Below are 104,092 nucleotides of genomic sequence, written 5' to 3' on the forward strand. Positions count from 1 at the left end.
TTGATTATGAAAGCTTTACTTCCTGTTGCCCTTATTTCAACACTTTGCTCTTCTGTGGTTTTGGCTCATGACGCCGGCGATCTATTCGTCCGAGCGGGTTTTGCAACGGTTATGCCAAATGAAAGCAGTGATAACGTATTGAACACCGGTGAATTGGAATTGGATAATGACACTCAGGTTGGTGTAACACTCACGTATATGCTAACAGAGCAGTTTGGTGTGGAGTTGCTAGCCGCGACACCTTTTACTCATAAAGTCTCTACTAAAGGGCTTGGCGAAGTAGCCGAAGTCTCGCATCTGCCACCTTCCGTGATGGCGCAATATTATTTCGGTCAAGCCAACAGTGACATTCGACCTTATGTAGGTGCAGGTTTGAACTACACGGTTTTCTTTGATGAAAAAGGCAAAGGCACATTGGCGGGAACCGATGTGAGTTTAGATGATTCATTTGGATTGGCCGCGCAATTGGGTGTGGATGTGAACTTCGCAGAAAACTGGTTTGCCAATGCCTCTATTTGGTACATGGATATTAATACCGACGTTCACACGACAGTCGGAACGATTGACGCCGATATTGATCCAATCACCTTTATGGCCAGTGTGGGTTATACCTTTTAGTTCGTACACATAAAGAAAGTGCTTAAAAAGGCTTTGATGATCAAATCAAAGCCTTTTTTTTGTTTTTTTACACACATTTTATAAATGTCACCATAGTGTTTTCATCATGGCATTTGATATAGGCTTGTCTGAATTGTTCAATATGAATTGGAAACATGATGTTGTCAGCGTTAGAAAGCGAATTTGAAAACCATTGTCGAGCGTTTTTAGAAGCACAAGGCGCGGCGGATGTAGCGCACGATGTGAGCCATATCTATAGAGTGGTAAGGGTGGCGAAAAAATTGTCGCTGGATGAAGGTGCGAATATGGCCGTGGTAATACCTGCGGCATGGTTGCACGATTGTGTTTCGTTACCAAAAAATCATCCGGACCGGCATCTTGCTTCGACGTTGGCCGCTGATAAAGCCATTGTTTTTTTACACTCTATTAAATACCCGGCCGATTATTTTCCCGCTATTCATCACGCTATTCGAGCTCACAGTTTTAGTGCTAATGTGCCACTTGAAAGCTTGGAGGCTGAAATTGTACAAGACGCCGATCGTTTGGATGCACTGGGGGCGATCGGCATTGCGCGTTGTATGCAAGTCAGTGGTACGTTAAATAGGACGCTTTATTCACTTGATGATCCATTTTGTGAGGGTCGTGAGCCGGAGGATGCACAGTATTCTATCGACCATTTTTATAATAAGTTATTCCGTATAGCCGATAGCTTAAATACAGTATCTGCTCAAGCCGAAGGCAAGCGCCGCGAATCGGTTATGCGTGATTTTTTGGCGCAATTGGCACTGGAAATCTAATGATTATCCGCGTTCTTTTTTGTGGTTGATGGCGTTTAGTTTTGTTAGCATTTTTGCGCCTACGGACAAAAATTGCTGTAATTCTTCATCGCTCACTTCTGATCTCATTTCTTTTAATACCGCCTTGTCGGCATTTTCAAGCGTCATATAACAGGTCAGTCCGCTGTCTGTTAATTGCAAAAACTGGCTGCGTTTATCATTTGGATTGGGACGTTTTATGACCAACCCTTCGGCAATCACTTCTTTGACCAATCTTGTAATTTGCCCTTTGTCCTTTTCTGTCACATCCGCAAGAAAGTTTGCCGTGCAATTTTCGGTGTCGTGAATGCGTTTCAGAATCATAAAGTACAAAGGCGATAAGGGAATGCCTTGTTCCTTCATGATGCTTTTCATGGATATTTTTAGCCCATTGATTGTGCTGATTAAGAGCGTTTGTAACTCAGATTCATGGTTCTTCATTATTTTTTTATCCAATGTAATTGACAATGTCAACATTATTTAATATAGTTGATTTTGTCAATTTGTTTTGAGTGTTTTATCCAAACTATTCCTAGAGGGAAGACGTATGTCATTAAAAGTTCAGAAAATATCTATTGTTGCCAGTTTAGTGATTGCTATGGGGGGAACCTTAACCTTTTTAATGACGTGGCGAAATATTGGTTTTGCCGATCATTTTATGGGGGCGTGGTTATCTTCTTTTGCTTTATGTGTACTTTGTATTGCGCCGATTGGTGGCATTCTTTCGTATTTGGTTCATCACCTTGTTAATGCTATTTTGCCTAGATTATCTTCCATGCAGCGCAATATTGTTTTTGGTTTGATTATGGCCATTATAATGGAATCTGTTATGGCGGTGGTTACGACGATAAACTTGCATGGTTTTTTAGAGCGAGGCGCTTTCCTGAATTCATGGACGGCTACGCTGATGTCGGCTTTGCCTGCTGGAATTGTGTTTTCAATATTGATGTCGATAGTCATAAAACCAAAATTGGCCGCTTTTTGGGCCAAAACCGCTTAGTTTGATGTGGTAGGTGGACTTTAGGATAATACGGCAACCGATTTTATTTGAGCAATGACAGTTTGCCCTTTTTGTAGAGACAATTTATGCGCTGACAAGGTGGTGATTCTCGCTAATATTGGCGTACTGCCTGCGAGTAATCGGACCATTATCATGCTTGGGTCTTTTGGGTCGGAGATCATGTCATCAATGGTCACAGTTAAGCGATTCAATATACTTGAATCGCTATGTTCACTGAGTGACAAGCTAACGTCTTTGGATTGAATTCTCAGCCGTAGAGTGCTTCCTAATTGCTCTTTTCCTTTTTTAAATGCAATGGTTTGATCGCTAAAGCAAAGCCATGAAAGCCCCCATTTTTCTTCTTGTTGTGACACGGTGCCTGTAATCACCACGCTTGCGTCTTGGTATTTTGAAAACGTGGTCCCCAGTTTGCCCAACAAAGTCTGTATTTCACCCTCTTCAATGACGTTGCCTTTTTCCAAAACGATCATGTAATCAGCCAAACGAATGACTTCGTCTAATGAATGGCTGACATAGATAATAGGGATATTTGCGCGGTGACAAAGTTGTTCTAAATAGGGAAGAATATCCTGCTTTAATGCATCGTCCAATGCAGACAGTGGTTCGTCCATCAGCAGTAACTTAGGCTGAATAAGCAGCGCTCTGGCAATGGCAACGCGCTGTCGTTCCCCTCCAGAAAGTTGAGCTGGATATTGAGATAACACAGACTCAATCCCCATGAGTTGAATGACGTCTGCATAGGAAATGACGGATTGATGTTTGTCGGCGCGCTTGATGGAAAACTGCAGATTTTCTTGTGCGGTTAAATGCGGAAATAAATTGGCATCTTGGAACACGTAACCAATCGGACGCAAGTGCGGTGCAAGGAACGTTTGGTGATTTTGCCACGTGTCATCGTTTAAACGGACAAGTCCTTTTGTTTTTTTCTCCAGCCCTGCGATACAACGTAACAGGGTGGTTTTCCCTGATCCAGATGGGCCAAATAAAGCCGTTACACCGGTGTTTGGAATCTGTAGATCAACGTCGAGCAAAAAATCTGATGTACCTTTTCGCTGTTGTTCAATACGAACATGTAACGCTTTTGATATTGAGTGAGTCGTCATAGTAAACCACCCGACATGGCGCTGTTTTTCTGGCGTCTTTGGACGCTGTATAAAAAGGCAAGCACAAGAAAAGCAAAGGAAATCATCAGCAAGGAAAGGCTGTGTGCTTGATCGTATTCTAAGGCTTCTACATGGTCGTATATTTGTACGGAAATAACCCTCGTTTCGTCGGGAATATTCCCACCAATCATTAGCACCACGCCAAATTCACCCACGGTATGCGCGAAGCCTAAAACCGCTGCACTAATATAGCCGGGCTTTGCTAATGGAATGACCACATGAATAAACCTGTCCCACGGTGAGGCGCGAAGTGTGGCGGCGGCTTCAAGTGGACCTTCGCCAATGGCAGAAAATGCATTTTGAATAGGTTGAACGACGAAAGGCAACGAATACACCATGGAAGCAACCACCAAGCCAGCAAAACTAAAAGGCAGTGGAGAGAACCCGAGTTGATTCAGAAATTGTCCTAATGCGCCTTGTGGCCCTAAAAAAAGTAACAAATAAAACCCCAACACTGTTGGAGGTAAGACAAGCGGCATGGCAACAATGGCGTTGATCGGCCCTTTTAGCCAAGACTGAGTTCGAGCTAGCCACCATGCGATAGGCGTACTTATTAGGATGAGTAATAGTGTGACAAGGCTAGCCAGTTTTAAGGTTAGCCATATTGCTCCGATGTCTTCTGGGCTGAATAACATTCGATGTGCCTAGTGTGGCTCTGCGGCGTAACCAAACTGAACTATTTTGGCTTGAATATCTGGACGCATTAAAAATGCCATGAAGGTTTGTGCCAATTCTATGTTTTGAGACTGAGATAATATCACGGCCGCTTGATTGATTTGCTGATAGGCGTCGCTCGGAATGTCTATCACATGACCTTTTGTTTTGCCTGCAAGGACTTGAGATAAGGCAACAAAGCCCGCATCGGCATTTTGTGAATACACGAATTGATAGGTTTGGCCTATATTTTCACCTTGTACCATTTTTTTCTTGGCGTCATTCCACACAGAAAGAGACGTGAGACTTTCTTCTGCGGCTTTGCCGTATGGCGCAAGTTTGGGGTTTGCAATGGCAATACGTTTCGCGTTGAGAACGGCATCTTTAAGTGATGTAGATGAGATGGGGTTGACGGACCAAAAAACCAAATGCCCTTTTGCATAAATGACGAGACTATTAGGCAGTGCGTTATTGGATTGAACAAGCGCTTGCGGTTTGGCGACATCTGCAGAAAGAAAAATATCGTAAGGGGCGCTGTTTTGAATTTGAGCAAACAACTTTCCTGAGGAGCCAAACGATAAGGTTAACGATTGACCGGTTTCTTGTTCGAAATCTTGTGCGAGTTGTTTAATCGGCGATATGAAGTTCGATGCGACGGCGAGATGGAGGGACGCCGCAAATGATCGAGAAGGTAAAAAAAGTAAGCTGAATGTGATGAGTAGCAAGGCGACGAATGTTGCTTGAGGTGTACGGTTATTCACGGCTGATGTGGGCATGTTTTCAAGTTAATCCGAGTTTGAGTGGTGATTTACGCCCACAGTAAATAACAATTGCCTTGCTCTATTCCTATGGTCGCTTTTTTAAGGTGACTTCCCTGACAAGGGCCAGTAATGCATGAACCATCTTGAGGTGAAAAAAGAGCACCATGGTGATGGCATTTCAAATAATCTCCTTCGGGATCGAGAGCCGGTTCAGAAGCATCATCCAACGGTTTCTTTTGATGTGGGCAGAGGTTTTCATAAGCGATGATTTTACCTTGCTGCTTTGTGACTAAGAAACTGTACTCTTCAATGGTGATGTTGAGTGCTTTGCCTTCAGGGATATTTTGCGTATTAGGTATAAGATGTTTATTAAACACGTGAGTACCGCACTTTTTATTATAATGATTGTTGTTTATCTCAATAGTATTGATCTTGGTCATCATGTGGACGCTAAGGTAAATGTCACATAAAACGGATGACGTATTGTTCAATTCTATCGCTGACGTAGTGAAGAAAATTCAGGAAAATGCCAGTTATATAAACTTTCCGTGAGCAAAGACTCTAAAGCGCGAGGGGGAATGAGTCAATAAGTAAGAATTGAGTTAGTTTGTTTTTGCTCGTTGCCTGCTTACAGCAAGCTCCTTATACTAACCCGCTATGGCTAAAAAAACTCCGGTAAAACCTTCACGTAAGTCCCCGACTAAAACGAAAAAAACACCAAAACCTTCCTTTTTGAAGAGGCTTCTTCGTGCCTTTTTTAAATGGGGGCTGATTGTCGCTTTGGTGACGAGTGTTCCTTTTTCTGCTTGGGTTTGGTGGCTAAATGGACAAGTCGTCAGTCGTTTTGAAGGGCAGAAGTGGCAAGTTCCGTCAGAAGTCTACAGTGCGCCTATCATTTTGATAAACGGAGCACCTTGGAAAAAGCAAGACCTCGAAAACCTTCTGGAAGAAACGGGTTATCGATTTGGTCGTAACAGCCAAAAAGTCGGGTGGGCGGCGCGCAGTCGAACGAAAGTCAGTGCGCATTTACGATCCTATGTAGATCATCTTGGCTTTCATGAAAGTGAAAGGCGAATTTTTTCTTTTCAAAATGGTCGGTTGATCATCCAAGCGTTGAATGGCGACGAAATCGGTGAAGCGAGAATTGAGCCTCAGCGCATAGGTTTCTTATACGGCGGTAACACGGAAAGTCGTCAAATCTTAACGTACAATGAAATTCCCGCGCCATTAATTGATATTTTAGTCGCAGTAGAAGATCAGGACTTCTATCACCATTGGGGGATTTCTTTGTCAGGTATTGCTCGTGCAATAGTAGTTAACTTTACTCACGGTGCACGTCGCCAGGGTGGTTCCACACTGACGCAGCAACTTGTTAAAAACATGTATTTGAGCTCAGAACGAACTTATACAAGAAAACTTACTGAAGTCGTAATGAGCCTATTGCTTGAATATCACTATTCAAAAGAGGCGATTATTACCGCCTATATGAATGAAGTGTATTTGGCTCAGCTCGGCAGCAGCGCATTGCATGGCTTTGCCGCCGCCAGTCAGCATTTTTTTGGTCGACCCGTGAACGAGCTTAATATTGATGAATTTGCGCTTTTAGTTGGTATGGTAAAAGGCCCTTCTTTGTATAACCCTGAGCGTTCTCCAAATCGAGCCAAAGCCAGACGTAATACTGTCTTGGCGGTATTAAAAGACCAAGGACGTCTGTCGGTGTCTGATTATAATCGTTTAATCAAGCAGCCTATCCGTTTGGCGAGTAAGAAAAAAGAACGTTCTGTTTACGGCGATTATTTGGACTTGGTGGCGATGCAATTATCGCGTGATTTTGATGAAACAACCTTGGCAACGAAAAACTTACGAATTTATACCGGCGTGGATATACGCGCGCAACGGGCGGCCAGTATGGCAATGCGTCGTCAGGTCGCGGCATTAGAAAAACGCGATTCTAAACTGAAAGGCTTGCAAGGTGCCATGGTGGTTACTGATCGGCTATCAGGGCAAGTGCGTGCCGTGGTTGGTTCTAGCGGTCAGCACTATACCGGATTCAACCGAGCGCTCGGAGCCGTCAGGCCGATTGGTTCTTTGGTTAAACCCCCTTTGTATTTGTCGGCGTTGGCAACAGGGCGCTACACTTGGTGGTCTAATATTGAAGATAAGCGTTTGCGTTTCAAGGTGGGCAGTCAAATTTGGGAGCCTGAGAATTACGATAGAAAAACGCATGGTGTGGTACATCTCTATGAAGCCATGGCTAAGTCTTACAATTTAGCGACGGTGTCTTTGGCACACCAAATTGGCTTTGAACGCGTAGGGGACACCTTACGCCAATTGGGCGTGAAACGTCCTTTTACAATGCGCCCTGCGATGGCTTTAGGCGCCTTAGAATTGTCACCGTTTGAAGTATCACGCTTATATCAACCAATTGCTTCACAAGGTCAAAGCAGTGAATTGGGTGTGGTGCTTGCCGTGATGGACCAAAATGATCAGATGATGAAGCGTTTTGATCATCAAAATGATGTGCCTTTTACGGATGCCTTGCTCGCCGTGACCTTAGACGGTATGACCAAAACGCCACAAATAGGAACGGCAAGGGCCGCTCAAGCCGCGTTTCCTAATTTGAAGTTTGCCGCAAAAACCGGTACCACCAATCAACAAAAAGACAGTTGGTATGTCGGCATCACAGGCGATTACTCTTCGGTTGTTTGGCTGGGGGATGACGATAACGTGCCGTTAAGCATCACTGGCAGCAGTGGTGCGCAAAAAGTTTGGATTGATTTCACTCGTAATGTAAACCCTCGATCATTGCCCGATGGCTTGCCGAATGGTGCTGCGAGGTTCAATGTATTAAACAGTGAGTTTGAAATAGCAGCAGATCGTTGCGATGATAAGGTGTCGTTGGCCTTTATTTTAGGAACGGAACCAAAAAAGAGTACGTCTTGCTTATGGCCTTTCTAGCGTCGGTTGCATGAAAATACAAAAAGTTGATTGATAATTGTTTTGTTCTTATATAGCCTTTTAGATTGTTGAAAATCAATGAGTTAGTCATCTTTCCTTTCTCTTGCTTGTCTTAAGCTACGAGCGGCAAGGTGATTTTATGGTAAATGTTAGCAACAGAATTGCTTGATCACTCTTGGGAAATAACATCGTTTATTTATTTGCAGAATAAAAAAGTGTCCTTTGTCATTTTAATTTTACTTGTAAGGAAGTAGTGCTATATGCGACTGCATACGTACATGATTAGCTGTTTTATGACAGTGACTTTTTTTTATACGGGGATGGCTTCTGGGCAAGAACCCTCAACCCAAGCCGTATCGTGTGACGTCCTTACTGCTTCTGGAAATTCAGAATACCCTCCTTTTTTGTGGCGCGAAGACGCAAGCTCAATCGCTTTGCACGGCGTGAATCGTCTTATCATTGACGAACTTAGTAAACGCATTAATGTCCCGATTGAACTGATCCATGTGGGCCCTTGGTCTAGAGCGCAAACCGAAGTAAAGAATGGTCGCGTTGATTTAATGGCGGGTGCGTTTTATACCAATGAGCGTGCCGATTATATGGATTACTTTACGCCTGTAATGCTGCATACAACGAGCGTCGTTTGGCAGCGAAAAGATAAGACGTTTGCCTTTAATCGAAAAGAAGATCTAGAAGGGAAATGGGGCGTCACGGTGATAAACAACAGTTTCGGTCAAGAATTTGACCAATACGCCCAGCGTAACTTGAATATATTGGCCGTAGCGAGCTTGTCTCAAGCGCTGAAAATGTTGGCCGCCGATCGTGTGGATTATGTTCTGTATGAAAAAAATCCAGCGTATGCCTATGCCACAATTCTGGACTTATCGGACGCGATTGTTCCAGTGTTGCCAGCGATTAGCAGTGAAGGCTTGTATTTGACCATGTCTAAAAAATCATCGTGCAATAACACAGACATTAAGCGACGCATTGCGATTGCTTTGCAGGAAATGAAACAAGATGGTTTTACTGAAAAAGCACTGATCGATGGTGTGCAGGAATGGGGCGCTCACAGTCGCGAAGACACCACTCTAAAATAGGCAATAAGAGCGCACGATAAGGCTATCGTCCGCTCTTATAGAAGGCGTTTTATTTATTCAGTAAAGATTGATACAGATTAATCCATTGGTCGGTTACGGCTTCCCAGCTGTGATCGTATTGCATCGCATTCATTTGCCTTTCTTGCCATCTCGTACCGTCATAAAAGTCGTCCATACAGCGTTCCATTGCGGCACTTAAGTCCGCGGTGTCGGCTTCTTTAAAAACATAGCCATTGGGCTTTTTACCCTCTTCAAATACCGTATCTGCGAGACCGCCCGTTTGTCTGACGACGGGTAAGGTTCCATATTTTAGGGCATAAAGCTGAGTGAGTCCGCAGGGTTCAAAGCGCGATGGAATGAGCAGCGCATCGATACCAGCTTGGAGGCGATGGGAATAATCTTCAAAATACCCGATGCGAACGGACACTTGATCCGGATAGCTTTTTTGCAAGGTTAAATAGCCTGACTCAAGGTCTTTATCCCCAGAACCAAGAACCACAAGTCGAGCGCCTTTTTCCAATAGAGCGGGCATTACGTTTAGAACAAGATCCAACCCTTTTTGTTCGGTTAACCGGCTGACAACCCCAAATACTGGCTTGCTTAAATCTTCTGATAATCCATTCTCTTGTAGCAGTGCCAGTTTGTTTTCGCATTTTTGGCTCAGTGTTTCTAGGTTGTACTTGTGAGGGATAAGTGAGTCTATTTCGGGTGACCATTGTTCGTAATCAACGCCGTTTAAAATACCACTGAGTTTTTCTGTCATTGCTCTAAGGGTGCCGTCCAAACCGTCGCCATATTCCGGCGTTAAGATTTCTTGTGCATAGGTTGGGCTGACCGTCGTGATGGCATCGGCGTAAACCAATCCTGCTTTTAATCCGGAAAAACGGCCGTAAAATTCCATGCCATGCATGCTGAGCAGTTCTGGTGAGAGTAATGTATCGGCAAATTGATCCATGTCAAAACTACCGTTGTAACGTAAATTATGTACGGTCGTGACAATCGGGATGTGTGCAGTTTTCCAACTTTCCAAGTACGCGGCCGCAAAGCCCGTTTGCCAGTCATTCAAATGAAGTACATCCGCCTGCCAATCCATCAGTTCGCCATGCAAAGCTAATGTTGCTGTAGCCCATGATAGGGCGGCAAAGCGTAAGTGGTTATCGGGAAAATCTATGCCGTTCTTATCGACATAAGGGCCGTCCTCACGTTCGTAGAGTGCTTGGCATTGTAGTAGCCAAATAGGCGTGTCATTCTCAGGAATATGCGTCTCAAGAAGGAGAAGGTCGCCCACGCCAAAAGGATTACCTAGGTTGATACTCTTTTGAATAGGCGCTACCTTTTCAAGTATGCCTTGATAAGCTGGCATGATGAGTTTGACGTCATGACCTTTTTTTCTCAAAGCAACAGGGAGTGCGCCAGCAACATCGGCCAGTCCACCAGTTTTTATTAGTGGGTAAATTTCGGAGGCTGCAAACAGTATTTTCATTCTTAGGCATCTTATTGATTTGGAATAATGATCAGAGTATACCTAAATGAAACTTCGAATTAGAGTGTGTTGATAATAATTTTAAGGGCATCACATGGATTTAAATACAGCGCGTATGAATACACTGTCTATTATTTTAGCGGGCGGACGTGGATCAAGGCTAAAGCAGTTGACGGATAATCGTTCCAAACCCGCCGTGCCAATCGCGGGGAAATATAAGATTATTGATTTTCCTCTCTCTAACTGCATCAACTCAGGCATGCGCCGCATTGCCGTTCTCACTCAGTATCGATCTCATACCTTGAATCAACATGTACAACGAGGGTGGAATTTTCTGCGTTCCGACTTCAACGAATTTATTGAGTTGTGGCCCGCTCAGCAGCAAACAGGCAGCGATTGGTATCGCGGCACGGCGGATGCGGTTTTTCAAAACTTAAGCATGATTGATGGCTTAGACAGTGAATACATATTGATCCTTGCGGGCGATCATGTGTACAAACAAGACTATAGCCTGATGCTTAAAGACCATATCGAAAGTGGTGCAGATGTTACCGTGGCTTGTATTGAAGTGCCGCTAAAAGAAGCGGATCAGTTTGGCATTATGCACGTTGATGAAAACGATAATATTATCGCGTTTGAAGAAAAACCTTCGAACCCTCCGACGATGCCGGGCAATCCAGATGTGTCGCTTGCGAGCATGGGAATATATATATTCAATACCAAGTTTTTATCTGAAAACTTACGTTCTGACGCCAGTGATGATGCCTCTAGCCATGATTTTGGTAAAGACTTGATTCCTTTTTTTGTTGGGCGCAGCAAAATTAAAGCCCACCACTTTTCACAAAGTGTGATCGCTAATACAAGTTATCCCGACACGCCGTATTGGCGTGATGTTGGTACATTGACTGCGTATTGGGAAGCGAATATGGATTTGACTCGTTTGACGCCAGAATTGGATTTATACGACGAAGACTGGCCAATTCGCACGACTCAATATCAACGCCCGGCGGCGAAGTTTAATTACAATTACGAAGAGCGTATTGGAACGGCGCTGAACTCTGTTGTATCGGCAGGCTGTATTGTTTCTGGTTCCACTGTTGAGCAATCCATTCTATTCAATAATGTTAGAGTGAACTCTTATTCCCACGTTAATAAATCGGTTGTGTTGCCTCGCTGTGACATTGGGCGGCATTGTCGATTAACAAAAGTGGTGATCGATTCGGACTGCCACATTCCAGAAGGGACCGTGATTGGTGAAGATGCCGTTGCTGATGCTGCGCGTTTCTACCGGAATTCCGATGGCATTACGTTGGTAACACAAGAGATGATAGAAGCCTTGTCTAAATAAGGGGAGATTGATTTTTGTGTCATATAAACCGCTCAATTGAGCGGTTTTTTGTTTCTAATTAGAGAGGAAGTGCGTGATTGATGAATGAAGTGAGATGGTTTTTATTGGGCAATTGACTTGGTACGGCTTGAAAAAATACAAATTGATCGCATTAGTAGGGTTTGGAATTTTGAATTTATCATAGCGACTGGTTATCCCCGTAACCTGTGGATAACCCTATTAGTGAATCTATGATAACTCACGCTAAGCCAGTCAAACAGCTGCTTTGCTCATGGGTGTTCATTTCTTCTGCAGTCGTTGGTTTGGCGTACTTTATTTAGTAAGTGTGGTTCATTTTTTGACCCACCTAAGAGGCAATATTATGTTTACAGGCATTGTTCAAGGCATCGCGACGGTTCAGAGTACGAATCAAATTGGGCACAATAAGCGTTTGGAAGTGATTTTTCCTGCAGGTGTGATGTTGGGTCAGCAACTTGGCGCCAGTGTTGCTATTAATGGCGTTTGTTTGACGGTGGCTGAAATAGGTCATGATGTACTGACGTTTGATGTGATTGATACCACTTTAGCATTGACCAATATTGGTGTGCTGCAAGCAGGCGACAGGGTTAACTTTGAACGCGCTGCGAAAATGGGTGATGAGGTTGGTGGTCACATCATGTCAGGTCATATCATGACGTCTGTGGCGGTTTCTCGAGTCGAAAAAAATGGAGAAAGTGTCCATATCCGTTTTACAACAGACCGCCAAAATGAAGTCGATGCTCGACGTTACTTGTTTAACAAAGGCTATGTTGGATTAAATGGTTCGAGTTTGACGATCAGCGACATTGGCAATGATTGGTTAGAGGTTTCTTTGATTCCAGAAACGCTTCGATTAACCACGTTTGGCGCCATTTCTGTAGGAGACAGAGTAAATCTTGAAATCGACTCTCATACTCAGGCTACTGTAGATACAGTCGAACGTATTCTTAAAGAGAAAGGCATCGTCTTACCTTAGCGATCATTGCGGCTTGTTTTTAAAATAGTCCGTTCGTGGTTTATGGGCTCTCACATTGTTGATCTTTGAAATAAATGGAGTCCTTGCTCGATTTTCGGTAGAATGCTCGCCAATTTCTATCCTGAAAACTTGTCGATAACTCTTTTCATTAAGTCAGCATCATGGTGCGACCTAATTTATGTAACATTTGCAGTGAAAAATGTGCATATCTGACCGATTTATCAACAGGTAATCATCCAAGTATCGCTTTTAAAGTGTGAGTAAATAGTGTCCTCTAATAATCTTAAGCACATACGAAATTTCAGTATTATCGCGCACATAGACCACGGTAAATCCACTCTAGCTGACCGTTTCATTCAAACCTGTGAAGGCTTGAGTGAACGGGAAATGTCCGCTCAAGTTCTCGATTCAATGGATATCGAACGTGAACGAGGCATTACGATTAAAGCCCAGAGTGTGACCTTAGACTATCATGCGAAAGACGGGCAAACCTATCAGTTGAATTTCATCGATACGCCTGGGCACGTGGATTTTTCCTACGAAGTCTCTCGATCACTCGCCGCTTGTGAAGGTGCGTTGCTGGTCGTTGATGCGGCGCAAGGCGTAGAGGCTCAATCGGTTGCTAACTGCTACACCGCGATCGAGCAAGGCCTAGAAGTCATGCCAGTACTGAATAAAATCGATTTGCCACAGGCCGAGCCAGAACGTGTGTGTGCTGAAATTGAAGAAATTATTGGTATCGATGCCATGGATGCGGTGACGTGTTCTGCAAAAACGGGCATGGGTGTTGACGATGTTCTTGAACGTTTAGTCGCGACGATTCCCCCACCAGAAGGCGATGTTGATGCGCCACTGCAAGCCCTAATTATCGACTCTTGGTTTGATAACTACTTAGGCGTTGTTTCTCTTGTTCGTATCAAGCAAGGCACATTGCGCAAGAAAGACAAAATTTACATCAAGTCGACCAAACAGACTCACCCTGTCGACATGGCGGGTATCTTTACACCAAAACGCAAAGAAACGGGCGTCTTGAAAGCAGGTGAAGTGGGTTTCGTTGTCGCGGGTATTAAAGATATTCATGGTGCGCCAGTGGGTGACACCATTACTCATGCTTCGACTCCAGATGTTGCACAGCTAGCGGGTTTCCAAAAAGTTAAACCACAAGTTTATGCAGGCTTGTTCCCTGTTAGTTCTGATGACTATGAAGACTTTCGTGTTGCTTTGAATAAGCTGACATTGAATGATGCGTCATTGTTTTTTGAACCAGAAAGCTCAGACGCTTTGGGTTTTGGTTTCCGTTGTGGCTTCTTGGGCATGTTGCACATGGAGATCATTCAAGAGCGCTTAGAACGTGAATATAACCTTGATTTGATCTCTACAGCGCCAACCGTAGTGTATGAAATTGAACTGAATAACGGTGATGTGATCAATGTCGACAGTCCATCAAAAATGCCCGATCCAGGTACCATTAAGGAAATGCGTGAACCTATCGTGGAAGCCAATATATTGGTGCCACAGGAATATTTAGGCAACGTAATTACCTTGTGTATTGAAAAGCGTGGTGTTCAAAAGGACATGTTATACGTTGGTCGACAAGTACAATTACGTTACGAGTTACCAATGAACGAAGTGGTAATGGATTTCTTTGATAAATTGAAGTCTTGTAGCCGTGGTTTTGCGTCTTTGGATTACAGTTTTTCTCACTTTAATGCTGCTCCTCTTTGCCGTTTGGATATTTTGATCAACGGTGAGCGCGTAGACGCATTGGCGCTTATTATGCACAAAGACAATGTGCAGTATAAAGGCCGTGCTCTGTGTGAAAAAATGAAAGACTTAATTCCACGTCAAATGTTTGATGTGGCAATTCAAGGCGCAGTGGGTGCCAAAGTTATTTCTCGAACGACCGTTAAAGCATTGCGTAAAAACGTGATCGCTAAGTGTTACGGCGGTGATGTAAGCCGTAAGAAGAAACTCTTGCAGAAGCAGAAAGACGGTAAAAAACGCATGAAGCAAGTGGGTAATGTGGAAGTACCACAATCCGCCTTCCTTGCTGTTTTGCAATTGGACAGCTAGCCAGATAATCAACCGGTGCCGATGTGCACCTTGATGGAGAAATGAAGTATGGGTTTTGATTTCGAATTGATACTGGCCATTGCGTTTTTAGTGACGGGTATCTTCTGGGTTTACGACCGTATTGTGTATTTGCCAAAGCGAAAAGTGGTGTTGGCAAACATGGCGCCGGAAACTCGTAGTGCGGTAAACAAAGAGGCACAACAACGTTTAGCCGACACACCGAGACTGGTTGTGGAAGTGAAATCGTACTTTATTATCATTGCGGTTATCTTTGGTCTTCGCTCGTTTGTCGTTGAACCTTTTCAGATTCCATCAGGTTCCATGTTGCCGACGCTAAAAATTGGCGATTTTATTCTGGTTAATAAGTTTGACTACGGTCTTCGTTTACCGGTTTTAAACACCACTATTATTCCAACCACGGAGCCAAAACGCGGCGATGTGGTTGTTTTCAAATATCCTCTGGATCCTAGTCTAAACTACATTAAGCGTTTGGTTGGTCTTCCTGGCGATAAGGTGAGTTATCACAATAAAGAGTTAACGGTAAATGGCGAGCAAGTCAGCAAAGAGTTTTTGGCAAAACTGCCTATATCTTTGAATCCTAATCAGGAGCCGGTGGAACTTTTTAATGAAAATTTAAATGGTGTTCAGCACGACATCTATAACAGTTTCCGTTTCACGCCACATGAAGGGGATTGGGTCGTGCCAAAAGGGCATTATTTTGTGATGGGCGATAATCGCGACAACAGCGCTGATAGTCGTTTCTGGGGATTTGTACCAGATGAAAATATGAAAGGTCGCGCTTTTTATGTGTGGCTGCATTGGGATGAGTTTTTCAGTATCCCAAGTTTTAAAAATAACGGTTTGATTGAATAAGTATTTTTTGGAGAAATTTTGAGTTCATCGTATCAGAAGCTGAGTCGGCGAATAGGTTACTTTTTTGCTGACCTTGGACTGCTTGAACTGGCGCTAACGCACCGTAGTTTTGGTGGGAAAAACAATGAGCGCCTTGAGTTTTTGGGTGACTCTATCCTTAACTATGTGATTGCGGAAGACCTTTTTCATCGTTTTCCGAAAGCCAAAGAAGGCGAGTTAAGTCGTCTTCGTGCGTCGTTAGTAAAAGGCGACACGCTGGCGGAACTGGCAAGGGAATTCCAATTAGGGGACTACCTTAAGTTGGGTGCTGGAGAGTTAAAAAGTGGTGGTTTTAGACGCGATTCTATTTTAGCCGATACCGTAGAAGGTATTATCGGTGCTATGTATTTAGACGCGGGCATGGATGTGTGTCGTCAGCATATTTTAGAATGGTATAAGTCTCGTTTGGATGCGACTTCGTTAAAGGTTGTTACGAAAGATTCAAAAACATTGTTGCAAGAATACCTTCAAGCTCGCAAGCATGCGCTGCCTCAATACGATGTGGTGAATATTGTGGGTGAGCCTCACGATCAAACCTTCTTTGTTCATTGCTTTATTGAGCTGAGTGAAGACGCCATTGAAGGTAAAGGCAATAGCCGCCGAATCGCAGAGCAAAATGCTGCTGCGAAAGCATTGAAAAAACTGGAAAAGAAAAATGTCTGACGTTGAAGTTGAAATCACGCACTGTGGCTATATTGCCATTGTTGGTCGTCCAAACGTGGGCAAATCGACGCTGCTTAATCACATCTTGGGGCAAAAGCTATCCATTACTTCACGTAAGCCTCAGACCACGCGCGACCAGATTCTTGGTGTGAAAACCGAAGGACATGTTCAGGCAATTTATGTTGATACTCCTGGTTTGCATTTGGGAGAGACGAAAGCCATTAACCGTATTATGAACAAAACGGCAGCGGCGGCATTAAAAGACGTTGATGTGGTGTTGTTTGTGATTGATGCAGACCGTTGGACGGAAGAAGACGAATCGGTTCTTCAAAAAGTGAAGCACGCACGCTGCCCAGTGATTTTGGTCGTGAACAAAGTCGACCAGCTAGATCAAAAAGAAGACCTATTGCCCCGTCTTGCTAATTTATCTGATCGTATGAACTTCGCTCAGATTGTGCCGATTTCTGCATTACGTAATAACAATTTGGACAGACTTGAGCGTTTGGTTGAAAGCTATATTCCGGAAGGAACACAGTTTTACCCAGAAGACCAAATTACCAATCGCAGCTCTCGTTTTCTAGCGGCTGAAATTGTGCGTGAAAAAATCACTCGTCAGCTTGGTCAAGAAGTGCCTTATGAAGTGGCGGTGCAGATCGAAGAGTTTGTCTATGACGAGTCTGCTATTCATATTAGTGCGCTCATCTTAGTCGAACGTAATGGTCAAAAACGCATTATTATCGGTGAACGTGGCGATAAAATTAAACTTATCGGCAAAGAAGCGCGTATTGATATGGAGAACCTATTTCAACATAAAGTGATGTTGAACCTCTGGATCAAGGTGCGCTCAGGTTGGTCCGATGATGAGCGTGCGCTGGCCAGTTTAGGCTATCAGGAAGAATAATTTCGATGCGCGTCTCGGCGTATGTTATTCATACTCGCCCTTTTCAGGACGGTAAAATCTTGCTCGATTTGCTAACACTCGAGCATGGTTTGATACGGGGAGTATGGCGATTGCCAAAAAAAGAGGCTCGGGTGATACCTGGGCCTTTTTTGTGTTACGAAATAGAGTTTGTTGGGCGCAGTGATTTAAAAACAGTGAAAAGCCTGGAATCGGTGAAGTCCGCCGATTCATTAGAAGGCTTGCCTTTGTATGCGGCTTTCTATGCTCATGAGCTGCTTGAAAAATTGTTACCCACCAATCTACCCTTACCTGATGTTTTTACCTTATATAAGTGGCTCATTGAGAGTTTGTACTCTGGGGCGCCGATTGCTCCTTTATTAAGACGTTTTGAGGTGGGTTTATTTTCGGAACTCGGTGTGGGAATCAATATGGTCTCCACTGGGCGAGGAGAATCGGTTGAACCTCGTCAGCTTTATCAGTTTCATTATAAGTTTGGTTTACGGCCTTATTACGGTGAAACACCGAAACAAATGCCGATGTTGTTTGTCGAGGGTGGAGTCGCTCTGGATTACCATGCGGGCAAATGGATGGATAAGCAGGTGTTGAGCTTAGCGAAAGAATTGCATCGTAACTGGTTAGACAGTCTGTTAAATGGCAAGCCAGTGGTGTCTCGACGGTTATTACCAAAACAGCCTTTTCAAGGTGAACGACATTTAGGTGTGCCCATTTTTCGGGCTTTGTGATGATTAGGTTATGTTAAGGAGTGATTTTTGATTATTGGTGTTGGTACAGATTTGGTTGATATCGCTCGTATAGCACAGTCAATTGAACGTTTAGGTGAACGCTTTATTGATCGAATTTTAACGGCAGACGAAAAGCAACGCTGGTCTGAAATTAGTAACCTTGAAAAGGCGAATGCTTTTGTTGCTAAGCGTTTTGCGGCCAAAGAAGCTGCTGTAAAAGCGTTGGGAACAGGCATCGGCTCGGGCGTTAGTTTTCAGCACTTTAGTGTGAGTAATTTATCAACGGGCCAGCCTGTGTTGACAGTCGACGCTATTATAACGGCGCGTTACGACTTTCCTATTTCATGGCATTTAAGTTTGACGGATGAAAAAGCCTACGCTCAGGCTTTTGTGGTGCTTGAATCTAAAGGTTGAGTCCAAGGAATAAGTTGTCGGTGACTGAGCAGTTCTTCTATTGCGTCAATAAAATCTTCTGCTACACCATCGGCGTCTTCTAAACCTAATTCTTTTAGGTGTGTTTCTAAAAATCCCGCGTGACGCGCGATGTTGATTGTCCCTGTGTATTTAGAGGCGCCGTGTATTCTGTGCACGACCTCGATCAGTTTTTCAGTGTCTTGGTTTTCTAAGTGATGCTGAACCAATTTTTTCTCTGCATCCAGCGTGTCAGCTAGCATATCAAACATTTCTTTTGCGATGTCTTCTTTGCCGTCGACGATTGCTAAGGCTTTTTCTAAGTCGAAAATACCGACTAATTTGGCGTCTACTTGATCCTGAAAGGATTCCGTATTTGAGCACCAAGTTTCAATGGTGCTAATGAGAAGTTCTTCATCGATGGGTTTGGTTAAGTAAGCATTCATGCCGCTGGCGAGTATTTGTTGTTGCTCTGAGCCTAGCGCGTGGGCTGTTAATGCGATAATGGGTGTGTTTACGTAATCTTCCATTTTTCGCAGCGCTTGGGTTGTTTCCATGCCATCCATTTCAGGCATTTGAATGTCCATAAAGATCATATCAAACGTCTCACGAGCCGCCATGTTGATCGCTTGCTGTCCGCTGTAAGCCAAGGAAACGTCTAAGCCGATCGGTGTTAACCAATGACTCAAAAGCTGCAAGTTTATTGGTGAGTCATCTACGGCTAATATTTTAAGACCTTTTATTTTTTCATTTGGCATGTCCGCTTTTAATGGATGGTCTGCAAGCGGAAGCGCGGTGTTGTTGAGGTTTTGTAAGGCGCTGTACAAGCGGTCGTGGCTGATTGGCTTGAGAAGAATGTCGCTGCACAGTTTTTTAAGATCCGGGTAGTGGGTTATTTGACCTGGAGGTTGAATCATAAGTATGCAAGGAATCGTAAATTGCTGAGCTGAATAACTGACCAGTTCTCTTGCCTCTGCAACGCTCTGATTATCAGGCATTACGCTGAACAAGATAGCGTCAATATTGTCATGCTGCTTGTTTAGAATGGCGACCATCTGCTCTAAATCCGAGCACGCGATACAGCTGACCCCAATGCTCTTTAAGTAGCTATTTAGGTAGCTTTTATACGTTGCACTTGGCTCTAACAATAGAATATGGCGATTAAGGCTGGCTTTCGTGCTGTTCGTTTTCTGTGATGCTTTTAGGTTGATGGTAAAACGGAAGGTAGAGCCAATACTTGGGTCGCTGCTGACTTCAATTTTTCCATGCATTTGTTCAACCAGCTTTTTGGTAATGACTAGGCCGAGTCCTGTGCCGCCAAACTGTCTGGTGGTGCTGGTGTCTACTTGCGAAAAAGGCTTAAACAATCGATGGATTTTGTGTTCCGCAATGCCGATTCCCGTATCGATAATTTGGAACGACAATGTAATGTCTTGGGCGTTTTGAGCGGTAAGTGAGACTTTGGTGCGAACGGAGCCTTGGTGTGTGAATTTAATCGCGTTCCCAATCAGATTGGTTAAAATTTGGCGGACTCGAGTGCTGTCACCAATGAACCATTCAGGCACGTCTTGGCTAAACTCAGGCACCAAGTCGATTTGCTTCTCTTTGGTTAATAAATTGATGCTTAGCGTTTGATACACATCATCAATCAGTGCTTTGAGGTTGAAGTGGTTGCTTTCGAGGCTTAGTTTTCCAGCTTCGATTTTTGAAAAATCTAAGATATCGCCAATAATAGCGAGCAAGCTATTGGTGGATTGTTCGATGGTGTCCACATAAAAGCGCTGCTGCGTGTCTGTGATGTCTTTTTGTAAGGTTTTTGTGTAACCCAGAATGGCGTTCAGCGGCGTGCGAACCTCGTGGCTGATATTGGCGAGGAATTGCGACTTTAATCGGTTAGATTCCATCGCTTCGCGATTGGCAATGTGCAGCTGGGCGCTTTTTTCTTCCATACTGTCCATACTGCGCCGAATGTCTTCTGTTGATTGTTCGATGCCTGCGACCAACTCGTCATTGTGATGCTCTAATCTTTCGGTTAAGTCGAGTAGGTCTTTTTGAAGTGCCGAATACTCAGGGGGGAGTTTCATCAACTTTGCAGTAGAAAACTGACCTTTCACCAACTTACTTAACGATCCTGCTAATCGATTGATGGGTTGTGTTAAGGTCTGAGAAATATGGAATGCGCCTAAAATGGTCAGGACGTTAAAAAGGAGTAAGATGAAAATCACGAGTCCTGCGTACTGATATTTTTCGATCGTAATCACTGATTTATTGGCTTCGATTTTGACCCAGCCAATAAGATTTCGCTGTTCAAGTGGGATAAATAAATTGGTTTGACCATTAAACACACCATCGAGCGAGTTGCTTGAATAGTGAATAGCGCTGATCGATTCCAAGTAATCGGCGTGCTCTTTTATAAAGTTGTTCTCGGGAAAAGGTGTATTCACAGAGATAGGCGCTTTGCCTAATTCAGCAATGATTTTTTGTTCGCTGTTGAACAGCTGAACACTGCTTATGTCGCCGTTGTTTAGTGCATTTTGCAGTATCCGATACATCATGTTTTGATCGGAGAACACAATGGCATACTCGCTGGTAGTGGCAACTTGTTCGGTGATGTAGGACGTGCGTTCGTACAAGTTTTGGTTTAAATCCGTAAAGCGGGTAGAAATTAGAAACGTGGCCGCGAGTATCGAAACGGCAAGAACTGGGGCGAATAATGCCCAGAAGAGCTTGTTGCTTAGGCTAAATGTAGGAAAGTTTTGAAAAAAATGTTTTATCATACTAAGGCTTGGGCTCGCGAGTTAATAGCAGGCTAGATTGCCTTCGTCTTTGCGCAGTGTGCATTCTCTTTCATAGTGGCTGCATGCCTTTTGTTCACTGTTTGATGGCGCTTGAATATAGGCGCATTCACGCCACTTTTTTCTGAGTTCAACGTTCTCTAGTTTAGAGAGATTTTCAGTGGCGTTTTCGCAACCAGTAATCGTCAGTAATAAAAAAAACAGAGCGAAAATGCGTGTTACCAGCATAGCTTTTACCTAGAATGCGAATGTGAAACTAAGTTTATAACGCTTTCTTATTGTACTGTTTAGCGTAAGTGTTTTTAAATAGACGTAGCGCGTTAAGTTTCATTCCCTATGTCATCAATGTCAATGAAGTTTTTATATGATCCAGTACCCTAGCATTGAGTCCTTAATTGGACAAACTCCTTTGGTTCGCTTACAGCGTATCAATCCAAATCCAAGTAATACAATTTTGTTAAAACTTGAAGGACAAAATCCAGCGGGTTCCGTAAAAGACCGTCCTGCTTTGAATATGATTCTTCAAGCTGAGCGTCGTGGCGCTATAACGCCGGGCGACAGCTTGATAGAGGCAACCAGTGGAAACACTGGCATCGCTTTGGCCATGGTGGCGGCGATCAAAGGCTACAAGATGCACTTAATTATGCCTGATAACATGAGCCAAGAACGTAAGTCGGCGATGACGGCGTATGGCGCGATTCTGCATCTGGTAACACAAGCCGAAGGTGGTATGGAGCGAGCGAGAGACCTTGCTCAAGAAATGCAAGATCAAGGCATGGGCGTTGTTTTGAATCAATTCGCGAATCAAGACAACCCGAATGCGCATTACCTAACGACAGGCCCAGAGATATGGCAGCAAACGCAAGGTAGCGTGACGCACTTTGTGAGCTCAATGGGGACAACAGGCACCATTATGGGCGTGTCACATTATCTAAAAGAGCAAAATAAAGACATTCAGATTATTGGGCTACAGCCACAAGATGGTTCCAATATTCCCGGTATTCGTCGTTGGAATAAGGAATATTTGCCTTCTATTTTTGATGAAACTCGAGTGGACAGGGTTATGGATGTCTCACAAGACGCGGCGGAAATCACGATGCGCCGATTGGCAAAAGAAGAAGGGATTTTTTGTGGCGTGTCTTCCGGTGGTTCTGTGGCGATGGCTTTAGAACTGTCTACACAGCTAAATAATGCCGTTATCGTTGCGGTGGTGTGCGATCGAGGAGACCGTTACTTATCGACCGGTGTGTTTGATGGATAAGTGATCAATAAGGTATCGGTAAGGCTCTCTTTAAGCGTGTAGATCTGTAGGTAGATGCGATAGAATGCGATGCGTTTAATCTAAATTTAGTAAAAGAGAGTCACCTTTGAGAAGAAGAACACCGTCACGTCGCCCAGTGAAAGCACAGCCTATCGGCCCCGTGCAGACCTTTAATGTGGACGGCTTGACCCACGAAGCCAAAGGCGTTGCCCGTTTGCAAGGAAAGGTCGTTTTTATCGATGGCGCTTTACCTGGTGAAACCGTCTCTGCACAAATCACCAAAACAGGTCGTCGTTTCGATGAGGCTGTTTTGTCCGCAATCATGGAACCAAGCCCTTTTCGCGTTGACCCTTCTTGCCAGCACTTCACCGTCTGCGGTGGTTGTAGCTTCCAGCATTTGAATGATGAGCAGCAACTTTCTTCAAAAACCGATTGGCTGAAAGGACAATTGCGTAACCTTATTTCAAACCAAGAACTTGAAGTCTTGTCTGATCGTTCCACACAATATCGTCGTCGAGCACGTATTGCCGTTGACAGTAAAAATGGAACGTTGTCGCTCGGTTTTCGTGGTAAGGCATCTAAAGACATTGTGTCGATAGAAAATTGCGCGGTTCTGACAAGCGCATTACAAACCATATTTTCTTCCTTAAAAGTCGCGTTGTTAGGCAATGATTTGGTTAAAATGTTAGGCCATATAGAGTTATTGGAAGACACAAAAGGGGTCTCGGTATTGTTTCGGTTAACGGCCTCTCTTCCTGATGGGCTGAAGCAAAGCTGGGAAAACTGGGCGGAAAAAGAACAGGCCGCTCTGTATTGGCAAGCACCAAAAGCGAGCAAGGCTGAAGTGTCGCTGGAGAAAATGCGACATTATGATCTGGGGGATATGAGATTGACGTATCACCCTCAGGACTTTATTCAGGTCAATGCGGCCATGAATCAAAAAATGGTCTCGCAGGCTATGGACTGGTTAAGTCCGAACAAGCAAGATGTGGTCTTGGATTTGTTCTGTGGCGTCGGAAATTTTTCGTTGCCACTCGCACAGCTTGCGAACTCTGTTATTGGTGTAGAGGTTCAGGAAAGCATGGTTGAAGCCGCGCGAGAAAATGCGCGATCTAACGGCTTTGATAATCTTACCTTTGTCGCTGCTGATTTGACTCAGCCGGTTGCGGATGCGTTTATAAAGCAAAAAATTAGCAAAATATTACTGGATCCTCCTCGTGCTGGCGCATTTGAATTTTTGGATACCGTAATTAAAATTGGACCGACGCAAATATTGTATGTTTCTTGCAATGCTTCTACGTTAGCAAGGGATGCTGAATATTTGACCGCAAAAGGATATCGTGTTTTACGTGTGGGTTTGATGGATATGTTCCCTCAAACGTCGCATGTTGAAACCATGATGCTGTTGCAAAAAAAGAAGTAAATTGAAGGACGGATAGATGGTAACGGTAAGAAAAGATCATCCTGTATTAGAAGATGGCAGTGTCGATATTGATGGTTGGATGGGGCATTTTTCCCATTTGATTGATGACAGTGCGCGTGTTCCTTTGCGTATGGCCTGTGAACTGGCTCGTCAAGCCGAATTGCAATGTGCGCGGCCGTCTTATTGGGGGGCACAAGCGAGCACTTTTCGTGCGGGTCTTGAGATGGTTGAAATCTTATCTGGCTTTCGAGCTGACCAAGACTCATTGGTTGCGGCGGCTTTGTACCGTGTTGTTCGAGAAGATCAATTACCGATTTCTCGTGTGGTCGATATGTTTGGTCGCAAAGTTGCCTCTCTTATTGAGGGGGTTATCAGGATGGGGGAGGTGTCCAAGAATCTGACGGCGGATACCGCAGCAGAAGTGCTTGGTAGCAACGAAAACCAACTTGAGTCGTTGCGCAAGATGCTGGTGTCCATCATTGATGATGTGCGCGTGGTACTGATAAAGCTTGCTGAGCGCGCGTGTGCGATAAAAGAAGCCAAACATCAAGATGAAGATCGCCGCGTTGCTGTGGCGCTGGAAGTTCAGAGTGTCTATGCGCCATTGGCCCATCGTCTAGGCATTGGTCATATCAAATGGGAGCTTGAAGACCTTTCTTTTCGTTACCTTTACCCTTCTGATTATAAACGCATTGCGACTTTACTAGATGAAAAGCGCCTTGATCGTCAACAGTACATAGACGATGTTATCACTCTATTAGATGAACGCTTAAAAGGCATTAACATCCATGCCGATTTAATGGGAAGAGCAAAACACATCTACAGTATTTGGCGCAAAATGAAGCGCAAGAACATTAGTTTTGATGAAGTATATGATGTACGAGCAGTGCGCATATTGGTCAATGAACCAATGGAGTGTTATGGCGTTCTCGGTATCGTGCACAACCTATGGCGACCTATTCCTCAAGAGTTTGATGATTACATTAGTAATCCTAAGTCAAATGGTTATCAGTCTTTACATACCGCGGTTATTGGCCCTCAAGGTCGTGCATTAGAGATCCAGATCCGAACTCATAAAATGCATGAAGATGCAGAACTGGGCGTTTGTGCGCATTGGAAATACAAAGGAACGGATTTAAGTTCAAACAGCACCAGTTACGAAGAAAAACTTCAGTGGCTAAGAACTATTTTAGACTTCCATGAAGTGCAAGGGGATTTAGAGTCCTTATCCGAACAAGTGCGTAGTGATATTGAGCAAGATCGTATTTACGTTTTTACACCAGAAGGGCATGTGGTCGATTTACCGGTCAATGCAACGCCGGTAGATTTTGCTTATCGAGTGCATACCGAAATTGGACATCGTTGCCGTGGCGCGAAAGTAAACGGCAAGATTATTTCTCTTGTTACGCACTTAAAAACGGGTGACAAAGTTGAAATCCTAACCACAAAAGAGGGTGGGCCAAGCCGCGATTGGCTACATCCAACGTTGGGCTATGTTCAAACCAGTCGCGCTCGCGCCAATATACAAAACTGGTTTAGAAAAGAAGATCGTGAGAAAAATCTCGATGCCGGTAAAGTTCTATTAGATAAACAATTAAAACGCCTAGGCATTGAAGACAGCCGAATCGATTTCCAAAAAATTGCCTCTCGTTTCAGCTACTCAAGTGCCAGTGATGTATTTGTCTCGCTTGGTGCAGGTGATATTCAGTTGTCTCGAGTGCTTCGCGTTATCGATGATTTGTATAGCATTGATGGTGACATTGCGCCGACTCGCCCGATTCGATTGAAGAAGAGTCGTCATAAATCGTCTGATAATGACATTCATATTCTTGGTGTAGGTAAGTTACTGACGCAAATGGCGAAGTGTTGTACTCCCATTCCTGGTGACGATATCGTTGGTTTTATTACTCAGGGGCGTGGCGTCTCTGTGCACCGCCAAGACTGTATTAATATAGTGCAGTTGGCGCTGGATGAGCCAGAACGAATTGTCGATGTAAATTGGGGAGAGCAGCTTGATAATCAATACCCTGTAAATATTCAGGTTGAAGCATACGATCGAACGGGGTTGCTCAATGATATCACCGGATTGCTCGCAAACGAGAAAGTAAATTTGTTATCGATGAACACCTTATCAGCCAAAGAAAACCACATGGCGACGATACGTTTTACGATAGAAGTCGGCGAGTTGGGGGTATTAAGTAAGTTATTACATCGTATTAATCAGCTGCCTAATGTATCGAATGTATTTAGAGAGAAAGATTTTTGAGTAATCCCATGGAAACGCTGCAATACCTAATGGAATGCCTGCGCCACGAGGCATTTGGTTGTGCGTGGGATAAAAAGCAAACCTACAAAAGCATCGCACCATACACACTTGAAGAAACCTATGAGGTGTTGGATGCGATTGAGCGCGACGACGTTGAACATTTAAAAGAAGAACTAGGGGATTTACTTTTTCAGGTGGTTTTCTACGCACAAATAGCCAAGGAAGAGCAACACTTTCATTTTGACGACGTTGTATCTGGTATTGTTGAAAAAATGCTTCGTCGTCATCCTCATGTGTTTCCTGAAGGGGATATTACCCGTTTTGGCGAACCTACATCGCTAACGGATCAGGAAATAGCAGAGCAATGGCAGACGATTAAAGCACAAGAAAAAGGGCCATCAGACGATGGTCTTTTATCGAGTGTTCCTGTGTCTATGCCCGCGTTAATGCAGGCGGTAAAAATTCAAAAAAAGGCCGCGGAAGTGGGTTTTGATTGGCCAGACGTGGCGCCAGTATTTGATAAAATCAGAGAAGAGTTAGACGAACTCGAAGAGGCAATGAAGGAAAAGAGTGACCTTCATGTTGAGGAAGAAATGGGTGACGTGTTATTTGCCGTTAGTAATTTAGCTCGCCATCTTGATGTTTCACCCGATGTGGCATTGAATAAAACAAATATTAAATTCCGTCGTCGCTTTGCTAGGATAGAAAGTATTGTGACGGCACAGAGTAAAGCGTTAACAGATTGTTCTTTGGAAGAATTAGACCGTTATTGGGAGCAAGCTAAACACGAAGGTTTGTAGGCTTGATTATCGTAAAATAGGTTGAAAACGCGTTGTTTATTGCGTTATTGGAACTGTTTAGGAGAGTGAAGTGAGTGATCGTCAAGCGTCATTACGCGAAAATGTTAGGCTTCTGGGGGATTGTCTTGGCGAAAGCATGAGCAACCACCTAGGAGAAGGCTTTCTCGAAAAAGTAGAAAACATCCGATTACTTTCGAAAGATGGGCGCCAATCTGGTGATTCTGCGGCGCTCATTCAAGCGTTAGAGGCATTAGACGATAAAGAAATAGTGCCTGTTGCAAGGGCATTTAATCAATTCCTAAACCTGTCTAATATTGCAGAGCAATATCACCGTGTGCATCGTCGACGCACGAATGAAAGCTTGGGCGTATATCACAACCCAATTGGTGATTTATTAGCACGCCTTTCTAAGCAGAACTTTACTGCAGATCAAATGATTGAGTCGCTGCAGTCTCAATCCATTGAATTGGTTCTAACCGCTCACCCGACGGAAGTAGTACGTCGTTCGCTGATTCGAAAATACGACAATATCTCCAGTGAACTAGAAGCATTAGACAAAGACAATATTCTGCCGCTAGAAGAAACAAAACACATCCGCCGCTTGAAAGAAATTATTACACAGGCTTGGCACACGGATGAAATTCGAGAAGATCGACCAACACCAGTAGATGAAGCAAAATGGGGCTTTGCTGTTATTGAGCAGTCTTTATGGCAAGCCGTACCACGTTTTTTTCGCCAGCTTGATGAACAGTTTGAACAATTTTCCACAGACGAGCGCTTGCCTCTCGATTTAGCCCCAATTCGTTTTGCGACCTGGATGGGCGGAGATCGAGACGGCAATCCAAATGTGACGCATAAAGTGACCAAAGAGGTGACGCTGTTAGCCCGCTGGATGGCGGCAGATCTCTACATAAAAGATTTAAATGTATTGCGCTCTGAGTTTTCTATGACGCAATGTAATGCCGCTTTGCGTGCAAGAGTAGGTGGCAGCTCTCAACCTTACCGTGAAGTATTACGGCATTTAGAAAATAAAATGCTCGCAACCAAAAACTGGGCGAAAGCCTGTTTGGATGGTGAGCCGACGTCCGATGAGCCTATTTTTCTTGATATTCAAGAACTGACTGATGATCTCATGCTGTGTTACCAGTCTTTATTAGATTGTGGTATGAAAGTGATCGCGAATGGCTCGTTGCTCGACTTAATTCGCTGTGCTGCCACCTTTGGTGCCACCTTGGTGCGTTTGGATGTTCGCCAAGACGCCTCTCGTCATATTGATGCTTTGTCAGCGATTACCCGCTTTTATGGATTGGGTGACTATGCCGAATGGGATGAAGCGTCTCGACAAGCCTTTTTGCTGACAGAATTGAATTCAAAGCGTCCGTTATTGCCTATGGAATGGACGCCGACGGAGGAAGTAAAAGAAGTTCTTGATACCTTTTCTATGATATCAAAAGGTCAGCAGAACTCGTTTGGCTCCTACGTTATTTCTATGGCCAGTGCGCCATCAGATGTCTTAGCCGTTGCTCTCATGCTGAAAGAATCTGGCGTTAGTTTTCCTATGCGAATAGTGCCTTTATTTGAAACCCTTGCGGATTTGGATAATGCGGAACCTATCATTGAACAATTGTTTTCTTTACCTTGGTATAAAGCCTACATCAATGGTCGTCAGGAAGTGATGATCGGCTATTCGGATTCGGCTAAAGACGCAGGACAAATTGCCGCGACGTGGGGACAATATCGAGCGCAAGAGGCATTAACCCGCCTTTGTCAGAAACACGGTATTCACCTTACTTTGTTCCATGGTCGTGGCGGCACCGTTGGTCGTGGCGGCGGTCCTGCTCATGTGGCAATTTTATCGCAGCCTCCGGGCTCGGTGAATGGATCAATTCGAGTGACCGAGCAGGGCGAAATGATTCGATTCAAATTTGGTATTCCTGATATCGCAGTACGGTCTTTAGAGCTTTATTGTTCTGCCGTGATGGAAGCGTCTCTGATCCCCGCTGAGTCACCAAAAGAAGAGTGGCGCGCTATTATGGATGAAATGGCCGAAGTGGGAATGAACCAGTATCGTTCCATTGTCCGAGGTCATGAGGATTTTGTCCCTTACTTTAGAGCAACAACACCTGAGCAAGAATTGGCTAAGTTGCCGTTAGGTTCGCGACCTGCTCGTCGCCGTTCGGACGGTGGTGTGGAAAGCTTACGGGCGATTCCATGGATCTTTGCGTGGATGCAAATACGTCTTATGCTGCCTGCTTGGTTGGGTGCAGAAAGCGCACTACAGCAAGGTATTGAATCCGGCAATTTGGAAAAATTACGAGAAATGCATAAAAAATGGCCTTTCTTTGGGGCGTACTTGGACATGCTCGACATGGTTCTGGCAAAAGCAGAGCCTGAGATTGCGGAGTATTATGAGAAGCGACTTGTTAATGAAGAGCTGCAAGGGTTGGGGCGTTTGCTGCGCAGTAAATTAAAGCAGGTGAGTGAGCTGGTAAAAACACTTAAGAAGCAAGAGCGGTTGATTGAAGACAACAAAACCATACGGCAATCCATTGATGTTCGAAATCCTTATATTGATCCATTGCACTATCTTCAAGCAGAGCTTTTATACCGCAGTCGTAAAGACGAAGAAAATGCAGAAGTGAATAAAGCCTTGATGATTACCATGGCAGGTATTGCTAGTGGTATGCAAAATACAGGCTAATTCTTATATATGATTAATAAATGCTCACTATTAGCAAGAAAGTGACAAAAAAAGGCGCGCAAATTTGCATAATGAAGGGCTGCTTGGGTATGCTTGGCGCCCATTCATTTTTTTAGTATGCAAAAGGTCTGTCTATCCCTTTGCCATTGAGCTGAGTTACGCATCAATAGCGCATTGTGTCGGCCACCGTTGCAAATCAATTAACGCTGTCTTTTGGAGATTTGTTTATGCGAGTAATATTATTAGGTGCACCAGGCGCTGGTAAAGGCACTCAGGCTCAATTCATCACGGAAGAGTTTGGTATTCCGCAAATCTCTACCGGAGATATGCTGCGCGCCGCTGTCAAAGCAGGAAGCGAAATGGGCTTAAAGGCCAAAGCGGTAATGGATGCTGGTCAACTGGTTTCTGATGACATCATCATTGGCCTTGTGAAAGAGCGTTTGACACAAGATGATTGCACTAACGGAGCGTTGTTCGATGGTTTTCCTCGTACTATCCCGCAGGCGGATGCACTAAAAGAAGCAGGTGTTAAAATTGACTACGTTGTAGAAATCGACGTTGCCGATGAAGAAATAGTAAAGCGCATGAGTGGTCGTCGTGTCCACGAAGCGTCAGGCCGAACCTATCACCTTGTTTACAATCCACCTAAAGTGGAAGGCAAGGATGATGTTACGGGCGAAGAGCTTGTTCAGCGTGTTGATGATGTTGAAGAAACGGTTCGTAAGCGCTTGGGTGTTTATCATGATCAAACGGCACCGTTGATTGGTTATTACCAAAATTGGTTGAAAGCAGATGCTTCAGCGCCAAAATTCGTGAAAGTAAATGGCGTGGGCGATCTAAATGAGATCAAACAAGGTCTATTGGCATCGTTAAAGGCTTAATGATCCAATGACAGTGATTTTAGCATTAGATACCTCAACGCCTGCGTGTTCAGTGGCGTTGAATATCGATGGCGTTGTGTTAGAAGACTTTCGCATGGCGCCTCGTCTTCATAATGATTTGATTTTACCCATGGTGGATCAAATACTCAGTCAAGCTGGGTTGAACTTATCTGATCTTGATGCCATTGCCTTTGGGCGCGGACCTGGTTCTTTTACTGGTTTGCGTATTAGTGCTGGTGTGGTTCAGGGTTTGGCTTATGGTGCTGATTTACCAGTTATTCCTGTTTCTACATTGGCTGCTTTGGCTTTAGAGGGCTTTCAGAAAACAGGCAAGAATAATTGGCTGGCGGCACTTGATGCTCGCATGGGAGAAATCTATCTCGGTGGCTACTATGTCAATAAAGTGAATGGGCAATATGACATTGCGCAATTGCTTGATGAGCGGGTGATAAAGCCATCGGTCTTGGTGCCATTTTCAGACAACTTTGATGGCGTTGGTTCAGGCTGGTGTTATGAAGAAGCATTAAGCTCACTCTTACCAGAAGCGCCTGAATTTGTTCTGACAGACTTGGCGCCTCGTGCTGCGTGCGTTGCTGAGCTGGCATTGTTGCATTTTCATAAAGGGGAAGTGGTTTCCTCTTATGATGCCATGCCGACGTATTTAAGGGATGAAATAACCTGGGAAAAGCAGGCTCCTCGCATAGGGAAACGTTAGTTGTATGTTGTGGTATCAGATTGTTTTTTTGGCTCTTATTCAAGGGCTGACTGAGTTTTTACCTATCTCAAGTTCTGCCCATTTGATACTTCCTGCTCAATTGCTTAATTGGCAAGATCAGGGGTTGGCGTTTGATGTCGCTGTTCATGTTGGTACTTTGATTGCGATTATTACTTATTTCAGAAAAGACATTGTGCAAATTGTTGTGGCTTGGTGTCTTTCTTTAAAAGGCCAGCAGTCAACGTCTGACAGTCGTTTGGCTTGGTGGATTTGTCTCGCTACATTGCCTGCTTGTCTAGCTGGCTTATTATTTGATGATTTTATTAGTACCCATCTTCGCTCTGTAGAAGTCATTGCTTACACGACGATAGGTTTTGGTGTTTTGCTCTGGCTGTCTGATCGTTATGGTGCATCGAATAAAACAGAGCAGGATTTTGGCATCAAAAGTGTGCTTTATATAGGCTTTGCCCAAGCGCTCGCATTGATCCCTGGAACCTCTCGCTCAGGTATTACGATGACGGCCGCAAGATTCTTAGGATTTGGCCGAGAAACTGCGGCACGTTTTTCTTTTCTTCTGTCTATTCCTCTTATTCTTGCTGCCGGTGGCTTAAAGTTTATTGAGCTAATGTCATCAAATACTGTGGTTGATTGGGTGAGTATTCTCGTTGGCGTGGTGCTATCCGCAATCAGTGCTTATCTTTGTATTTACCTGTTTTTAAAGTGGCTTAATACCATTGGTTTCTTTCCTTTTTTTATTTACAGGTTAATCTTAGGTTGTGCGCTTCTGCGGATTGTCTATGTATAGAGGTTTAGTCGCATTTTGAAATCGTGGACGGCGTATTGATTGCGTGAGTCTTGCGGTTTATACCCAGAAAAGCTTCTAGTGTTAGAGGCTTTTTCTGTTTTAACGTAAAGTGATTTTTAGTGTTAAGGCTGAATGAAGCGCCGCCTTATTAACCCTTTTTTAACGTTTTTGGAGATGTTTTGCTTAATTCTATCGCGGTTGCGACAACAGATAGGTTTTTGGAATCAGAATCTCGATTATTGGCGCAGTCTTTAAATTTGGCGTTTATTCCACTGAGTAGCCCCATTAAATTTGTGTCGGAATATGATTACCTTTTACTGAAAACACCAGATGGTCTTGCCGTCGCGAAAACAGGCAAAGGTGCTCCTAAACCTGTGTATGTCGATTTCACATCGGGCGCCGTGGATCACCGTCGTCGGTTTGGGGGTGGAAAAGGGCAGGATATTGCAAAAGCGGTCGGCTTAAATAAGCGCTCAAATTTATCAATATTAGATGCGACGGCTGGATTGGGGCGAGATGCTTTTGTTTTGGCTAGTTTAGGTTGTTCTGTCTCACTTTGTGAGCGTGTTGGCTTTGTGAGGGCGATGTTGCAAGACGGTTTGTATCGAGCTTCTTTTCATCATGAGGTTGCTGATATTGTGTCAAAAATGCCTTTGCTTGATACGGACATTACCGGCTTAGACGCAACTATGAAGTTTGATGTGGTGTTTTTGGATCCTATGTACCCGCATACAGAAAAATCATCCGCGGCGGCAAAAAAAGAGATGGCTTTTTTTAGGGATTTGGTCGGAAAGGATTTGGATGCCGATAACCTTTTGCCTCATGCCATGCAGCTTGCGGAATATCGCGTGGTTGTGAAACGCCCTAAAAGCGCTCCGTTTTTAAATGATGCAGAGCCAACGTATCAATTAGAAGGTAAATCGGGGCGATTTGATATTTATGTGCTTAAGTCCCTCGATTCACTTTCCGCCTAACCGTTTTATTATTAATAATGTGGTGGTCTATCACCGTCGTGTGTGGCTTGTTGTTGACGATAAGAGTCCAGCTGTTTTCCTAACATAGCGAGCTTTTCTTTCATTAACATCATGTCTTTTTGTTGGCTAATTAAAACCTGATTTAAACTGTCAATCGTATCTTCTTGGAATTGCAGTTTGAATTCTAATTCGTCTATACGTTCGTCGATTTGTGAGGTGTTCATAGATACCTTCTGTGTGTTAACCTTACCAAGTTAAACTCTTATTTTATGAGCTGTTCTATACGAATATATGACGCAAGTATTGGTCATTTAAAGTGTAAGAGTGGCGTGAAAATTGCTCTCATAAAGAAGTTGAGTATTTTACTACTATCTTCTTTAGCTTCACATGGTGATTTCAGAAAGAGTTTAGTAAAAATATTTATTTATTCACTTTTGCACGAACACGGAGCCTATTTTTATAAATGGGCTTCTCTCCACAATAATATTTAATTTGATAAGAGATATACTGTTATGAATGATCATCAGGATAATGTTTCACATAATAAAGGGTCTTCAGCTGGTTCCGGTTTTTTTTCACTGCGCACGTTTATTGTTAGCCTTGTTATTGCCTTGATTGTGCCTTTGCTTATTGCAGGGGTTCTTAAAGAGGAAATGGGCGCCAACTTCCTAATATACTTTGGCTTTGTACTAGTGTCTGTTTATGTCGGCGCTATGATTAGTAATGCCAGTTCTGTTGGTTTTGATTCTGAGTCTGAAGAAGACGAAGATGATGATCGTGAGCAAGGAACGGTAAAATGGTTCAATTCATCAAAAGGTTTTGGCTTTTTGACAATGGAAAATGGCGATGACGTATTTGTTCATTACCGTGCTATCCGTGGTCGTGGTCGTCGTTTCCTTGTTGAAGGTCAACTTGTTCGCTTTTATGTTACTGAAGGCGAGAAAGGCAAACAGGCTGAAAACGTTTCCATTATTCGCGGTTAATTTACATTATTTATTTTAGAGGCTTTGTATGGCAACTGTAACGCTTAAAGGTAATCCCTTTGAAACTGTTGGCTCTCTTCCTGCTGTTGGTTCTATGGCTCCAGCGTTTGAATTGGTTAAGACAGACCTGTCTGTTGCAACGTTAGCGAATTATCAAGGTGCTAAATTGGTGCTGAATATATTCCCTTCGGTTGATACGCCGACCTGCGCAACATCGGTTCGTAAGTTTAATGAATCGGCTGCGTCTTTAAAGGGTGTTAACGTGATTTGTGTTTCAGCGGACTTACCTTTTGCCGCAGCGCGTTTTTGTGGCGCGGAAGGTATTGATAATGTAGATACGGGCTCTAGCTTCCGCTCTACGTTTGGTGCTGATTACGGTCTTTCTTTTGCAACAGGGCCACTTGCTGGTCTTTTGTCTCGTGCTGTTGTGGTACTGGATGAAAATGGGTCTGTTATTTATACAGAACAAGTTGCAGAAACGGCTGATGAACCAAATTACGAAGCGGCTTTAGCTGTATTGGCGTAGTTTTTACGTGTAAAAAAAGCCCGCTCTAATGTAATTTAGAGCGGGCTTTTTTGTTCTTTTATTGGCTAGATGTTTAGTCTTTTTGAACGGGAATAGTGTTTGTTGTGCGTTCCACACTGTTGTCTTTGTTCAAATACACGAGTTTCGGGTTGAATGTGTCTGCTTCCGCTTCATTCATTTGCCCATAAGCGGCAATAATAACACGGTCACCTACTTGGACTTTTCTAGCCGCAGCGCCGTTCATTGAAATCGTGCCTGAGCCTGATTCCGCTAAGATGACATAGGTGTGAAAGCGTTCGCCATTGTCTACGTTGTAGATGTCTATTTGTTCGAACTCTCTAAAGCCAGCGAGTTCCACAAGGTCTTTATCAATGGCGCAGGAGCCGTCATACCAAAGCTCTGCCTGAGTGACGCTGGCCATGTGAAGTTTGCCTTTAAGAAGTGTAATTTGCATGTGTATAGTCTCTATTAATATTTCTGTGTAACGTGCTGTCTGTTATATGGTGGTTTTATTCCCAGATAAATGGGCCTTCTCCGTCGCTATTTATGCGCCACCACTGGTCGGGGTCTTGATTGCCTTCTTCTTCCCATCCTTGAAAATTACAGCGTACTTCGCAATTGAGAGATTGAAAAACCTGTCGTGCACAAGTCATGTCGTCTTCCCAAGGGGTTTTGTCTGAATCAAACCAGATAGAGGTAAAACGTTTTCCCGCCGCCTGTTCCAAAATGGTCACTTCAATGTCATTGCCATTAGAGGATACGGTGATTTTTGAGCACAGTTTTGAGGGCGAGCTTTTTTTGACGAGGATAAATGTCTCTTCCAGCCAGGCAATGATCTTTTCTGTTGGGCAGGATAATGTGTATATTTCAATATCAGCTTGCATCCTGTTAATCCTTCTTTTTAATCATGTGATAAATTCTGAGAATGCTCATTGAGAGGTAGCCGATAGTCGTCCATATCACGCCACATCCAGCCAGTATTAATCCAAATAAGGCCATAATCTCTTGAGCAAGGGATTCTACAATGACGCGGTCTGCCACCATAAGCATGAGAACGCCAAATACGAAAATTAATCCACCTTGGATCATCTTGATGAGTGCGACTCTAGGGTTATTTCCCATCTTCATCGCGAGTTTATGTATGGTGTTTCTCATTTTATGTTGGCTTATGCTTCGTGTGTTTATTTTTTGTCAGTGAACAGATTTTCAAGTATGCGAGTATAAATCTCAGAAAGCTTGTTTAGGCTGTCTGCGTCGACGCATTCGTTAATCTGATGAATAGTGGCATTGATAGGGCCGAGCTCTACGACTTGCGTGCCCATTTTTGCAATGAATCGCCCGTCTGATGTGCCGCCGGATGTTGAGAGTTCGGGTGTGATATCAACGGTGTGTTGTACTGCATCGACAATGGCATCCACCAATTCACCTGGTCGAGTTAGGAAAGGTAAGCCGTTGTATGTCCACTCAATGTCGTAGCGTAAATTGTGTTTGTCTAAGATTTCAAGAGTACGGACTTTCAGGGCGTCAAAGTCCAGCTCGGAAGAAAAGCGGAAATTAAACTGAGCGTTTAACGTGCCTGGTACAACGTTGGTTGCGCCTGTACCAGATTGAATGTTGGAAATTTGAAAGCTAGTGGGTGGGAAAAAATCATTGCCGTTGTCCCAGTGAGCATTGGCCATTTCATCTAATGCAGGTGCTGCAAGGTGTATAGGGTTTTGAGCTAAATGAGGGTACGCAACATGGCCTTGTTTTCCATGTACGGTTAAATTTCCGCTAAAGGAGCCACGACGACCATTTTTAATAATATCGCCGAGTGTTTTTGTGCTGGAAGGTTCGCCTACGATGCACCAGTCGACTTTTTCATTACGTGCTATCAGAGCATCAACGACGCGCGTTGTCCCATCGACAAAAGGGCCTTCTTCATCGCTGGTGATTAAAAAGGATATCTGGCCTTGGTGGTTAGGGTGTTCTGTAACAAAGGCTTCTACCGCCGTTACCATGGCAGCAAGGCTGCCTTTCATATCTGCTGCACCGCGACCATAGAGCATGCCATCAACAATAGCGGGTGCGAAGGGAGGAACAGCCCATTCCGCTTCAGGTCCTGTTGGCACAACGTCTGTGTGTCCTGCAAAACAAAGGTTGGGTCCAGAAGTGCCACGTTTTGCGTAAAAGTTTTTTACGTCTCCAAAGGGCATGTATTCGATCTCAAAACCCACGTTTTTCAATCGTTCGATCATGAGGTCTTGGCAACCTGCGTCTTCTGGTGTGACAGAAGGGCGAGAAATAAGATCCACAGCAAGTTTGAGAGTAGGGGACAAGTCAGACATTCTTTACCTTTGTATTTGTTTTCGCTACCTTATGGATGATTCTGTTACTATAACAGGAGAATCATATTAAGGTGGGATTATGAAATTAGGTGTTGTTGTATTTTTGGGTTTGATTTCTGCTAGTTGTAGCCTTTTTCAACAGCCGGTTATTCAGGAATCTTACTTTGTTCCAGTTATTCGTTCCGACAATTCCTCTGCGGGTTACACGCCAACTGTGACGCCTATGATGCAAAGAAAAGAAACCCCACGAATATATACGCCAGTGTTACGTTAGAGTAATTTTTCGGCGTACTCTTCTGTGCTAAATCCAAGAATAATGGATTGATCGATTACCAATAATGGACGCTTAATCATAGAAGGTTGAGACATTATGATATGAACTGCGTTTTCGTTGTTCATGGTGTTTTTAGTCTCTTCATCCAGCTTTCGCCATGTGGTTCCGCGTTTGTTAATGACGCTTTCCCATCCGAGTTCGTTTACCCACGCCTGTGCCGTAGTTTCTTCAACCCCTTCTTTTTTGTAGTCATGGAAGGTGTATGTGATCTTGTTTTCATCCAGCCAGCGAAATGCCTTTTTCATGGTGTCGCAATTTTTGATGCCAAATATAGCTATCATTTTTTATCCTGTAATGCGTCATTCAGATAATGTCCGAATGACGCTTTTGATTAATTGATGCTTTTATTGTTAGTTGTGGGCGTGCAGTACTTCGTTCAGAGCGATGGCGGTTTTGTTGGTTTTGCATTCAATCGCCCCTGTTTCTGAGTTGCGGCGGAACAAAAGATCCGATTGCCCAGAAAGATCACGCGCTTTGATGGTTGAAACGACTTGGTTATTTTCATCAAGAACCGCGACTTTAGAGCCCGCCGTAATGTAAAGGCCAGACTCAACGATACAGCGATCACCAAGGCCGATGCCGATGCCCGCATTGGCGCCGATTAGACATTTTTCACCAACACCGATGACAATATTACCGCCACCTGAAAGGGTGCCCATAGTCGAGCAGCCGCCGCCAAGATCTGAGCCGTTACCAACAACCACACCTGCAGAAATACGACCTTCGACCATACTTGTTCCAAGGGTGCCTGCATTGAAGTTAACAAAACCTTCGTGCATGACGGTTGTGCCTTCCGCTAAGTGAGCGCCTAAACGAACGCGAGCGGCATCGCCAACTCGGATGCCGGTAGGGACAACAAAGTTCAGCATTTTAGGGAATTTATCCACACTGAATACTTCAATTGTACGGCCTTCCATGCGAGCGCTTAGTTGGCGATCTGCCAGTTCACGAACATCGATAGGGCCTTCGCTTGTCCATGCTGTGTTAATCAGTAAACCAAACATGCCGTCTAATACGGTGTTATGAGGTTGAACTTGACGGTGAGAAATGAGTTGAAGCTTTAGGTACACTTCTGCGGGGTTGCTTGGGGCTTCATCTGTGGCCAGCACACATAAAATGACAGGCTTGGTAGAGGCTTTTAGACGCGAAGCCAATTCTGCTTGCTCAATGTTACCGGCTTTGAGAAGGTTTAGATGTAAGCGGTTAAGGTCGCTTTCTTCTAGTACTAGTGTTGCGTTTCCACCTTCATAGTTTGTGCTTTCAAAAATAGCATCTAGTGTGCTTTTTTCAGCGTTAAGGCTTGGTGTTGAGTAAAAAACTTCTAACCAGTCGCCTTCTTTGTTTTGAGTGCCGATACCAAGACCGAATGCAAAGATTGTGTTGCTCATGTGTGTTCTCCAACTAAATTTTCTAAATATAATGCTAAAGGGGGGTTATCTGCGACTGAGGAAATCTTTGATTCTTTTTGCTGCCTCAACGCACTCGGATTCTTCTGCAACAAGCGCCATACGAACATGGTGATCGCCAGGATTTTTTCCATCAATTTCTCTGCCTAAGTAACTACCTGGCAAAACTAATACGGATTCTTCTTGATACAGTGATGTGCAAAAATCTTCGTCTATCATGTCTAATTCTGGCCATAAGTAGAATCCTGCTTCTGGCTTTGAGATTGGCATAACGGGCGATAATATTTCTAATACGGAATCAAATTTTCGGGTGTAGATTTCTCGATTTTTAATCACGTGTTCTTCATCGTTCCAAGCAGCAATAGAGGCGTCTTGGTGATGAATGGACATGGCGCAGCCCTGATACGTTCGATACAGCAAAAACGGCTTAAGTATAGAAGCGTCGCCTGCGACAAAACCAGAGCGCAGACCGGGTAAATTGGAGCGTTTTGATAGAGATTGAAAAATTAGGCAATGTTTGTAATCTGTATTTCCTAAGATTTGGCACGCCTCGAGTAGGCCCAAAGGGGCTTGGTCGCCAAAGTAAATTTCTGAATAACATTCATCCGCGACAATGGTGAAGTTGAAGGTTTTGGCTTTTTCAATGAGGTACGCGTATTCGTCCAGTGTTGTGACGGTGCCGCTTGGATTGTTTGGTGAGCATACAAATAAAACTTCGCAGCGTGCCCACGTTGTATCGTCAACAAGTTGATAGTCTACTTTGTAATTTGTTTCTGATCCGCAAGGTAGAAAGTGCAGTTCTGCCCCAGCCAGAATGCCTGCGCCTTCGTAGATTTGGTAAAAAGGATTTGGGCTAATAACGATAGGTTGCTGCTTCTCGCCAACCAGTGTTTGGGTGATAGCAAATAAGGCTTCTCGGGTGCCGGTTACCGGTAAAACTTCAGTGTCAGGATTGAGGTTTTCTAATTTGAAACGGCGCTTTGTCCATTCGCTAATGGCGCATCTTAAAGGTAATTCGCCTTTGGTGCTTGGGTATTTACTTACGCCACTTAAGCTTTTCGAGAGTGTATCAAGCACAATCGCTGGCGCCTCGTGCTGAGGCTCACCAATGGTTAATTTGATAAGGTTTTTTTCTGGATTTGGTGATAGCCCTTCTAGAAGCTCTGCAAGCTTTTGGAAAGGGTATGGGTGCAAAGAGTGTATAAGAGGGTTCATTGGTTTTTAGTCCATCGCTTGAGAAAAACGGTCTATTTTCTCTTTCAAAAGGGTGCAAATGTTATTCATGCTGTCTATGTCGGTAATTAGGTCACCATTTTCTTCGGTGATATAGAAGGTATCTTCTACGCGCTCACCCAAAGTGGCAATTTTTGCCTTGTGCAGCATGATGTTGTGATTCATGAAAAATTGCCCTACTAGGGCGAGTAATCCTGGGCGGTCTGGTGCGGTAATTTCAAGTGCAGACCATACTTCTTCCGGCTGACTGACAAAATGCGCCGTCGCTGGTGAGTTGAATATCTTTAAGATTCTTGGCGTGTGGCGTTGAACGACGCTTGCGTAAGTCGATGGGGTTTCTAGCTGAGCCATCAATGTGTTTCGAATCAGAGCAATGCGTTCTTTGTCTAGGTACAGGTTGGTGTCGTTATCATTACTGTCCATCACGACAAAACTGTCTAAGGTGTAGTTGTCTGTTGTGTGGCTTATTTTTGCGTCTAAAATAGTCAGGCCAAGCTGCTCGAATGTCGCTGCAGTAACCGCAAATAAGTGTCTGCTTATTGGGGTGTAAATGAATATTTTACTGGCGCCGGAAAAGTTGCGCCCACCTAAGGGTGTAATGGCGATTAAGGGCTTTTCACTTGGGCGGTGCTGAATAATGGCTTCTGTATTCCAGGCGATTTCATCGCCATTGGAGCGAATGAAGTATTCGTCTTCAATGGATTCCCAGATTTTTTCCGCTTCCATGATGTCGACATTACGCTCAATAATTATTTCTAGGGCGCGCTGTTTGTGCTCGTCACTGATCATATCCGCATCGATTGGAAAATCTAAGCCGCGTCGAAGCGCGCGTTTTGTTTCTAGGTAGAGTTGACGCATGAGCGAGGCGCGCCAGCTGTTCCACATAGTTGGGTTGGTAGCGTTAATGTCTGCAACCGTGAGAATGAACAAATAGTCGAGGTGTTCTTGGTCTTTAACGTAGCTTGCAAACTCCCAGATTACTTCAGGGTCTGAAATGTCTTTACGCTGTGCTGTCACCGACATAAATAGGTGGTTTCTAACCAGCCATACGACCAATTCGGTGTCTCTTTTTGATAGTCCATGGCGTTCGCAAAACGCTTGTGCGTCGACGCAACCCAGTTCTGAATGATCTCCGCCACGACCTTTCGCGATATCGTGGTACAAGCCTGCAATATAAACCAATTCAACTTTTTGGATGTGGCGGATGGCTTGACTGGAAATGGGGAACTTTTGTTTGTATTCAGGAAGCCATAGGCGGCGTAAGTTTTCCACGACCTGGAGCGTGTGTGCATCAACTGTATAAATATGGAAAAGGTCGTGCTGCATTTGGCCAATGATGGCGCCAAATTCTGGTAGATAGCGACCAAGTAAACCGAGGTGCTTCATTGATCTCAATATGCTCGATAGACGAAAGCGACTGGATATAATGTCCATAAACAAATCGGTGTTTGTTTTGTTATTTCGAAAGTTGTCATCGACCAGTTCTAGGTTATCACGAAGCTGTCGCATGGTGTTGGCGCGAATGCCTTTGATGTTTTCGTGAGCGCCAAACAAGACGTAGATTTCCAGCATGCTCGATGGATTATCTTGAAAGAGTGTAGGAGAGCGTGCTTCTAATTGTCCGTTGGCAACTTGAAAATGATCATTGATAATTTCAATTGGTGTGACGGAGTCTTTTTCTAAAAAAGATTCTTCAAAATGTTGAAGCAGTAAGTCGTTAAGTTGTTGAATGGCCGCAACACTTTGGTAGTAGCCTTGCATGAAACGTTCAACATTGCGTTTAAGGTCGTCATCATCAAAACCGAATAGTTTTGCAAGGGTTCGTTGGTGGTCGAAAAGAAGTCGATCTTCTTTGCGGCCAGCCTCGATATGAAGAGCCCAACGAATTCGCCACAAATGGCTGACAGCGCCTTTTAATTGAATGTATTCGTCTTCTGATAAAAATTCTTTTTCAATTAATGCGCTCAATCTATTTGTGTGCAAGTGGCGTTTCGCAACCCAGTCTATGACCTGCATATCTCTTAATCCGCCAGGGCATTCTTTTAGATTGGGTTCTAGGTTGTAGGCAGTGTTTTGATATTTTGCATGGCGCTGCTTTTGTTCTGCTAGCTTTGCTTGATAAAAGGAGTGCCCATCCCACATATTAGAGGTATCAATATTTAGCTTAAGTGTGGCTAAAAGGTCTTTTGATCCAATCAGTGTGCGAGATTCAATCAGATTGGTGATGATGGTGATATCTTCGGCAGCCATCTGGGTGCATTCATTAAGCGTGCGGACGCTGTGCCCTACGTCTAGATTGATGTCCCATAGGAAGGTGATGAAGCTTTCCAGTTTTTCCTTAGGCGCTGAGGCGTCATTCTCGATTAATATCAGTAGGTCGATATCGGATTTTGGGTGCAGTTCTCCGCGACCATACCCGCCTACCGCTACTAGGCTGACGTGCTTTTCGCTATCCAGCTCTTTTGCAGTCCATACCGCATGTAATACTTCGTCATAGAAGGAAGAGAGTCCCTTCACGAGTTTTTCGATCGGGTAGAGGGAGTGAAAAAGGTCGTTGTAGGCCGCCGTTTTTTCTTCGATGATGGCTTTGTAATGAGAAATAGAGCAGCCGGGTTTGGCTAGTTTGTCTTTCTCTTCCTCAGTAAGTAGTGGCGGAGCGTCTGGAAAAGCAGGGAAGTCCATACAAGAGCCTCGAAGAATGAATCGGTTTTTAGAATAATAAATGGCATGCCATCGGGTGTGTTGAGCGAAAAATAACGCTTCTCTATGAGAAGCGTGTTTCTTCTGGTCTGCGAGTTAAGACTTCAACGCCGTCTGCAGTGACAAGTAAAGTGTGCTCGTACTGAGCAGACAGTCGACCATCTTTGGTTTTGGCTATCCAGTTATCTGGGCCTGTGTGTTTTACTTGTTTTTTGCCAGCGTTGATCATCGGTTCGATGGTCAGGGTCATGCCTTCTTCAAGCATAACGCCCGTGCCTGCTTTGCCATAATGTGCCACTTGTGGTTCACCGTGAAAGGTGGTGCCAACACCGTGGCCACAATACTCTTCTACAACTGAGCAGTGGTTTTTGTGTGCGTGCGCAGAAATAGCGGCACCAATATCGCCTAGACGGACACCTGGTTTTACTAGGTCAATGGCTAGGTAAAGGCATTCTTGTGTGATTTTAGCTAAGCGTTCAGCATGAGGTAGCGCAGGACCTGCAAAGAACATTCTACTGGTGTCGCCGTAATAACCATCTTTGATGATGGTGATGTCGATATTAACCGCGTCGCCTTTTTTTAAGGCTTTATCATTCGGGATGCCATGACAGATAACGTCATTAACAGACGTGCAGCAAGACTTAGGGAAACCGTGATAATTTAATGGTGCTGGAATCGCGCCTTGCTCAGAAATTATGTAGTTGTGAGCAATAATATCCAGTTGTTCAGTGGTTACCCCAGGAACAACAAATTCTTCTAGCATGACCAAAACGTCTGCGGCCAGTTTGCCGGCAAGACGCATACCTTCTATGTCACTGATGTCAGTGAAGTGTGTCGAGGCTGGGCGAGGCGTCCAGTTAGGCGCATCTACGCGGCCGTTTTTAGTGAGTTCTTCAACTTTTTGTAGGATTTCGTTGCTCATAATTGGCACATCTTAAATTGGTTTATATCTATATTGAGAGTATGTTGCGGGATATTCTACATGACTTGAGCGGTAGAATCGCCTCTCTGATTGAAAAAAAGGCACGTCTTGTGGTGCGTAAAAAATGACACCAAGTCTTTTTGTTTTATGTCAAATGTGGTATAAAACGCCCGCCTGCCAGACTTAGGTCTGAAACAGGTATAAAACTTTAAAACTAACGATCTTGCCGCAATAAAATAAAGTGTCTGGGGTGTCATTGGTTGCTTTAAACCTTGTTTGACTGACGCTTTAAGCTGGTAAGCATAAATAACCCAAATATAAAGGATAGTAAAATGCCTACAGTTTCTATGCGCGACCTTTTGCAGGTTGGTTCACACTTTGGTCACCAAACTCGTTACTGGAACCCAAAAATGAAGCCTTTCATTTTTGGTGCTCGTAACAAGATTCATATCATTAACCTTGAACATACAGTTCCTGCTCTTAATAACGCTCTTGAGCTTGTTAAGAAAATGGCTGAGAACAAAAACAAGGTTTTGTTTGTTGGTACTAAGCGTGCTGCATCTAAAACGATTAAAGAGCAAGCTGCTCGCTCTGGTATGCCATACGTTAACCACCGTTGGTTAGGTGGTATGTTGACTAACTACAAAACCATCCGTGCATCTATCAAGCGTCTTCGTGAGCTTGAAGGTCAAGTGTCTGATGGTACTTTCGAAAAGCTGACTAAAAAAGAAGCTTTGATGCGTACTCGTGAGCTTGAAAAACTTGAGCTTTCTATGGGTGGTATTAAAGATATGGGCGGCCTTCCGGATGTTTTGTTTGTAGTAGACGTTGATCATGAACGTATCGCTATTAAAGAAGCAAACAAATTGGGCATTCCTGTTATCGGTATCGTTGATACTAACAGTAACCCAGATGGTGTTGATTACATCATTCCAGCTAACGACGACGCGATCCGCGCTGTTCAGTTGTACGTTGGCGCTTTTGCTGATGCTGTTCTAGAAGGTCGTTCTGCGACTGCTGGTACTGCAGATGAATTCGTTGAAGTAAGCGAAGCTACTGAAGCGTAAGCAAACTTTCTAGTTTGTTCTGGTTTCTAAAGGGGGGTTTTTACCTCCTTTTTTAAATTTGAATTGGTATAAAGAGGATTTAACATGGCCGCAGTATCTGCAGCATTGGTAAAAGAGCTACGTGAACGTACTGGCCTAGGCATGATGGAGTGTAAAAAAGCACTTGTCGCTGCTAACGCTGACGTTGAAGTTGCTATTGAAGAACTACGTAAATCAAGTGGCATGAAGGCAGCTAAAAAAGCGGGCCGTACTGCAGCTGAAGGAACAATCGTTATGCGCGTTGCAGACGATGCTTCTTACGGTATCTTGGTTGAAGTTAACTCTGAAACTGACTTCGCGTCTCGTGACGAAGGTTTCATTGCTTTCGCTAATAAAGTGGCTGACGTTGTTTTTGCAACGAAAGAAACTGATATGGCTGTTTTGCTTGCTGGTGAAATTGGTCAAGCGCGCGAAGCATTGGTACAGAAGATCGGTGAGAATATTTCTCCTCGTCGTGCTGTCATCATTGAAGGCGGTTTAGTGGGTGCTTACCTTCACGGTAACGGCCAAATCGCTGTATTGACTCAATTGGAAGGTGGTTCTGCTGAACTGGCTAAAGATGTGTCTATGCATGTTGCTGCTGTTGCTCCTCGCGTTGTTCGCGGTGACGACATGCCTGCAGAAGTTCTTGCAAAAGAAGAAGAAATTGTTCGTGCTCAGCCAGACATGGCCGGTAAACCAGCAGAAATCGTTGATAAAATGATTGTTGGCCGCATGAAGAAGTTCTTGGCTGAAAACAGCTTGACTGAACAGCCTTTTGTTAAGAACCCAGAAATTAAAGTGGGTCAGCTTGTAAAAGACGCTGGCGCAACAGTAACGTCTTTCATTCGCCTAGAAGTAGGTGAAGGTATTGAAGTTGCTGAAGTAGACTTTGCAGCAGAAGTAGCAGCACAACTTAAGGGTTAACTCTTAGTTGCGGTGTCTTCAAAAAAAAGGGGCAGCTTGACTGCCCCTTTTTATGAAAGACAGGTGCGATGAGTGTCGGTTAAATTGACCTCAGTTATTGAAGAATGAAAACCATTGCCGGAGGTTGATATGTCAAAAGAAAAGAGTCCTAAATACAAACGAATTCTGCTGAAATTAAGTGGCGAAGCCCTAATGGGGGATGAGTCTTTCGGTATCGATCCAAAAGTATTAAATCGTATAGCGCTTGAAATAGGTCAACTACGAGGCATTGGTGTTGAAGTTGGTATCGTTATTGGTGGCGGTAACTTGTTCCGTGGGCAAGCGTTGAGCGAAGCGGGTATGGATCGTGTTACTGGTGACCACATGGGTATGTTGGCAACGGTAATGAATGCGTTGGCGATGCGCGATGCATTGGAGCGTGCAAATATTGCCACTCGAGTGATGTCGGCGATCACCATGACGGGTATTGTAGAACCATACGACAGACGTCGTGCGATGCGCTTAATGAAAGAAGGTGATGTGCTGATCTTCTCTGCAGGCACGGGTAACCCTTTCTTTACAACAGACTCTGCTGCATGTTTACGCGGCATTGAGATTGATGCAGATGTTGTATTGAAAGCAACAAAAGTGGATGGCGTTTATTCAGCGGATCCAATGAAAGATCCAGCGGCCGTCAAATATGATACATTGGGCTACGATGAAGTCCTTGAAAAACAATTAGGGGTCATGGACTTAACAGCGATTTGTTTGACTCGTGACCACAGCATGCCAATACGTGTGTTTAATATGAACAAGCCGGGAGCCTTGGTGAACATCATGGTGGGTGGCAGTGAAGGTACACTGATTAAGTGAGGAAATTATGATTAACGAAATTCTTAAAGATGCAGAAGACCGTATGAGTAAAGCGGTTTCTGCTGTTGAATCTGCGTTCAAAAAAATTCGTACAGGTCGCGCACACCCAAGTATATTGGATTCAGTAAAAGTGAATTATTACGGCTCTGAAACGCCGTTAAGCCAAGTGGCTAACATCACGGTAGAAGATGCGCGTACTTTAGGTATATCTCCTTGGGAAAATAACTTGGTTCCTGAGATTGAAAAAGCCATTATGAAATCTGATCTGGGTCTTAACCCAGCGACGAATGGTAATCTTATTCGAATTCCTATGCCGGCTTTGACGGAAGAAACGCGTAAAAATTACTTTAAGCAAGCGAAAAACGAAGCGGAAAATGGCCGTATCTCTATTCGTAATATTCGTCGCGATGCAAATGGCAGCCTTAAAGACTTAGTAAAAGAAAAAGAAATTTCTGAAGATGACGATCGTCGTGGACAGGATCAAGTTCAAAAAATAACAGACAAATACGTTGCTTTAGTTGAAGAGCGTCTTGCTGCAAAAGAAAAAGACTTGATGGAAATCTAATGAAAGGGGCGAGCTTCGGCTCGCCTTTTTTATTGACTAAGGTAAGACTATGTCTGAATTGGACGGCACTGATCTTGATTCAGTGGTTGGACCAGCACATATTGCCATTATTATGGATGGTAATAATCGCTGGGCGAAGAAAAAGCACCTTCCGAGTATTGCGGGACATACAGCAGGCGCGTCTGCAGTTCGTCGTGTTGTAGAGGCGGCGGCGAAATCTGGTGTTAAGGTATTAACGCTATTCGCTTTTTCCAGTGAAAACTGGAAGCGACCAAAGTTAGAGGTTGATGGTTTGATGACGTTGTTTATGCGTTCTTTGAAAAAAGAGCTGAAACGTCTAAATGAGCATAAAATCCAGCTGAGAGTCGTTGGTGATCTTTCGGGCTTTAGTAATAGTTTGCAGAAGCAAATTCAAAATGTTCAGAGTGCCACAAAAGACAATGACCAAATGACGTTGGTTATTGCTGCGAATTATGGTGGACGTTGGGATATTGCCCAAGCCGCTAAAAAAATAGCTGAGCGCGTAATGTTAGGTGAGGTGTCTCTTGATGACATTGATGAGGTGTTATTAGGTGAGAATGTCGCACTGGCTGACTTACCACCCCCCGACCTGTTAATTAGGACGTCTGGGGAAGAGCGTATTAGTAATTTTTTACTCTGGCAAACCGCGTATTCTGAATTTGTCTTCCTTCCGGTATTGTGGCCGGATTTTGATCAACAACATTTTGATGAAGCTATTCATATTTATCAAAATCGTCAACGTCGTTATGGTGGTCGATAACCATGTTACTCCCTCGTATTTTAAGTGCCATTGTTATGGCTGTGTTGTTTATTTGCGCTGTATTCGTTTTAGAGGCAGATAGTTTCTTTGTTGCCATGGCTGGCGTTGTTCTACTGGCTGGTTGGGAATGGGCGCGTTTATCTGGCGTGCAAAGCCAAGTGGCTCGTGTTGCTTATGCCATTTTTATTGGTGTTGTGTGTTTTTGGGTTCTAAATCTCAACCTTGAGGCGCTGTCACTTTATATTACTCCTTTGTTATGGGCGACAGCACTTTATTGGGTAATACGTTATCCAGCCCCTTTGTTATGGCGTCATGTTATTAGTCGTCTGGTCTTTGGTGTGTTAGTGCTGCTTACAACGTGGACGGCGTTGGTTGTTTTGAAACAATCAGAGCATTTTGTCGTGTGGGTTTTGCTTCTGATGGGGCTGATTTGGGGAGCGGATTCTGGTGCCTACTTTGCAGGGCGCGCGTTTGGAAAAAGAAAATTAGCAAAATTTGTTAGTCCCGGTAAATCATGGGAAGGCGTAATAGGCGGTTTGCTTTTAACTCAGGTTGGCGTTGCCATTTTTGCCGTATTGAGTGAGTTCTCTTTTACCCAGTGGTTGATTTTGTCATTGATTGCACTCTTAACGTCGTCGGTATCGGTGTTAGGGGATTTAACGGAAAGTTTATTTAAGCGCCATGAAGGCTTAAAAGATTCGAGCCGTTTGATTCCTGGGCATGGTGGCGTTATGGATCGTGTCGATAGCCTAACGGCGGCGGCTCCAATTTATGTTTTATTGCTTAGTTTGGCTGGATGGCTTTGATGCAAGGCATTTGTTTATTGGGAGCGACCGGGTCGATCGGGCAAAGTACGCTAGATATCATTGCTCAGCACCCAGATAAATTTGTTCTGATTAATGCGTCTGCAAACGAAAGTGTGGATAAAATGGCGGCTATCTGTCGCCGATTCAAACCTCAGCGTGTGGTAATGGGGTCTAAAAAGGCTCGTGATGAACTGGCTCAGCAATGCGCCGATTTGACGACATCGTTTGAGTGGGGAGAACGAGCTCTCGAAAGTATTGCTTCCGACTCTGCTGTTGATCAAGTGATGGCGGCCATTATGGGGTTTGCTGGCCTGAAGCCGACATTGGCGGGCATTCGCGCTGGAAAACGCACATTGCTGGCTAATAAAGAGTCTCTTGTGACTGCTGGTAAGCTCTTTATGGATGAGGTGGTGCGTCATAATGTTACATTGCTGCCCATTGATAGCGAGCATAATGCGATTTATCAGAGTTTACCTCAAACAGCATCTGGCGCTCATAAGCAGGATGTATCTAAGGTTATTTTGACCGCATCTGGTGGGCCTTTTAGAACTTGGTCAATGGAAGACATGTTGGCGGTAACGCCAGAGCAGGCTTGCAAGCACCCAAATTGGTCTATGGGGCAAAAGATTTCAATTGATTCGGCTTCTTTGATGAATAAGGGCCTTGAATTGATAGAAGCATGCTGGCTATTTGATGTAACGCCAGATGAAGTGGATGTTGTTGTTCATCCGGAAAGTATTGTCCATTCAATGGTCTCTTATCGCGACGGTTCTGTGATTGCTCAAATGGGAAATCCGGATATGAAAATACCGATTGCTTATGGTATGAGTTGGCCGAATCGGGTGGAAACAAATGTTGCCCCCTTGAGCTTGGTTGATATCGCGTGTTTGAATTTTGAATCCCCTGATTTGGTGCGCTTTCCTAATTTGAGATTGGCCGCCGATGCGTGGTTTATGGGCGGTACTGCCATGGCGGTTTTAAATGCCACGAATGAAATCGCAGTGGCGGCTTTTTTGAATCGTCAGATCGGCTTTCTTGATATTGCCAAATTGAATGAGCAGGTTTTGACATCTGCAAATATCACGGCGGTAAGTACGCTTGATGATGTTTTTGAAGCGGATACATATGCTCGTCGTTTTGCTCAGGATTTAATCTCTCGCGGTGGTTTTTCATGATACAAAATATCCTTTCTATTGTTGTCGCTCTAGGTCTTTTAATTACTTTTCATGAGTTTGGGCATTTTTTCGTGGCTCGCCGTTGTGGGGTGAAAGTCCTGCGCTTTTCTGTAGGTTTCGGGAAGCCTATTTATCGTTATATAGGAAAAACAGGCACAGAATTCACATTGGCGATGATACCTCTTGGTGGCTATGTGAGAATGCTGGACGAGCGTGAGGGGAATGTTCCTGAGTCGTTAAGAAGTCAGGCGTTTAATACCAAAAATGTATGGCAACGTATTGCGATAGTTGCGGCTGGCCCTGTCGCGAATTTTATTCTAGCGATTGTTATTTATGCCTTAGTCGCTTTGCTTGGTGTGCAATCTATTGCGCCTAAAATAGGTCAGGTTGAGCAAGATTCGCCTATTTCACAAACACAAATTCAAGCGGGTGATGAGCTTATCGCTATTGCTGGTGAGTCGGTATCATCGTGGGAAGATGTAAATTTAACGTTAGCGGGCTTGATTGGACAAACAGGAACCATTATCGTTCGATACCGACCTGAAGGTCTTAGCGCTTTACAGGAAGGCAACGTCAGCCTTAATCGATGGTTGGTGGGTGATGAGCCTAATAATTTAATTAAGGCGTTTGGTCTGGCGCCGTGGCAGCCTGTTATTGTGCCAATCATTGCGCAAGTTGTTGAAGGTGGTGCGGCGGCCGAGGCTGGTTTTTTGGTGGGCGATGAAATCTTAGCCGTAGAGGGTCAGTCTATTTCAAACTGGCAGCAGGTTGTGGCATTAGTGCAGTCCAATCCGGTTAACGTGATGTCGGTTGAAGTTCGACGCACGGAAGGGGTCTTTACATTATCCTTACGACCAAATTCCACAGAACGTAATGGTAAAGTGATAGGGTATGCAGGCTTGGCTGTGGTTCCACCTAAGTGGGATGAGAGTCTTGTTAGAGAACGATATTACGGCCCATTGGATGCGATTTCTTATGGTATTGAACAAACTTCTAGGATGATATCGTTAACGGTTTCTTCTATCGGGAAAATGCTTCAAGGTTTAATTTCCGTTGATAATCTGTCTGGTCCGATAACCATTGCAAAAGTGGCGAGTGCATCAGCAGACTCGGGCTTACAGTCTTTTTTGAAATTTATGGCTTACCTCAGTGTCAGTTTGGGGGTGCTTAATTTGTTGCCTATTCCAATGTTAGATGGTGGGCATTTGTTGTTTTTTGGCATTGAAGCTATTCGCCGAAAGCCTGTTTCTGAAAAAATTCAGAGCATGGCTTATCGTGTAGGGGCTTCTCTTTTATTCGCTTTAATGGCCATTGCCATTTTTAATGATATTGCCCGCTTGTAGAGAGGTATATGTGAAAGTCGTTCCAGCTGTGTTGTTGGCTTTAATAAGCGTGCAGGGTTTTGCAAAAACCGTAGAGGATGTTCGAATTGATGGTCTAGTACAAATGCCATCGGCAAGAGCGTTTGACGTAATAGGTTTCGATGATAGTGAATCCTATGATTCTGATAAAGTATATCAAGCCATTAGTTCTCTTTTTAACACGGGTTACTTTAGTGACATTGACGTGTATGAAGAAAATGATGTCTTGATTTTTGATGTGGCTGAACGGCCTTCTATTGGTAATTTAACCATAGAAGGTAATGAACTAATCAAAACGGAAGATTTAGAGCGGGGCTTGAAGTTATCTGGATTAGAAATTGGTGAGATATACAAGCCAGAAACCTTAAATCAGATAGCTCAAGAGCTTCAGCGTCAGTATTACGCGTTAGGTCGTTACAGTGCAAAAGTAGATATCGCGGTAGAGGAAATGCCGCGTAACCGAACAGGCATTGTGATTAAGATTGATGAAGGTGATACGGCAAAAATAGTCCATATCAACATTGTTGGTAATAAAGATTTTGATGAAGAAACACTGACCAAAAATTTTGAAGCGGAAGAAACTGGATCGTGGAATCCTTTTAGCTCTGCTGACGAATACGCAAAAGCAAAAATTGAAGGTGATATTAATACGCTAAAGAGCTTTTATTTGGATAAAGGTTATTTAGATTTCAGTGTTGTGTCGAGTCAGGTGAGTTTGTCTGCAGATAAACGTGATGTTTACATTGTGATTAATGTTGATGAAGGTAAGCCATATAAAATTAATAACGTTTCTTTAAGTGGTAGTTTGCCCATTGCAGAAGATCGAGTGTGGAAGCAAATATCCCAGAAGAGCGGCGACGTTTTTTCTCGCAGTGAAGTGACAAAAATCATCGAGAAAATATCGACAGAATTAGGCGATGACGGCTACCTATTTACTAACGTCAATGTGATTCCAGAAAAGCTCGACAATCACACGGTTAACCTTAGTTATCAAATTACACCTGGCCCAAAAGTGTATGTTCGCCGTATTACATTTAGTGGTAATAGCGAAACGCAAGACGAAGTATTACGCCGTGAAATGACGCAATTTGAAGGCGCGTTGGCAACACACTCAAAAATTCAATCTTCTAAGCGTCGCATTGAACGTCTAGGCTTCTTTGGTAGTGTTGATTTAAGAACGCGCCCTGTGGCTGGAACGTCTGATCAAGTTGACTTAGATGTGGTCGTGCAAGAACAAGCTTCCGGTAGCATTCAAGCCAGTATCGGCTATTCGCAAGAAGACGGTACGGTGCTTGGCTTTGGTATTTCTAAACGTAACTTTTTAGGAACAGGTAATAAGCTTTCCTTTAACGCTACGCGCACCAATCAAACACAAGACTATTCTATTAGTTACGATAATCCATATTTTACCGTTGATGGTGTGAGCCGTGGTTTCCAATTATTCTATCAAACCAGCGATCATGCTGATGATGATGTGGAAGATTATGACCTAGATGAAATTGGTGCTGGTGTAAGTTACGGTTACCCAATTTCAGATACGCAGCGTTTGTCTTTTGGTATGACGGTCAAAGAAAGTACGGTTAAGTTAGGCTACGACCCATCCAATGAAACCCAAGACTACGTTGATACCCATGGGGATAATTACGACGATGTGATTGCGAGCTTAACGTGGAGCGACAGTGATTTGGTGGGTGGTGTATTACCAACCGATGGTTATTCCACAAAGGCCACATTAGAAGTGGCATTGCCTGTGGGTGATCAGCAATACACTAAACTTGGATTGACGTCTCAGCGTTACTGGAATTTAAACAGTTCAGACCTTTGGTTGTTTAGGTTGAAAGGCCGTTTGGGATATGGGACAGGGTATGGTGATACCGAAAACCTACCTTTCTTTGAAAACTACTTTGCTGGCGGTTCTTATTCTGTTCGAGGTTATGGTGCGTCTTCTTTAGGTCCTAAAAACTCATACCCTAGCAGCTCGAGTAATACCAGTTCCGCTTTGGGTGGTAATATTTTAATGACCGGTACGGCCGAGCTTATTTTCCCATTGCCTATGGTTGAAGACCATAAATCGGTTAGGACAGCACTATTTTTGGATGGTGGTAATGTATTTACCGATGTGTGTTATTCGGGAAATACAGAGTGTAACGAAGGCGTTGATCTTTCAGAGATACGTTATAGTGTGGGTTTAAGCTGGACATGGATTACACCCATTGCACCTTTGTCCTTTAATTTCGCCAAACCGCTTAATGCACAAGACGGCGATAAAACAGATTTCTTCCAGTTTCAGTTAGGTACGACTTTTTAATTTAGAATGCATCATTCGAGAGGAACGAAAATGAAACGAATCATAACCGCACTTTTTATTCTATGCTTTATTGGCAGTGTGCAAGCAACTGAGGTGGCTGTTATTGATTTCAGAGCGGCGCTTTTGGAAAGTAATATTGGGCAAGAGGCGGCCAAAGAACCAAAGCAAAAAGTAGCAGAGATGGACGCTCGTCTAAAAAAAGAACAGGCGGATCTCGAAACAACAGCTAAAGATTTGAAGCGTGACGAGTTGACCTTATCTCAGGACGAATTCAAAAAGCGTCGTCAGGCATTGGCCGAACATGATAATAAAGTTCGAGCGATGGCGGCGAGCATGCAGCGTCAGGCCAAAGCGTTAGAGCAAAAACTGATTCAAACGTTAACACCTCAAGGTGAAGCGGCATTGAAGTCTTTGATTGAGGAACGTAAGTTGGATCTCGTTTTAAATCGACAGTTAAGTTTGTACGCCAATGCGGATGCAGATCTTACAGACGAACTAGTGAAACGTATTAATAAGGACAACTAATTTATGAGCCACACGCTAGGGCAATTGGCTGCTAAGGTACAGGGCGTTGTTAAAGGAGATGACCGTCTTCTGATTGAGAAATTGGGTACACTTGAAAAAGCAACCCAAACAGAATTGAGCTTCTTGGCCAATCCTAAATATCAAAATCAACTTGCCTCTACTTCTGCAGGCGCGGTTCTTGTTAAAAATGAAGAATTGGCTCAGTTAGTAGAAAACGCCATTATTGTATCAAACCCTTATCTAGCGTTTGCTCAATTGTCACACTTGTTTGTTCCATCGACTCAGTGTTGGTCTGGTATTCATTCAAGTGCGGTTGTCTCCGCCAATGCGATAATCGCGGAGGATGTGGTTGTTGGTCCCAACTCAGCGATTGATGATGACGTTGAAATTGCCGAAGGTTGTGTTATCGGTGCAGGCTGTGTCATTGGTCGTGGTGTTAAAATCGGAAAAGGCACGCGTCTTTACCCTAATGTCACTGTTTATCATGATGTGGTGATTGGCGAAGCCTGTATATTTCATAGTAGTTCAGTTATAGGGGCGGATGGGTTTGGTTTTGCGCCAACACAGAGTGGCTGGGAAAAAATCAATCAGCTAGGCTCTGTTGTCATAGGTGACAATGTTGAAATCGGTGCGAGTACAACGATTGACCGTGGCGCGATAGAAAATACCTACATTGGTCATGGTGTTAAAATAGATAATCAAGTTCAAATTGCTCATAACGTCGTAATTGGGGATAATACAGCGATTGCGGCGAGTACGGCGATTGCAGGCAGCACTAAAATTGGTTCTTCTTGTACTATTTCGGGCGGTGTTTGCATTGCAGGGCATTTAACCCTTGCCGATAGCGTGCATGTCACTGGTATGAGTATGATCAGTAATTCTATTACAGAAGCTGGGTCTTATTCTTCTGGAATGGGCATGGAACCAACGGCTAAATGGCGTCGAACGGTTGCTCGAGTCAGAAGAATAGATGATATGGCCAAGCAGTTCTCACAGTTGAAACAACAGGTTAATAAGTTTTTAGAGAAGGTTGATAATAAATGATGGACGTAAATGAAATCCGCCAATACTTACCTCATAGGTATCCGTTTTTATTGGTAGATCGTGTTATTGAGTTAAATTTAAATGAGTCCATTGTCGCTTATAAAAATGTCACGATTAATGAACCGTTTTTCAATGGGCATTTCCCAAATCACCCAGTAATGCCTGGTGTTTTGATTATTGAAGCAATGGCGCAAGCAGCAGGTATACTTGGTTTTAAAACCATGGATAAAAAGCCAGAAGATGGTTCTATCTATTACTTTGTTGGTTCTGATAAAGCACGTTTTAAGCGACCTGTAGTGCCGGGCGATCGCCTACAACTTGAAGCAAAAATCATTACCGAAAAACGTGGTATTTGGAAGTTTGAATGTAGAGCAACAGTTGACGGTGAGTTAGCGTGTTCTGCAACAATTTTGTGTGCTGACAGGAAAATATAGTGCCAATACATCCAACAACTTTAATCGATTCGAAAGCTGAGATTGACTCCACTGTGGAGATCGGTCCCTTTTGTGTGATCGGACCGAATGTAAAAATTGGTGCTGGTAGCGTTATTAAATCGCATGTTGTGATCAATGGTCATACAACGATTGGGTCTAATAATGAAATTTATCAGTTTGCTTCTGTTGGAGAGGCGAACCAAGATAAAAAGTATAAAGGTGAACCAACGCAGCTGATTATTGGCGATGGTAATGTCATTCGAGAGAATGCGACTATTCACCGTGGCACGGTTCAAGATACGGGCATTACTGTTATTGGTAGTCATAACTTATTTATGGCAAGCACGCATGTTGGTCATGATTGTGTTGTTGGTGACCATAATATAATGGCTAACTTTGCGGCTTTAGCGGGCCATGTAAAAGTTGGTAATAATGTCATTCTTGGTGGTTACACTGGGATTCATCAGTTCTGTCAGGTGAATTCTTTCAGTATGTGTGGCATGGGATCAATGGTTTCTAAAGATGTCCCTAGGTACATTATGGTTTCTGGTAATCCTGCTAAAGCGCATGGCATGAACTTCGAGGGAATGCGCCGACGAGGTGTACCTGCGGATGTCATCCGAGCGTTGCGTACTGCGTATAAAACAATATACCTTAAAGGATTAACGTTAAATTCTGCTTTAGAAGAATTGGAAAAAGGGGATGTGGTTCATATTCCTGAGGTGGCGGAGTTCATCTTATCCATTCGGCAGTCTAAACGTGGCATAGTCCGATAGACACCATGTTTTAAAGAAAACCCCGGACAATTTCGGGGTTTTTTATTATTAGAGGTTGTGTAAATGAAAGTGACGTCTCCGGTACGTTATGTCTTAGTCGCAGGTGAGGCTTCTGGTGATATTTTAGGTGCAAACCTAATATCTCACTTAAAAGTATTACAACCCAACGCTGTATTTGAAGGGATTGGCGGGCCGTTAATGGAAGCGCAAGGTCTCAAATCGGTTGTGCCTATGGATCGATTGTCCGTGATGGGATTGGTTGAAGTGTTGGGCCGTTTAAGAGAGCTTCTAGGCATCCGTAAGCGATTGTATCAGTCTTGTTTAGATAACCCACCAACGGCCTTTATCGGCATCGACTCTCCTGATTTTAATATGCCTTTGGCTAAAAAATTAAAACTAGCCGGTATTCCGACGATCCATTATGTCAGTCCTTCTGTATGGGCATGGCGTCAGAACCGTATTTTTAATATTAAAAAATCGGTCGACTTAATGTTGGCTCTGTTCCCATTTGAATTGCCTATTTATCATGAACACCATATTCCTGTTGTTTGTGTCGGTCATACTTTGGCGGATGATATACCGTTAGAAAGTGATGCGCTTCAAGCGAGAGACGATCTTAATCTAGGTTCAATTAAGGGGCCTGTTTTTGGGATCTTACCAGGTTCTCGTGAAGGGGAAGTTTCACGCTTAGCGCCGCTGTTTGTTGAGACGATGAAACAGATTAAACAAAAGGAACCGAACGCGGTCTTTTTGATGCCAGCGGCAAATGCGGCTAGACGTGTTCAAATAGAGGCCATACTGCAAGAGGCCAATGCCGAAGCGATTATTATCGATGGTCAGTCTCGTACGGTCATGGCGGCGTCCGATGCTATTTTGTTAGCGTCTGGGACTGCGGCCCTTGAAGCTATGCTGGTGAAACGTCCAATGGTCGTGTCGTATCGTGTTAACAAGCTGACGTATGCCATTATGTCTCGGATGATTAAGGTGCCTTATGTTTCTTTGCCTAATTTGCTAGCCAACGAGGCGTTAGTGCCAGAGTTACTTCAAGACGCCGCAACACCAGAGAATTTAGCGATTCGTTTACTACAAACTTGGCGCTCGTTTAATGGTGATAAAAGTATTCAGGCTAAATATCTGGAATTGCATAAAATGTTGAGAAAAGACGCCGGTGAACAGGCGGCTCTGGCGATTGTTTCCATGCTTGAAGCAAAGGCGAAATGATGGTGCCTTTTGTGAGTCAGATGTATTTTGGCGACTTATTGGCAGGCACTGATGAAGCGGGAAGAGGGCCGTTAGCAGGCGAAGTGGTGGCCGCGGCCGTCATTCTTGATCCAAACCGTCCAATCGCAGGTCTAGCGGACTCAAAAAAACTGAGCGAAAAAAAACGCGAAGCCTTGTTTGTGGAGATTCAGGAAAAAGCCTTAGCTTATGGCGTTGCCAGTGCCACAATAGAAGAAATCGACGAGATAAATATATTGCACGCCAGTATGTTGGCGATGTCTCGAGCGGTCGCTTTGTTGTCTATTATACCTGAGCATGTTCTGGTTGACGGTAATAGGATTCCGCCGAACTTACCTTGCCCGGCTGAAGCGGTTGTTAAAGGTGATGCTAGGCAGGCGGCTATTTCAGCGGCGTCCATTTTAGCCAAAGTCACGCGTGATCGGGATATTGTGAAGGCCGCAGAAATATACCCTGAATATGGATTTGAAAAGCACAAAGGTTACCCTACGGCCATGCACCTTGACGCGCTTAAATCACATGGTATTACACCGATACACCGACGCAGTTTTGGCCCCGTTAAAAAAATTCTAGAGGGATAATATTTTGTCCGCATCGTTTATACATCTACGAGTTCATACCGAGTTTTCTTTGGTTGATGGCTTGGTGAAAATCAAAGGGCTGCTTGGTACTACCGAGTTTATGTCTATGCCGGCCGTTGCGATTACGGATGAGAACAACCTGTGCGGTTTTGTGCGCTTTTATAAAGGGGCGATGGACAAAGGCATCAAACCTATTTGTGGTGCGGATGTTGTGATTGCTGAAGATGACGATGTTGGTTCTCGCTACCGTCTTACTTTGTTGGCAACGTCTAACAAAGGCTACAAAAACATTATCGAAATTATTTCGAAAGGCTATCAGTTAGGCCAGGTTGAAGGTCGTCCAATCGTTCAGCGAGAATGGATTGAAGCTTGCAGCGACGATGTGATTGCTTTGTCTGGTGCCGGCTTTGGTGATATTGGGTTAATGCTGCAAAAAGGTCGACAAGAGCAGGCAAAAAGCCGTTTGTCTTACTGGATGAATGTTTTCCCAGATCGTTTTTACATTGAATTACAGCGCACTAGCCGAGCAGGGGAAGAGGCCTATATTCATTCGGTCGTGCCTTTAGCGAGCGAACTTGGTTGCCCTGTTGTAGCGACCAATGATGTGCGCTTCTTAAAACGTGAAAACTACGAGGCGCATGAAGCGCGAGTCTGTATTCATGATGGTGTAACTTTGGATGATCCGCGCCGTAAACGCCGTTATTCCGAAGAGCAATATTTTAAAACGCCAGAAGAGATGGCCGCGCTTTTCGAAGACATTCCCGAAGCACTGGAAAACACCGTAGAAATTGCCAAGCGTTGTAGTGTTGATGTACTGCTTGGCGAATATTTTTTGCCGGATTATCCTGTGCCAGAAGGCATGACGATGGACGAATTCTTTAGCAAGCTTTCTTATGATGGCTTAAAAGAGCGTTTCGACTTTTTGGTGAAAAAATACGGTGATCGTATTGAAAGTCGACGTCAAGAATATTGGGACCGTTTGGATTTTGAATTAACCATCATTAATCAAATGGGGTTTCCGGGTTATTTCTTGATCGTAATGGACTTTATTCAGTGGGCGAAAGACAACGACATTCCAGTTGGACCTGGGCGAGGCTCCGGTGCCGGCTCATTGGTCGCTTACGCGCTTAAAATCACCGACCTTGATCCACTCGAATACGACTTGCTGTTCGAACGATTCTTGAACCCAGAGCGGGTTTCCATGCCCGATTTCGATATCGACTTTTGTATGGATAACCGTGACCGAGTGATCGATTACGTATCACGTACTTATGGCCGTGACGCGGTGTCTCAGATTATTACCTTTGGTGCCATGGCGGCGAAAGCCGTCGTGCGAGATGTGGCGCGGGTGCAGGGTAAGCCATACAGTCTTGGTGATAAACTGTCTAAGTTGATTCCGTTTGAAATCGGCATGACCTTGAAAAAAGCACTAGAAGAGGAGCCAGCCTTACCTGAGTTTCTTGCTGGTGACGAAGACGCCGCTGAAGTCATGGAAATGGCGATATCGCTAGAAGGCGTGGTTCGTAACTTTGGTAAACACGCGGGTGGTGTGGTTATTGCCCCAACAAAATTGATCGATTTCGCGCCTCTGTATTGTGAAGAAGACGGTTCTGGTTTGGTGACGCAATACGACAAGAATGACGTTGAAGAAGCCGGTTTGGTGAAGTTTGACTTTCTGGGTCTGAAAACACTGACGGTCGTTGATTGGGCGGTTAAAAACATCGATGCAATTAATGCGTTAGAAGGCAAACCACCTTTGGACATAGCGCTCATCGATTTGGAAGATAAGTCCACGTATGACTTGCTAAAACGCGCAGAAACAACCGCAGTATTCCAGCTGGAATCCCGCGGAATGAAAGAGTTGATTAAAAAACTGTTGCCATCGCGCTTTGAAGATATTATCGCCTTGGTGGCTTTGTACCGACCAGGGCCTTTGGGTTCTGGCATGGTGGACGACTTTATTAACCGTAAGCATGGTCGTGCAGAGCTCGCTTTTCCACATTCCGATTATCAGCACAATGATCTTATTCCTGTTTTAGAGCCAACTTACGGCATCATCTTGTATCAAGAGCAAGTAATGCAGATTGCTCAGGTACTGGCCAAATTCTCACTGGGTGGTGCCGATTTACTTCGTCGAGCCATGGGTAAGAAAAAAGCAGAAGTTATGGCCGAGCAGCGTTTGATCTTTATGGAAGGCGCGCTGAAAAATAACGTTGATAAAGATCTGTCAGGTAATATTTTCGATCTGATGGAAAAATTTGCGGGTTATGGTTTTAACAAATCTCACTCCGCGGCTTACGCATTGGTTTCTTATCAAACGGCATGGTTAAAGAATCATTATCCTGCGCCTTTCATGGCTGCGGTTCTGTCTGCCGATATGCAGAATACGGATAAAATCGTTATATTCATTGAAGAGTGTCGTTCAATGAAGTTGGGCTTAGAGTTACCCAATGTGAATGAGTCTGTATTTAAATTCACTGTCAACACTAAGGGCGCCATTGTCTATGGGTTAGGCGCCATTAAAGGAGTGGGTGAAGGCCCAATTGAAGCCATTGTAGAGGCGCGAAAAGAAGGGCCATTCGAGCACATTTTTGATTTCTGTCAGCGTGTTGGGCGCAAAGTAAACAAGCGTGTTATGGAGGCATTAGTTCGTTCTGGTGCTTTTGATACGATTGGCCCTAATCGTTCGACATTGTTTGCTTGTATCGATGAAGCATTGAAACGTGCCGTGCAAGATGCGAAGAATCAAGATGCTGGCATGATGGATTTGTTTGGTATCGCAGTAGAAGAAAATACGGAGGACGCTTATAAGGAAATAGGAATACAGCATGAGTGGCCGCCTCGACAACGACTTGATGGCGAAAAAGACACATTAGGTCTGTATGTGACAGGTCATCCGATTGATGAGTACGAAAAAGAGATTCGTCGCTTTGTGCGTTCTAAGATTGTTGACCTCCAGCCAAAGCGTGGCGACACGCAAATTATGGCGGGTTTGATCGTAGACTTACGGATTACCAAGAGCAAAAAAGGTGGTAACATTGCTTTTGTTACACTTGATGACCGTTCGGCTCGTATAGAGGTAACGGTATTTCCAGATAACTACGAAAACTTTAAAAACGTCATTGTTAAAGATGAAGTCGTGGTTGTTGAAGGCGAAATTACGGTAGACGAATTTCGTGGTGGGCAAAAAGTGATTGCTCGAAATATTCTCGATATTGCACAGGCCCGAGTTCGCTATGTTGAAGCATTGAGAATTACGTGGACCTCAGAGACAGTGACACCAACAGAAATAAAGACATTAGCGTCTTACATGGAATCATTTCGTGGAGATGGTTGTGATGTCGTTATTGGTTTTGATACGCCTCAAGCGTGTGGCGATATCCGTTTGGGGGCAAGTTGGAAAGTTCGTCCAGATGACGAATTAATTCATCAACTTCAGAAACAATACGGTAAACAAAATGTTCAGTTAGTGTATACTTAATCTCATTTAATAAAGCTATAGGACATTAAGCGAATGGCTTTTTGTCTTTTAATTTGATGGCAACCAAACAGTAGTGTAATTAAACATGAATTTAGATTATCTCCCTTTTGAGCAGCCGATTGCTGAGCTTGAACAAAAAATTGAAGAGTTACGCTTAGTCGGTAACGATAACGAAATCAACATCAGCGATGAAATCAGTCGCCTTGAAGACAAGAAAATAGCGCTGACTAAAAGCCTGTTTAGTAATTTAGGCGCGTGGGAAGTTTCGCAGTTAGCGCGTCACCCAAAGCGCCCATATACACTTGATTATATTAAACACGCTTTTACCGATTTTGAAGAAATGCACGGTGATCGTCATTACGCTGACGACCGCGCCATTGTTGGTGGTATCGCGCGCTTAGATGGCCGTCCTGTTATGGTCATTGGTCACCAAAAAGGTCGCGAAGTAAAAGAAAAAGTATTGCGTAACTTTGGTATGCCTCGTCCAGAAGGTTACCGTAAGGCTCTACGTCTTATGGAAACGGCTGAACGCTTCAATATGCCGATTATTACATTAATCGACACACCTGGAGCGTATCCTGGTATTGGTGCTGAAGAGCGCGGTCAAAGTGAAGCGATTGCCTTTAACTTGGCCGTTATGTCTCGCCTTAAAACACCGATTATCTCCACTGTTATCGGTGAAGGTGGTTCTGGTGGTGCGTTGGCTATTGGTGTTTGTGATGAACTAATGATGCTGCAATACGGCACATACTCTGTTATTTCCCCAGAAGGCTGTGCGTCTATTTTGTGGAAAAGTGCTGAGAAAGCATCTGATGCAGCAAAAGCGATGGGTATTACGGCTCAACGTCTGCAAGAATTGGGTTTTGTGGACAACATTATCCCAGAGCCATTAGGTGGTGCCCATATTGCTCATGAGCAAATGGCGCACAGTTTGAAACAAAACATTCTTGCCGCTTTAGAGCGAATGGACGCGTTAACGACAGAAGAGCTATTGGCTCGTCGTTATAACCGTTTGATGTCTTACGGCCTGTAATTTTTTTGTTATTCTAAAAAAGCCTCCTCTTTAGGAGGCTTTTTTGTTTGTGATTACATTAGGTGCTTTCTGCTGAGTTTAGAATGACGTATTCAACGCTAAAATCCATGGATTCATTATCCCCTCTTCGTTTTAACCCTGAATGGATCGATTGCCTATTTACACAGGCAAAAATCGTGTGGCTGGGCTTTAGTGGCGGAGTGGACTCACATGTTTTGCTTCATGCATTGATGAACCAACTTTCACATGAGCAAAAGCAGAAATTAGCAGCGATCCATATTCATCATGGATTGAGCGAGAACGCGGATGACTGGCTAGTGCATTGCCAGTCTGTTTGCGAGAATCTTGAGGTTCGCTTTGTTGCTGAGCGCGTACAATTAGAGACGCAAGCTTCCATCGAAGACGCCGCACGTAATGCTCGTTATCAAGCATTTCAACATATTATGGGTGATCAGGATGTCATTTTGCTTGCTCATCATGCCGCTGATCAAGTGGAAACTGTTTTGTTTCGACTGCTTAGAGGCACCGGTGGGAAAGGGTTGGCAGGCATGCCAAAAGAAAGGTTATTGGGTGATGGTCAAGCCAGAATTATTCGACCATTGCTAGAGGTATCAAAAGAGACAATCGAAGGTTATGCCCAGCGGAAACAATTAAAATGGATTCAAGATGAATCCAATAATGATGAGCGTTTTACGCGTAATTTTTTACGTCAACGCGTTATGCCGGTTCTTAAAGAGCGTTTTCCTAAAATGGAACAAAGCATCGCTTCCAGCGCCCAGCGCATCGCCACGGATTACAACATGTTGGCAACCTTTGCAAATCAACAGTTGACGCATTGGTGTAACGAATCGGGCGGTTTTGAATTGTCTTTTATTGAAAACAAAGCGCGAGACGAACGCTTGTTTTGGCTGCGACATTTTTTACAGCGTGAACACGTTTCGTTGTCTCATGCTCAGCTAGAAAGTGTCAATAGTATGTTTGCTGGTGGAGAAGACAGACATCCTGAATTTGTTTTTTCTAACGGACGTATTCTGCGTCATCAAAATGCCATCTACTTATTGCCTTTAGACAAAACCCCAATGCTAGCGCCACTTGTGTCTGGCGTGATGCTAAAGCGCGCCTTTGACGACGTAACCGTGTTTGGCTGCGATGATTGTTTTCTCGGTCAACGCCCTCAAGGAATTGCATTGCGTTCAGTACATGGAAAAACGCGTAAATTGAAAAAGTGGCTTAATGATCATCAAATACCAAGTTGGTGGCGCGAGCACCTTCCTTATCTGTATCAAGGCGATACATTGGTGGCGATTGGTGACCTTTGGCAGCACCCTGACTGGCATGGAAAGGTTGAATGGTGTCGGGGCGACGAATTGCCATTTTTTATCCTTACTGGCAACACTTGATTGAAAAACGGCATAATTAAAATCATAGGTATCTGTAATTATTGGTTTTTATTTGGCTGTTAGCTGCACATTTTTTTGTTTTATCTCGATATAATTCTATTCTTAACTCAGACATACGTTTTCTAATGCTTAGCGACTGTCTAACGACTTAATCGGACAGGATATTCATGATGCTTCAGGCTATTGTTTTTGGTGGGATGGAATTTAGCCCGTTGGTTGTTTATTTCCCCATTGCTTTTTTATTGACGGCGCTCACACGTTTTGTACTTCATCGTTTGGACTGGCATGATCGTATTTGGAAAGTGGCTTGGTTTGAGGTGTCATTATTTGTTTGTTACTTGGCACTCACGGTTTACTTATTAGGTGGAAGATAAAACAATGGCTAAATATCTGCGAATTCTTATCACTTTACTCGTTGTTCTGGCCGCCGTATTTGCTGGAAGGTGGGTGTGGAATGATTATATGCATTCTCCTTGGACACGTGATGGTCGTGTTCGTGCGGATATCGTAACTGTTGCGCCAGATGTCTCTGGCTGGGTAACAAGTCTGAATATCACCAACGATCAGGTGGTTGAGAAGGGCGAGCTGCTTTTCAGTGTCGATCAAAAACGCTATCAAGCGGCCTTAGATCAAAATAAGGCGAATACTGAAAATGCGTTGTATTCTTGGCAGTTGGCGAAGCATAAATACGAGCGTCGAGTTGAGCTACGACGCCAAAAAGCCATCAGTGACGAAGACTTAGAATCTTCACGTATTAGCACTGCGATCGCCAGGGCGAATTATGATTTAGCGCAAGCGCAGCAAGCCACTGCGCAGTTAAACTTGGATCGTACGCAGGTGTACTCACCTGTGTCAGGTCATATTATTAATCTGAATTTACGTGAGGGGAATTACGTTGGCCAAGGCACATCTGCCTTTTCCATCGTTCAGTCGGATTCGTTTTATGTGACGGGGTATTTTGAAGAAACAAAAATTCCTCTTATTCACTTGAATCAAGCCGCGAAATTGACATTGTTGGGCGGTGGAAAGCCATTAACGGGTCATGTAGCGAGCATCGGAAAGGCGATTGCCAATACAAACACACAAAGTAATGGGCAGCTTTTGCCGCAAGTCCAACAAACTTTCAACTGGGTGCGTTTATCGCAGCGTATTCCGGTAGATATCAAACTAGATCCATTTCCTGCTGAAACGCAACTTAGTGCAGGCATGACCGCCACCATTCATCTTACTAAGTAGTAAGGAGAGCGCGTTGGAAATCGTATTTCGTAACCTGTTTTATCCTGAAAAACAGGCGGTTATTTTTGCACTAAAGGGCGTGATTGCCATGGCAATGGCGTTAACGGTCGCGCTCGCGTTGAATCTGGATCGACCTTATTGGGCGCTGGTCTCTGCTATTTTTTTACAAATGCGTCCTGAAAGTGGTTTGGTGGTTGAAAAAGCCATTTGCCAAATCGTTGGTACGATTATCGGTGGCCTGTTTGGTATATTTTTACTTACTCAGTTTGCCTCTTATCCTTATGTCGCGTTAGGCGTATTAACATTATGGCTGGGGTTGAATTCCGCCTTGTCAGCCATGGTGCGCCAAGCCAATTTTGTGTATGCGTTTGCCATGGCGGCGGTGACATCAGAAATTATTGTGTTGCTGGTGATGGCGAGCCCTTCTACTGCCAGCAGTCAGGCCGTGTTTGATGTTGCGCAGGCCCGAGTGAGCGAAATCATTATTGGCTCTATCTGTGCGGGTATTGTCAGTCATTTATTTTGGCCCGTAAAAGTCAAAGATAGCCTGCAAAAACAATCGCAATCGGTAATTAATCAGACACTACACTATTTGGTAACCGAGCTGGACACCGCGGGTTCACACGAAGCGCGTCATAAGCAGATTGACGGCATTATGGCGACACTCGGCATAGTGAGTGAAGATTCGAGTGCCGTGACTTACGAAGGACCAAAAGGGCCTGGGCGCTCTCGTGCTGCAAATCAGTTATGCCAAAAGGTATTGTCTTTGCTGGCGTTGGTGCAGATTTTTGGTCGTTTGCAACGCCGGCATTCTGAATTAATGACACCAGCTTTGACCCAGTTGCTTGATCAATTACGCGCCGCATTTATCCGTATTGCCGAGTCCAGCGATTTTGATTACTGCTTAGAACAAGTGAAAATACTGCGTCGAGATCTGGCGGAATATCGAGCAAATAATAACATTGACGCCCCTTTTGACTCGCATATGTTGAACGTTGGCGCAGACATTACGGCTGATTTGACGGTTTTACTGCGAGCTTACAAGGCCTTAGAAGAACGCGATAGCACCTTGTTGAATGCACCCAGCATGATGTCGTATCGCGACCCTTTGGCCGGATTGGCTATTGGTCTTCGTACCAGCGTTGTGTTCTTGATTGGCGCTTGTATTTGGGTTGGAACGGGTTCTAGCGCTGCGTTGATGATCATGATTTTGCCGGTGATTTTCTCGATTATGTTGGCAAGACTGCCGTTGATGGTATTGAAAGTTGTGTTGAAACGTCTGCTTATCGGCGTGATCGTGGCGACCGTTGTCGCTCTATTCTTTGCTTTAAATTTGTTATCACAAAGTACGGGACAGCTAGAGATTTTATTACTGGTGTTGGCCGGACCGTATTTTATTGGATTATTGTTGCTGTTTGACCGTCAGACCTTGCCTTATGGTTTGGGGTTTTGTATTCCCTTTTCGATTCTTGTCAGTCCGAGTCGAGATATGAGTCGCGCTTTTTCCATTGATACAACCTTGAGTTCCGCCATGGCGATCTTTACTGGCGTGTGTATTTTGTTTTGGGTGTTTCACTTAATTACGGGGCCAAGTGTTCAGTTATTGGTGCATCGTATTTTCAAAACCACGTATCAAGATCTATTGGAAATGAACCAACAGTCCTCTCCTGCCGCTTGGTATAACCGACGTATGGCCGATCGTTTATTACGCTTAACCAACTACGATCAAGGTTCTAAATCGCGTGCAATTACAGATCTCGCGTTGACGGCGCTGAATCTCGGTCATGTATCCATTCGTTTGCATTCTATCTGTGAGAGTATGGCGGGAAAAAGGCCGACGTCATTAGACGTTTGGCAACGATCATTGGCAAAGGCGTTTCTGTCGGCGAGTAAGGGTAAGCATGACCCACGCTTTGAAAATGCGAGTAAGGCGCTCTATGACGAACTCTCTAGTTTGGTTGGTGAGTCCAATCAACTTGAGGCAATTCAAGGTATGTTTCTTCGCATCAACCTCACGTTTGAAAGAAGCGCAGAAGCCATTGCGGCACAGAAGGTATAAATAACCGGTCTAGAAACGTACTAGACCTTTAATAACCAATCCGCTTGATGTTGATAACTGGCGACCAATTTTGCGTTGAGCCCGTCACTTTGATGAATTCTGTCCATGGCCTGCTCATGACTAAAGCCCCAAGCCTTCATGTGTCTTTGGGCTAACCGTTCAATGGCAATGTCCAGAGGAATGTCTAAGAACCAATGCTCATCAAACAAGTCTTTAGATGCTTGCCAGCCGTCTTGCTGATGCAGCAAGTACAAGCCTTCCACTAACACGACGTTTGCGTCTTTGTTGATCGTTAGGTCGCCTTCAATTGGATCCCCCAATGAATGATCAAAGCTTGGCCACAAAACATTTTCTTTCTGATAACTTTGCTTAATTTTTTCAACGCGCTCAACAAAGGCCGCGCTATCAAATGTCCATGGCGCCCCTCGTCTTGCAAAGGCTTCTTCCGCATTCGGTAAAGCTTGAAGTTGTGCTTTTGAAAGGTGGAATCCGTCCATTGAAAGGCAAACAATCTGTGCGTTTGGTTGATCTGAAAAATGAGACATTAAATGGTCGGCTAACGTGCTTTTCCCCGATCCCGGCCCGCCTGTTAAACCAATGAGCGTGCGTTCCCGTTTGTCGAGAGCGGTTTGGATTTTTATCAAGGCTTGTTGAACATCGGCCGAATTTCTATAGCTATCATCGACATTGAACTGGATCATTGACTTTCCTATTGGGTGAGATTGGTGGGCGAGTTTTTGGTGTTAATAACCTGCATTTTTTCGCCACTTTCTTCCATCTGAGAGAAGACCTTTGCGTAACCGAGAGTGGCATTCGCGTGTTCCCGCATGATGGCTTCAGCTCGGCTGCCTTGTCCTTTGCTTATCGCATCAAATACAGCGTGATGTTGCATGTGGGCAAAATTAAAGCGTCGGTATTCTTGTTTCAAATTATTACGATCAAAGGCGAGTGCGTTAACAGACGCAAAAGGCAGGTGTTCATTGCGGCTTAGCGCTTCGGCAATGGCGGGATTCTGGCTCGCTTCTATAATAATTTGATGAAAACGCTGGTTTATATCGTGGTATTGGGTCAGATCATGTTCGTCAATATTGCCGTTTTCGAATAACGCATCGCCTTGCTTTAACAGAGCAATCAGTTCTTCTGTTTGCTCTGTTGTTAGTGTGTTCTCGGCGGCTTGCCTTGCCGCTAAACCTTCTAATACGCCTCGAACTTCAATCGAGCCGCTGATTTCAAGTTGTGTGACTTGTCGGACGATGTAACCACGCCCCGATAATTTGGTCAGCAAGCCTTCTTGTTCTAACGTTCGAAAGGCAATACGCACCGGAGTACGAGAAACGCCCAGCTGTTCTGAGGTTGGGATTTCAGCAAGGCGTTGTCCGGAGGCCAATTCGCCAGACAAAATCATTTGTCGCAGTCGACCAATAACTTGCTGCCCTGGTTTGTTCATTGCGCTTGCCTCTGTCTTATTTTTTAAAAAGTCATCATAGCGTAAACAGAATTAAAAAAGTAACGATTGGATCCAATTTGAATGTATCGATTTTTCAACTGCTTAGCGCTATGGCGCTATTCATAATTAATTAAATGGATCCAATTTAGGTATAACTATGTTGTTTTTTACGAATATGTCGATATATTGGATCCAATTAAGAAAGAATAAAAATAAAAGTAGGAGAGTGGTTATGAGTCAGCAAACTTACCCAAAAAACACGTGGTATGTGGCAGCGATGTCGGAAGAGGTGGCGGGCAGCAAACCTCTTGGTCGTAAAATCTGCGGTGAAAGTATTGCCTTTTATCGCTCCCAAGAAGATCAAATCGCAGCGGTATTGGATTTTTGTCCTCACCGTGGCGCGGCGTTGTCTTTAGGGTATGTGGAAGAAGGGTTGTTGGTTTGTGGCTATCATGGTTTGAAAATGGGCGCGGATGGAAACACCAAAGCAATGCCATTGCAGCGTGTAAAGGGCTTTCCTTGTATGAAGTCCTACGCGGTAGAAGAGCGCTACGGTTTCATTTGGGTGTGGCCTGGCGATCAATCTCAAGCCGATAAAGCCTTGATTCCTCATTTAGAATGGGCGATAAACCCAGAGTGGGCTTATGGCGGTGGCTTGTATCATATCAACTGTGATTACCGTTTGATGGTCGATAACCTCATGGATTTGACTCATGAAACGTACGTTCATGCGAGCAGTATTGGTCAGAAAGAAATAGACGAATCGCCGGTTTCGACCAAGGTGGAAGGGGATCAGGTATTAACGAGCCGCTACATGGAAAATATTATGGCGCCGCCATTTTGGCAGGCTGCGCTTCGAGGTAATGGTCTGGCAGATGATGTTCCGGTGGATCGCTGGCAGATATGTCGATTCACACCGCCTTCTCATGTGATGATTGATGTTGGCGTTGCTCACGCAGGAAACGGTGGTTTTGATGCCCCAGCCGATAAAAAAGCCAGCAGTACTGTGGTGGATTTTATTACCCCAGAAACAGAAACGTCGATTTGGTATTTCTGGGGAATGGCGCGTAATTTCAAACCAGAAGATCAAGCATTAACTGATGCGATTCGAGAAGGGCAGGGCAAGATTTTCTCGGAAGATCTGGAGGTGCTTGAGCGACAACAAGATAATCTTTTGGCGTTTCCCGACTATGATTTATTGAAGTTGGATATTGACGCTGGTGGCGTTCAATCGCGTCGAATCATCGATAGAATAATTGCCAAAGAGCAGATTGGCGTGTCATCACCTAAGGCGGTAGCGCCTCTTCAAACGATATCCTTTTAATGGATTTTGGTGCAGGTCAGAGAGTGGCTTTTACGGTTCTCTCGCTCCAAAAAAATAAGATGTTAGGAGAGCCAGATGATATCTGTATTGGTTAGAAATGTTGTAACGGAAGCGCAAGATGTTGTTCGTTTGGTGCTAGGGAGCGCAGACGGTTCCGCTTTACCCACGTTTGAAGCGGGCGCGCATATTGATGTGCATCTGCCCAGCGGTTTGATTCGCCAGTATTCATTATGCCGACTGCAGGTTGATGCTCAGTATTATGAAATTGCCGTATTAAAAGACCCTCAATCAAGAGGCGGCTCGGCGGAAATTCATCAATTAAAAATCGGCGATGCAGTATCTATTAGTGCGCCGAAAAATCATTTTTCCTTGGTGGATAATAAGCGTAAAAGTCTGTTGGTTGCAGGTGGTATTGGGGTCACGCCAATGTTGCCAATGGCACAACAATTACAAAAAATGGGGCGCCCGTTTGAATTTCATTATTGTGCAAAATCACCCGAAACCGCGGCATTTTCATCGGCGTTGAACGACGCCTCCTTTTCAACCAATATGCATTTTCATTATAGCCAAGTGCCGGGCTCTGGTCGCATGGATGTAGTGAATGTCTTGTCTCGACATACTTTTGATTCTGAGCTGTACATTTGTGGGCCGGCCGCGTTTATCCATGATGTTTTGCAACAAGCAAAAATGCTTGGTTGGCCGGAAGATCGTTTGCACCGTGAATTTTTTTCGGCTCCAGCACTTGATGAAGCCATCACTGAAAATTCGGCTTTCCAAGTAAAAGTTCGCAGCTCGGGCGCGCTGTATGATGTGGCGGCGGATGAAAGTGTTTTTGAGGTGTTAGATAGAAACGGTGTTTTTGTCGCTGTTTCTTGCGAATCTGGCGTGTGTGGAACCTGTCAAACGGGTTTGATTGAAGGAATTCCAGATCATCGAGATGTCTTTTTGACGGACAAGGAAAAAGCGCAAGGAAAGTGGTTTATGCCCTGTTGTTCGCGATCGAAATCACCCATCTTAGAATTGGACTTGTAGTCGTGTGTTAATGCGCTTCATATTGCCCAGATTCAAATCTTTCACTCAACGCAAAACAACTGTGTTTTACATTGAGTGAAAGGGCTTCCGATGGTATTATTTTCTCCCGTCTAGAAGGCGCATTTATATGCGTGTTCAAATCTCATATTTTCATATTTTAAGGCGGGTTAAACACTCATGGCGACACGATATATCTTCGTTACAGGCGGTGTAGTTTCATCTCTTGGTAAAGGCTTGGCAGCCGCATCTCTGGCGGCCATCCTAGAATCTCGTGGTCTAAAAGTCACCATGCTAAAGCTAGATCCCTACATCAACGTGGATCCTGGCACCATGAGTCCTTTCCAGCACGGTGAAGTCTATGTTACTGAAGACGGCGCCGAAACGGATCTCGATCTTGGCCATTACGAGCGTTTCATCTCCACTAAAATGGGCAAGCGCAACAACTTCACCAGTGGTCGTGTTTATCAGCATGTTCTTAAAAAAGAACGTCGTGGTGAATACCTAGGTGGCACTGTTCAGGTTATTCCTCATATTACCGATGAAATCAAACGCCGTGTTCTTTCTGGTGCCGAAGGTGCCGATGTCGCGTTGGTTGAAATCGGCGGTACCGTTGGTGACATCGAGTCGCAACCTTTCTTAGAAGCCGTTCGTCAGTTAAAAGTAGAGCTTGGTCCACGTCGTGCGTTGTTTATGCATTTGACGCTTGTGCCTTATATTCGCACTGCCGGTGAAACCAAAACTAAGCCAACTCAGCATTCTGTTAAAGAACTTCGTTCAATTGGTATTCAGCCAGACATTCTTGTTTGTCGTTCTGAGGTGTCTATTGAAGCGCCAGAACGTAAGAAAATAGCGTTGTTTACCAGCGTTGAAGAGCGCGCGGTTATTTCACTTCCTGATGCAGACACCATTTACCGCATTCCACAAATGTTGAACGACCAAGGTTTAGACAGCTTGATCGTTGAATACTTTAATTTAGACTGCGATATGCCAGATTTAGAAATTTGGAATAAAGTTACTCAAGCTAAATTGAATCCAGAAAAGCAAGTTAACATCGCCATGGTTGGTAAATACATGGAGTTGTTGGATGCGTATAAATCCTTGATTGAAGCCATGGATCACGCTGGTATTCATGCGCGCACAAAAGTAAAACTGCATTACATCGATTCTGAAAGTATCGAAGAAAATGGCACCGAAGCGCTAAAAGGAATGGACGCGATATTGGTTCCTGGTGGTTTTGGAGAGCGTGGTGTAGAAGGTAAAATATTAACGGCTCAGTATGCTCGTGAAAACAAAGTGCCTTATTTAGGTATTTGTTTGGGCATGCAGGTAGCGGTTATCGAATTTGCTCGTAATGTAGCAAAGTTAGCCGGTGCTCACAGTACCGAGTTTAATTTAAAAGCAGAGAACCCAGTCGTTGGTCTGATTACAGAATGGACCAATGCAGAGGGTTCCAAGGAAATCCGGTCAGAGGAATCCGATCTAGGTGGCACGATGCGTCTTGGCGCGCAGAACTGTAATCTTACTGAAGGCACGAAAGCCATCAGTGCTTACGGCAAAGCGGTGATTACCGAACGTCATCGTCATCGTTATGAAGTGAACAACTTTTATGTTGAAGGGTTAGAAAAAGCAGGTCTGACGATTTCAGGTCGTTCAGAAGACAATTCTTTGGTTGAGATGATAGAAATTGCGGATCACCCATGGTTTGTTGCTTGTCAGTTCCACCCTGAGTTCACTTCAACACCGAGATATGGACACGGCCTGTTCAGTGCTTTTGTTCATGCGGCATTGAAATACGCAGGAAAAGAAAAATAAGTAGAGCAAACAGGCAGTTTGTGATTTTTCATTTATTTTAAGAGGTTTGTTATGAGTCAGATCGTTGATATCAAAGCCAGAGAAGTTCTTGATTCTCGTGGTAACCCTACCGTTGAAGCTGATGTTATTTTGGCCGACGGCTCTGTAGGTTCAGCGTGTGCACCGTCTGGTGCCTCTACCGGTTCTCGTGAAGCTTTAGAATTGCGTGATGGCGACAAAAGTCGCTATTTAGGCAAAGGTGTATTAAAAGCGGTTGCGGCTGTAAATGGTCCAATCCGTGATGCTTTGATCGGCAAAAGTGCGCTTGCTCAAGGCGAACTTGATCAAATCATGATTGATCTTGATGGCACTGAAAATAAATCTACGTTTGGCGCGAACGCTATTTTGGCGGTTTCTTTGGCAGCGGCGAAAGCGGCAGCGATTTCTAAGAAAGTTCCATTGTATGCTCACATTGCAGACATTAACGGAACGCCAGGCGTTTATTCTATGCCTGTACCAATGATGAACATCATCAATGGTGGCGAGCATGCAGACAACAACGTTGATATTCAAGAATTCATGATTCAGCCTGTTGGTGCGCCAAACTTCCGTGAAGCATTACGTTACGGCGCTGAGATATTTCATGCGCTGAAAAAAGTATTGAGCGATCGTGGTCTAAGTACTGCGGTTGGTGATGAAGGTGGTTTTGCACCCGATTTGTCTTCTAATGCCGAAGCACTGGCGGTTATTAAAGAAGCGGTTGCCGCGGCTGGTTATGAACTAGGTAAAGACATCACATTGGCGATGGATTGTGCGGCGTCTGAGTTCTACGACAAAGAAGCCAACATTTACGATCTTAAAGGTGAAGGTAAGAAATTCACTTCAGAAGAGTTCAACCTTTTCTTGCAAGATCTAACGAAGCAATACCCAATCGTTTCTATCGAAGATGGTCTTGACGAGTCTGACTGGGATGGTTTCGCACACCAGACAAAACTAATGGGCGATAAAATTCAATTAGTGGGTGACGATCTGTTCGTAACCAACACTAAGATTCTTAAGCGTGGTATCGACAATGGTATTGCGAACTCAATTTTAATCAAGTTTAACCAAATCGGTTCTTTAACCGAAACGTTAGCGGCGATTAAAATGGCCAAAGACGCTGGTTTTACGGTTGTTATTTCTCACCGTTCTGGTGAAACAGAAGATGCGACGATTGCCGATCTTGCGGTTGGTACGGCGGCGGGTCAAATCAAAACGGGTTCTTTGTGCCGTTCTGACCGTGTTGCTAAATACAACCAATTGCTACGAATTGAAGAGCAACTTGGTGGTAAAGCGCCATATAAAGGTCTTTCTGAGATCAAAGGTCAGGCATAATTTTGCCTTGATTTAAAAAAGGGAGAACTTAGTTCTCCCTTTTTTTATGTTTTTTTTATTCATTTCCTTTGATAATAGGGAGTGTATTTTTCTTCGGTCATTGAGGGTGTTATGGCGCGTTTGTTATTGGTCTTTTTTGTCTGTGCCATTGGCTATCAATCCTATCATCTGTACTTTGGTGAGCAGGGCGTTAAGCGCCAAGAAGAATTGGCAAAACAAATTGCTTATCAAGAACGTATTAACCTGCGTTTAAAACACCGTAACCAAGCGCTGAGAGCGCAAGTTCACGATCTTCGATTGGGTGAAGAAGCGGTGGAAGAGCATGTTCGAACGGAGCTTCAATATATAAAAGACGGTGAAGTTTTTTACCGAATGGTGAATAAAAAATGATTCAGCCTTTGTGGGTGATTATTCCCGCCGCTGGCGTGGGTCAGCGTATGCAAGCAAAGTGTCCTAAACAGTATTTGTCTCTGGCTGGCCAAACCATTTTAGATCGCACCATCGAAATTTTTATATCACATCCGCTAGTGTGTGGTGTGTTGATTGGTATTGGGGAGGGCGATGCGTATTGGCCTGACTCCAAATGGTACGATCATGAAGACGTTCGTATTTTTGTGGGCGGAAAAGAGCGCAGTGATACGGTTCAAAAAGGCTTGCGTAGTTTGTCCAAAATACTCGATAGCGAGCAACATGACGTTTTAGTTCATGATGCCGCTCGCCCTTTATTAACCCGTGCCGCATTAGACCGAATCATTACACATCGATCTGCACAAGGTTCAATTTTAGCGATGCCGGTGAAAGACACAGTAAAACGACAGCTCGCGGATAAGGCGTTGGTGGAATCGACATTGGATCGACGCGTCATTTGGTTGGCTCAAACACCGCAAAAATTCCCCCAGAAAGCGCTGCTAAACGCATTGGAAAAAGCGGAGCATGATGGAATGGCGGTCACTGACGAATGTTCAGCAATGGAATATGTTGGCTGGCATCCTGATCTTGTTATGGGGGAAAGCAGTAATATTAAGGTGACGTTACCCGAAGACTTGTTGATTGCTGAAGCGCTTTTCTCGTATCTTTTAGAAACAAATCTTTTGAATTCAACCGGTTCGAATTCAAATCGTGAGTGCAATTCATAGCACAGGAGTAATTATCATGATGCCGTTTCGTATTGGCCATGGTTTTGATGTACATAAATTTGGTGAAGGCGATCATATTGTCTTGGGTGGAGTTTCAATCCCATATTCACACGGGCTGATTGCACATTCAGATGGTGACGTGGCGTTGCACGCGTTAACAGACGCCTTGTTAGGTGCGGCTGCGCTGGGCGATATTGGAAAGCACTTTCCTGATACGGATGTGGCTTTTGCAGGTGCAGACAGCCGAGTTTTATTGAAACGTGCCTATCAAGAAATTCAAGCACTGGGTTTTTGTGTTGGTAATGTTGATGTCACTATTATTGCGGAAGCCCCTAAAATGCGGCCTTATATTGATGCGATGCGAGCAAATATAGCCGAAGATTTAGCGGTAGATATTAGTGCCGTGAACGTGAAAGCAACGACGACGGAAAAGCTTGGCTTTACGGGTCGTAAAGAAGGCATTGCGGTTGAAGCAGTTGCGCTTATTTTCAAACAAGCTCAATTCAATCAAGCACTTATAAATCAAGGTAATGTATGAATACCGATTGGCGATACGCTTGGTCTAAGCCTACTGTGACAGGGGATCTGAAAACCCATGTGCAAGACTTCTATGTTGAAGAACAGCTAGGGTTCGAGCCCGATGATAAAGGCGAGTTTTTTTTTGTTTTTATTGAAAAGCAAGGTGTGAACACCGATTTTTTGGCAAAACGCTTGGCTCAAATGGCTGGAATTGCGCCGAATAAAGTAACATACAGCGGTGTCAAAGACCGTCATGCTTGTACTCGTCAGTGGTTCTGTTTGCATGTGCTGAATCAAGAGCCGGACTTTTCAAATATCCAAGAAGCGTTTAGAGAGCCGGAAAGTGTACGGATTGTTGCGCAATTACGCCATTCTAAAAAACTTCGTACTGGCACGCATTTGGCGAATCGTTTTGTGATCCGTTTGCGTGAGGTTACAGGGGATCTAGACGAACTGGAAGGTCGTTTAAATCTCATAAAACAAGGTGGTGTGCCTAATTATTATGGGCCACAACGCTTTGGCATAAACGGTAATAATTTGCACCACGGCAAAGACTTTGTCTTAAAAGGGCGGCAAAGTCGCCGTAAATTGGCCAAGACAGAATCTTTTTGGTTATCGGCTATTCGCTCTTGGTGCTTCAATGAAGCATTGAGCGATCAAGTTGAAAATGGCATGTGGATGCGCTTATGTGATGGTGACATTGCTCAATTTCAGCATAAAGATGAGCAATTTCGTGTCAAAGAGGTTGGTGCTTTGATGCATCTTAAAGTCATGCATGGTGAGATAAGCCCGGTATTGCCTTTGATTAGTGACGGTTGGGAAGCTGGAACAGGGCCACAACGTGAATCGGCTATTAAGTCGTCATTGTCTGATTCTGACAGTATGGAGTTGGTGGATGCGCTCATTGCATTCGATCTCTCAAGAGACAGCCGCTTAGCGCGTCTTGTGCCAATGAACATGGCGTGGGAATTGCTAAGAGAGAGTGAAGAGAATGCGCAATTGATCGTGGAATTCTCGTTAACAAAAGGGTGTTTTGCGACCAGTATTCTACGCGAAATGATTGATTTCACGGATAAGTCAGCAGAGAAATATCATGAGAGTGTTGATCGCTAACGATGACGGCCTTGATGCAGTTGGTATACAAACGCTTGCTCAACGATTGCAGCAAGAATATGACATTTTAGTCGTTGCGCCGGATCGGAATCGTAGCGGCGCGAGCAACTCCTTAACCTTGACGCGTCCATTGCAGCCGGTAAAAGTGGCGAATAATCAATATCGTGTCGACGGCACGCCAACGGATTGTGTCAATTTGGCGTTATCTGGAATGATAGATGGCGACGTCGATGTGGTTGTTTCGGGGATTAATCACGGCGCGAATCTCGGAGACGATGTTATTTATTCTGGGACCGTTGCGGCAGCGATGGAGGCTCGTCATTTGGGTCGACCCGCGTTGGCGGTTTCTCTGGTTGGAAATCGATATTTTGAGACGGCTGCTGAAGTGGTTGTTCGGCTATTGGCGGATGCTCATACATTGGCGTTGCCAACGGGCATTTTACTCAATGTAAATGTGCCTGATGTGCCTTATAGTGAACTAAAAGGCATACGGGTTACTCGCCTTGGGTACCGGCACAAAGCGCAAGCTCCTATTTCAGCCCAGCACCCTAGAGGTTTACCCAGCTTTTGGATTGGTGCCTTATCTGAGCCGCATGATGCTTCGGAAGGAACTGACTTTTGTGCGGTCAAAAACGGGTATGTTTCTATTACACCGATTCATACGGATATGACGTGTTATGACGTAAAATCTCCGCTTGAAAAATGGACCGACACTGTCACCTTATGAGCCAACATGATCTAAATTGGTTAGTCACGCACACTGAGCCAAAAGCATCGAATATGATTCAACAGCTTAGAGCGCACGGCATTACTCATGAAGAGCTGTTGGCCTTAATGGGTAACCTTCCTCGGCATCAGTTTGTCGAACCGGCCTTTTCACATTTGGCCTACTCTGCGACGCCTCTTCCAATTGGTCGAAGCCAAACCATCAGTCAGCCGCTTACGGTGGCGCGTATGAGTGAGTGGCTTTTAACGCACGCTCGCCTTGGTCGAGTATTGGAAATTGGGACAGGGTCGGGTTATCAAACGCGAATATTGGCGCACTTTTTTAATAAAGTTCACACTGTTGAGCGTCATCAGACTTTGCATTTACAAGCCAAAGATCGCTTGTCATCAATGGGCGTTAATAATGTTGAGTACCTTTTTGGTGATGGTCAGGCAGGTTGGCCAAATAAAGTAGAAATGGACGCGGTTATTATTACCGCCATGGCGAGTAAAATTCCATTGGCGTTGACCAGCTGTCTTAAGCAGCAAGGTATTTTGATTATGCCAATTGATCACCCAAGCCCACAGATTGGCTGTTGGCGCAAAGAAGGGGATCGTTGGAAGTGTTTAGGAACAGAAGCCGCGTCTTTTGTCCCTTTATTAGAAGGAATGGAACATGCCTAAATGGCTGAAAGTGTATTTGAGTGGTGTATTAATGGGCGCCGCAGACGTGGTGCCCGGTGTTTCTGGCGGCACGATTGCTTTTATTGTCGGTGTCTATGATCGATTAATTGCTGCGTTAAGCGGCGTCAATAAAACCAGTTTTAGCTTGTTGATGAAAGGCGATATAAAGGCGCTCTGGCGGCATTTTGATGGGGCTTTTTTATTGCCGTTGGGTGCGGGTATTGTTACGAGTATCTTTTTGATAGCGGGCCTTATTACGCACCTATTGGCCGTGTATCCATTGTATTTATGGAGCTTCTTCTTTGGTCTTATTTTGGCGTCTGCTTATTTCTTAATTAATCAGATTGAAGATTTTTCAGTACGACATCTTGGCGGGCTTATTGTTGGTGTTGTACTCGGGGCGAGTCTGTCATTACTGGTTCCAACGCAATTAAATACGTCACTATTGATGGTCTTTTTCTCCGGTATGATCGCTATTTGCGCGATGATATTGCCTGGTATATCGGGCAGTTTTTTATTACTGATGATGGGGATGTACGGATTTATTTTAACCGCCGTAAAGAGTGTTGATATTGCGGTGATTTTGGTTTTTTCAGCGGGTGCATTACTGGGCTTATTAAGTTTTTCTAAGATTCTTCACTACCTACTTGGTCATGTTCGCTCAATGACATTAACGTTTCTAACTGGGGTTATGTTAGGTGCGTTAGTGAAAGTGTGGCCATGGAAAATTACGGATACGTGGAGTGTCATTGGCCATAAAAAAATGCCATTAGAAGAGCATTTAGTTCTACCTTGGGGCTATCCTAACTTCTATTGGGTGACCGATTTCTTACTTCCTATCGCCTTTATTTTTATAGGCTTTCTGAGTGTTATTCTTATTTCTTACATATTTTTACGAAATTCGACAAATAGTAATAATTGATTTGGATTGAATTTTAGGGACAAAAATTATTTCTAACCAGACCTTTAAATGTCATGATTTTTTATCGTTTGCTTGGCTTACAAGCAGACTCATTTTTTTGTGTCTTTTATTGACGGGTTGCTCTTATGAAATATTGCATTATTCCGCGAAAAGCAACGGAACCTATGCGTCAAATAATGCCAGCGTTTCATCCATTCCTTCTTCAGGTGTACATCGTGTTCAAAGCGGTGAGACCTTGTTCTCTATCGCTTTTCGGTACGGTTTAGACTATCGGGAGCTTGCCGATTCAAACCGAATTGATGCGCCTTACATCATTTATCCGAAACAAAAAATCCGTCTTACAGGGACGCAGAAATCGACCGCTGTTAGTGCCGATAATTCAATTGAAAAAGAAGTACAAAATGATGCAAATGTCAAAAAAATAGCATCAAATCCCACTCCTGTTGTCATCCCAAAAAGCGCTAAAACGGTACCAAAAAATGACACGAGAAATGAAAAAATATCTGGCGATTGGGCTTGGCCTGTTGATGGTCAAGTCGCTAGGGGGTTTTCAAATACAGGTGTTAGTAGTAAAGGTATAGACATCAAGGCTAGTCAAGGAGCATTGGTAAAAGCCGCTGCAGATGGAACCGTTGTTTACGCAGGTAGTGGGCTAATTGGATATGGGAATCTTGTTATCGTGAAGCACAACGATGTTTATCTAAGTGCTTACGCGTACAACGAAAGAATTTTAGTTAAAGAAAAACAAAATGTTCGAGCAGGCGATTCTCTTGCTGTTATTGGCGGCAAAGGGAATGATAGGCCGTTACTTCACTTTGAGGTTCGTCGTGATGGTCAGCCGATCGATCCGCTAGATGTTTTACCCAAGCAAAATTAAACGATTTTAGCGTTTTAAGGAGGGGTCATGAAGTTGGCAAACATGGATAAAGAATCAGTAAAAGTTCCAAATACAACAGATTTTGATCTTGATGACTATGCAGATGAAGAGCTGGCAGAGCAAGAATTTGAATCCGCAGTAAATGCTCGTTATGCAGAGGCAGATACAAGCCGCAATCTTGATGTAACTCAGCTGTATTTGAGTGAGATTGGCTTTTCCCCACTGCTAACAGCAGAAGAGGAGGTGTATTTTTCTCGCCTTTCACTGAAAGGTGATGAGAAGGCGCGTAAGCGCATGATAGAAAGTAACCTACGTTTGGTGGTGAAAATATCCCGTCGTTATCTAAATCGAGGGCTGTCGCTGCTGGACCTTATTGAAGAGGGTAACCTTGGATTAATCCGCGCGGTTGAGAAGTTCGATCCAGAACGAGGTTTCCGTTTTTCTACCTACGCGACGTGGTGGATACGACAAACGATAGAACGCGCGATCATGAATCAAACTCGAACCATTCGTTTGCCGATTCATGTTGTAAAAGAGCTAAATGTGTATTTACGAGCGGCTCGTGAGTTAACACAGAAACTGGATCACGAACCGAGCGCAGAAGAAATCGCTGAAATGCTAGATTGTCCTGTCGAAGATGTGCAGAAGATGCTTGGCTTAAATGAAAAAGTCAGTTCGATTGATGCGACCTTTGGCGGAGAGAATAACGATAAAAGCTTAGTGGAAATTCTGGCAGATACTATTCACCAAGGCCCAGAAGCAGATCGCCAAGATGGTGATGTATTGCATAGCATTGAGTTGTGGCTTGATGAGTTGAGTGAAAAACAATGTGAAGTAATTACACGCCGCTTTGGACTGCGTGGGCATGAAGCGAGTACGTTGGAACATGTCGGTGCTGAAATTGGTTTGACGCGTGAGCGTGTTCGCCAGATTCAGGTAGAGGCATTGCGTAAATTACGTATGATCATGGATAAGGAAGGCCTGTCATTGGACGATGTTATCCGCTTCGATGATTAATTAAATTACGACATCCGAAATAAAAAAAGACCCGTTTTTTAACGGGTCTTTTTTTGAATTTCTAATAATTGGCTTTTACTGTGTGGTTTCTTCTTGTTCTGGCTTGGTGATATCAATTATGTGTTGATGTATGCGCTGCTTGTATTTATCAGACATGCCTTTTACTTCATACGCCAACACTTCTTTTTCGCCATCTTCAATTATCTCTGGAAGGCTGGTAAAAACACGATTTTGTATGTGAGAAAGGGTAAATATGTCATCACTAATGACCAGCTTGTTAATGCTTTTTGTCAGTCTTAATTGATCAACATCGCTTAATAGCGACTCGATTTTTTGCGGCTCAAAATGATTTTCTTTTACCATGTTAGTGATGAGTGTATTGCCTTGATGAAGCCCTAGGTGAAAATTAAGTTTTGGAATGTCTTTATAGAGCTCATTCTCCAGTAACTTATCCATTAGGCCGAGGAAGAGTTGAGCGGTACTTACGGCGTTAAGGTAAAGGTTATCCTCGCAGGTTTGAGCGCTGAACAGTATGACGGCGGAGTCGTTTTTGTATTGATGGACTTGGCCTAAATACACTTCGCTGGCTTGAAAAATGGCTCGGTAAATAGGGGTTAATAAGTTGGCCACTTGCAATGGTGTCATGTCTTCATGCCATTTCTCTATATTGAGAATGTCAAAATAGAGAACACAACTGCGTTGTTTAGATTCTTCAAATATGGCGTCAAAATTGATTTCAAACTGTGCTTTCTTAATGGCGGCCGCTGTATCTAGGTCTTTTTCAGGGTCTGCTTTAGGTGTTTTTTCGACGACGTCTTTAGGCTGTTTTAAAGCTTGTATTGCGGCAACCGCATCATGTAGCGCTTTTGCCTCTTTATAAATTGGTGTAGCCAAAGGAGCTTTTTTTCGACTTTTACTGTAGATCAGTAAAGCGGAGGTCGCGTCATTAATGGGGGCAAAGAGCCATTTTGTTATCAATATAATGAGCAGTAGCGCAATGGTGCTGATAAAAATAGCGACACCAATTAAAAGGTGATTCAGGTGTTGTAAGGTAGCTTGAGCGGGCGTCTTATCCAAAGTGATTAAGACATGGCCGACTATTTCGTCTCTGAATTTTATACTTGAACTGTAAACACGTCGCTTATCATTGGGACGAAAATCTTGCTCTGATTGCATTCCCGCGCTACCGCTGTCGGCTTCTGCAAGGAGCTCATCTTTTTTATTGTAGACTCTCGCACTCAAAATATTGTCATCAACGACCAAGCGATTGAGCAATACGTTTAAACTTAATAAATCGTTGGTGAGAATAGACTGTGTGGCATTGAAGGCGGCTTGAGTTGCTAAACTGCTACCTAGCACTTCTGTTTGTTGTGATAGATAGTTACCCAATGCGTGTGTCATTGTGTACCAAAAAATACACACAGTCAGAATCATCAATGAAATAAAGGTGGCAACGGTGACGACAGATGCGCTTAATTTTTTACGCATGAAAGCGCTAATCGTCTTCGTTTTTGGTTGGGTGTCCATTCACTTCCTTTGGAATAACTTGTAGAACAATGGCTAAAGTATACACGAGACTTTTACACGACTTCCGTGCTTGCCAATACTTTGTTAAAAATAGACTTAAAAACCTTATTTATAAATCATAAGCGCCGTTTATGTCTATTTTTCCCTTATCGCAGAGCCACTCATGGCTTTGTTAAAAATGTCTCTATACATCATAACGGCCGTTTTCTGAATTCTTTAAAGTAGAACAGGTGCTTAGCGAAAAGAAAACGATTTGCTATAGTAGGCGTCTTATTGAATTAGGAGCGTTTATGTCTGCCAGTATTACTCTTATGGGTTCTTTTACTCCTGTATACCTTGATCAATTCAGCGCCTGGTTAGACGAGCGTGAAATGAGCGGAAAACCTCGTACTTTGACAGACCATCAAGACTTGGTGATCGTTGTACAGTTCATGTTAGACCACGAAATGGCAGACGATGCTTTGTTACGCGCAGAGCTATTGACCTTATCGGACGAGACCGGAATCGATCATATATATCAATCGACTATGCTGGACATCCATGCGTCAGGCGTGGCGGTGTTTGATATGGATTCCACCTTGATTAAAGCAGAAGTGATGGATGAGCTGGCCGTCGACGCCGGTATTGGCGAGCAAATTTCTGCCGTGACGGCGAGTGCCATGCGTGGCGAAATTGACTTTGTTGACAGTTTCGTTCAACGGTTGGCATTGCTAAAAGGCTTGAGTAGCGAGGTCATGGACGGAGTGTACAACCGGATTCAGCCTATGGATGGAATATCCACCTTAATGACCGTGCTGCATCATTATGGTTGGCATACGGCGATTTTATCGGGGGGGTTTACGTATTTTGCGGATCGAGTTCAGGCGGAATATGGTATGACAGAAGTGCATGCTAACGTTTTAGAAATACAAAATGGGGTATTAACTGGAAAACACCTTGGTGCGATTGTGGATGGCGAACGTAAGAAGCGTTTATTAACCGATATTGTTGAGAAGCAGAGTGTAGACTGGAAACAAACGATCGCCTGTGGTGACGGAGCCAATGATTTATTAATGTTGAATCAAGCCGCTTTAGGCGTGGCTTTACATGCAAAGCCGTTGGTGCGAAAGCAGGCGCCGTGCCCGATGAATAATCTAGGTTTAGAAGGGGTTTTGTATTTGTTGGGTATGAATTCCGCTGAGATTCGCGCACTCAGTTAATTTGATTGCACCACAGTCTGCGGCTCTTATTAATGTTATCTGGTTGTTTTTTGTACGAAATGGCAGAGACTGCTATTGTCATCTCTAAAAGCTTGTTATGATTCTCTGTTATAACTATAACAAGCTTGGCTGAGGTGTTACTTTGTCAGAAATAAGATTGTCTGATATTGATTTAAACTTACTGTATGTTTTTCAGGTTTTAATTGAAGAACTGAATGTAACGAAAGCCGCAACGCGTCTAAGTGTGTCCCAGCCAGCGGTCAGTCGTTCTCTCTCTCGATTGCGAGATGTGTTTGATGATCCATTGTTTATCCGTACTTCCCATGGTCTCTCTGCAACCTCGAAGACAATGAGCCTAGCACCGCTTTTGGCGGATACGTTAAAGGGGCTCGAAAGTCTGATCCAGCCGAGTGAATTCAACCCGAAAACCAGCAAACGTCGTTTCACCCTGTCAACAACCGACTTTGGGACCTTGACGGTTTTGCCTAAAATCCTCGATCAATTTCGTCATGAAGCTCCTGACGCCATTCTGGATGTTAAATCTTGGAATGAAGATATGGTGACGGAGTTGGATCAAAGCAGTATTGATGTCGCGGTTGCTGTTTTATCAAAAGAGCCTCCTGCTGCGATTCGCGCCATGCGTTTAAAAAGCGACCAAATGGTGTGTTTGGCACGTAAAAATCATTCAGATATTCAAGGTGTTTTGACACTGGACAGCTATTTAAAAGCCAGTCATGTGCAAGTGGTATTGGGTCGACGTGAATATTTTGCCGTGGATCGAGAGCTGGATAAAATGGGTCATAAGCGACACGTATCTGTGCACTTACCCAACTTTGTTCCGGCTGCTAGAGTAGTAATGGGCAGTGATTTATTGCTCACGGTGCCAAGGCTATTTGCGGAAGATATGGTAGAAACTGTCTCAGAAATCGTACTGCATGAGCTGCCTTTCATCACTCGCGAGTTTGATTATTCTATGATTTGGCATGAGCGTTTTCAGCACGATGCCGCACACGTTTGGTTTAGAGGGCTATTAAGACAAGCTTTCTTAGATGCTTCGATTTGATTTTGAAACGCTTATCAAGCTGGGCTTGATAAGCGAGTAATCCATTCTTTTGTTAACACTTCAACAAGGCTATAGCGCCTTAGCTTCATTGCTTCTTCTAAATTCACGAAACTCTCTTCTAAATAGTCATGCAAAATTTTATCTCGTAACACCACAAGAAATTTAATTTGCTCAGCCTGTTCATAGGTGACGTCTTTATTCAAGACGAGTGCGTTGAGTACCTCTTTTCGAGAGGATATGTCGGTTTTATAGTGATGCTTCAAAACGTATCGCGCAAGATCAAGCATGGACGCTACGAGCAATTGAAAGGAATGCTCAATCACCATAATTTCATCTTTGGTGTATTGAATGGAGGCGGACCTTTTTCTAAAAGTGTCAAGGCGCTTAATCATCGCGTGTTGATGGTCATAAAGGGAGGTTTCCCATTCAACGTCTCTCATGCTTTTTACCTTCTAATAAGAAAAAGTAGCATCACAGGTTTGTGACGCTACTTTTAGTTTAGATGAGTTATTTGAAAAGGGTTACGCTAGAAAGCGGAGAAAGGATAAAAAGAATAAGAACAACCATATTCAATCTGAGTGTTTGTTTTTACATGCAGGTAGCCTTGGCTTTCACAAGCCGCTAACAGCGCGCCAGAGCTTTGTTGAGCGTGGGCGTAAGCTAACCCATCATCGCCTATAGAAACGCGTATGAACTCATCTCGCTGAATGGTTTTTGTGCGATTAAAGCCCGCATCAACAAGATAAGATGTAGGTGATTCCGCGATCTGGCCTGAACAAACAGACAGTAGCAAACGAGCAAACCAATGGTAAGTGACTAAGGTGGAGCTTGGATTGCCCGGTAGACCTAAGAAAGGAATGCCTTTTAATGTGGCATGAACAAGAGGTTTTCCTGGTTTAATGGCAATTTTCCATAAATGCACTTTACCAAGCTTTTCTAACGCGTCTTTTACGTGATCTTCTTCGCCGACGGAAACGCCGCCAGAGGATAAAATCACATCACAAGATTCAATGAGCTTTTCGAGCGCGTCTTCGGTTGCTTCAGGTGTATCAACAGCATGCAGGCAGAGCGCAACTTGGTGTCCGGCTTGGGTAACCAGTGCGTTCAGCATGGGCCCATTGGAATTGAAAATCTGCCCTTCTTTTAGCGTTTCACCGGCCGGTACGAGCTCATCCCCGGTCGTAAGAATCCCCACTCGTAATGGTTTGTAGACGGTGATTCTTGTTAAGCCAAGGCTGGAAAGGAGCCCGATGTGCATAGGCGTAATTTTCTCTCCCGCTTTTACAACGGTTTGACCCGCTTGCATGTCTTGTCCCTTGGGGCGAATGTTGTCACCTTTGAAGGGTTGCTGGGTAAAAATAACCGTATCGCCGGTTTGTTGGGCATCTTCTTGCATAATGACGCAATCCGCGCCATTTGGAATCGTGGCACCAGTGAAAATGCGAGCACATGTACCAGGTTCCAGAGCGTCTGCTTTTTGTCCAGCAGGAATGCGTTGGCTTATTTTAAATGGTTTGCTGTCTTGCCAATCATCACAAGCGAGCGCGTAGCCGTCCATTGCACTGTTGTCGTGAGGCGGTACAGAAATATCCGCGACAATGTCTTTTGCAAGCACTCTCCCGAGCGCATTAGATAATGCGGTAGTCTGTGTTTCTACGCACACTGTGGCGCTGTGTTTGATCTCTTGTAATGCCTCTTCAAAAGCGAGCAAAGTCGACATATTGCTTATCCCTCGTGTTGAGTCGGTGCAAGTGGCCCGATTAACATACTGACGAAATTACAGGGTCTATGGGATGCGTTAAGTTGCTCTTCTAAAATACCGTTCCATGCGGTTTTGCAAGCGCCAGTTGAACCCGGTAAGCAAAAGATCAGTGTTTGGTTGGCTAATCCTGCCATCGCGCGGGACTGGATAGTGGACGTGCCTATTTCGTCGTACGATATTTGTCGGAATAACTCACCAAAACCTTCGATGGTCTTATCGAATAATGGTGTCATTGCTTCAGGTGTGCTGTCTCGGCTGTAAAATCCCGTACCGCCTGTGATCAGAACCACGTGGGTATTTTCATCTGCGATCCAATTCGATACGACAGCGCGCATTTGGTAAACGTCGTCTTTGATGATTTGACGACCGCTGAGTGTGTGACCTGCTTTGGTCAGCAAGTCGACTAAAGCGTCGCCAGAAGTGTCTTCTGCAAGTGATCGTGTATCAGAAACCGTTAATACGCTGATTTTTAGTGGTCGAAATGGAGAGGGTGTTTTAGCCATGAGATTCCTTATTAGCCTCCGGTTGCGCTCATAAAGCGTAAAATTTGCGGGGCTTCATCGAGGTTAAAATGATGTTGAAGTGGTTTCAGCGCCAATGCGTCGATAATGGCGCTTTCTAATGTGGTTGCGTCGTGTGACGTATTTCGAATAATGTCTTTTAAATCTTTGGAATGATCATTGCCTAAACATAAAAGTAAACGACCTTCTACCGTGAGTCTGACTCGGTTGCAGGTATCGCAAAAATTATGACTGTGCGGTGAAATAACGCCGATCTTATGATCATGGCCTGCTACCTGATAATAGCTTGTTGGTCCGCTGGTGGTCATGCTGCTGGGGGTGAGGTCATAATGTTGGCTGAGCGTTTCAATGACATCATCACTCGACAAGTACGTCGCTGCGCGATTGTGATCAGTAATAATTCCCAGAGGCATTTCTTCGATAAAACTGATGTCCATTTTGCGATCTAGGGCAAATTGAGCAAGGTCATATAACTCATCATCATTGTGGTTCTTAAGCATCACGCTGTTAATTTTGAGTCGTTTAAAAGGAAGCTGGCTGGCCGCTTCTATTCCGTTAATGACTTGCTGGAATTTATCTCGACGTGTCAGTGCGTAAAATCGATCCGCTTTTAAGGTGTCGAGACTAATGTTGATTCGAGATACGCCGGCGTTGAGTAAGTCTTGCGCCATTTTGTAGAGTTGTGAACCATTGGTGGTAATGGTGAGTTCTTCTAAACCGTCGGTGTTGGCGATCTGTTCAATCGCCCAGAGTATGTTTTTGCGTACTAAAGGTTCACCACCGGTGATGCGAATGCGTTTTGTGCCCATGGAAATAAACGTTTTTGCCACATGAACAATTTCTTCCAGAGACAAAATCTCTTCTCTAGACAAAAACGAGACGTCTTCATCCATGCAATAGGTGCAGCGAAAATCGCATCGATCAGTGACTGATATGCGTAAGTAATCTATTTTTCGACCATATGGATCGATTAAAGCGCTCGTAGCCAAGAAAAAATACCCCACAAGATAGGTGTCCATAAAAGCAAAAAAACGCCTATTAAGCAAAGTGCTACAAAGATTTAAGTAATATTTTGGCGTTATTTTAAGTATAAATAGATTTCCTATTAAAGGCGGCGTGTAAAAAACGGCATAATAAGAAGATCTACTGGTATGAAAGGAGCGTTGTGGTGAATCACGTGGTTAACCATCTAATCGATTTGCTTAAGTTGGAGCGAATCTCAGATACTCAGTTTATTGGACGCAGTCAGGACATTGGTTTTCCAAAGTTATTTGGTGGCCAAGTTATTGGGCAGGGCTTGAGTGCGGCGACACAAACCGTCGAAGGGCGCTTTCCGCATTCTCTTCATTGTTATTTTTTGCGTCCTGGGGATTCATCTCACCCGATTGAATATGACGTCGAAGTGGTTCGAGACGGCGGAAGTTTTAGTGTTCGGCGTGTGATTGCTTCTCAATTTGGAAAAAGCATTTTAGCGATGACGGTGTCTTTTCATATAGAAGAGCCAGGGTTGGATCATCAAGATGCGATGCCGAATGTACCGGGGCCAGAATCGTTCAAATCTGAATTATCGCTTTTCAGAGCGCATTCAGACGAAATACCCGAAAAAGTGAGAGGTTTGTTTACGGCGGATCGACCGATTGAATATCGGATTGTGGAAAATCAGAACCCATTTCGACCGCGCCCAGGCATCGCCAAGCGACATATGTGGATCCGCAGTGTGTCGCCTTTGCCAGATGATGAATTGGTTCATCAGTCCATGTTGGCTTACACAACGGATTACGGCTTTATTGAAACCGCCTTGATGCCTCACGGGTTGTCTATTGGCAATCCGTATTTGACTATTGCCAGCCTGGATCATGCGATTTGGTTCCATCGTCCGTTTCGTTTGGATGAGTGGTTGCTTTACGTAGCAGATTCTCCGTCAGCCAGCTCGGCAAGAGGGTTTGTGCGTGGGCAAATTTTCAATCAAAAAGGCGAGTTGGTGGCATCGACTGCTCAGGAAGGTTTGTTACGCTATTCGGGGTCTTAGCGTTAATCTTAACGTGGGATCTTGTGCTGCGCTAATGCCCAAATAACGTGCTCTTTCACCAAGTCTGATGAATGCGTTAGCGCATTTTCGAGTGCGTAGGTTGTGGCGTGATCGGTTGGGGCGTTACCCAATGCAACGGCAATGTTTCGGCGCCAGTTCTCGTAGCCTGTGCGTCGAATCGGAGAGCCTTCGGTATTCTTTAAAAAGGTTTCTTCATCCCATTCAAATAATTCAACCAGATCCGCCGAGTCAAGATTATGACGAGGTTGGAAGTCTTCTTCTTCGGTGTATTTTGCGAATTTTGTCCAAGGGCAAACCAATTGACAGTCGTCACAACCAAAAATACGATTGCCCATTTTACGGCGCAGTTCAACGGGAATTGGGCCTTTATGCTCAATGGTCAAATAGGAAATGCATTTTCCCGCGTCCAAAACCCAAGGTTCGACAAATGCATCGGTTGGACACTGTGTTAGGCAGGCCGTGCAGCTGCCGCAATGTCTGGTCTGGGTGGGTTCATCGACGGGAAGGGGTAAGTTTGTGAATATCTCACCGAGCAAAAACCAACTGCCCGCTTTGGGTGTGAGTAATAAGGTGTTTTTACCAATCCAGCCCATGCCTGCTTGTTCGGCAATTTGGCGTTCTAGTATGGGTGCACTGTCGACAAAGGCGCGATAACCATGGTCGCCGACACGTTGTTCAATTTTTTTGGCTAATTGGGTCAGGCGTTTACGAATCAATTTATGGTAATCACGCCCTAGCGCATAACGAGCAATATAGGCTTTATTTTTGGTTTTTAGTCGGTCTACTGTTTCTACTGACTGCGGTAAATAATGCATTCGAAGGGAAATAACACGACGAGTGCCGGGGTGTAATTGCTCTGGATAAAAGCGCATGTCGCCGTGGTTAGCAAGATAATCCATGCCAGCATGATATTGATTATTTAGCCACTGGTTAAATTCATCTTTGTATTGCGCAAGGTCGGGTTCAACAATTCGAGCCTCAGCGAAGCCGAACTCGATTGCCCATGACTTTATGTCATCAGCAAGTTGGTTTAGCTCGTCTGGACTGGATAAAAACGAAGGAAGCAAATGAGTACCGATATGTCTGATGCTAGGCCGGTGTGGTCAGCCTAGCGGAAACCGCGAAAACTAATAGAGAAGAGAATCACCTTTAACCACATCCATCAATAATTTGATGAACATGCGGTCTGCTTCTGTATGGTCTTCTTGTATTTTCAATGTCGTTTGATTTGACACTTCTTCTGCAATACGTTGGTAAGCATTGGGTTCATTGATGTTTTCTTTCGCGATACGGACTAATTCTCCCGCGAGCTCTGGGTCCATTAGCATTTTACGGAAGCAGCGTAAAAATTCATCAATAACACGTTGTTTGTTGAGCTCATTGGCCATGGTAAAACTCCTAATCAAATTATGCCGCTATAACATCATGAAGCGTGGGTTAGAGCAAGTTTTTATGCGTGTGTTGCCTGCTTTGTGTTGACAAAAGTAGGGCGCGCAGACAGAATGAAATTCTATATAATTCGACGACACCCTGTCGAAGACGCCTTACTATGAGCTACCAGCTCATCTCGATCAGATGTATTCTGATAAGCACAAGTGTATCGTAACGCAATATCGTTGCCTTATGCTTTCCTCGCGAAAAGACGCGGGCAGTGTAAAAACTGCGATTTCTTGCGTTTGAGAGTTCCTTACTTATAAAAGTTACCTCAGTTAGTTTTGCAAACTTCGTTCTATCAACTTTAATCTGCTTGTCTTATGCGGTTACAATAGTCGCACTTAAAAATTTTAAAGACAGATGAATACTATAGAGGGTAACAAGGTGGAGTTATTATCCGGTGGTGAAATGATCGCCCGCTTCCTCAAAGATGAGGGAGTTGAGTATATATATGGTTACCCAGGTGGTGCCGCACTTCATATATACGATGCGCTGCATCGTCAGTCTGATGTAAAGCATATTTTGGTTAGGCATGAACAAGCGGCAACGCACATGGCGGATGGCTATGCGCGTGCGACAGGTAAAGCAGGTACGGTTCTTGTTACCTCTGGTCCTGGTGCGACAAATACTGTAACGGGTATTGCGACGGCGTACATGGATTCTATTCCTATGGTCATCATTTGTGGCCAGGTTATGAGTTACCTAATCGGTGAAGATGCCTTCCAAGAAACCGATATGATTGGTGTTTCCCGTCCGATTGTGAAGCACAGCTTTACCGTTAAACATCCTTCTGAAATTCCTATGATCATGAAAAAAGCGTATCACATTGCCAGTACGGGTCGTCCCGGTCCGGTTGTGATTGATGTGCCAAAAGACATGACCATGCCGAGTGATAAATACGAATACAAATACCCAGAATCGGTTTCGATCCGCTCATACACGCCACCAACAAAAGGGCACAGCGGTCAAATCAAGAAAGCGGTTGAGCTCTTGTTAGCGGCTAAACGTCCAATTATTTATGCTGGCGGCGGCGTCATCATGGGTGGTGCGTCTGAGTTGTTGGTGAATTTGGCAAAATCGCTAAATGTTCCTGTCACCAATACCTTGATGGGCTTGGGCGGATACCCTGGCACAGACAAGCAGTTTGTTGGTATGTTGGGCATGCACGGCGCATACGAAGCGAACATGACCATGCATCACAGTGATGTGATTCTTGCGGTTGGTGCTCGCTTTGATGACCGTGTGACAAATGACCCTGACAAATTCTGCCCTGGTGCAAAAATCATTCACATTGATATTGACCCTGCGGCTATCTCTAAAACCATTCGTTCAGATGTGCCAATTGTGGGTCCAGTTAGTCAGGTTTTAGAAGAAATGCTGTCTTTGGTTGAAGGCCAAAGTTCCAACACGGAAGCTCTTGTTGGCTGGTGGAAGCAAATCAATGAATGGCGTTTGGTTCATGGTGGTCGTTATGATACGAGCAGCGATAAAATCAAACCTCAGGCTGCGATTCAAGCCTGCTGGCGAGCGACTAAAGGCGATGCCTTTGTTGCCTCTGATGTGGGTCAGCACCAAATGTTTGCCGCGCAATATTACAAGTTTGATAAGCCAAACCGTTGGGTAAACTCGGGCGGTCTCGGCACAATGGGCTTTGGTCTTCCTGCTGCAATGGGCGTGAAGATGAACTTCCCGAAAGAGACAGTTGTTTGCGTTACCGGTGAAGGCAGTATTCAAATGAATATTCAAGAGCTTTCTACCTGTTTGCAGTATGGTTTACCGGTTAAGATTCTGTGCTTGAACAACGGTTACTTAGGCATGGTTCGCCAATGGCAAGACATGAACTACGAAGGTCGTTATTCAAACTCCTACATGGATTCTTTGCCTGATTTCAAAATACTGATGGACGCGTACCGTCATAAGTATGTTGAGATACGAACCAAAGACGAGCTTGATGCGAAAATGGAAGAAGCGTTTGCAATGACAGATCAACTGGTCTTCATTAATTGCTACGTGGACCCAGAAGAGCACGTTTATCCGATGCAAGTGCCTCGTGGCTCTATGCGCGATATGTTCTTGAGTAAGACGGAGCGGACCTAATATGCGACATATAATTTCTGTATTGATGGAAAATGAGCCCGGTGCTTTGTCGCGTGTGGTTGGTTTGTTTTCTCAACGAAACTTTAACATTGAGTCGTTGAACGTAGCGGCGACAGATGATCCAACACTGTCTCGTTTAACACTGACAACATTTGGCTCGGATCAAGTGGTAGAGCAAATAACCAAACAACTTAATAAGTTGATTGATGTGGTTAAGCTGGTGGATTTAACAGAAGGTCAGCACATCGAACGTGAGTTGATGTTGGTTAAAGTCCGTGCGACAGGCGCACAGCGTGCCGAAGTAAAGCGCACAGTCGATATCTTCCGTGGCAACATTGTGGATATGACGCCTTCTATCTATACCATTCAGATCGTCGGTGAGTCAGATAAGCTAGACGGTTTTATTCAAGCGTTGGGCGGGGCTCATCTCCTTGAAGTTGTTCGTACTGGTGTTTCTGGTATTGCGCGTGGCGAGAAGACATTGTCTTTGTAATCAGGCGATTGAACAATGTAAAAAGCCGCGAATGTTCGCGGCTTTTTTATGCATTAAAGAACGAAAGGTCTTCAGATGGATAAAACGAATTGGAAGCTGCTTAAATTATTGGAAGGCAATGGCCGTTTAACGTATGCCGAGCTGGGGAAGTTGGTTCACTTGTCGGCCCCTGCGGTGGCGGAACGAGTACGAAAACTCGAAGAGTCTGGTGCGATTACGGGCTATGGTGCAAAAATCAACTTAGAAAAGGTCGGGATTCCAATAACCGCATTAGTAGAGTGCCAAGTCTATCGGACAAAAGAGCGAGAATTTAAAACGCTGGTGATGAGTCTGGATGAGGTGATTTCTTGTCATAATGTAACCGGCCCATACGCGTTTGTATTGCGAGTCGCCGTGCGTTCTATGTCTTTATTGGATGTGCTGTTAGAGCGCCTTATCGACTTAAGTGACACCAATACCATGATGGTGCTTTCAACCCCAGTGTCACGAGAAATGCCGGCGAACATTGAAAAAGGGGCTGAATTAGAACTCGATTGAGTGTTATATCGCTGCCGTTGCGATTTTTGGTTTACGCGGCCATTGACTAATAATTATACCGATAAAAATAAAGACACAACCCATTAATTCCCTTTGCGATAGAATTTCGCCCATCAATAACCAACCGCCAATTGCTGCAAATACCGCTTCTGTGGACAAGATAAGTGCAGCTGAACTTGGTGCCACATTTTTTTGCCCAATAGTTTGCAACGTATAAGCAACGGCAGAAGACGCAATGCCTGCATAAACTAAAGGTAGCCAGCTGCTTTCAATTGCTTGCCAAGTTGGTTGCTCAGTCATTAGAGCCATCATCCATGACAACACGGAAACGACAACCAGCTGTACTATAGAGAAACTGATGATAGGGACTTTACGAGAATAATATCCTACAATCAAAACGTGTCCCGCCCAGAAAATTGCGCCAATTAATTCCAGTGCGTCTCCATATTGTATGGATAAGTTCGGTCCGACGGTTAACGTATATAAACCAATTAATGCCAGCAACATTCCTAGCCAAGTATTACGAGAAATGGCGTGTTTTAATAGCAAGCCAATAATAGGAACAAATACCATATACATGGTCGTGATAAATCCCGCATTGGCCGCTGTAGTATAGAGTAAACCGATTTGTTGTAGAGTGGCGCCTGAGAATAAAATCAATCCAGTAATCCCGCCAGCTTTTAATGTCAGGTGTAAATCTGACTTTCTATGTCGATCAAAAAGATAGGCTAAAGGTAGCATCGACAGAGCGGCCAAAGTAAAGCGTGCCGCATTAAAACTGTAAGGCCCTAAACTTTCCATCCCTATGCTTTGGGCGACAAAAGCGAATCCCCAAATAGCGGCGGTGAGCCATAAAAGCAGGTGAGCAATAGACATAATATCTCTCTGGTTAAGATTGGTTTAAGTGGCTATTTTACGGCGTTAACGTGTGTTTCTACAGGTGAAAAAAAAGGTAATTCATCAACTTGGCTTTGGATAAAAAAGTATATTGACAAGATTATCTTGGTAAATCGGCTTAGTACGTTGTTGGTTGTTCACTGTCTTGGGTGCTCTGTATTCAATCAACAGAAAATGCTTAAAAAATAGCCTGACAGGCGAGAGCTTAAATTGTAAAGTGTCGATCCATTTTATAGGTCGTTTGCATTCATTCTGCCTTTGACGTTAGAGACTTATTGTTATGACATTCAGTGTGTGGCTGACTATTGCGCCTTTATTAATGTTGCTTTCTTTAGGGCCAGGCCCAAACAATTTCACCGCCATGCACAATGGTATTCAAGTCGGCGCGACGAAAGCGGTGATAGCTGTTGTGGGGAGGAACCTCGCATTTTGTGTGTTGATGCTGGTGTCTGCGTTGGGTTTGGGGGCGATCATTGTCTCTTCCGTGTTTTGGTTTGGTGTTGTGAAATGGCTTGGTGTCGCTTATTTATTTTATATTGGCATCAAAACATGGCGAAGTGCCGCAGTGGTGCTTGAAGAGCACGAAAGTGAAAAAGGAATAAAAGCAAAGCGTGGGCATATTGCACGAATGCGTCAGGAGTTTTTTGTGGCGATTGGCAATCCTAAAGCGGTGTTGTTGTTTACAGCTATTTTTCCTCAATTATTGGATCTTAGTCAGCCTGTTCCTATGCAGTTTTTTTGGATGGGGGTCACCTTTTGTATGACGGAGTTTATTGCTGCGTATGTTTATGCGATCAGTGGTAAGCAAATTCGACGTTTGATTCGTAGCTCTAAAGGTATGAAAAACTTAAATCGTGGGATGGGTGGTGTGTTCGTCATGGCGAGTGGCGTTTTGGCAACCGCAACACGTTCTTAGAGCGTGTTTTCGATATAAAAAGGGTGGCTTTTAAGCCACCCTTTTTATTATTTATTCAATCTGTGCCAGCAAGCTGTATTAGCTGTGATCTTTTAAGAATTCTTCACTTAGGTACAATTCTTCATTGCTGTTTACTTTTACATCGCGGTCTAGAATCATTTTTGCAATTTCTTGCGCTTCTTCTAGGGAGTGCATTTCGTAAGTGCCACATTGGTATTCGTTTAGCTCAGGAATGTCGTTCTTGGCTTTTACTTTTAGTACGTCTTCCATCGCGGCTTTCCATGATGCAGCAACTTTTTCTTCGGAAGGGGTTCCGATTAAGCTCATGTAAAACCCCGTACGGCAGCCCATAGGAGAAATGTCGATGATTTCAACGCTATCGCCGTTTAGGTGTTCACGCATGAAGCCTGCAAATAAATGCTCCAATGTGTGAATGCCACGCTCGGAAAGAATTTCTTCATTTGGTACGCAAAAGCGTAAATCAAAAACCGTGATGTCATCGCCTTTTGGCGTAGACATGGATTTTGCGATGCGAACGGCTGGCGCGTCCATACGAGTGTGGTCGACACGAAAACTGTCTAATAATGGCATAAAAAACTCTCCTACTTGAGCACAACGTAAATGTCGTTGCTTTATAAAGGGCGATAACAATGGGTGTCATTGTACATGAAATTTTGATTTTTTGATGGGGATTTTTGGCGCTTTCAAGTATTCATAACCGAGAGCTAAGCAGAAAACGATGAGAGCGAAGAACATATTTTTTCCGATGAAGGACACCATGAAGACACAGCTCATCAAGGCCAATATCGCTAAAATTTGAGCGGCACGATTGACCAATTTAAAAGCCGCAATGCAGGTTAATGTGTAAATAACTAAGAAGCTGCCATTTGTCATTTCAATAAACCAGGCCATTCTCCAACCTGATAACTCGGAAAATACGATTGAAAGTAGGGTTATGAACCCTACTAATATGACGGCTTTTTCAGGGGCGCCATTTTTATTTAGATCAATAAAAGTATTTGGTAATGCGCCTTGCTGAGCCATCGATTGCACCATACGAGAAAAGCCTAGTATATAAATCGCCACATTGGCGAACGCGATAATGTACGCGCCCATGGCGAAGAATCGGCTGCTGGTTTCCCCCATTAATTTGTGAACCAAAAGTGCTAAAGATTGGCTGTTGGTGATTTCGTCTCCATAGGTATGATGCCATGCAATAAGAAGCACTAAGCTGAGGTACACCAGTATGACAATCATAATGCCGCCTAATAATGCAATGGGAAAGTCTCTTGTTGGATTCTTGAACTCGGCACCCATGTGGGCCATGACTTCAATGCCAAGAAAACACCAAAATATAACGCCGGTTGCGTACAGGGTTTGTTGCCATTCTGCTGGTGTTGAAGGTGTCTCAATCACTTCTCGACTGTCTTGAATGTTGCCAATAAAGCAAAGCCAAATAATGCTGGCTACCATTACGATAACAATACCTGTTTGGAAGCGAGCGGACATTTGCATGCCAACAATGGAAAAAACGAGCATGCCAACCAGTGTGACTAGGCTAAAAATGAGCATCCATTCGTCTGATGTTTTAAATAGGATGGTTAAGTACGCCGCGGCGACTTTAATGGCAACCGCTGGCCCGACGAATAGAATGCTCAGGAATAGCCACCCAACGGCTTTTTCGTAACGCGGCCCGAATGCTCGTCCAATATAATGAGAAGCCCCACCTGCCGAGGGAAATTTAGCGCCAAGTAGTGCAAAAATAAACGCAATGGGAATAATCATCAGGGCAGTGATTAGCCAGGCGTAAAACGCAAAAGATCCTGCCTGTGACACTGACATTGCAGGCAAAATCATTAATCCTGTACCTACAAACGTTGTGACGGTCATGGCCATGCCTTGCAGAGGTCCGAGGTTTTTTTTGTATTGGGACATTTGTTTGCCTTTATCCAGCAGTTATTTATGATGAGTAAGGATAAAATAGCTGAATTAACAATACGCTATACAAGTTGACCCCATTTTGGCGCACTTTGCCGGAATGGCCGTCAATATGAATGGCAAGACGTAACAGAGGAATGTTGAGTGGCGGATCATTACGACCAAAAAATACTGGCCTTACTAGTAGAAGATGCTCGCCTGTCGGTTTCGGACATCAGTCGGCAGGTTAGTTTGTCTCGTTCCGCGGTGACTGAACGCATTAGGCGGATGGAAGAGAGCCGCACTATCACGGGGTATCATGCTCATACCTCGGTATCAAAAGAAGACGGCGTGACGGCTTATTTGGCGTTAACATTTCGACCGTTATCGTGTGATCTTGTGCAGCCACTTATTGAAGCAATCCCAGAAATAAAGCTTGCGCATTCTATTAGCGGAGACTTGGATTTATTGCTTTTGGTTCAGGCGCATTCGATGGCGCGTCTTAATGCGATTCGTAGTGAAATGGATGGCTGGCCAAACCTCAATAAAATAGTAACGCATATGTGTTTGGCGAATCGTCTAGATCGATGGTAGAACGGATGATTGGTACGCTTGGTCAGTTGATTGCGAATTCGCTCTTTAACTGATTGAATAGTTGAAGTTTTTTCATTTTATGGAAGTGGAGCAGTCATCTGAAAGGGTTAAATTTAAGAAAAAAATGGTCGACTAAGGCCAAATCGTATGATGACTTGCTGATATTGGCCTTACTTGGCGCTCTGTGTGGTTTATTGAGCGGCCTTTTAATGGCGCTCTTTTATGCTGTGATTTATTTGCCAGCGCGATATTTGATTGGAACCGATGTCGATACGTTTGAGTCTTTGCCGGTGGAGTGGCGAGTGGGGCTTTCTATTACAGCTTGCGCATTATTGGCTCTGATCTTTGCTGTATTGCCTCATCGATTGCATAAAGTCGGTGTTCCTTATGTTGTGGAACGCCTTAATTATCATAGTGGGAATTTGCCGATATGGAATGCTGTCGTGCAATTTTTCACCGCTGCGATTGGTTTGGTTGGCGGATTGTCTATTGGTAAAGAAGGTCCGGCGGTTCATCTTGGCGCGACATTGGGTGGCTTTTTGGCTGAAAAAGCGAAGTTGCCTCAATTTGGTGTGGAAACACTGTTGGTGTGCGGTGTGGCTGGGGCGATTTCAGCCATATTTCAAACGCCATTAGCGGGTGTTTTGTTTGCGTTTGAAGTAATTTTTTTAGAATACCGTCAGGGTTATGTGTTGCCAGTGTTGCTGTCTTCTGTGGTAGCAACCTTGGTTAGTCATTACATGATAGGACCTTTAGAGACATTTAATATTGGTGATGTATCGACGGTCGTTTTCTCGCAAGATTTATTTTTTGCCTGTTTTGCGCTGGTGGTGTTCATTGTTTTGTTGTCGGCTCTTTTTTTGCAGACACAAAAAATGCTTTGGCGCTTCAGTGCGGTGTCTGTCTGGCGACGCTTTATATTGGCTGCGGCCGCGACGTCTTTGGCGGCAGTCTATTTACCTGAAGCGTTGGGGAGTGGTTATGGTCCGTTAGCGCATTTATTGTCTGGCGACTTGATCGTATATTCACTCTTGTTACTGATTGTGGTGAAAACGGTGTTAACGTCCTTTACTGTGGGGCTGGGAATTCCAGGAGGAATGATCGGACCTACCTTTATTATTGGTGGGTTAGCCGGTGTTCAGGTCGCCTTGGTATTCGACAACAATTCTGCTGATGTTGCATTGTTTGCTTTACTTGGTATGGCGGCAATGATGGCCGTCTGCTTCCAAGCGCCATTAACAGCGTTGGTGGCAATCATTGAAATGACGCACTCCTCTGAGGCAATTATTCCTGCGTTATTTGTTGTTGTTTTGGCCTGTTTGCTGGCAAGGGGGATTTTTCATCAGGAATCTGTCTTTGTTGAGCGCTTGAGCTACATAGGAATGTCTTCAACCATTAGTCCCTTTAAGCGTTACCTTAGGCACCATACGGTAAAACCGGTTTCTGAAGATGTTTTGATATTGCCATCCTGCGTGCCTGTTGAGCAGGTGAAAGAATTGGCAGCAAGTATGGTAGACTACGTCGCATTTGAAAGTGACGATGAATGGCGTTTGGTTCGTCGAGATGCGGTATTGGATGCTTTGCAGACATTAGAGTTCGGGCCGCAGTTATGGTTTGTTGTGTCGGAAGATAAGGCGTTGATGGATCTGTTGTTGGCAGTAGAGTCGAATATTGTTCCATTGATTGAGGAGCCGTCTTCACTGGAAGTTATGTTGAACTGGTTTCAGCAAACAGGTTCTTTAGAAGTACTAGTGGCTCAATCTGGCGCCTCTTTTAGTCTTGTGTCTCGCCACCGTCTTGATCAGTTTTTATTGAAGAATGACTAGCGGCTGATTGCCTCACCGTTTAGTTATTGTTTTGTATTGTCTACTTTATTAGTGAAAGGATTTGGAAAATATGAGTCGTTCAGAAGACCTATACGCACGTGCCCAACACCGTATTCCTGGGGGCGTTAACTCTCCAGTACGAGCATTTAATGGTGTGGGTGGCACCCCGATCTTTTTTCAGCGTGGGGAAGGTGCTTATGTTTATGATGAAGATAAAACGCGTTACGTTGATTATGTGGGTTCTTGGGGACCGATGATTTTGGGTCACTCGCACCCAGATGTATTGGATGCAGTAAGACAGCAACTTGATTATGGTTTGAGTTTTGGAGCACCTACAGAAGTAGAAATTACTATGGCTGAGAAGGTCTGTGAACTTGTTCCTTCTATGGACATGGTTCGTATGGTGAACTCAGGCACAGAAGCGACAATGAGTGCGATTCGTTTGGCCAGAGGTTATACAGGGCGCGATAAAATCGTCAAATTTGAAGGCTGTTATCACGGTCATTCAGATTCGTTACTCGTGAAGGCGGGTTCTGGCGCGTTGACGCTGGGCGTACCGAATTCTCCTGGTGTGCCAGCTGATTTAGCGAAGCATACAATCACGCTGCAGTATAATGATATCGAGGAGGTTAAGCGTTGCTTCTCTGAAATAGGCGATCAAATCGCCTGTATTATTGTCGAGCCTGTGGCTGGCAATATGAACTGTATTTTACCGATTGAAGGTTTTTTGCAAACCTTACGTCAAGTGTGTGATGAATCTGGTGCGGTTTTGATTTTTGATGAAGTCATGACTGGATTTCGAGTGGCTTTAGGCGGTGCGCAAGCACATTTTGGTATTGTTCCAGATTTAACCACCCTTGGTAAAGTTATTGGTGCCGGTATGCCGGTGGGTGCTTTTGGCGGCAAGCGAGCCATTATGGAATGTATTTCGCCACTAGGGCCAGTTTACCAAGCGGGAACGTTATCCGGCAATCCGGTTGCCATGGTTGCTGGGTTGGCGGTTCTTAATAAAATTAGCGAAGAAGGTTTTCACCAAACTTTAGCCGCAAAAGCTGCTCGTTTAGTTACTGGGTTAAAGCAAGCTGCAGATGACGCCGGAGTGCCTTTCTGTGTGGTTAGTGTTGGAGGTATGTTTGGTTTCTTCTTTACCGAGGCAGATGCAGTGCGAGGTTTTGCAGATGTTCAGCGTTGTAATTTGGCGCACTTCAAGGCATTTTTCCACTATATGCTAGAAGAAGGTGTCTATTTTGCGCCGGCAGCATTTGAGGCAGGTTTTATCTCTCAGGCGCACACGGAAGAAGATATCGACTTCACAATAGCGGCTGCTAAGCGTTCTTTTGCTAAGCTAATATAAATAATTCGTGAGTATAGAAAGGTTTTTAATATGCCTATAGATGATGTGAAAAAATCCCCCATTGATGACATCGACGATGTTGATGTTGGTGATGATAAAAAGCAGCCACACAAAGGTGTGTATTTGCTACCAAACTTGTTTACGACTGCGGCATTATTTTCTGGTTTTTATTCAATTATTGCGGCAATGAATGGGAATTTCACGCAGGCTGCTGTAGCGATTTTTATCGCGATGGTGCTTGATGGTTTAGATGGTCGAGTTGCTCGCCTAACAAGAACCCAAAGTGCGTTTGGTGCGGAGTACGATTCACTCGCTGACATGGTTTCGTTTGGTATTGCGCCTGCCTTGGTTGCTTTTTCTTGGTCTTTAGCGCCACTTGGTAAAGTAGGTTGGATAGCGGCTTTTATTTACGCCGTTGGTGCCGCGCTTCGCCTAGCTCGTTTTAATACGATGCTCGGAGTAGAAGAAAAGCGTTATTTTACAGGGCTTCCTAGTCCGGCCGCGGCGGCAATCGTTGCAGGGGTTATTTGGGCGGCCAATGATAAAGGTATTTCTGGTGATAGTTTGGCAACGCTCATGGCACTGCTTGTTCCTATTGTTGGTTTGTTGATGGTCAGTAATGTCAAATACCGCAGTTTTAAAGATCTAAATATAAAAGGGCGAGTTCCTTTTGTGGTGTTTTTGATCGCGGTGCTTGTTTTGGTGTTCGTGGCGCTAGAGCCTGCGTTGGTATTAATGGGCGTTTTTTGTCTCTTTGGCCTGTGGGGGCCTCTCGCTATTGTCTTTAAACGTCTCCGATAGTGTGGCCTTAGGGTATTTTTTCTAAATAAAAAGCTGCGTTTGAACTAGCTGCGTGAAACCTTGTCAATATATGTACTATTAAGAGGGGACACGCACATGCTTATTCGCATTAAGAAAGCTTCTGACTGCTTAGAATCTCAAGTCACAGATGAATCTGTTTATCTTAACCGTCGTCAATTTATGAAAATGACCGGTGGTGTCGCGTTGGGTGTGGGCGGTATTGGCCATGTCTCCGCCGCCTTGCAGGGCGGTAATCCTTTATCTCCTCCGCCCTCCCTCAAACCATCATTTCAAAATATTATTGAAACACCGTATGGACGAGACGATAAAGTGTCTCCTTATGATGTTGCGACTTCCTATAATAACTTCTATGAATTCGGTTACGGTAAAGGTGATCCTAAAGAACAATCATCTCAACTAAAAACGCAACCATGGACTATTTCAGTTGAAGGTGAGGCGGCCAAAACGGGTGTTTTTGATTTAGATGATATTATTAAAGAGTCAATGTTAGAGGAGCGTATTTATCGTCTTCGATGCGTTGAGGCGTGGTCTATGGTCATTCCTTGGGTTGGTGTGTCTTTGGCGTCAGTTTTGAAGCGCTTTGAACCTACATCAAAAGCAAAGTATGTGTATTTCGAGACATTGTTTGATCCTGAACAAATGCCCGGTCAGAGAAGTGGTAGCTTAGATTGGCCTTATCGTGAAGGGTTGCGAATCGATGAGGCGATGAACCCTCTGGCTATGCTTGCAGTTGGTATGTATGGCAGTGTGTTGCCGAATCAAAATGGCGCGCCTGTCAGGTTGGTACTCCCGTGGAAATACGGTTTCAAAAGCATTAAGTCTATTGTGAAAATACGTTTTGTTGAAACGATGCCTGAAACAACGTGGAGTTTGTTGGCGCCTAATGAATACGGATTTTATGCCAATGTAAACCCAAATGTTGACCATCCTCGTTGGTCTCAAAAACAGGAACGCCGCTTGCCTGGTGGTGTGCTCTTTCCTAATGTTGTCGAAACAAAAATGTTTAATGGCTATGAAAAGGAGGTTGCCTCTTTGTATTCTGGAATGGACTTAAAAAGGTTTTATTGATATGGCCGTATTTTGGGATAGAAGAGAGAAGCCTTATGTCTTGGTTTTGTTTTTTTTGCCTCTAGTTTGGATGGTATCTTCTCTATTGTTGGGGCGGTACTTTCCGGATCCAGGTAAGGCGTTAATGAATCTTAGTGGTATTTGGGCAAGTATTTTTGTTGTCGCTGTCTTGTTACTGAGCCCTGTGGCTCGATTTAAGTCATTTAGAGTGGTGTCACGATATCGGCGATTCGTCGGTTTGAGTGCTTTTTTCTATTCTATACTGCACCTTATTGTTTATTTGGTTCTGTTTGCAGGTTTGAGTCTGTCTTGGATCGTTTCTGATCTAATCGAAAAGCCCTATATTTATGCTGGTGTATTGGCCGTTATTATTTTAAGTGCGCTTGCAATAACCAGTACGAAGCAAATGATGAAGCGAATGGGGAAGAATTGGAAAAGGGTCCATCGACTGGTCTATCTGGCATCGATCTGTGTTGTTGCTCATTTGTGGTGGCAGGTCAAAAGTGATATTACAATAGCGATTTGGTTCTCGATATTGATTGTTTCTTTGTTATTGCTTCGAATGGATCAAATTCCTTTATATAAAAGTATTTTGAAAAAATATAGAGAAAGTGCTTGCGCTAAATAATCCAGACTGTATTATACGCCTCCACTGACACGGAGAACACTTCAGGGTAGCGAAGTTTAAGGTTCTGAAATAGAGGTTGGTAACGCTCTTTAAAATAGATAATCAGATAAT

General features: G+C 44.1%; 102 protein-coding genes. 72 read left to right on the top strand and 30 right to left on the bottom strand.

Translation table 11 applies throughout. The features are described from left to right. Nucleotides 1-6 precede the first annotated feature (6 nt). Nucleotides 7-618: an OmpW family outer membrane protein gene (locus D104_RS33785; protein WP_024025102.1), complete on the top strand. Its 612-nt coding sequence runs from the start codon at nucleotides 7-9 to the stop codon at nucleotides 616-618. 155 nt (nucleotides 619-773) lie between these two features. Beyond that, nucleotides 774-1,415: an HD domain-containing protein gene (locus D104_RS33790; RefSeq protein ID WP_235075951.1), complete on the top strand. Its 642-nt coding sequence runs from the start codon at nucleotides 774-776 to the stop codon at nucleotides 1,413-1,415. 3 nt (nucleotides 1,416-1,418) lie between these two features. On the opposite strand, the gene D104_RS33795 is transcribed toward D104_RS33790, so the two are convergent. After that, nucleotides 1,419-1,874: a MarR family winged helix-turn-helix transcriptional regulator gene (locus tag D104_RS33795; RefSeq protein WP_024025104.1), complete on the bottom strand. Its 456-nt coding sequence runs from the start codon at nucleotides 1,872-1,874 to the stop codon at nucleotides 1,419-1,421. Nucleotides 1,875-1,980: 106 nt separating this feature from the next. On the opposite strand from D104_RS33795, the gene D104_RS33800 reads away from it, so the two are divergent. After that, nucleotides 1,981-2,433, top strand: a complete 453-nt coding sequence (locus tag D104_RS33800; RefSeq protein ID WP_024025105.1) for a DUF2798 domain-containing protein — start codon at nucleotides 1,981-1,983, stop codon at nucleotides 2,431-2,433. 20 nt (nucleotides 2,434-2,453) lie between these two features. Here D104_RS33800 and modC read toward each other — a convergent pair whose 3' ends face one another. From modC to D104_RS33820, 4 genes are read right to left on the bottom strand one after another with little or no spacing between them, the layout of a single operon-like run. Continuing rightward, a complete protein-coding gene (modC, locus tag D104_RS33805) occupies nucleotides 2,454-3,557 on the bottom strand; it encodes a molybdenum ABC transporter ATP-binding protein (RefSeq protein ID WP_024025106.1) in 1,104 nt (367 codons plus the stop codon). Further along, nucleotides 3,554-4,252 carry a molybdate ABC transporter permease subunit gene (modB, locus tag D104_RS33810; protein ID WP_024025107.1) on the bottom strand — a complete coding sequence of 233 codons (699 nt, stop codon included), beginning with the start codon at nucleotides 4,250-4,252 and terminating at the stop codon, nucleotides 3,554-3,556. Before modB ends, modC begins: the two co-directional genes overlap by 4 nt. A gap of 9 nt (nucleotides 4,253-4,261) precedes the next feature. After that, nucleotides 4,262-5,047 carry a molybdate ABC transporter substrate-binding protein gene (gene modA / locus D104_RS33815; protein WP_024025108.1) on the bottom strand — a complete coding sequence of 262 codons (786 nt, stop codon included), beginning with the start codon at nucleotides 5,045-5,047 and terminating at the stop codon, nucleotides 4,262-4,264. A 32-nt stretch (nucleotides 5,048-5,079) separates the two neighbouring features. Then, entirely contained in the window at nucleotides 5,080-5,475 is a 396-nt protein-coding gene (locus D104_RS33820) for a Rieske (2Fe-2S) protein (RefSeq protein ID WP_024025109.1), read from the bottom strand. A 289-nt stretch (nucleotides 5,476-5,764) separates the two neighbouring features. On the opposite strand from D104_RS33820, the gene D104_RS33825 reads away from it, so the two are divergent. Together D104_RS33825 and D104_RS33830 are read left to right on the top strand one after the other, a co-directional pair. Continuing rightward, complete coding sequence (locus tag D104_RS33825; RefSeq protein ID WP_235075952.1) at nucleotides 5,765-7,990, top strand: transglycosylase domain-containing protein; 2,226 nt, start codon at nucleotides 5,765-5,767, stop codon at nucleotides 7,988-7,990. 293 nt (nucleotides 7,991-8,283) lie between these two features. Beyond that, nucleotides 8,284-9,087, top strand: a complete 804-nt coding sequence (locus D104_RS33830) for a substrate-binding periplasmic protein (protein ID WP_235075953.1) — start codon at nucleotides 8,284-8,286, stop codon at nucleotides 9,085-9,087. A 49-nt stretch (nucleotides 9,088-9,136) separates the two neighbouring features. On the opposite strand, the gene glgA is transcribed toward D104_RS33830, so the two are convergent. Then, complete coding sequence (gene glgA / locus D104_RS33835; protein WP_024025112.1) at nucleotides 9,137-10,570, bottom strand: glycogen synthase GlgA; 1,434 nt, start codon at nucleotides 10,568-10,570, stop codon at nucleotides 9,137-9,139. Between the two features lie 94 nt (nucleotides 10,571-10,664). Between glgA and glgC the strand changes: the two genes are divergently transcribed. The 8 genes from glgC to acpS all read left to right on the top strand — a co-directional run bounded on the left by glgC (nucleotide 10,665) and on the right by acpS (nucleotide 18,618). Beyond that, a complete protein-coding gene (gene glgC, locus D104_RS33840) occupies nucleotides 10,665-11,918 on the top strand; it encodes a glucose-1-phosphate adenylyltransferase (RefSeq protein ID WP_024025113.1) in 1,254 nt (417 codons plus the stop codon). 361 nt (nucleotides 11,919-12,279) lie between these two features. Further along, a complete protein-coding gene (locus D104_RS33845; RefSeq protein WP_024025114.1) occupies nucleotides 12,280-12,912 on the top strand; it encodes a riboflavin synthase in 633 nt (210 codons plus the stop codon). A gap of 267 nt (nucleotides 12,913-13,179) precedes the next feature. Further along, nucleotides 13,180-14,985 (top strand): translation elongation factor 4, encoded by a 1,806-nt coding sequence (gene lepA, locus D104_RS33850; protein WP_024025115.1) that lies wholly within the window; start codon nucleotides 13,180-13,182, stop codon nucleotides 14,983-14,985. A gap of 48 nt (nucleotides 14,986-15,033) precedes the next feature. After that, nucleotides 15,034-15,858, top strand: a complete 825-nt coding sequence (gene lepB / locus D104_RS33855) for a signal peptidase I (RefSeq protein WP_024025116.1) — start codon at nucleotides 15,034-15,036, stop codon at nucleotides 15,856-15,858. 18 nt (nucleotides 15,859-15,876) lie between these two features. Then, nucleotides 15,877-16,560 (top strand): ribonuclease III, encoded by a 684-nt coding sequence (rnc, locus tag D104_RS33860; RefSeq protein ID WP_024025117.1) that lies wholly within the window; start codon nucleotides 15,877-15,879, stop codon nucleotides 16,558-16,560. Continuing rightward, entirely contained in the window at nucleotides 16,553-17,461 is a 909-nt protein-coding gene (gene era, locus D104_RS33865; RefSeq protein ID WP_024025118.1) for a GTPase Era, read from the top strand. Before rnc ends, era begins: the two co-directional genes overlap by 8 nt. 5 nt (nucleotides 17,462-17,466) lie before the next feature. Next, nucleotides 17,467-18,204 (top strand): DNA repair protein RecO, encoded by a 738-nt coding sequence (recO, locus tag D104_RS33870; protein WP_024025119.1) that lies wholly within the window; start codon nucleotides 17,467-17,469, stop codon nucleotides 18,202-18,204. 27 nt (nucleotides 18,205-18,231) lie between these two features. Continuing rightward, the gene (acpS, locus tag D104_RS33875) at nucleotides 18,232-18,618 is read left to right on the top strand and encodes a holo-ACP synthase (RefSeq protein ID WP_024025120.1); all 387 of its coding nucleotides are present in this window, start codon (nucleotides 18,232-18,234) and stop codon (nucleotides 18,616-18,618) included. Here acpS and D104_RS33880 read toward each other — a convergent pair. Then, entirely contained in the window at nucleotides 18,585-21,392 is a 2,808-nt protein-coding gene (locus tag D104_RS33880) for a response regulator (protein ID WP_024025121.1), read from the bottom strand. The genes acpS and D104_RS33880 overlap by 34 nt on opposite strands. 21 nt (nucleotides 21,393-21,413) lie before the next feature. Further along, nucleotides 21,414-21,638 (bottom strand): hypothetical protein, encoded by a 225-nt coding sequence (locus D104_RS33885; protein WP_024025122.1) that lies wholly within the window; start codon nucleotides 21,636-21,638, stop codon nucleotides 21,414-21,416. A 136-nt stretch (nucleotides 21,639-21,774) separates the two neighbouring features. Here D104_RS33885 and cysM point away from each other — a divergent pair, with 136 nt between their 5' ends. The 9 genes from cysM to D104_RS33930 all read left to right on the top strand — a co-directional run bounded on the left by cysM (nucleotide 21,775) and on the right by D104_RS33930 (nucleotide 33,236). Next, nucleotides 21,775-22,671 carry a cysteine synthase CysM gene (gene cysM, locus D104_RS33890; protein WP_024025123.1) on the top strand — a complete coding sequence of 299 codons (897 nt, stop codon included), beginning with the start codon at nucleotides 21,775-21,777 and terminating at the stop codon, nucleotides 22,669-22,671. 106 nt (nucleotides 22,672-22,777) lie between these two features. Further along, on the top strand, nucleotides 22,778-24,094 hold the full coding sequence (rlmD, locus tag D104_RS33895) for a 23S rRNA (uracil(1939)-C(5))-methyltransferase RlmD (protein WP_024025124.1): 1,317 nt from the start codon (nucleotides 22,778-22,780) through the stop codon (nucleotides 24,092-24,094). A gap of 16 nt (nucleotides 24,095-24,110) precedes the next feature. Beyond that, on the top strand, nucleotides 24,111-26,360 hold the full coding sequence (gene relA / locus D104_RS33900) for a GTP diphosphokinase (RefSeq protein ID WP_024025125.1): 2,250 nt from the start codon (nucleotides 24,111-24,113) through the stop codon (nucleotides 26,358-26,360). After that, nucleotides 26,357-27,160 (top strand): nucleoside triphosphate pyrophosphohydrolase, encoded by an 804-nt coding sequence (gene mazG, locus D104_RS33905; RefSeq protein WP_235075954.1) that lies wholly within the window; start codon nucleotides 26,357-26,359, stop codon nucleotides 27,158-27,160. The genes relA and mazG overlap by 4 nt, the downstream gene beginning before the upstream one ends. A 70-nt stretch (nucleotides 27,161-27,230) precedes the next feature. Next, a complete protein-coding gene (ppc, locus tag D104_RS33910; protein ID WP_024025127.1) occupies nucleotides 27,231-29,861 on the top strand; it encodes a phosphoenolpyruvate carboxylase in 2,631 nt (876 codons plus the stop codon). 227 nt (nucleotides 29,862-30,088) lie between these two features. Then, entirely contained in the window at nucleotides 30,089-30,742 is a 654-nt protein-coding gene (gene adk / locus D104_RS33915; protein ID WP_031215270.1) for an adenylate kinase, read from the top strand. Between the two features lie 7 nt (nucleotides 30,743-30,749). Further along, on the top strand, nucleotides 30,750-31,457 hold the full coding sequence (gene tsaB, locus D104_RS33920; protein WP_024025129.1) for a tRNA (adenosine(37)-N6)-threonylcarbamoyltransferase complex dimerization subunit type 1 TsaB: 708 nt from the start codon (nucleotides 30,750-30,752) through the stop codon (nucleotides 31,455-31,457). A gap of 4 nt (nucleotides 31,458-31,461) precedes the next feature. After that, nucleotides 31,462-32,262, top strand: coding sequence for an undecaprenyl-diphosphate phosphatase (locus tag D104_RS33925; protein WP_024025130.1), 801 nt, complete (start codon nucleotides 31,462-31,464; stop codon nucleotides 32,260-32,262). A 179-nt stretch (nucleotides 32,263-32,441) separates the two neighbouring features. Next, the gene (locus tag D104_RS33930; RefSeq protein WP_024025131.1) at nucleotides 32,442-33,236 is read left to right on the top strand and encodes a class I SAM-dependent methyltransferase; all 795 of its coding nucleotides are present in this window, start codon (nucleotides 32,442-32,444) and stop codon (nucleotides 33,234-33,236) included. 11 nt (nucleotides 33,237-33,247) lie between these two features. Here the strand turns inward: D104_RS33930 and D104_RS33935 are convergent, their stop codons facing one another. After that, nucleotides 33,248-33,460, bottom strand: a complete 213-nt coding sequence (locus D104_RS33935; RefSeq protein ID WP_024025132.1) for a SlyX family protein — start codon at nucleotides 33,458-33,460, stop codon at nucleotides 33,248-33,250. 288 nt (nucleotides 33,461-33,748) lie between these two features. Here D104_RS33935 and D104_RS37665 point away from each other — a divergent pair, with 288 nt between their 5' ends. Both D104_RS37665 and tpx read left to right on the top strand, forming a co-directional pair. Beyond that, nucleotides 33,749-34,219, top strand: a complete 471-nt coding sequence (locus tag D104_RS37665) for a cold-shock protein (RefSeq protein WP_024025133.1) — start codon at nucleotides 33,749-33,751, stop codon at nucleotides 34,217-34,219. Between the two features lie 28 nt (nucleotides 34,220-34,247). Beyond that, on the top strand, nucleotides 34,248-34,745 hold the full coding sequence (tpx, locus tag D104_RS33945; RefSeq protein WP_024025134.1) for a thiol peroxidase: 498 nt from the start codon (nucleotides 34,248-34,250) through the stop codon (nucleotides 34,743-34,745). Nucleotides 34,746-34,818: 73 nt separating this feature from the next. Here the strand turns inward: tpx and panD are convergent, their stop codons facing one another. Genes panD through dapE form a run of 4 tightly spaced genes read right to left on the bottom strand, consistent with a single transcriptional unit; the run spans nucleotide 34,819 to nucleotide 37,072 of the window. After that, entirely contained in the window at nucleotides 34,819-35,199 is a 381-nt protein-coding gene (panD, locus tag D104_RS33950; protein WP_024025135.1) for an aspartate 1-decarboxylase, read from the bottom strand. Between the two features lie 55 nt (nucleotides 35,200-35,254). Beyond that, a complete protein-coding gene (locus D104_RS33955; RefSeq protein ID WP_024025136.1) occupies nucleotides 35,255-35,629 on the bottom strand; it encodes a hypothetical protein in 375 nt (124 codons plus the stop codon). Nucleotides 35,630-35,633: 4 nt separating this feature from the next. Beyond that, complete coding sequence (locus D104_RS33960) at nucleotides 35,634-35,867, bottom strand: hypothetical protein (RefSeq protein WP_235075955.1); 234 nt, start codon at nucleotides 35,865-35,867, stop codon at nucleotides 35,634-35,636. 59 nt (nucleotides 35,868-35,926) lie between these two features. After that, nucleotides 35,927-37,072 (bottom strand): succinyl-diaminopimelate desuccinylase, encoded by a 1,146-nt coding sequence (gene dapE / locus D104_RS33965; RefSeq protein ID WP_024025138.1) that lies wholly within the window; start codon nucleotides 37,070-37,072, stop codon nucleotides 35,927-35,929. 79 nt (nucleotides 37,073-37,151) lie between these two features. Here dapE and D104_RS33970 point away from each other — a divergent pair, with 79 nt between their 5' ends. Next, complete coding sequence (locus tag D104_RS33970; RefSeq protein ID WP_024025139.1) at nucleotides 37,152-37,346, top strand: hypothetical protein; 195 nt, start codon at nucleotides 37,152-37,154, stop codon at nucleotides 37,344-37,346. Here D104_RS33970 and D104_RS33975 read toward each other — a convergent pair. From D104_RS33975 to map, 5 genes are all read right to left on the bottom strand, one after another. Then, entirely contained in the window at nucleotides 37,343-37,687 is a 345-nt protein-coding gene (locus D104_RS33975; protein WP_024025140.1) for an ArsC family reductase, read from the bottom strand. The genes D104_RS33970 and D104_RS33975 overlap by 4 nt on opposite strands. Before the next feature lie 69 nt (nucleotides 37,688-37,756). Beyond that, nucleotides 37,757-38,794 (bottom strand): 2,3,4,5-tetrahydropyridine-2,6-dicarboxylate N-succinyltransferase, encoded by a 1,038-nt coding sequence (gene dapD, locus D104_RS33980; protein ID WP_024025141.1) that lies wholly within the window; start codon nucleotides 38,792-38,794, stop codon nucleotides 37,757-37,759. Between the two features lie 45 nt (nucleotides 38,795-38,839). Beyond that, nucleotides 38,840-40,027, bottom strand: a complete 1,188-nt coding sequence (gene dapC, locus D104_RS33985) for a succinyldiaminopimelate transaminase (protein WP_024025142.1) — start codon at nucleotides 40,025-40,027, stop codon at nucleotides 38,840-38,842. A gap of 6 nt (nucleotides 40,028-40,033) precedes the next feature. Then, on the bottom strand, nucleotides 40,034-42,727 hold the full coding sequence (gene glnD / locus D104_RS33990; protein WP_024025143.1) for a [protein-PII] uridylyltransferase: 2,694 nt from the start codon (nucleotides 42,725-42,727) through the stop codon (nucleotides 40,034-40,036). Nucleotides 42,728-42,809: 82 nt separating this feature from the next. After that, entirely contained in the window at nucleotides 42,810-43,667 is an 858-nt protein-coding gene (gene map, locus D104_RS33995) for a type I methionyl aminopeptidase (RefSeq protein WP_024025144.1), read from the bottom strand. A gap of 332 nt (nucleotides 43,668-43,999) precedes the next feature. On the opposite strand from map, the gene rpsB reads away from it, so the two are divergent. The 21 genes from rpsB to D104_RS34100 all read left to right on the top strand — a co-directional run bounded on the left by rpsB (nucleotide 44,000) and on the right by D104_RS34100 (nucleotide 67,335). Continuing rightward, complete coding sequence (gene rpsB, locus D104_RS34000; protein ID WP_024025145.1) at nucleotides 44,000-44,734, top strand: 30S ribosomal protein S2; 735 nt, start codon at nucleotides 44,000-44,002, stop codon at nucleotides 44,732-44,734. An 84-nt stretch (nucleotides 44,735-44,818) separates the two neighbouring features. Next, nucleotides 44,819-45,679 carry a translation elongation factor Ts gene (gene tsf / locus D104_RS34005; RefSeq protein ID WP_024025146.1) on the top strand — a complete coding sequence of 287 codons (861 nt, stop codon included), beginning with the start codon at nucleotides 44,819-44,821 and terminating at the stop codon, nucleotides 45,677-45,679. Nucleotides 45,680-45,808: 129 nt separating this feature from the next. Next, a complete protein-coding gene (gene pyrH / locus D104_RS34010; protein WP_024025147.1) occupies nucleotides 45,809-46,531 on the top strand; it encodes a UMP kinase in 723 nt (240 codons plus the stop codon). Between the two features lie 7 nt (nucleotides 46,532-46,538). Beyond that, on the top strand, nucleotides 46,539-47,096 hold the full coding sequence (gene frr / locus D104_RS34015) for a ribosome recycling factor (RefSeq protein WP_024025148.1): 558 nt from the start codon (nucleotides 46,539-46,541) through the stop codon (nucleotides 47,094-47,096). A 49-nt stretch (nucleotides 47,097-47,145) separates the two neighbouring features. After that, the gene (gene uppS, locus D104_RS34020) at nucleotides 47,146-47,877 is read left to right on the top strand and encodes a polyprenyl diphosphate synthase (RefSeq protein WP_024025149.1); all 732 of its coding nucleotides are present in this window, start codon (nucleotides 47,146-47,148) and stop codon (nucleotides 47,875-47,877) included. A 2-nt stretch (nucleotides 47,878-47,879) separates the two neighbouring features. After that, a complete protein-coding gene (locus tag D104_RS34025; protein ID WP_024025150.1) occupies nucleotides 47,880-48,683 on the top strand; it encodes a phosphatidate cytidylyltransferase in 804 nt (267 codons plus the stop codon). After that, entirely contained in the window at nucleotides 48,683-49,858 is a 1,176-nt protein-coding gene (ispC, locus tag D104_RS34030; protein ID WP_024025151.1) for a 1-deoxy-D-xylulose-5-phosphate reductoisomerase, read from the top strand. The genes D104_RS34025 and ispC overlap by 1 nt, the downstream gene beginning before the upstream one ends. Beyond that, nucleotides 49,855-51,201 (top strand): RIP metalloprotease RseP, encoded by a 1,347-nt coding sequence (gene rseP, locus D104_RS34035; protein ID WP_024025152.1) that lies wholly within the window; start codon nucleotides 49,855-49,857, stop codon nucleotides 51,199-51,201. The genes ispC and rseP overlap by 4 nt, the downstream gene beginning before the upstream one ends. Then, nucleotides 51,182-53,527, top strand: coding sequence for an outer membrane protein assembly factor BamA (gene bamA, locus D104_RS34040; protein WP_024025153.1), 2,346 nt, complete (start codon nucleotides 51,182-51,184; stop codon nucleotides 53,525-53,527). Before rseP ends, bamA begins: the two co-directional genes overlap by 20 nt. Before the next feature lie 30 nt (nucleotides 53,528-53,557). Further along, a complete protein-coding gene (locus tag D104_RS34045) occupies nucleotides 53,558-54,052 on the top strand; it encodes an OmpH family outer membrane protein (RefSeq protein WP_024025154.1) in 495 nt (164 codons plus the stop codon). Between the two features lie 3 nt (nucleotides 54,053-54,055). Further along, entirely contained in the window at nucleotides 54,056-55,096 is a 1,041-nt protein-coding gene (gene lpxD, locus D104_RS34050; protein ID WP_024025155.1) for a UDP-3-O-(3-hydroxymyristoyl)glucosamine N-acyltransferase, read from the top strand. Continuing rightward, nucleotides 55,093-55,530 (top strand): 3-hydroxyacyl-ACP dehydratase FabZ, encoded by a 438-nt coding sequence (gene fabZ / locus D104_RS34055; RefSeq protein ID WP_024025156.1) that lies wholly within the window; start codon nucleotides 55,093-55,095, stop codon nucleotides 55,528-55,530. The genes lpxD and fabZ overlap by 4 nt, the downstream gene beginning before the upstream one ends. Continuing rightward, nucleotides 55,530-56,306 (top strand): acyl-ACP--UDP-N-acetylglucosamine O-acyltransferase, encoded by a 777-nt coding sequence (gene lpxA, locus D104_RS34060; protein WP_024025157.1) that lies wholly within the window; start codon nucleotides 55,530-55,532, stop codon nucleotides 56,304-56,306. The genes fabZ and lpxA overlap by 1 nt, the downstream gene beginning before the upstream one ends. 63 nt (nucleotides 56,307-56,369) lie before the next feature. Continuing rightward, nucleotides 56,370-57,527: a lipid-A-disaccharide synthase gene (lpxB, locus tag D104_RS34065; protein ID WP_024025158.1), complete on the top strand. Its 1,158-nt coding sequence runs from the start codon at nucleotides 56,370-56,372 to the stop codon at nucleotides 57,525-57,527. Then, nucleotides 57,527-58,126: a ribonuclease HII gene (gene rnhB / locus D104_RS34070; RefSeq protein WP_024025159.1), complete on the top strand. Its 600-nt coding sequence runs from the start codon at nucleotides 57,527-57,529 to the stop codon at nucleotides 58,124-58,126. Before lpxB ends, rnhB begins: the two co-directional genes overlap by 1 nt. 4 nt (nucleotides 58,127-58,130) lie before the next feature. Beyond that, nucleotides 58,131-61,607: a DNA polymerase III subunit alpha gene (dnaE, locus tag D104_RS34075; protein WP_024025160.1), complete on the top strand. Its 3,477-nt coding sequence runs from the start codon at nucleotides 58,131-58,133 to the stop codon at nucleotides 61,605-61,607. A gap of 85 nt (nucleotides 61,608-61,692) precedes the next feature. Further along, a complete protein-coding gene (gene accA / locus D104_RS34080) occupies nucleotides 61,693-62,640 on the top strand; it encodes an acetyl-CoA carboxylase carboxyl transferase subunit alpha (protein ID WP_024025161.1) in 948 nt (315 codons plus the stop codon). An 83-nt stretch (nucleotides 62,641-62,723) separates the two neighbouring features. After that, nucleotides 62,724-64,040 (top strand): tRNA lysidine(34) synthetase TilS, encoded by a 1,317-nt coding sequence (gene tilS / locus D104_RS34085; protein ID WP_024025162.1) that lies wholly within the window; start codon nucleotides 62,724-62,726, stop codon nucleotides 64,038-64,040. A 167-nt stretch (nucleotides 64,041-64,207) separates the two neighbouring features. Next, nucleotides 64,208-64,414 carry a DUF1656 domain-containing protein gene (locus D104_RS34090; RefSeq protein WP_235075956.1) on the top strand — a complete coding sequence of 69 codons (207 nt, stop codon included), beginning with the start codon at nucleotides 64,208-64,210 and terminating at the stop codon, nucleotides 64,412-64,414. A 4-nt stretch (nucleotides 64,415-64,418) separates the two neighbouring features. Further along, nucleotides 64,419-65,276, top strand: a complete 858-nt coding sequence (locus D104_RS34095; RefSeq protein WP_024025164.1) for an efflux RND transporter periplasmic adaptor subunit — start codon at nucleotides 64,419-64,421, stop codon at nucleotides 65,274-65,276. Nucleotides 65,277-65,289: 13 nt separating this feature from the next. Beyond that, entirely contained in the window at nucleotides 65,290-67,335 is a 2,046-nt protein-coding gene (locus tag D104_RS34100; protein ID WP_024025165.1) for an FUSC family protein, read from the top strand. A 20-nt stretch (nucleotides 67,336-67,355) separates the two neighbouring features. On the opposite strand, the gene D104_RS34105 is transcribed toward D104_RS34100, so the two are convergent. Beyond that, a complete protein-coding gene (locus tag D104_RS34105) occupies nucleotides 67,356-68,036 on the bottom strand; it encodes a nucleoside/nucleotide kinase family protein (protein ID WP_024025166.1) in 681 nt (226 codons plus the stop codon). Between the two features lie 8 nt (nucleotides 68,037-68,044). Further along, on the bottom strand, nucleotides 68,045-68,782 hold the full coding sequence (locus D104_RS34110; RefSeq protein WP_024025167.1) for a GntR family transcriptional regulator: 738 nt from the start codon (nucleotides 68,780-68,782) through the stop codon (nucleotides 68,045-68,047). A gap of 232 nt (nucleotides 68,783-69,014) precedes the next feature. On the opposite strand from D104_RS34110, the gene D104_RS34115 reads away from it, so the two are divergent. From D104_RS34115 to rpoS, 13 genes are all read left to right on the top strand, one after another. Then, on the top strand, nucleotides 69,015-70,106 hold the full coding sequence (locus D104_RS34115; protein ID WP_024025168.1) for an aromatic ring-hydroxylating dioxygenase subunit alpha: 1,092 nt from the start codon (nucleotides 69,015-69,017) through the stop codon (nucleotides 70,104-70,106). A gap of 75 nt (nucleotides 70,107-70,181) precedes the next feature. Next, nucleotides 70,182-71,138: a PDR/VanB family oxidoreductase gene (locus tag D104_RS34120; protein WP_024025169.1), complete on the top strand. Its 957-nt coding sequence runs from the start codon at nucleotides 70,182-70,184 to the stop codon at nucleotides 71,136-71,138. A gap of 177 nt (nucleotides 71,139-71,315) precedes the next feature. Continuing rightward, nucleotides 71,316-72,950, top strand: a complete 1,635-nt coding sequence (locus D104_RS34125; protein WP_024025170.1) for a CTP synthase — start codon at nucleotides 71,316-71,318, stop codon at nucleotides 72,948-72,950. A gap of 51 nt (nucleotides 72,951-73,001) precedes the next feature. Beyond that, nucleotides 73,002-74,303 (top strand): phosphopyruvate hydratase, encoded by a 1,302-nt coding sequence (eno, locus tag D104_RS34130; protein ID WP_024025171.1) that lies wholly within the window; start codon nucleotides 73,002-73,004, stop codon nucleotides 74,301-74,303. Nucleotides 74,304-74,414: 111 nt separating this feature from the next. After that, nucleotides 74,415-74,693, top strand: a complete 279-nt coding sequence (locus tag D104_RS34135) for an FtsB family cell division protein (RefSeq protein ID WP_024025172.1) — start codon at nucleotides 74,415-74,417, stop codon at nucleotides 74,691-74,693. Further along, nucleotides 74,690-75,439, top strand: coding sequence for a 2-C-methyl-D-erythritol 4-phosphate cytidylyltransferase (gene ispD / locus D104_RS34140; RefSeq protein ID WP_024025173.1), 750 nt, complete (start codon nucleotides 74,690-74,692; stop codon nucleotides 75,437-75,439). The genes D104_RS34135 and ispD overlap by 4 nt, the downstream gene beginning before the upstream one ends. Before the next feature lie 16 nt (nucleotides 75,440-75,455). Next, the gene (gene ispF / locus D104_RS34145) at nucleotides 75,456-75,977 is read left to right on the top strand and encodes a 2-C-methyl-D-erythritol 2,4-cyclodiphosphate synthase (protein ID WP_024025174.1); all 522 of its coding nucleotides are present in this window, start codon (nucleotides 75,456-75,458) and stop codon (nucleotides 75,975-75,977) included. Then, nucleotides 75,974-77,071 (top strand): tRNA pseudouridine(13) synthase TruD, encoded by a 1,098-nt coding sequence (truD, locus tag D104_RS34150; protein WP_024025175.1) that lies wholly within the window; start codon nucleotides 75,974-75,976, stop codon nucleotides 77,069-77,071. Before ispF ends, truD begins: the two co-directional genes overlap by 4 nt. Further along, nucleotides 77,052-77,798: a 5'/3'-nucleotidase SurE gene (gene surE / locus D104_RS34155; protein ID WP_024025176.1), complete on the top strand. Its 747-nt coding sequence runs from the start codon at nucleotides 77,052-77,054 to the stop codon at nucleotides 77,796-77,798. Before truD ends, surE begins: the two co-directional genes overlap by 20 nt. After that, nucleotides 77,795-78,460, top strand: a complete 666-nt coding sequence (locus D104_RS34160) for a protein-L-isoaspartate(D-aspartate) O-methyltransferase (protein ID WP_024025177.1) — start codon at nucleotides 77,795-77,797, stop codon at nucleotides 78,458-78,460. The genes surE and D104_RS34160 overlap by 4 nt, the downstream gene beginning before the upstream one ends. Continuing rightward, nucleotides 78,453-79,382, top strand: a complete 930-nt coding sequence (locus D104_RS34165; RefSeq protein ID WP_024025178.1) for a DUF368 domain-containing protein — start codon at nucleotides 78,453-78,455, stop codon at nucleotides 79,380-79,382. Before D104_RS34160 ends, D104_RS34165 begins: the two co-directional genes overlap by 8 nt. A gap of 109 nt (nucleotides 79,383-79,491) precedes the next feature. Beyond that, on the top strand, nucleotides 79,492-80,259 hold the full coding sequence (locus D104_RS34170; protein WP_235075957.1) for a peptidoglycan DD-metalloendopeptidase family protein: 768 nt from the start codon (nucleotides 79,492-79,494) through the stop codon (nucleotides 80,257-80,259). A gap of 27 nt (nucleotides 80,260-80,286) precedes the next feature. Then, nucleotides 80,287-81,276: an RNA polymerase sigma factor RpoS gene (rpoS, locus tag D104_RS34175; RefSeq protein ID WP_024025180.1), complete on the top strand. Its 990-nt coding sequence runs from the start codon at nucleotides 80,287-80,289 to the stop codon at nucleotides 81,274-81,276. 75 nt (nucleotides 81,277-81,351) lie between these two features. Here the strand turns inward: rpoS and D104_RS34180 are convergent, their stop codons facing one another. Next, nucleotides 81,352-82,803 carry an AhpA/YtjB family protein gene (locus tag D104_RS34180; RefSeq protein ID WP_024025181.1) on the bottom strand — a complete coding sequence of 484 codons (1,452 nt, stop codon included), beginning with the start codon at nucleotides 82,801-82,803 and terminating at the stop codon, nucleotides 81,352-81,354. A gap of 290 nt (nucleotides 82,804-83,093) precedes the next feature. Here D104_RS34180 and serB point away from each other — a divergent pair, with 290 nt between their 5' ends. Together serB and D104_RS34190 are read left to right on the top strand one after the other, a co-directional pair. Continuing rightward, nucleotides 83,094-84,002 (top strand): phosphoserine phosphatase SerB, encoded by a 909-nt coding sequence (gene serB, locus D104_RS34185; RefSeq protein ID WP_024025182.1) that lies wholly within the window; start codon nucleotides 83,094-83,096, stop codon nucleotides 84,000-84,002. A gap of 142 nt (nucleotides 84,003-84,144) precedes the next feature. Beyond that, complete coding sequence (locus tag D104_RS34190; RefSeq protein ID WP_024025183.1) at nucleotides 84,145-85,065, top strand: LysR family transcriptional regulator; 921 nt, start codon at nucleotides 84,145-84,147, stop codon at nucleotides 85,063-85,065. Between the two features lie 14 nt (nucleotides 85,066-85,079). Here D104_RS34190 and D104_RS34195 read toward each other — a convergent pair whose 3' ends face one another. The 4 genes from D104_RS34195 to moaA all read right to left on the bottom strand — a co-directional run bounded on the left by D104_RS34195 (nucleotide 85,080) and on the right by moaA (nucleotide 88,367). Further along, the gene (locus tag D104_RS34195; protein WP_024025184.1) at nucleotides 85,080-85,505 is read right to left on the bottom strand and encodes a hypothetical protein; all 426 of its coding nucleotides are present in this window, start codon (nucleotides 85,503-85,505) and stop codon (nucleotides 85,080-85,082) included. 86 nt (nucleotides 85,506-85,591) lie between these two features. Next, on the bottom strand, nucleotides 85,592-86,785 hold the full coding sequence (locus tag D104_RS34200) for a molybdopterin molybdotransferase MoeA (RefSeq protein ID WP_024025185.1): 1,194 nt from the start codon (nucleotides 86,783-86,785) through the stop codon (nucleotides 85,592-85,594). 5 nt (nucleotides 86,786-86,790) lie between these two features. Next, nucleotides 86,791-87,330, bottom strand: a complete 540-nt coding sequence (gene moaB / locus D104_RS34205) for a molybdenum cofactor biosynthesis protein B (RefSeq protein WP_024025186.1) — start codon at nucleotides 87,328-87,330, stop codon at nucleotides 86,791-86,793. A gap of 11 nt (nucleotides 87,331-87,341) precedes the next feature. Continuing rightward, entirely contained in the window at nucleotides 87,342-88,367 is a 1,026-nt protein-coding gene (gene moaA, locus D104_RS34210; RefSeq protein WP_024025187.1) for a GTP 3',8-cyclase MoaA, read from the bottom strand. Nucleotides 88,368-88,516: 149 nt separating this feature from the next. Here moaA and D104_RS34215 point away from each other — a divergent pair, with 149 nt between their 5' ends. Further along, nucleotides 88,517-89,377 carry an acyl-CoA thioesterase gene (locus tag D104_RS34215; RefSeq protein WP_024025188.1) on the top strand — a complete coding sequence of 287 codons (861 nt, stop codon included), beginning with the start codon at nucleotides 88,517-88,519 and terminating at the stop codon, nucleotides 89,375-89,377. An 8-nt stretch (nucleotides 89,378-89,385) separates the two neighbouring features. Here D104_RS34215 and queG read toward each other — a convergent pair whose 3' ends face one another. Both queG and D104_RS34225 read right to left on the bottom strand, forming a co-directional pair. Then, complete coding sequence (gene queG, locus D104_RS34220) at nucleotides 89,386-90,465, bottom strand: tRNA epoxyqueuosine(34) reductase QueG (protein WP_024025189.1); 1,080 nt, start codon at nucleotides 90,463-90,465, stop codon at nucleotides 89,386-89,388. Nucleotides 90,466-90,525: 60 nt separating this feature from the next. Then, entirely contained in the window at nucleotides 90,526-90,786 is a 261-nt protein-coding gene (locus D104_RS34225; RefSeq protein ID WP_024025190.1) for a hypothetical protein, read from the bottom strand. A gap of 430 nt (nucleotides 90,787-91,216) precedes the next feature. Here D104_RS34225 and D104_RS34230 point away from each other — a divergent pair, with 430 nt between their 5' ends. The 3 genes from D104_RS34230 to D104_RS34240 all read left to right on the top strand — a co-directional run bounded on the left by D104_RS34230 (nucleotide 91,217) and on the right by D104_RS34240 (nucleotide 93,959). Next, nucleotides 91,217-92,929 (top strand): acetolactate synthase 3 large subunit, encoded by a 1,713-nt coding sequence (locus D104_RS34230; protein ID WP_024025191.1) that lies wholly within the window; start codon nucleotides 91,217-91,219, stop codon nucleotides 92,927-92,929. A gap of 1 nt (nucleotide 92,930) precedes the next feature. Next, entirely contained in the window at nucleotides 92,931-93,422 is a 492-nt protein-coding gene (ilvN, locus tag D104_RS34235; protein WP_024025192.1) for an acetolactate synthase small subunit, read from the top strand. Between the two features lie 75 nt (nucleotides 93,423-93,497). After that, complete coding sequence (locus D104_RS34240) at nucleotides 93,498-93,959, top strand: Lrp/AsnC family transcriptional regulator (protein WP_024025193.1); 462 nt, start codon at nucleotides 93,498-93,500, stop codon at nucleotides 93,957-93,959. A gap of 3 nt (nucleotides 93,960-93,962) precedes the next feature. Here D104_RS34240 and D104_RS34245 read toward each other — a convergent pair whose 3' ends face one another. Further along, nucleotides 93,963-94,835 carry a DMT family transporter gene (locus tag D104_RS34245; RefSeq protein ID WP_024025194.1) on the bottom strand — a complete coding sequence of 291 codons (873 nt, stop codon included), beginning with the start codon at nucleotides 94,833-94,835 and terminating at the stop codon, nucleotides 93,963-93,965. Nucleotides 94,836-95,136: 301 nt separating this feature from the next. On the opposite strand from D104_RS34245, the gene D104_RS34250 reads away from it, so the two are divergent. Then, the gene (locus tag D104_RS34250; RefSeq protein WP_024025195.1) at nucleotides 95,137-95,772 is read left to right on the top strand and encodes a LysE family translocator; all 636 of its coding nucleotides are present in this window, start codon (nucleotides 95,137-95,139) and stop codon (nucleotides 95,770-95,772) included. A 78-nt stretch (nucleotides 95,773-95,850) separates the two neighbouring features. On the opposite strand, the gene luxS is transcribed toward D104_RS34250, so the two are convergent. Together luxS and yjeH are read right to left on the bottom strand one after the other, a co-directional pair. Further along, a complete protein-coding gene (luxS, locus tag D104_RS34255; protein ID WP_024025196.1) occupies nucleotides 95,851-96,363 on the bottom strand; it encodes an S-ribosylhomocysteine lyase in 513 nt (170 codons plus the stop codon). 66 nt (nucleotides 96,364-96,429) lie between these two features. Continuing rightward, nucleotides 96,430-97,707, bottom strand: a complete 1,278-nt coding sequence (yjeH, locus tag D104_RS34260; protein WP_024025197.1) for an L-methionine/branched-chain amino acid transporter — start codon at nucleotides 97,705-97,707, stop codon at nucleotides 96,430-96,432. A 147-nt stretch (nucleotides 97,708-97,854) separates the two neighbouring features. On the opposite strand from yjeH, the gene D104_RS34265 reads away from it, so the two are divergent. The 6 genes from D104_RS34265 to D104_RS34290 all read left to right on the top strand — a co-directional run bounded on the left by D104_RS34265 (nucleotide 97,855) and on the right by D104_RS34290 (nucleotide 103,981). Next, complete coding sequence (locus tag D104_RS34265; protein WP_024025198.1) at nucleotides 97,855-98,283, top strand: Lrp/AsnC family transcriptional regulator; 429 nt, start codon at nucleotides 97,855-97,857, stop codon at nucleotides 98,281-98,283. A gap of 209 nt (nucleotides 98,284-98,492) precedes the next feature. Then, a complete protein-coding gene (locus D104_RS34270; protein ID WP_235075958.1) occupies nucleotides 98,493-100,109 on the top strand; it encodes a chloride channel protein in 1,617 nt (538 codons plus the stop codon). Between the two features lie 70 nt (nucleotides 100,110-100,179). Beyond that, entirely contained in the window at nucleotides 100,180-101,463 is a 1,284-nt protein-coding gene (hemL, locus tag D104_RS34275; RefSeq protein WP_024025200.1) for a glutamate-1-semialdehyde 2,1-aminomutase, read from the top strand. 30 nt (nucleotides 101,464-101,493) lie between these two features. Continuing rightward, on the top strand, nucleotides 101,494-102,264 hold the full coding sequence (gene pssA / locus D104_RS34280; RefSeq protein ID WP_024025201.1) for a CDP-diacylglycerol--serine O-phosphatidyltransferase: 771 nt from the start codon (nucleotides 101,494-101,496) through the stop codon (nucleotides 102,262-102,264). Between the two features lie 96 nt (nucleotides 102,265-102,360). Next, on the top strand, nucleotides 102,361-103,353 hold the full coding sequence (msrP, locus tag D104_RS34285; RefSeq protein ID WP_024025202.1) for a protein-methionine-sulfoxide reductase catalytic subunit MsrP: 993 nt from the start codon (nucleotides 102,361-102,363) through the stop codon (nucleotides 103,351-103,353). A 1-nt stretch (nucleotide 103,354) separates the two neighbouring features. Further along, nucleotides 103,355-103,981, top strand: a complete 627-nt coding sequence (locus tag D104_RS34290; protein WP_024025203.1) for a protein-methionine-sulfoxide reductase heme-binding subunit MsrQ — start codon at nucleotides 103,355-103,357, stop codon at nucleotides 103,979-103,981. Nucleotides 103,982-104,092: the final 111 nt, after the last annotated feature.

Source organism: Marinomonas profundimaris (genome assembly GCF_000508165.1).
Lineage (GTDB): Bacteria > Pseudomonadota > Gammaproteobacteria > Pseudomonadales > Marinomonadaceae > Marinomonas > Marinomonas profundimaris.

Coding starts and splice junctions, on each gene's coding strand:
- D104_RS33785 (WP_024025102.1), top strand. CDS start 7: ATGAAAGCTTTACTTCCTGTTGCCCTTATTTCAACACTTTGCTCTTCT.
- D104_RS33790 (WP_235075951.1), top strand. CDS start 774: ATGATGTTGTCAGCGTTAGAAAGCGAATTTGAAAACCATTGTCGAGCG.
- D104_RS33795 (WP_024025104.1), bottom strand. CDS start 1,874: ATGAAGAACCATGAATCTGAGTTACAAACGCTCTTAATCAGCACAATC.
- D104_RS33800 (WP_024025105.1), top strand. CDS start 1,981: ATGTCATTAAAAGTTCAGAAAATATCTATTGTTGCCAGTTTAGTGATT.
- modC (WP_024025106.1), bottom strand. CDS start 3,557: ATGACGACTCACTCAATATCAAAAGCGTTACATGTTCGTATTGAACAA.
- modB (WP_024025107.1), bottom strand. CDS start 4,252: ATGTTATTCAGCCCAGAAGACATCGGAGCAATATGGCTAACCTTAAAA.
- modA (WP_024025108.1), bottom strand. CDS start 5,047: ATGCCCACATCAGCCGTGAATAACCGTACACCTCAAGCAACATTCGTC.
- D104_RS33820 (WP_024025109.1), bottom strand. CDS start 5,475: ATGATGACCAAGATCAATACTATTGAGATAAACAACAATCATTATAAT.
- D104_RS33830 (WP_235075953.1), top strand. CDS start 8,284: ATGACAGTGACTTTTTTTTATACGGGGATGGCTTCTGGGCAAGAACCC.
- glgA (WP_024025112.1), bottom strand. CDS start 10,570: ATGAAAATACTGTTTGCAGCCTCCGAAATTTACCCACTAATAAAAACT.
- glgC (WP_024025113.1), top strand. CDS start 10,665: ATGGATTTAAATACAGCGCGTATGAATACACTGTCTATTATTTTAGCG.
- D104_RS33845 (WP_024025114.1), top strand. CDS start 12,280: ATGTTTACAGGCATTGTTCAAGGCATCGCGACGGTTCAGAGTACGAAT.
- lepB (WP_024025116.1), top strand. CDS start 15,034: ATGGGTTTTGATTTCGAATTGATACTGGCCATTGCGTTTTTAGTGACG.
- era (WP_024025118.1), top strand. CDS start 16,553: ATGTCTGACGTTGAAGTTGAAATCACGCACTGTGGCTATATTGCCATT.
- recO (WP_024025119.1), top strand. CDS start 17,467: ATGCGCGTCTCGGCGTATGTTATTCATACTCGCCCTTTTCAGGACGGT.
- D104_RS33880 (WP_024025121.1), bottom strand. CDS start 21,392: ATGATAAAACATTTTTTTCAAAACTTTCCTACATTTAGCCTAAGCAAC.
- D104_RS33885 (WP_024025122.1), bottom strand. CDS start 21,638: ATGCTGGTAACACGCATTTTCGCTCTGTTTTTTTTATTACTGACGATT.
- cysM (WP_024025123.1), top strand. CDS start 21,775: ATGATCCAGTACCCTAGCATTGAGTCCTTAATTGGACAAACTCCTTTG.
- relA (WP_024025125.1), top strand. CDS start 24,111: ATGGTAACGGTAAGAAAAGATCATCCTGTATTAGAAGATGGCAGTGTC.
- adk (WP_031215270.1), top strand. CDS start 30,089: ATGCGAGTAATATTATTAGGTGCACCAGGCGCTGGTAAAGGCACTCAG.
- tsaB (WP_024025129.1), top strand. CDS start 30,750: ATGACAGTGATTTTAGCATTAGATACCTCAACGCCTGCGTGTTCAGTG.
- D104_RS33925 (WP_024025130.1), top strand. CDS start 31,462: ATGTTGTGGTATCAGATTGTTTTTTTGGCTCTTATTCAAGGGCTGACT.
- D104_RS33935 (WP_024025132.1), bottom strand. CDS start 33,460: ATGAACACCTCACAAATCGACGAACGTATAGACGAATTAGAATTCAAA.
- D104_RS37665 (WP_024025133.1), top strand. CDS start 33,749: ATGAATGATCATCAGGATAATGTTTCACATAATAAAGGGTCTTCAGCT.
- tpx (WP_024025134.1), top strand. CDS start 34,248: ATGGCAACTGTAACGCTTAAAGGTAATCCCTTTGAAACTGTTGGCTCT.
- panD (WP_024025135.1), bottom strand. CDS start 35,199: ATGCAAATTACACTTCTTAAAGGCAAACTTCACATGGCCAGCGTCACT.
- D104_RS33955 (WP_024025136.1), bottom strand. CDS start 35,629: ATGCAAGCTGATATTGAAATATACACATTATCCTGCCCAACAGAAAAG.
- D104_RS33960 (WP_235075955.1), bottom strand. CDS start 35,867: ATGGGAAATAACCCTAGAGTCGCACTCATCAAGATGATCCAAGGTGGA.
- dapE (WP_024025138.1), bottom strand. CDS start 37,072: ATGTCTGACTTGTCCCCTACTCTCAAACTTGCTGTGGATCTTATTTCT.
- D104_RS33970 (WP_024025139.1), top strand. CDS start 37,152: ATGAAATTAGGTGTTGTTGTATTTTTGGGTTTGATTTCTGCTAGTTGT.
- D104_RS33975 (WP_024025140.1), bottom strand. CDS start 37,687: ATGATAGCTATATTTGGCATCAAAAATTGCGACACCATGAAAAAGGCA.
- dapD (WP_024025141.1), bottom strand. CDS start 38,794: ATGAGCAACACAATCTTTGCATTCGGTCTTGGTATCGGCACTCAAAAC.
- dapC (WP_024025142.1), bottom strand. CDS start 40,027: ATGAACCCTCTTATACACTCTTTGCACCCATACCCTTTCCAAAAGCTT.
- glnD (WP_024025143.1), bottom strand. CDS start 42,727: ATGGACTTCCCTGCTTTTCCAGACGCTCCGCCACTACTTACTGAGGAA.
- map (WP_024025144.1), bottom strand. CDS start 43,667: ATGAGCAACGAAATCCTACAAAAAGTTGAAGAACTCACTAAAAACGGC.
- rpsB (WP_024025145.1), top strand. CDS start 44,000: ATGCCTACAGTTTCTATGCGCGACCTTTTGCAGGTTGGTTCACACTTT.
- tsf (WP_024025146.1), top strand. CDS start 44,819: ATGGCCGCAGTATCTGCAGCATTGGTAAAAGAGCTACGTGAACGTACT.
- pyrH (WP_024025147.1), top strand. CDS start 45,809: ATGTCAAAAGAAAAGAGTCCTAAATACAAACGAATTCTGCTGAAATTA.
- frr (WP_024025148.1), top strand. CDS start 46,539: ATGATTAACGAAATTCTTAAAGATGCAGAAGACCGTATGAGTAAAGCG.
- uppS (WP_024025149.1), top strand. CDS start 47,146: ATGTCTGAATTGGACGGCACTGATCTTGATTCAGTGGTTGGACCAGCA.
- D104_RS34025 (WP_024025150.1), top strand. CDS start 47,880: ATGTTACTCCCTCGTATTTTAAGTGCCATTGTTATGGCTGTGTTGTTT.
- ispC (WP_024025151.1), top strand. CDS start 48,683: ATGCAAGGCATTTGTTTATTGGGAGCGACCGGGTCGATCGGGCAAAGT.
- rseP (WP_024025152.1), top strand. CDS start 49,855: ATGATACAAAATATCCTTTCTATTGTTGTCGCTCTAGGTCTTTTAATT.
- bamA (WP_024025153.1), top strand. CDS start 51,182: ATGATATTGCCCGCTTGTAGAGAGGTATATGTGAAAGTCGTTCCAGCT.
- D104_RS34045 (WP_024025154.1), top strand. CDS start 53,558: ATGAAACGAATCATAACCGCACTTTTTATTCTATGCTTTATTGGCAGT.
- lpxD (WP_024025155.1), top strand. CDS start 54,056: ATGAGCCACACGCTAGGGCAATTGGCTGCTAAGGTACAGGGCGTTGTT.
- fabZ (WP_024025156.1), top strand. CDS start 55,093: ATGATGGACGTAAATGAAATCCGCCAATACTTACCTCATAGGTATCCG.
- lpxB (WP_024025158.1), top strand. CDS start 56,370: ATGAAAGTGACGTCTCCGGTACGTTATGTCTTAGTCGCAGGTGAGGCT.
- rnhB (WP_024025159.1), top strand. CDS start 57,527: ATGGTGCCTTTTGTGAGTCAGATGTATTTTGGCGACTTATTGGCAGGC.
- accA (WP_024025161.1), top strand. CDS start 61,693: ATGAATTTAGATTATCTCCCTTTTGAGCAGCCGATTGCTGAGCTTGAA.
- tilS (WP_024025162.1), top strand. CDS start 62,724: ATGACGTATTCAACGCTAAAATCCATGGATTCATTATCCCCTCTTCGT.
- D104_RS34090 (WP_235075956.1), top strand. CDS start 64,208: ATGATGCTTCAGGCTATTGTTTTTGGTGGGATGGAATTTAGCCCGTTG.
- D104_RS34095 (WP_024025164.1), top strand. CDS start 64,419: ATGGCTAAATATCTGCGAATTCTTATCACTTTACTCGTTGTTCTGGCC.
- D104_RS34105 (WP_024025166.1), bottom strand. CDS start 68,036: ATGATCCAGTTCAATGTCGATGATAGCTATAGAAATTCGGCCGATGTT.
- D104_RS34110 (WP_024025167.1), bottom strand. CDS start 68,782: ATGAACAAACCAGGGCAGCAAGTTATTGGTCGACTGCGACAAATGATT.
- D104_RS34115 (WP_024025168.1), top strand. CDS start 69,015: ATGAGTCAGCAAACTTACCCAAAAAACACGTGGTATGTGGCAGCGATG.
- D104_RS34120 (WP_024025169.1), top strand. CDS start 70,182: ATGATATCTGTATTGGTTAGAAATGTTGTAACGGAAGCGCAAGATGTT.
- D104_RS34125 (WP_024025170.1), top strand. CDS start 71,316: ATGGCGACACGATATATCTTCGTTACAGGCGGTGTAGTTTCATCTCTT.
- eno (WP_024025171.1), top strand. CDS start 73,002: ATGAGTCAGATCGTTGATATCAAAGCCAGAGAAGTTCTTGATTCTCGT.
- D104_RS34135 (WP_024025172.1), top strand. CDS start 74,415: ATGGCGCGTTTGTTATTGGTCTTTTTTGTCTGTGCCATTGGCTATCAA.
- ispD (WP_024025173.1), top strand. CDS start 74,690: ATGATTCAGCCTTTGTGGGTGATTATTCCCGCCGCTGGCGTGGGTCAG.
- ispF (WP_024025174.1), top strand. CDS start 75,456: ATGATGCCGTTTCGTATTGGCCATGGTTTTGATGTACATAAATTTGGT.
- truD (WP_024025175.1), top strand. CDS start 75,974: ATGAATACCGATTGGCGATACGCTTGGTCTAAGCCTACTGTGACAGGG.
- surE (WP_024025176.1), top strand. CDS start 77,052: ATGAGAGTGTTGATCGCTAACGATGACGGCCTTGATGCAGTTGGTATA.
- D104_RS34160 (WP_024025177.1), top strand. CDS start 77,795: ATGAGCCAACATGATCTAAATTGGTTAGTCACGCACACTGAGCCAAAA.
- D104_RS34165 (WP_024025178.1), top strand. CDS start 78,453: ATGCCTAAATGGCTGAAAGTGTATTTGAGTGGTGTATTAATGGGCGCC.
- rpoS (WP_024025180.1), top strand. CDS start 80,287: ATGAAGTTGGCAAACATGGATAAAGAATCAGTAAAAGTTCCAAATACA.
- D104_RS34180 (WP_024025181.1), bottom strand. CDS start 82,803: ATGGACACCCAACCAAAAACGAAGACGATTAGCGCTTTCATGCGTAAA.
- serB (WP_024025182.1), top strand. CDS start 83,094: ATGTCTGCCAGTATTACTCTTATGGGTTCTTTTACTCCTGTATACCTT.
- D104_RS34195 (WP_024025184.1), bottom strand. CDS start 85,505: ATGAGAGACGTTGAATGGGAAACCTCCCTTTATGACCATCAACACGCG.
- D104_RS34200 (WP_024025185.1), bottom strand. CDS start 86,785: ATGTCGACTTTGCTCGCTTTTGAAGAGGCATTACAAGAGATCAAACAC.
- moaB (WP_024025186.1), bottom strand. CDS start 87,330: ATGGCTAAAACACCCTCTCCATTTCGACCACTAAAAATCAGCGTATTA.
- moaA (WP_024025187.1), bottom strand. CDS start 88,367: ATGGACACCTATCTTGTGGGGTATTTTTTCTTGGCTACGAGCGCTTTA.
- D104_RS34225 (WP_024025190.1), bottom strand. CDS start 90,786: ATGGCCAATGAGCTCAACAAACAACGTGTTATTGATGAATTTTTACGC.
- ilvN (WP_024025192.1), top strand. CDS start 92,931: ATGCGACATATAATTTCTGTATTGATGGAAAATGAGCCCGGTGCTTTG.
- D104_RS34240 (WP_024025193.1), top strand. CDS start 93,498: ATGGATAAAACGAATTGGAAGCTGCTTAAATTATTGGAAGGCAATGGC.
- D104_RS34245 (WP_024025194.1), bottom strand. CDS start 94,835: ATGTCTATTGCTCACCTGCTTTTATGGCTCACCGCCGCTATTTGGGGA.
- D104_RS34250 (WP_024025195.1), top strand. CDS start 95,137: ATGACATTCAGTGTGTGGCTGACTATTGCGCCTTTATTAATGTTGCTT.
- luxS (WP_024025196.1), bottom strand. CDS start 96,363: ATGCCATTATTAGACAGTTTTCGTGTCGACCACACTCGTATGGACGCG.
- yjeH (WP_024025197.1), bottom strand. CDS start 97,707: ATGTCCCAATACAAAAAAAACCTCGGACCTCTGCAAGGCATGGCCATG.
- D104_RS34270 (WP_235075958.1), top strand. CDS start 98,493: ATGGCGCTCTTTTATGCTGTGATTTATTTGCCAGCGCGATATTTGATT.
- hemL (WP_024025200.1), top strand. CDS start 100,180: ATGAGTCGTTCAGAAGACCTATACGCACGTGCCCAACACCGTATTCCT.
- pssA (WP_024025201.1), top strand. CDS start 101,494: ATGCCTATAGATGATGTGAAAAAATCCCCCATTGATGACATCGACGAT.
- msrP (WP_024025202.1), top strand. CDS start 102,361: ATGCTTATTCGCATTAAGAAAGCTTCTGACTGCTTAGAATCTCAAGTC.
- D104_RS34290 (WP_024025203.1), top strand. CDS start 103,355: ATGGCCGTATTTTGGGATAGAAGAGAGAAGCCTTATGTCTTGGTTTTG.